The 110648-nt window shown below is 69.5% G+C and carries 129 protein-coding genes and 2 tRNA genes (1 of these 131 running past the window's edge); 101 read left to right on the top strand and 30 right to left on the bottom strand.

What is annotated here, in order from left to right:
• The first annotated feature begins 100 nt into the window (after positions 1-100).
• The 21 genes from MTE01_RS14235 to MTE01_RS14340 all read left to right on the top strand — a co-directional run bounded on the left by MTE01_RS14235 (position 101) and on the right by MTE01_RS14340 (position 15283).
• Positions 101-925 (top strand): carbon-nitrogen hydrolase family protein, encoded by an 825-nt coding sequence (locus tag MTE01_RS14235; RefSeq protein WP_103209767.1) that lies wholly within the window; start codon positions 101-103, stop codon positions 923-925.
• Positions 926-1312: 387 nt separating this feature from the next.
• Entirely contained in the window at positions 1313-2821 is a 1509-nt protein-coding gene (locus tag MTE01_RS14240; RefSeq protein ID WP_170210715.1) for a recombinase family protein, read from the top strand.
• Between the two features lie 283 nt (positions 2822-3104).
• Positions 3105-3284, top strand: a complete 180-nt coding sequence (locus MTE01_RS14245; RefSeq protein ID WP_141378134.1) for a hypothetical protein — start codon at positions 3105-3107, stop codon at positions 3282-3284.
• A 70-nt stretch (positions 3285-3354) separates the two neighbouring features.
• Positions 3355-3747, top strand: coding sequence for a hypothetical protein (locus MTE01_RS14250; protein ID WP_141378135.1), 393 nt, complete (start codon positions 3355-3357; stop codon positions 3745-3747).
• 142 nt (positions 3748-3889) lie between these two features.
• Positions 3890-4192, top strand: coding sequence for a hypothetical protein (locus MTE01_RS14255; RefSeq protein WP_141378136.1), 303 nt, complete (start codon positions 3890-3892; stop codon positions 4190-4192).
• Between the two features lie 300 nt (positions 4193-4492).
• The gene (locus MTE01_RS14260) at positions 4493-4900 is read left to right on the top strand and encodes a hypothetical protein (protein WP_141378137.1); all 408 of its coding nucleotides are present in this window, start codon (positions 4493-4495) and stop codon (positions 4898-4900) included.
• Entirely contained in the window at positions 4897-5481 is a 585-nt protein-coding gene (locus MTE01_RS14265) for a metallophosphoesterase (RefSeq protein WP_141378138.1), read from the top strand. The genes MTE01_RS14260 and MTE01_RS14265 overlap by 4 nt, the downstream gene beginning before the upstream one ends.
• Positions 5478-5774 (top strand): hypothetical protein, encoded by a 297-nt coding sequence (locus MTE01_RS14270; protein WP_141378139.1) that lies wholly within the window; start codon positions 5478-5480, stop codon positions 5772-5774. Before MTE01_RS14265 ends, MTE01_RS14270 begins: the two co-directional genes overlap by 4 nt.
• Positions 5771-6037, top strand: a complete 267-nt coding sequence (locus tag MTE01_RS14275; protein WP_141378140.1) for a hypothetical protein — start codon at positions 5771-5773, stop codon at positions 6035-6037. The genes MTE01_RS14270 and MTE01_RS14275 overlap by 4 nt, the downstream gene beginning before the upstream one ends.
• A 152-nt stretch (positions 6038-6189) precedes the next feature.
• On the top strand, positions 6190-6597 hold the full coding sequence (locus MTE01_RS14280) for a hypothetical protein (RefSeq protein WP_141378141.1): 408 nt from the start codon (positions 6190-6192) through the stop codon (positions 6595-6597).
• A 3-nt stretch (positions 6598-6600) separates the two neighbouring features.
• On the top strand, positions 6601-6837 hold the full coding sequence (locus MTE01_RS14285; RefSeq protein WP_141378142.1) for a hypothetical protein: 237 nt from the start codon (positions 6601-6603) through the stop codon (positions 6835-6837).
• A gap of 90 nt (positions 6838-6927) precedes the next feature.
• Positions 6928-7305: a hypothetical protein gene (locus tag MTE01_RS14290; protein ID WP_141378143.1), complete on the top strand. Its 378-nt coding sequence runs from the start codon at positions 6928-6930 to the stop codon at positions 7303-7305.
• Entirely contained in the window at positions 7302-8141 is an 840-nt protein-coding gene (locus MTE01_RS14295) for a CHAD domain-containing protein (RefSeq protein WP_141378144.1), read from the top strand. Before MTE01_RS14290 ends, MTE01_RS14295 begins: the two co-directional genes overlap by 4 nt.
• A gap of 202 nt (positions 8142-8343) precedes the next feature.
• Positions 8344-8415: transfer RNA gene (locus MTE01_RS14300), tRNA-Gln, on the top strand.
• A gap of 66 nt (positions 8416-8481) precedes the next feature.
• A tRNA-Trp gene (locus tag MTE01_RS14305) sits at positions 8482-8554 on the top strand.
• 685 nt (positions 8555-9239) lie between these two features.
• Positions 9240-9641: a P27 family phage terminase small subunit gene (locus MTE01_RS17445; protein ID WP_170210716.1), complete on the top strand. Its 402-nt coding sequence runs from the start codon at positions 9240-9242 to the stop codon at positions 9639-9641.
• A 15-nt stretch (positions 9642-9656) separates the two neighbouring features.
• Entirely contained in the window at positions 9657-11450 is a 1794-nt protein-coding gene (locus MTE01_RS14320) for a terminase large subunit domain-containing protein (protein ID WP_141378147.1), read from the top strand.
• Positions 11451-11458: 8 nt separating this feature from the next.
• The gene (locus tag MTE01_RS14325) at positions 11459-12154 is read left to right on the top strand and encodes a hypothetical protein (protein ID WP_141378148.1); all 696 of its coding nucleotides are present in this window, start codon (positions 11459-11461) and stop codon (positions 12152-12154) included.
• Positions 12151-13122, top strand: a complete 972-nt coding sequence (locus tag MTE01_RS14330; RefSeq protein WP_141378149.1) for a hypothetical protein — start codon at positions 12151-12153, stop codon at positions 13120-13122. Before MTE01_RS14325 ends, MTE01_RS14330 begins: the two co-directional genes overlap by 4 nt.
• An 11-nt stretch (positions 13123-13133) precedes the next feature.
• Positions 13134-13457 carry a hypothetical protein gene (locus tag MTE01_RS14335; protein WP_141378150.1) on the top strand — a complete coding sequence of 108 codons (324 nt, stop codon included), beginning with the start codon at positions 13134-13136 and terminating at the stop codon, positions 13455-13457.
• A complete protein-coding gene (locus tag MTE01_RS14340; RefSeq protein ID WP_141378151.1) occupies positions 13457-15283 on the top strand; it encodes a phage head spike fiber domain-containing protein in 1827 nt (608 codons plus the stop codon). The genes MTE01_RS14335 and MTE01_RS14340 overlap by 1 nt, the downstream gene beginning before the upstream one ends.
• Here MTE01_RS14340 and MTE01_RS14345 read toward each other — a convergent pair.
• Positions 15280-15498 carry a hypothetical protein gene (locus MTE01_RS14345; protein WP_141378152.1) on the bottom strand — a complete coding sequence of 73 codons (219 nt, stop codon included), beginning with the start codon at positions 15496-15498 and terminating at the stop codon, positions 15280-15282. The two genes, MTE01_RS14340 and MTE01_RS14345, sit on opposite strands and share 4 nt — an antisense overlap.
• Positions 15499-15583: 85 nt before the next feature.
• On the opposite strand from MTE01_RS14345, the gene MTE01_RS14350 reads away from it, so the two are divergent.
• The 51 genes from MTE01_RS14350 to MTE01_RS14595 all read left to right on the top strand — a co-directional run bounded on the left by MTE01_RS14350 (position 15584) and on the right by MTE01_RS14595 (position 49060).
• On the top strand, positions 15584-16975 hold the full coding sequence (locus MTE01_RS14350; protein WP_141378153.1) for a phage portal protein: 1392 nt from the start codon (positions 15584-15586) through the stop codon (positions 16973-16975).
• Positions 16975-17799, top strand: a complete 825-nt coding sequence (locus MTE01_RS14355) for a VG15 protein (RefSeq protein WP_141378154.1) — start codon at positions 16975-16977, stop codon at positions 17797-17799. Before MTE01_RS14350 ends, MTE01_RS14355 begins: the two co-directional genes overlap by 1 nt.
• A gap of 102 nt (positions 17800-17901) precedes the next feature.
• A complete protein-coding gene (locus MTE01_RS14360) occupies positions 17902-18417 on the top strand; it encodes a hypothetical protein (RefSeq protein ID WP_141378155.1) in 516 nt (171 codons plus the stop codon).
• A gap of 56 nt (positions 18418-18473) precedes the next feature.
• On the top strand, positions 18474-19436 hold the full coding sequence (locus MTE01_RS14365; protein ID WP_141378156.1) for a major capsid protein: 963 nt from the start codon (positions 18474-18476) through the stop codon (positions 19434-19436).
• 74 nt (positions 19437-19510) lie between these two features.
• A complete protein-coding gene (locus tag MTE01_RS14370; RefSeq protein ID WP_141378157.1) occupies positions 19511-19984 on the top strand; it encodes a hypothetical protein in 474 nt (157 codons plus the stop codon).
• The gene (locus MTE01_RS14375) at positions 19984-20322 is read left to right on the top strand and encodes a hypothetical protein (RefSeq protein WP_141378158.1); all 339 of its coding nucleotides are present in this window, start codon (positions 19984-19986) and stop codon (positions 20320-20322) included. Before MTE01_RS14370 ends, MTE01_RS14375 begins: the two co-directional genes overlap by 1 nt.
• 8 nt (positions 20323-20330) lie before the next feature.
• The gene (locus MTE01_RS14380; protein WP_141378159.1) at positions 20331-20618 is read left to right on the top strand and encodes a hypothetical protein; all 288 of its coding nucleotides are present in this window, start codon (positions 20331-20333) and stop codon (positions 20616-20618) included.
• Positions 20615-21022 carry a hypothetical protein gene (locus MTE01_RS14385; protein WP_141378160.1) on the top strand — a complete coding sequence of 136 codons (408 nt, stop codon included), beginning with the start codon at positions 20615-20617 and terminating at the stop codon, positions 21020-21022. The genes MTE01_RS14380 and MTE01_RS14385 overlap by 4 nt, the downstream gene beginning before the upstream one ends.
• Positions 21023-21033: 11 nt before the next feature.
• Positions 21034-21594: a phage tail tube protein gene (locus tag MTE01_RS14390; protein ID WP_141378161.1), complete on the top strand. Its 561-nt coding sequence runs from the start codon at positions 21034-21036 to the stop codon at positions 21592-21594.
• A gap of 97 nt (positions 21595-21691) precedes the next feature.
• Positions 21692-21958 (top strand): hypothetical protein, encoded by a 267-nt coding sequence (locus tag MTE01_RS14395; protein WP_141378162.1) that lies wholly within the window; start codon positions 21692-21694, stop codon positions 21956-21958.
• Between the two features lie 44 nt (positions 21959-22002).
• Positions 22003-22305, top strand: coding sequence for a hypothetical protein (locus tag MTE01_RS14400; RefSeq protein ID WP_141378163.1), 303 nt, complete (start codon positions 22003-22005; stop codon positions 22303-22305).
• Between the two features lie 9 nt (positions 22306-22314).
• Positions 22315-24570 carry a phage tail protein gene (locus MTE01_RS14405; protein ID WP_141378164.1) on the top strand — a complete coding sequence of 752 codons (2256 nt, stop codon included), beginning with the start codon at positions 22315-22317 and terminating at the stop codon, positions 24568-24570.
• Between the two features lie 8 nt (positions 24571-24578).
• A complete protein-coding gene (locus MTE01_RS14410; RefSeq protein ID WP_141378165.1) occupies positions 24579-25445 on the top strand; it encodes a phage distal tail protein in 867 nt (288 codons plus the stop codon).
• A complete protein-coding gene (locus MTE01_RS14415) occupies positions 25442-27088 on the top strand; it encodes a Gp37-like protein (protein ID WP_141378166.1) in 1647 nt (548 codons plus the stop codon). The genes MTE01_RS14410 and MTE01_RS14415 overlap by 4 nt, the downstream gene beginning before the upstream one ends.
• Positions 27089-27154: 66 nt before the next feature.
• Positions 27155-27874 carry a hypothetical protein gene (locus tag MTE01_RS14420; protein WP_141378167.1) on the top strand — a complete coding sequence of 240 codons (720 nt, stop codon included), beginning with the start codon at positions 27155-27157 and terminating at the stop codon, positions 27872-27874.
• Between the two features lie 9 nt (positions 27875-27883).
• Positions 27884-28705 carry a fibronectin type III domain-containing protein gene (locus MTE01_RS14425; RefSeq protein WP_141378168.1) on the top strand — a complete coding sequence of 274 codons (822 nt, stop codon included), beginning with the start codon at positions 27884-27886 and terminating at the stop codon, positions 28703-28705.
• Positions 28706-28769: 64 nt separating this feature from the next.
• Complete coding sequence (locus tag MTE01_RS14430) at positions 28770-29459, top strand: M15 family metallopeptidase domain-containing protein (protein ID WP_141378169.1); 690 nt, start codon at positions 28770-28772, stop codon at positions 29457-29459.
• Entirely contained in the window at positions 29459-29689 is a 231-nt protein-coding gene (locus tag MTE01_RS14435) for a hypothetical protein (RefSeq protein WP_141378170.1), read from the top strand. Before MTE01_RS14430 ends, MTE01_RS14435 begins: the two co-directional genes overlap by 1 nt.
• A gap of 8 nt (positions 29690-29697) precedes the next feature.
• Positions 29698-29973 carry a hypothetical protein gene (locus MTE01_RS14440; protein WP_141378171.1) on the top strand — a complete coding sequence of 92 codons (276 nt, stop codon included), beginning with the start codon at positions 29698-29700 and terminating at the stop codon, positions 29971-29973.
• A gap of 83 nt (positions 29974-30056) precedes the next feature.
• Positions 30057-30728: a nucleoside/nucleotide kinase family protein gene (locus tag MTE01_RS14445; RefSeq protein WP_141378172.1), complete on the top strand. Its 672-nt coding sequence runs from the start codon at positions 30057-30059 to the stop codon at positions 30726-30728.
• A 117-nt stretch (positions 30729-30845) separates the two neighbouring features.
• Positions 30846-31418 carry a hypothetical protein gene (locus MTE01_RS14450; RefSeq protein WP_141378173.1) on the top strand — a complete coding sequence of 191 codons (573 nt, stop codon included), beginning with the start codon at positions 30846-30848 and terminating at the stop codon, positions 31416-31418.
• A 225-nt stretch (positions 31419-31643) separates the two neighbouring features.
• Positions 31644-32480: a hypothetical protein gene (locus tag MTE01_RS14455; RefSeq protein WP_174799706.1), complete on the top strand. Its 837-nt coding sequence runs from the start codon at positions 31644-31646 to the stop codon at positions 32478-32480.
• Positions 32477-32683 (top strand): hypothetical protein, encoded by a 207-nt coding sequence (locus tag MTE01_RS14460; RefSeq protein WP_141378174.1) that lies wholly within the window; start codon positions 32477-32479, stop codon positions 32681-32683. Before MTE01_RS14455 ends, MTE01_RS14460 begins: the two co-directional genes overlap by 4 nt.
• Entirely contained in the window at positions 32680-33084 is a 405-nt protein-coding gene (locus tag MTE01_RS14465) for a beta-sandwich lipoprotein (protein WP_141378175.1), read from the top strand. The genes MTE01_RS14460 and MTE01_RS14465 overlap by 4 nt, the downstream gene beginning before the upstream one ends.
• A complete protein-coding gene (locus tag MTE01_RS14470; RefSeq protein WP_141378176.1) occupies positions 33081-33317 on the top strand; it encodes a hypothetical protein in 237 nt (78 codons plus the stop codon). The genes MTE01_RS14465 and MTE01_RS14470 overlap by 4 nt, the downstream gene beginning before the upstream one ends.
• Positions 33314-33574 (top strand): hypothetical protein, encoded by a 261-nt coding sequence (locus MTE01_RS14475; RefSeq protein ID WP_141378177.1) that lies wholly within the window; start codon positions 33314-33316, stop codon positions 33572-33574. The genes MTE01_RS14470 and MTE01_RS14475 overlap by 4 nt, the downstream gene beginning before the upstream one ends.
• A complete protein-coding gene (locus MTE01_RS14480; RefSeq protein ID WP_141378178.1) occupies positions 33571-33975 on the top strand; it encodes a hypothetical protein in 405 nt (134 codons plus the stop codon). Before MTE01_RS14475 ends, MTE01_RS14480 begins: the two co-directional genes overlap by 4 nt.
• Before the next feature lie 245 nt (positions 33976-34220).
• Positions 34221-35327: a DNA cytosine methyltransferase gene (locus MTE01_RS14485; RefSeq protein WP_141378179.1), complete on the top strand. Its 1107-nt coding sequence runs from the start codon at positions 34221-34223 to the stop codon at positions 35325-35327.
• 10 nt (positions 35328-35337) lie between these two features.
• Entirely contained in the window at positions 35338-35598 is a 261-nt protein-coding gene (locus tag MTE01_RS14490; RefSeq protein WP_141378180.1) for a hypothetical protein, read from the top strand.
• Positions 35595-35777: a hypothetical protein gene (locus MTE01_RS14495; RefSeq protein WP_141378181.1), complete on the top strand. Its 183-nt coding sequence runs from the start codon at positions 35595-35597 to the stop codon at positions 35775-35777. The genes MTE01_RS14490 and MTE01_RS14495 overlap by 4 nt, the downstream gene beginning before the upstream one ends.
• On the top strand, positions 35774-36412 hold the full coding sequence (locus tag MTE01_RS14500) for an RNA ligase family protein (RefSeq protein WP_218026370.1): 639 nt from the start codon (positions 35774-35776) through the stop codon (positions 36410-36412). The genes MTE01_RS14495 and MTE01_RS14500 overlap by 4 nt, the downstream gene beginning before the upstream one ends.
• Positions 36409-36678 carry a hypothetical protein gene (locus MTE01_RS14505; RefSeq protein ID WP_141378182.1) on the top strand — a complete coding sequence of 90 codons (270 nt, stop codon included), beginning with the start codon at positions 36409-36411 and terminating at the stop codon, positions 36676-36678. The genes MTE01_RS14500 and MTE01_RS14505 overlap by 4 nt, the downstream gene beginning before the upstream one ends.
• Positions 36675-37208, top strand: coding sequence for a hypothetical protein (locus MTE01_RS14510; protein WP_141378183.1), 534 nt, complete (start codon positions 36675-36677; stop codon positions 37206-37208). Before MTE01_RS14505 ends, MTE01_RS14510 begins: the two co-directional genes overlap by 4 nt.
• Positions 37205-37654 carry a hypothetical protein gene (locus tag MTE01_RS14515; RefSeq protein WP_141378184.1) on the top strand — a complete coding sequence of 150 codons (450 nt, stop codon included), beginning with the start codon at positions 37205-37207 and terminating at the stop codon, positions 37652-37654. The genes MTE01_RS14510 and MTE01_RS14515 overlap by 4 nt, the downstream gene beginning before the upstream one ends.
• Positions 37655-37874: 220 nt before the next feature.
• On the top strand, positions 37875-38576 hold the full coding sequence (locus tag MTE01_RS14520; RefSeq protein WP_141378185.1) for a recombination directionality factor: 702 nt from the start codon (positions 37875-37877) through the stop codon (positions 38574-38576).
• The gene (locus MTE01_RS14525; protein WP_141378186.1) at positions 38573-38839 is read left to right on the top strand and encodes a hypothetical protein; all 267 of its coding nucleotides are present in this window, start codon (positions 38573-38575) and stop codon (positions 38837-38839) included. The genes MTE01_RS14520 and MTE01_RS14525 overlap by 4 nt, the downstream gene beginning before the upstream one ends.
• A gap of 75 nt (positions 38840-38914) precedes the next feature.
• A complete protein-coding gene (locus tag MTE01_RS14530; RefSeq protein WP_141378187.1) occupies positions 38915-39178 on the top strand; it encodes a thioredoxin domain-containing protein in 264 nt (87 codons plus the stop codon).
• A 124-nt stretch (positions 39179-39302) separates the two neighbouring features.
• Positions 39303-39683 (top strand): hypothetical protein, encoded by a 381-nt coding sequence (locus MTE01_RS14535; protein ID WP_141378188.1) that lies wholly within the window; start codon positions 39303-39305, stop codon positions 39681-39683.
• Between the two features lie 59 nt (positions 39684-39742).
• Positions 39743-42229: a phage/plasmid primase, P4 family gene (locus MTE01_RS14540; RefSeq protein WP_141378189.1), complete on the top strand. Its 2487-nt coding sequence runs from the start codon at positions 39743-39745 to the stop codon at positions 42227-42229.
• A gap of 12 nt (positions 42230-42241) precedes the next feature.
• Positions 42242-42505: a hypothetical protein gene (locus MTE01_RS14545; RefSeq protein ID WP_141378190.1), complete on the top strand. Its 264-nt coding sequence runs from the start codon at positions 42242-42244 to the stop codon at positions 42503-42505.
• A gap of 9 nt (positions 42506-42514) precedes the next feature.
• A complete protein-coding gene (locus tag MTE01_RS14550) occupies positions 42515-42838 on the top strand; it encodes a hypothetical protein (RefSeq protein ID WP_141378191.1) in 324 nt (107 codons plus the stop codon).
• A 95-nt stretch (positions 42839-42933) separates the two neighbouring features.
• A complete protein-coding gene (locus tag MTE01_RS14555) occupies positions 42934-43134 on the top strand; it encodes a hypothetical protein (protein ID WP_170210717.1) in 201 nt (66 codons plus the stop codon).
• Positions 43131-44996 (top strand): DNA polymerase, encoded by a 1866-nt coding sequence (locus MTE01_RS14560; protein ID WP_141378193.1) that lies wholly within the window; start codon positions 43131-43133, stop codon positions 44994-44996. The genes MTE01_RS14555 and MTE01_RS14560 overlap by 4 nt, the downstream gene beginning before the upstream one ends.
• A 103-nt stretch (positions 44997-45099) precedes the next feature.
• Complete coding sequence (locus MTE01_RS14565) at positions 45100-45411, top strand: DUF7169 domain-containing protein (RefSeq protein WP_141378194.1); 312 nt, start codon at positions 45100-45102, stop codon at positions 45409-45411.
• A gap of 345 nt (positions 45412-45756) precedes the next feature.
• Complete coding sequence (locus tag MTE01_RS14570) at positions 45757-46533, top strand: sigma-70 family RNA polymerase sigma factor (protein WP_141378195.1); 777 nt, start codon at positions 45757-45759, stop codon at positions 46531-46533.
• On the top strand, positions 46530-46772 hold the full coding sequence (locus tag MTE01_RS14575; RefSeq protein ID WP_141378196.1) for a hypothetical protein: 243 nt from the start codon (positions 46530-46532) through the stop codon (positions 46770-46772). Before MTE01_RS14570 ends, MTE01_RS14575 begins: the two co-directional genes overlap by 4 nt.
• A gap of 265 nt (positions 46773-47037) precedes the next feature.
• Positions 47038-47205, top strand: a complete 168-nt coding sequence (locus MTE01_RS17120) for a hypothetical protein (RefSeq protein ID WP_170210718.1) — start codon at positions 47038-47040, stop codon at positions 47203-47205.
• A gap of 112 nt (positions 47206-47317) precedes the next feature.
• Entirely contained in the window at positions 47318-47977 is a 660-nt protein-coding gene (locus MTE01_RS17515) for a DUF2637 domain-containing protein (RefSeq protein ID WP_170210719.1), read from the top strand.
• A gap of 52 nt (positions 47978-48029) precedes the next feature.
• A complete protein-coding gene (locus tag MTE01_RS14585) occupies positions 48030-48314 on the top strand; it encodes a hypothetical protein (protein WP_141378198.1) in 285 nt (94 codons plus the stop codon).
• A gap of 110 nt (positions 48315-48424) precedes the next feature.
• Positions 48425-48706: a DUF4258 domain-containing protein gene (locus MTE01_RS14590; protein ID WP_141378199.1), complete on the top strand. Its 282-nt coding sequence runs from the start codon at positions 48425-48427 to the stop codon at positions 48704-48706.
• 51 nt (positions 48707-48757) lie between these two features.
• Complete coding sequence (locus MTE01_RS14595) at positions 48758-49060, top strand: hypothetical protein (RefSeq protein WP_141378200.1); 303 nt, start codon at positions 48758-48760, stop codon at positions 49058-49060.
• A 103-nt stretch (positions 49061-49163) separates the two neighbouring features.
• On the opposite strand, the gene MTE01_RS14600 is transcribed toward MTE01_RS14595, so the two are convergent.
• The 3 genes from MTE01_RS14600 to glgA form a co-directional block, all read right to left on the bottom strand.
• Positions 49164-49415 (bottom strand): type B 50S ribosomal protein L31, encoded by a 252-nt coding sequence (locus MTE01_RS14600; RefSeq protein WP_013586710.1) that lies wholly within the window; start codon positions 49413-49415, stop codon positions 49164-49166.
• A 129-nt stretch (positions 49416-49544) separates the two neighbouring features.
• Positions 49545-50327, bottom strand: coding sequence for an ABC transporter ATP-binding protein (locus MTE01_RS14605; RefSeq protein WP_103209770.1), 783 nt, complete (start codon positions 50325-50327; stop codon positions 49545-49547).
• Positions 50328-50459: 132 nt separating this feature from the next.
• Positions 50460-51650 carry a glycogen synthase gene (glgA, locus tag MTE01_RS14610; protein WP_141378201.1) on the bottom strand — a complete coding sequence of 397 codons (1191 nt, stop codon included), beginning with the start codon at positions 51648-51650 and terminating at the stop codon, positions 50460-50462.
• Positions 51651-51726: 76 nt separating this feature from the next.
• Between glgA and glgC the strand changes: the two genes are divergently transcribed.
• Positions 51727-52971: a glucose-1-phosphate adenylyltransferase gene (glgC, locus tag MTE01_RS14615; protein ID WP_103209774.1), complete on the top strand. Its 1245-nt coding sequence runs from the start codon at positions 51727-51729 to the stop codon at positions 52969-52971.
• A gap of 166 nt (positions 52972-53137) precedes the next feature.
• Here glgC and MTE01_RS14620 read toward each other — a convergent pair whose 3' ends face one another.
• The gene (locus tag MTE01_RS14620; RefSeq protein WP_103209777.1) at positions 53138-53611 is read right to left on the bottom strand and encodes an S-ribosylhomocysteine lyase; all 474 of its coding nucleotides are present in this window, start codon (positions 53609-53611) and stop codon (positions 53138-53140) included.
• A 162-nt stretch (positions 53612-53773) separates the two neighbouring features.
• Here MTE01_RS14620 and serB point away from each other — a divergent pair, with 162 nt between their 5' ends.
• Positions 53774-54415, top strand: a complete 642-nt coding sequence (serB, locus tag MTE01_RS14625) for a phosphoserine phosphatase SerB (RefSeq protein WP_103210006.1) — start codon at positions 53774-53776, stop codon at positions 54413-54415.
• Positions 54416-54480: 65 nt separating this feature from the next.
• Positions 54481-55158 carry an alpha/beta fold hydrolase gene (locus MTE01_RS14630; RefSeq protein ID WP_103209780.1) on the top strand — a complete coding sequence of 226 codons (678 nt, stop codon included), beginning with the start codon at positions 54481-54483 and terminating at the stop codon, positions 55156-55158.
• A 129-nt stretch (positions 55159-55287) separates the two neighbouring features.
• Here MTE01_RS14630 and fabG read toward each other — a convergent pair whose 3' ends face one another.
• Positions 55288-55998, bottom strand: coding sequence for a 3-oxoacyl-ACP reductase FabG (fabG, locus tag MTE01_RS14635; protein ID WP_103209782.1), 711 nt, complete (start codon positions 55996-55998; stop codon positions 55288-55290).
• 134 nt (positions 55999-56132) lie between these two features.
• Here fabG and MTE01_RS14640 point away from each other — a divergent pair, with 134 nt between their 5' ends.
• The 5 genes from MTE01_RS14640 (at position 56133) to MTE01_RS14660 (ending at position 59012) form a co-directional block, all read left to right on the top strand.
• Entirely contained in the window at positions 56133-56849 is a 717-nt protein-coding gene (locus MTE01_RS14640; protein WP_246078318.1) for a DUF4190 domain-containing protein, read from the top strand.
• 112 nt (positions 56850-56961) lie between these two features.
• Positions 56962-57333: a DUF3099 domain-containing protein gene (locus MTE01_RS14645; RefSeq protein ID WP_141378202.1), complete on the top strand. Its 372-nt coding sequence runs from the start codon at positions 56962-56964 to the stop codon at positions 57331-57333.
• Positions 57330-57536 (top strand): hypothetical protein, encoded by a 207-nt coding sequence (locus MTE01_RS14650; protein ID WP_103209787.1) that lies wholly within the window; start codon positions 57330-57332, stop codon positions 57534-57536. Before MTE01_RS14645 ends, MTE01_RS14650 begins: the two co-directional genes overlap by 4 nt.
• A gap of 78 nt (positions 57537-57614) precedes the next feature.
• A complete protein-coding gene (locus MTE01_RS14655; RefSeq protein WP_246078319.1) occupies positions 57615-58511 on the top strand; it encodes an SURF1 family cytochrome oxidase biogenesis protein in 897 nt (298 codons plus the stop codon).
• A 21-nt stretch (positions 58512-58532) separates the two neighbouring features.
• Positions 58533-59012, top strand: a complete 480-nt coding sequence (locus MTE01_RS14660) for a GNAT family N-acetyltransferase (protein WP_141378203.1) — start codon at positions 58533-58535, stop codon at positions 59010-59012.
• 44 nt (positions 59013-59056) lie between these two features.
• Here MTE01_RS14660 and abc-f read toward each other — a convergent pair whose 3' ends face one another.
• Positions 59057-60655: a ribosomal protection-like ABC-F family protein gene (gene abc-f / locus MTE01_RS14665; protein WP_103210012.1), complete on the bottom strand. Its 1599-nt coding sequence runs from the start codon at positions 60653-60655 to the stop codon at positions 59057-59059.
• Positions 60656-60955: 300 nt separating this feature from the next.
• On the opposite strand from abc-f, the gene MTE01_RS14670 reads away from it, so the two are divergent.
• Genes MTE01_RS14670 through MTE01_RS14685 form a run of 4 tightly spaced genes read left to right on the top strand, consistent with a single transcriptional unit; the run spans position 60956 to position 64941 of the window.
• Entirely contained in the window at positions 60956-61990 is a 1035-nt protein-coding gene (locus MTE01_RS14670) for an iron-siderophore ABC transporter substrate-binding protein (protein ID WP_141378204.1), read from the top strand.
• A gap of 25 nt (positions 61991-62015) precedes the next feature.
• Entirely contained in the window at positions 62016-63062 is a 1047-nt protein-coding gene (locus MTE01_RS14675) for a FecCD family ABC transporter permease (RefSeq protein ID WP_103209795.1), read from the top strand.
• Entirely contained in the window at positions 63059-64117 is a 1059-nt protein-coding gene (locus tag MTE01_RS14680; protein WP_218026371.1) for a FecCD family ABC transporter permease, read from the top strand. Before MTE01_RS14675 ends, MTE01_RS14680 begins: the two co-directional genes overlap by 4 nt.
• Positions 64114-64941 (top strand): ABC transporter ATP-binding protein, encoded by an 828-nt coding sequence (locus MTE01_RS14685; RefSeq protein WP_103209798.1) that lies wholly within the window; start codon positions 64114-64116, stop codon positions 64939-64941. The genes MTE01_RS14680 and MTE01_RS14685 overlap by 4 nt, the downstream gene beginning before the upstream one ends.
• Before the next feature lie 67 nt (positions 64942-65008).
• On the opposite strand, the gene MTE01_RS14690 is transcribed toward MTE01_RS14685, so the two are convergent.
• The 7 genes from MTE01_RS14690 to sufB form a co-directional block, all read right to left on the bottom strand.
• Positions 65009-65938 (bottom strand): siderophore-interacting protein, encoded by a 930-nt coding sequence (locus tag MTE01_RS14690; protein WP_246078320.1) that lies wholly within the window; start codon positions 65936-65938, stop codon positions 65009-65011.
• Positions 65939-66035: 97 nt separating this feature from the next.
• On the bottom strand, positions 66036-67199 hold the full coding sequence (locus MTE01_RS14695) for a MalY/PatB family protein (RefSeq protein ID WP_141378205.1): 1164 nt from the start codon (positions 67197-67199) through the stop codon (positions 66036-66038).
• A gap of 118 nt (positions 67200-67317) precedes the next feature.
• Positions 67318-67647, bottom strand: coding sequence for a metal-sulfur cluster assembly factor (locus MTE01_RS14700; protein WP_056232125.1), 330 nt, complete (start codon positions 67645-67647; stop codon positions 67318-67320).
• A 9-nt stretch (positions 67648-67656) separates the two neighbouring features.
• The gene (sufC, locus tag MTE01_RS14705) at positions 67657-68427 is read right to left on the bottom strand and encodes a Fe-S cluster assembly ATPase SufC (protein ID WP_056232130.1); all 771 of its coding nucleotides are present in this window, start codon (positions 68425-68427) and stop codon (positions 67657-67659) included.
• 41 nt (positions 68428-68468) lie between these two features.
• Positions 68469-68798: a non-heme iron oxygenase ferredoxin subunit gene (locus MTE01_RS14710; RefSeq protein ID WP_141378206.1), complete on the bottom strand. Its 330-nt coding sequence runs from the start codon at positions 68796-68798 to the stop codon at positions 68469-68471.
• The gene (gene sufD, locus MTE01_RS14715) at positions 68795-69988 is read right to left on the bottom strand and encodes a Fe-S cluster assembly protein SufD (RefSeq protein ID WP_141378207.1); all 1194 of its coding nucleotides are present in this window, start codon (positions 69986-69988) and stop codon (positions 68795-68797) included. Before sufD ends, MTE01_RS14710 begins: the two co-directional genes overlap by 4 nt.
• Positions 69989-71407, bottom strand: coding sequence for a Fe-S cluster assembly protein SufB (gene sufB, locus MTE01_RS14720; protein WP_094734162.1), 1419 nt, complete (start codon positions 71405-71407; stop codon positions 69989-69991).
• Between the two features lie 249 nt (positions 71408-71656).
• On the opposite strand from sufB, the gene MTE01_RS14725 reads away from it, so the two are divergent.
• The 3 genes from MTE01_RS14725 to MTE01_RS14735 all read left to right on the top strand — a co-directional run bounded on the left by MTE01_RS14725 (position 71657) and on the right by MTE01_RS14735 (position 74041).
• Positions 71657-72643, top strand: a complete 987-nt coding sequence (locus tag MTE01_RS14725; protein WP_116240121.1) for a COX15/CtaA family protein — start codon at positions 71657-71659, stop codon at positions 72641-72643.
• A 263-nt stretch (positions 72644-72906) separates the two neighbouring features.
• Positions 72907-73398, top strand: coding sequence for a dinucleotide-utilizing enzyme (locus MTE01_RS14730; protein WP_141378208.1), 492 nt, complete (start codon positions 72907-72909; stop codon positions 73396-73398).
• 91 nt (positions 73399-73489) lie between these two features.
• A complete protein-coding gene (locus MTE01_RS14735) occupies positions 73490-74041 on the top strand; it encodes a GNAT family N-acetyltransferase (protein WP_141378209.1) in 552 nt (183 codons plus the stop codon).
• Between the two features lie 99 nt (positions 74042-74140).
• Here the strand turns inward: MTE01_RS14735 and MTE01_RS14740 are convergent, their stop codons facing one another.
• The gene (locus MTE01_RS14740) at positions 74141-75067 is read right to left on the bottom strand and encodes a heme o synthase (RefSeq protein ID WP_103209820.1); all 927 of its coding nucleotides are present in this window, start codon (positions 75065-75067) and stop codon (positions 74141-74143) included.
• Between the two features lie 230 nt (positions 75068-75297).
• Between MTE01_RS14740 and tkt the strand changes: the two genes are divergently transcribed.
• The 7 genes from tkt to MTE01_RS14775 all read left to right on the top strand — a co-directional run bounded on the left by tkt (position 75298) and on the right by MTE01_RS14775 (position 86213).
• Positions 75298-77397: a transketolase gene (tkt, locus tag MTE01_RS14745; protein ID WP_141378210.1), complete on the top strand. Its 2100-nt coding sequence runs from the start codon at positions 75298-75300 to the stop codon at positions 77395-77397.
• A 19-nt stretch (positions 77398-77416) separates the two neighbouring features.
• Positions 77417-78538 carry a transaldolase gene (gene tal / locus MTE01_RS14750; RefSeq protein ID WP_141378211.1) on the top strand — a complete coding sequence of 374 codons (1122 nt, stop codon included), beginning with the start codon at positions 77417-77419 and terminating at the stop codon, positions 78536-78538.
• Positions 78535-80160 (top strand): phosphoglucose isomerase-related protein, encoded by a 1626-nt coding sequence (locus MTE01_RS14755; protein ID WP_116240125.1) that lies wholly within the window; start codon positions 78535-78537, stop codon positions 80158-80160. Before tal ends, MTE01_RS14755 begins: the two co-directional genes overlap by 4 nt.
• Before the next feature lie 2 nt (positions 80161-80162).
• On the top strand, positions 80163-81713 hold the full coding sequence (gene zwf / locus MTE01_RS14760) for a glucose-6-phosphate dehydrogenase (protein ID WP_103209831.1): 1551 nt from the start codon (positions 80163-80165) through the stop codon (positions 81711-81713).
• Complete coding sequence (locus MTE01_RS14765) at positions 81710-82657, top strand: glucose-6-phosphate dehydrogenase assembly protein OpcA (protein ID WP_103209833.1); 948 nt, start codon at positions 81710-81712, stop codon at positions 82655-82657. The genes zwf and MTE01_RS14765 overlap by 4 nt, the downstream gene beginning before the upstream one ends.
• Positions 82654-83445 carry a 6-phosphogluconolactonase gene (gene pgl, locus MTE01_RS14770; protein ID WP_103209836.1) on the top strand — a complete coding sequence of 264 codons (792 nt, stop codon included), beginning with the start codon at positions 82654-82656 and terminating at the stop codon, positions 83443-83445. Before MTE01_RS14765 ends, pgl begins: the two co-directional genes overlap by 4 nt.
• 242 nt (positions 83446-83687) lie before the next feature.
• Positions 83688-86213, top strand: coding sequence for a helix-turn-helix transcriptional regulator (locus MTE01_RS14775; RefSeq protein WP_141378212.1), 2526 nt, complete (start codon positions 83688-83690; stop codon positions 86211-86213).
• A 26-nt stretch (positions 86214-86239) separates the two neighbouring features.
• Here MTE01_RS14775 and MTE01_RS14780 read toward each other — a convergent pair whose 3' ends face one another.
• Complete coding sequence (locus MTE01_RS14780) at positions 86240-87520, bottom strand: glycosyltransferase family 2 protein (RefSeq protein WP_141378213.1); 1281 nt, start codon at positions 87518-87520, stop codon at positions 86240-86242.
• A gap of 290 nt (positions 87521-87810) precedes the next feature.
• Here MTE01_RS14780 and MTE01_RS14785 point away from each other — a divergent pair, with 290 nt between their 5' ends.
• The 5 genes from MTE01_RS14785 (at position 87811) to MTE01_RS14805 (ending at position 94298) form a co-directional block, all read left to right on the top strand.
• The gene (locus MTE01_RS14785) at positions 87811-89142 is read left to right on the top strand and encodes a nucleotide sugar dehydrogenase (protein WP_141378214.1); all 1332 of its coding nucleotides are present in this window, start codon (positions 87811-87813) and stop codon (positions 89140-89142) included.
• Entirely contained in the window at positions 89139-90203 is a 1065-nt protein-coding gene (locus MTE01_RS14790; RefSeq protein WP_246078321.1) for an NAD-dependent epimerase/dehydratase family protein, read from the top strand. The genes MTE01_RS14785 and MTE01_RS14790 overlap by 4 nt, the downstream gene beginning before the upstream one ends.
• Positions 90203-92017 (top strand): glutamine--fructose-6-phosphate transaminase (isomerizing), encoded by a 1815-nt coding sequence (glmS, locus tag MTE01_RS14795; RefSeq protein ID WP_141378215.1) that lies wholly within the window; start codon positions 90203-90205, stop codon positions 92015-92017. Before MTE01_RS14790 ends, glmS begins: the two co-directional genes overlap by 1 nt.
• Positions 92018-92106: 89 nt before the next feature.
• Positions 92107-93552, top strand: coding sequence for a polysaccharide deacetylase family protein (locus MTE01_RS14800; protein WP_170210720.1), 1446 nt, complete (start codon positions 92107-92109; stop codon positions 93550-93552).
• Between the two features lie 5 nt (positions 93553-93557).
• Positions 93558-94298: a hypothetical protein gene (locus MTE01_RS14805; protein ID WP_246078322.1), complete on the top strand. Its 741-nt coding sequence runs from the start codon at positions 93558-93560 to the stop codon at positions 94296-94298.
• Between the two features lie 86 nt (positions 94299-94384).
• On the opposite strand, the gene MTE01_RS14810 is transcribed toward MTE01_RS14805, so the two are convergent.
• From MTE01_RS14810 to MTE01_RS14860, 11 genes are all read right to left on the bottom strand, one after another.
• Positions 94385-94738: an RNA polymerase-binding protein RbpA gene (locus MTE01_RS14810; protein ID WP_055955187.1), complete on the bottom strand. Its 354-nt coding sequence runs from the start codon at positions 94736-94738 to the stop codon at positions 94385-94387.
• 1 nt (position 94739) lies between these two features.
• Positions 94740-94988, bottom strand: a complete 249-nt coding sequence (gene secG, locus MTE01_RS14815; RefSeq protein ID WP_056232190.1) for a preprotein translocase subunit SecG — start codon at positions 94986-94988, stop codon at positions 94740-94742.
• A gap of 112 nt (positions 94989-95100) precedes the next feature.
• Positions 95101-95889, bottom strand: a complete 789-nt coding sequence (gene tpiA / locus MTE01_RS14820) for a triose-phosphate isomerase (protein ID WP_103209856.1) — start codon at positions 95887-95889, stop codon at positions 95101-95103.
• Positions 95880-97094 carry a phosphoglycerate kinase gene (locus MTE01_RS14825; RefSeq protein WP_141378218.1) on the bottom strand — a complete coding sequence of 405 codons (1215 nt, stop codon included), beginning with the start codon at positions 97092-97094 and terminating at the stop codon, positions 95880-95882. The genes tpiA and MTE01_RS14825 overlap by 10 nt, the downstream gene beginning before the upstream one ends.
• A 6-nt stretch (positions 97095-97100) precedes the next feature.
• Positions 97101-98111, bottom strand: coding sequence for a type I glyceraldehyde-3-phosphate dehydrogenase (gene gap, locus MTE01_RS14830; protein WP_094734144.1), 1011 nt, complete (start codon positions 98109-98111; stop codon positions 97101-97103).
• A gap of 103 nt (positions 98112-98214) precedes the next feature.
• Positions 98215-98841 (bottom strand): superoxide dismutase, encoded by a 627-nt coding sequence (locus MTE01_RS14835; protein ID WP_103210019.1) that lies wholly within the window; start codon positions 98839-98841, stop codon positions 98215-98217.
• Positions 98842-99130: 289 nt separating this feature from the next.
• A complete protein-coding gene (gene whiA, locus MTE01_RS14840; RefSeq protein WP_141378219.1) occupies positions 99131-100108 on the bottom strand; it encodes a DNA-binding protein WhiA in 978 nt (325 codons plus the stop codon).
• Between the two features lie 40 nt (positions 100109-100148).
• Positions 100149-101030 carry an RNase adapter RapZ gene (gene rapZ, locus MTE01_RS14845; RefSeq protein WP_103209864.1) on the bottom strand — a complete coding sequence of 294 codons (882 nt, stop codon included), beginning with the start codon at positions 101028-101030 and terminating at the stop codon, positions 100149-100151.
• Between the two features lie 31 nt (positions 101031-101061).
• A complete protein-coding gene (gene uvrC / locus MTE01_RS14850; protein ID WP_103209867.1) occupies positions 101062-103005 on the bottom strand; it encodes an excinuclease ABC subunit UvrC in 1944 nt (647 codons plus the stop codon).
• 2 nt (positions 103006-103007) lie between these two features.
• Positions 103008-105977, bottom strand: coding sequence for an excinuclease ABC subunit UvrA (uvrA, locus tag MTE01_RS14855; protein WP_174799707.1), 2970 nt, complete (start codon positions 105975-105977; stop codon positions 103008-103010).
• 116 nt (positions 105978-106093) lie between these two features.
• A complete protein-coding gene (locus tag MTE01_RS14860) occupies positions 106094-106522 on the bottom strand; it encodes a MarR family winged helix-turn-helix transcriptional regulator (RefSeq protein ID WP_141378220.1) in 429 nt (142 codons plus the stop codon).
• A 36-nt stretch (positions 106523-106558) separates the two neighbouring features.
• Between MTE01_RS14860 and MTE01_RS14865 the strand changes: the two genes are divergently transcribed.
• Positions 106559-106795 carry a hypothetical protein gene (locus MTE01_RS14865; protein ID WP_174799708.1) on the top strand — a complete coding sequence of 79 codons (237 nt, stop codon included), beginning with the start codon at positions 106559-106561 and terminating at the stop codon, positions 106793-106795.
• Between the two features lie 202 nt (positions 106796-106997).
• Here MTE01_RS14865 and uvrB read toward each other — a convergent pair whose 3' ends face one another.
• Together uvrB and coaE are read right to left on the bottom strand one after the other, a co-directional pair.
• Positions 106998-109067, bottom strand: coding sequence for an excinuclease ABC subunit UvrB (uvrB, locus tag MTE01_RS14870; RefSeq protein ID WP_103209872.1), 2070 nt, complete (start codon positions 109065-109067; stop codon positions 106998-107000).
• A gap of 81 nt (positions 109068-109148) precedes the next feature.
• Complete coding sequence (gene coaE, locus MTE01_RS14875; protein WP_103209874.1) at positions 109149-109751, bottom strand: dephospho-CoA kinase; 603 nt, start codon at positions 109749-109751, stop codon at positions 109149-109151.
• Positions 109752-109863: 112 nt separating this feature from the next.
• Here coaE and MTE01_RS14880 point away from each other — a divergent pair, with 112 nt between their 5' ends.
• A complete protein-coding gene (locus MTE01_RS14880; protein ID WP_103209877.1) occupies positions 109864-110238 on the top strand; it encodes a response regulator transcription factor in 375 nt (124 codons plus the stop codon).
• A gap of 9 nt (positions 110239-110247) precedes the next feature.
• Here MTE01_RS14880 and MTE01_RS14885 read toward each other — a convergent pair whose 3' ends face one another.
• Positions 110248-110648: the 3' end of a diguanylate cyclase domain-containing protein gene (locus tag MTE01_RS14885; protein WP_103209880.1), read on the bottom strand. 757 nt of this gene lie beyond the right edge of the window; 401 of the gene's 1158 nt are visible here — the last part of the coding sequence; its start codon lies beyond the right edge, outside the window — the gene reads right to left on this strand; the stop codon is at positions 110248-110250.

Consider the following 110648-nt stretch of genomic DNA (forward strand, 5'->3'; position numbering starts at 1 on the left):
CCCCAGCCCTGTCGCAGCCCAGCCTCAGCCCCAGCCCCCCAGCCCTGTCGCAGCCCTACCCCAGCCCCAGCCAGAGCCCCAGCCCTGCCAGACTGTTCCCGTGACCGTCCGCATCGCCACCGTCCAGGCCGAAGCAACCCCCGGCGCCGTCGAGCTCAACATCGCGCGTGCCGCGCAGCTCGTCGCCGAGAGCGCCGAAGCCGGAGCAGAACTCCTCCTCTTCCCCGAGGCCTTCCTGACCGGCTACGACGAGGCCACCTTCGGCGGCACGCTGCCGAACCTCGATGACCTCACCTGGCTCGCTCCCCTGCAGGAAGCCGTCGACGAGACCGGCGTCATCGCCGTGGTGAACACGGCGCTCGACGATGGCCACCGTCGAACGCTGACCGACGTCCTGCTGGCTCCGGGCGCGCTGCCCCTCCCCGCGTACGCGAAGCAGCACCTCCACGCCCCCGAGCGCACCATCTTCGTCTCCGGCGCGCGGGGATACTCGTTCCGCATCCGCGATGTCGAGTTCGCACTGTCGGTCTGTTACGACGCGAACTTCCCCGAGCACGCCGCCGCTGCGTCGGAGGCGGGAGCTACCGTCTACCTCAACAGCGGCGCCTACTTCCCCGGCGGCGAGCGACGTCGAGACCTCCACCTCGCCGCGCGCGCTCTCGACAACGGCATCTACGTCGTCTACAGCGGCCTGATCGGCGCCCCGAGCGACTTCATCGGCGGCTCGGCCGTCTTCGACCCCCTGGGGCGCCGCGTCGCGTCGGTCGACGAGCGCGAGGGGCTGGCCATCGCCGATATCGATCCCGCCCTCGTGGAGGACGTCCGCCGAGATCAGCGGATGTGGACGGACCGCCGAGAAGATCTGGGCGACTTCGAGCGGTCCGGCGACCTCACGGGACGCACCGCGCGAGCGACCGGCGCCTGACCCGCCCCGCACCGGTCACGGGACGCGACGTGGGAACGACCAGCGTCCCGACCGCCCGCACCGCGAACGGGCCCTGCCACACATGCAATCGCGTCCGAACCGCCGCGCGCTCCCCAGCGACTGACGGCATCGCCCGCACGTCATGCGCGCTCCGCCCGGGCCACCGACCGGCGGCGCTGCACCGCCCGAAGACACCGCCGCGCGCTGCCGAGACCAGCGGAGTTCCTTCGACGTCCTCACGGGAACACGCGAAAGCCCCCCATCCCGAAGGACGAGGGGCTTTCGCGGCGAAAACCGCTGCGGATCAACGACCGCCGAAGTTCTTAGATGACCACTAAGAGCGTTACTCCCGTAGGCACCCTCCCCGCCCCAGGCGGTCTCCTCTCCATGACCGCCGCCACGCCCCTCCGCGCCGTCCTCTACGTGCGCCTCTCCAAGGAGTCCGCGCGCTCCACCTCGATCACCGGCCAGACCGACGACCTCTCCGTCATCGCCGAGCGCGCGGGCTGGGACGTCGTCGCCACGTTCACCGACAACGGCAAATCGGGAGGCAAGGAGCGGGAGAACGCCCAAGCGGCCTACGACCTGTGGGCCCGCGGGGATGCCGACATTCTGGCGGTCTACGCCTACGACCGATGGAGCCGCATGGGCATCAAGACCCTCGCCGCCCTCATCGACGTCGTCGACGCTCGAGCGAAGACCCCGCACCCCGCAACGTTCATCGCCGCCCGCGAGGGTATCGAGTCCACTCAAGCCGACTGGCAGCTCCGCGCGGCGTTCGCGGCCGACATGGCGAAGCGCGAGCGCGACCTCGTCTCGAGCCGCCAGACCGCCGCACGCGGGCGTATGCGGCAGCAGGGCCGCAACGCGGGCCACGGCGTTCCCCCGTTCGGTTACCGGACCGGCCCTCACCCGACGCTTCCCGTCGGCCGTGGCCTCCACGTCATCCCCGAGGAGGCCGACGTCGTGCGCGAACTCGCCGAGCGCCTCATCGCCGGGGAGTCCACCGTGAAGCTCGCCGACGAACTCAACGCGCGCGGCGTGGCGAAGGCCCGCTCGGCGGCGCGTGTGGCTCGCCTGGCGGGGATGCCCGACGAGGGCCTCGATCGCGGCGCGTGGAACGGCTCCCGCGTCCGGGCGACGATGACCTCCGACCACCTCCTCGGCCGCGTCTCCCACAACGGCGCCCCCGTCTACGGCGACGACGGGCAGCCCCTCGCCCCCTTCGAGGCGATCCTCTCCCTCGAGACGATGCTCGCGCTTCGCGACCGCTTCGACGCTAACCGTCGCGGCGAGGTGAAGCGGCGGGCCTCGGGCCTCCTGTCCAAGCTGGCCTATTGCTCGGGCTGTGACCGCCCGCTCTACCCGCGGCGGACCTCCGTGACGGAGCGCAACCCGGAGGGGCACGTCAACTACGGATGCTCCGCGGCCTCGAGCGGCGTGACGTGCCCTCGCAAGACCTATATCTCCGCACGCAAGCTCGACGGGGAGGTTGTGGCGCGCTACCTGGCCGCGCGCGGCGATGCCCCGGAGACGCGCTACGAGCGCCGTGTAGACGATCAGGGGGCGGGCGCCGAGCTCGCGGACGTGGAGGCCCGTCTCAAGGAGCTAGCGGGGCGTCTGGCGGCGGCCGACGACGAGGAGGAGGCCGATGGCCTGACGGCGGCCATGCTCTCCCTCAAGGCCCGCCGGCGCTCCCTCCGCAGCGTCACCCCGACCGTCGTCGAGGACGTCGTCTACACGGGCCGCACCTACCGCGAGGCCTGGGACGCGGCCCGGGACGACGACGAGCGGCGGCGCATGCTCCTCCGCGTCATGGATCACATCGTCGTCAACCCCGTGGGCTCGCCGGAGCGCGTCACGATCCGCTGGAACGACTTCCCCGGGGCCGTCTGAGGGGCGCCGGGGTGGACGGAGGGCCTCTCGCGCACACCTTCCGACGCGAATGTCGGAGCGCTGAGTTAGCATCGGAGGGCCACGGGGGGCAGCGCCGGGGGCGAGAGTGACGGAATGACGTATCTAAACGTCATTCCCCATTCCTCTACTTAGTGTGTGTGCTCCTCAAGCAAGTAATAGGAAATGACGTAAGTTCCGTCATTCCGTCACACCTCGACCGGGCATCCCCGCCCGCCGAGGCGGTCTCCTCTCCGACCCCTAACAGACCGACGAGAGGCAGCCGATGGCAGCACCCACCCCGTCCGACTTGATCGAGAGCGCTCGCGCGCAGCCGGTCCCTTCCCCATCCCGCACGAACCTCCTCCTCGAGGCCATCGCCGTCGCGCTCGCCACGCCGACGACGCGCGCTCGAGCGTCCACTCAGTCACGCAAGCCGGAAGACGCCACCAAGCCCGATGCCTAACCTGCAAATCGAACGCACCGCCCGCCTCCACGTCATGCACCTCCGCCGCGCAGCGGAAGAGGGATGCTCCGTGTCCAACCTCTCCCCCGACGCGCACGTCCTCGGCCCGCTCGTCAAGGCCCACGCGAAGGCCACGGCCGACCTCCTCGAGTATTACCTCGACGCGGAGGGCGGCGTCGACGGCGTCATCGCCACGCGCAACTTCCTCATCCTGGCCGCCTCGACCCTCCTCGAATGCGAGTTCGACGAGCACGATGACCACGACACGCCGGAAGAAGTCAAACTCGTCGAGGCCAATATCCAGGCCCCCGCGATCCCCGTGGAGGCAGGCTTCGGCGAGACCGAAATGCGCCACGCGACGCAGCGCGTGAAGGCCACGGAGCCGCCCCTCATCACGGACGTCCCCGACTTCCCCCGGCCCGCTCCGGCGCCCGGTTCGCGCCGCGCTCGGCGCACCGCGTAACGCTGCCGACGGAGGCTAGGCCCGGGCGAGACCCTCTCTCCCCGGGCCCTCCTTTTGTCCCACTCGCGCATAACTTCTTGCGCGCCCATCCTCGCGCGCATAGACTGGCGCGACCCCAACCTTCCCCGATTGGATCAATCCAATGTCGCTCCTTCTCGAGCCCAAAATCTCCCCCGCCGGCCCCGTGCGCTACTCGCGCGGAGCGACGATCATCGTCCCCGCCGCCGACGAGGACGACGACCTCCTCCGCGAGCCGTCGTCGATCTTCGCCAAGCTGGACGCCATCGCCGAGGGCCGCCACCTTCCCCGCCCGGTGCCCACGCGCCTCGTCTTCGTGACCGAGTCGGACGAGCCGCTCCTCCCCGGCGTGACCCCGGCCCCTCGCCACGCGACGCGCCTGTCCTTCCTCGCCCGCCTCCGCCACGCGCTGACGTGGAAAGGCTGACCGCCCACTCCCGAGCGTCCCGCGAACGCGAGCACTCCCGCTCGCTTCTCCTGGCCCACCTCCTCGAGAACGACCCCGCCCTCCCGGGCTGGGCGTCTCGTGTCCTCGCCCGTTCGCGCGAGGTCGGCCTCGATCGCGCGCTCGACGAGCACGCCCGCCCCGTCCCGATGACCGCCCTTAGGAGGGCCGCATGATCCTCTACCTCTTCGGCGGCTTCTACGCCGTCGCGACGTTCGCCGTCGTCGTCCTCCTCATCCTCGCCCCCGTCGGCCTCAGCCGTCTCCGAAAGGTGCCCCGCCCGTGACCGCCTCCGCCTCCGGCCCCGCCTGGCCCGTGCCCGAACTCATCGGCGCGGGAGTCCCGGTGTGGCTCTCCTACCTCATTCCCATCGGGGGCCTCCTCGCCGCCGTCGTCATCGCTGCATTCCTCGCCTACTGCATCCACGCGGGCACGCGAGCGCTCCCCCGTCACGAGGCCGCCCTCGAGGTCATGGAGCGCCTCGACCCGTCTCTCCTGGCGGCCTTCGGCGTCACCGACGTCTATCGCCGCCGCTACATCGACGTCAAGCGCCTCGCGGCGCTCAAGCCCCTCCTCGACAACGAGGACACCGTCCGCCGTGACGACGAGCGCCTCGAGGCCGCACGTCAGCGCGTGGCCGATGCCCGCGCCGTCGAGACCGCCAAGCCCCGGAAGAAGGCCCGCGAGTGACCGTCCACTACACCTCCGACCTCCACATCGGGCACGCCCGCGTCGCCGCCATCCGCGGCTACGCCGACACCGACGCCCACGACGACGCCCTCGCCGACTCCTGGCGCGCCACCGTCCGCAAGGACGACGTCGTCTACGTCCTCGGCGACATCGCGGTCTCGGGCTGGCCCTACGCCCTCGCCTTCCTCGCTGCCCTCCCTGGGCGCAAGCACCTCGTCGCGGGCAACCACGACCCCGTGCACCCGATGCACCGCCGCACGTTCACGCGGAGCATGGGGCGCTTCCTCGAGGTCTTCGAGACGGTCTCGCCCTTCGTGCGCCGTCGCGTCGCCGGGCACGAGGTCTTCCTCTCGCACTTCCCCTACCTCGAGTGGGGCGACGGACCTGACCGCCCGGCTCGCCCTCAGTACGATCAATACCGGCTCCCCGACCTCGGCAAGCCGCTCCTCCACGGCCACACGCACGGGACCGAGCGCGAGCACGGGCACTCTCTGCATGTCGGCCTGGACGCCTGGGATGGGCAGCTCGTGCCGGAGGCCCGCGTCGTCGAGTGGCTCGGCTCGCTGGGAGGCACCGCGTGAACGTCTCCGGCATCCTCCTCTTCGCGTTCCTCGCGTCGATCCCCGCCACGGTCTACCTCTCGCCGGCATCCTGGCGCGAGCGGCTTACGAGCGCCCTCCGCCGTCCCCGTTTCCGGCGCGACCCGTTCCCGGGAACGTCGACGGAGGGGCTCCGCCGTGCGCTCGAGCGTGAGCGCCGTGACGCGGTCCGCGATGAGGGCCTCGGATACGTCCACCTCGCCGCCTCCGCGCGCGCGAGCGCCAAGCGCTACGAGCGGGCCCTCCGCCTCCGCGGCGAGGAGGTGCCGTCGTGACGTCCCTCACCCTCCGGGCCGCCCCTGCCTCTGCCCCGGGGCGCGCGGTCACTGTCGTCACCTCGAGCGACCGTGCATCCCTCATCGTCGGGGGCGAGGTGACCGTAGAAGCGCACGCGGGGCGGAGCCGCGACCTCGACGCGATCGTCGCCGCGTGGCAGGACGCGGGGCCGGTGCCCTCCGCTCACGCGCGCGCGAAGTATCGCCTCCGGCGCTCCTGGCCTACGCTCGCCAACGCCCTTGATCGGGCCGCTTCCACCTGACCCGGCCCTCCCGAACGGGGCCCCGGTTAGACTCTTCCTAACGCGGCCGGGCGCCCTTGTGAGCCCCTCCCTACAACCGCATCCCCACGGGTAGGGAGGGGCTCTCTGCTAACCGAGTTGCGCTCAAATGTGTGCGCGAGTAGAGTCGTCATATGACCTCCCAGCGCATCGAGACCACCGTCGTCGTCAACACCCCCGCGGGCCGCGAGACGATCACCCGCACGGGCACCCTCACCGGGGAGGTCTCGGAGCAGGGCATGCATCGCGTCCAGTACGACGCCGACGGCTTCGGCGGCATGGGGTGGCTCAAGCCCGGCGACTTCCGTACCCTCGTGACGCCCGAGCAAATCGCTCTCGTCGTCGACGACGTCCGCAAGTCCTACGAGGAGTTCACGGAGCGCGAGGCCATTGCGCACGTCCTCGACACCCTCCGCCTCCCCGAGGAGCCCGGGTGCCCCGGGTGCTTCCCTATCGAGGAAGACGCCGAGAACCCCGACGAGTTGACCGCCGCCTACCGCGCGGTCCTCGAGAACCGTGAAGCCCTCCTCGCCACCCTCTGAGCCATGGCCCCCGACGTCGACCGCTACACGCGGAACAACATCATTGCCCTCTCGGTATTCGCCGACCGAGGCTCCGACGAGTTCAACGGGGTCGATAGCCGCACCCTTCACGCCCTCGCCCGTCGGGGCCTGGTGTGGCTCGAGTGCGTAGACCCGTGGGCCAAGCACAAGCGCTACCGCGGCGGGCTGACCGACGCCGGGCGTCGAGCGCTGAATGCGTTGGGCGACTCCGCACCCTGACCCCACCAACGTCGAAAGGCCCCCTCCTCACGGAAGGGGCCTTTTTCGTTTCCTCTGGGCAGCGCGCCCGCCGCTGGCGGTCTCCTCTGCATGACCGCTACGCAGCCCTCCAACACCGGGACGCCCACGCTCCCGCCCCCTCCCGCTCCTCCCGTCGATGGCGTCGGCTCCGGCGGCAGCGCCGACGACGGCAAGCCCGCGCCGAAGCCGGGCTCCATGGCCTCCGAGCCGCTGGACGTCCTCCTCGCGAAGTGGCGCGGCCCGTACTCCTGGACCGACGAGGAGAGCACCCTCGAGGGCTACCTCGAGCACTCCGCGCGCCGGGACATCGCCGACATCGTCGACGCCTACCGCGCCGGGGGCTTCGGCTACGCCGCCGCCCTCAAGGCCCTCGACGACGCCCGGGCGCTCCTGCCCGCCGCTCCCGCGCCGATCCCGGCGGAGGACGCCCTTGAGGAGGCCGCGTGACCCGCGCCTACGTCAGCGTCGTCCACGGCTACGGAGGCGACTACGTCAGCGCGGAGCGCGCCGCTCTCACAGCCTTCGGGAGGGCCTACCCCGACCAGGACTACAGCATCACGCGCGTCAACTCGACGCTCGCCATGGCCTTCGGGCGCGGATGGAACCTCCGCGACGTCGACCGCGCCATGGAGGACGCCCTCGACGCGCACCGCGCCAAGGAGCGACGAGAGCGAGACAGCCTCGAGCGCCTCGAGCGGATCAAGGCCGCCCGAAAGCAAGCCCGCCGCCTCCTCGCTTCCGACCTCAACTCCCCGCACGGCCGCACCCCGGCCATCGACTTCGACCGAAAGGAACCCGACATGGGCCCGACCTACACCCTCCACTCCTACGCCCCCGCCGACCGCTTCATGCGCGACCTCCTCCGCGAGGTGGCCCCCGCCGCCTTCCCGTCGACCGCCAAGAAGGGCGCCAAGGTCAAGCTCACGCACAAGACCGTCGGCCTCGTTCTCGAGTTCACCGTCGGCAACGTGACGCGGGATGCCTACTCCGGCGGCATCACGCACATCGCCGTGGAGGGCAACGGTGCGCTCAAGTACGCCGCTTCGGAGTACCGCTTCGTCCTCGTCCAGCCCGCCCCCGAGCCGCTGCCGACGAAGGTCGGCGTCTACGTCCGCGAGGAGACCGTCCCGCGCTACAACCGCGGCGAGGCCACCGACCTCTTCACGCTCCTCCCGGGCGGCAAGTGGACGCAGCGCTACGGCGCCGGCACCCTGGCGACCCGGACGGCCGAAGAGGTACAGGCCATCACGGGGCCCCGCAAGCTCGTCCGCCTCACGGCATGATCGGCCACGCCGAGCGTAAGGGCGACGCCCGCATCGCCTTCGTCGTGAACCCCGCGGGCGAGGCCTTCGAGCTCCGCGTCGCCTGGGCCACGACCTTCTACGTCGTGGGCACCTAGGCGGTCTTCTATGTAGAGGGACTTCTCCTCTATTCCCCCGGCGACCGGGCGCGCATCTACAGAATCGCGGCCCGGCCCGGGGGCCTTCTCTCGTCGTTTAATGGCAAGACGCCGGGCTTTGGACCCGGATAGTCGAGGTTCGAGTCCTCGCGAGAGAGCATGGCTCGTGAGCCCGCCCCCGGACGAGGGCACCTTACGAGAGCCGCCTCTTGCGAGAGGCGCACGGGGATATAGCTCAATCGGTAGAGCGTCGGTCTCCAAAACCGAATGTCAAGGTTCGAGTCCTTGTGTCCGCCGCGAGGCCCGTTACTCCCTGCCTTCCATAGCGGGGCCGGTAACGGGCCCTTTCACTTCCCACCCCACTCACGTTCGATGCCCCATCCGCAGGTGTCCGTGAGCCGACCCCCTCTCGCCAGCAGGCCACCCCCCTTCCTGCATATGGCCGGAGGGGGTCTTTGTCGTGCCCTGCCGAGGGGCCGCCCCCGTGCGGAACCTACCCCCGGAGGTGCGCCCCCCTATGCCATGGGATACGAGCGACCGTAAGGCCGAGCTTCCTGCCGACTGGGCAGCACGACGCATGCGCGTCCTTCGTCGCGATCACTACCGCTGTCGCGCCCGCTACTCAGATGGCCGACGATGCGAGGCGCCTGCCAATCAGGTCGACCACATCACGCCGGGCAGCGACCACGACGAGGACAACCTCGAGGCGCTGTGTCGGTGGCACCACGCGCGCAAGTCATCGGCCGAAGGCCATGCAGCGCGTCGACCGCGACCGCGACAGGCCCGTGATTCTGAGCCACACCCCGGTCTCCGCTGACCTCTCGAGGGGCGGCGTCCCGGCGAGGCGCGGGGTGGGGGGTGACTCCCCCCTACCCCCTCTCGCGAAGCCCGGGGAGGCATAGCGTCTCCCTGTCGCTACGTATGGCTCCCCGTTTTCAGCCGTTCCGCCCAAGCCCGCATTGACCCACGAAAGGGGCGAATTGTGGCGAATACCCCGCAATTCCGCGCCCGCTCAACATGGTCGGCGCCCGCTAAGCGAACTTTCCGCGACATTGTCGACGCTCACCCGTCGCTCGAAAAGGCGAAGCTAAGCGCCCTTTACGGCGCATGCGACCTCCTTTCTGACGCCGACAAGATGCAAGCCCGGATCGACGCGGACGGCCTCATGGTCGCCGGTTCGATGGGCCAACAGGTCGCTCACCCGCTCATCGCCGAGGTCCGCCAGTACCGGCGCGCCGCGCTCGACGCGATCAAAGCCCTCGGCCTCGACGGACGCTCCGGCGCCTCGGCCGCTGGCGCCGCCCTCGTGGCGAAGCGCTGGGCCTCACGCCCCGCCGTCGGCAACGTCACCCCACTCCGCGCCGGAGGCCCGGCCCCGTTCTAGCTCGAGGAGGGCGCAATGTCGCGCATCGACCTCCTCGAGCCCTTCCCCGAAGCTGAGCCGACCATCGGTCACGCCGTCGTCGGCTGGATCGAGTCGACGCTCTGGCGTCCCGACGGCGTCCAGGAGCTCCTCACGCTCACCGCCGAGCAACGCAACTTCATCCTCCACTTCTACGCCGTCGAGATTGCGTCCCGCACGCCGCTCGGCCGCGTCGTCTGGCGCTTCAAGTGCCGCCGTGGCGTCCTCCGCCGCGCGAAGGGCTGGGGCAAGTCGCCCTTCCTCGGCGCCATCGCGCTCGCGGAGCTGTGTGGCCCCGTCCTGCCCGTCGACATCGACGAGGACGGCCACCCCTTCGCCGAGCCGCACCCTATGCCGTGGGTCGTCATCGCTGGCGTCTCCGAGACGCAGACGAAGAACACGACCGACGCCGTCCGCGCGATGGCGGGCAATCCCGACTTCGTCGATGCCTACGGCGTCGACATCGGTATGACCCGCATTCTCACGCCGGCCGGGGGCAAGCTCGTCGCCGTCACGGCCTCCGCGTCGACCGCCGAGGGCGGGCGCTACACGTTCGCCATCATGGACGAGACGCACCACTGGACCGCGAGCAACCGCGGCCACGACCTCGCCGACGTCATCCGACGCAACCTCGGCAAGGTCGACGGGCGCTCGATCGAGACGACGAACGCTCACGAGCCCGGCCGCGACTCGACCGCCGAGAAGTCTTACCTCGCCTTCCTGGCAATCCTCGAGGGCCGCTCGATCGCCGACGGCATCCTCTACGACTCCCGCCAGGCTCCCGACGACGTGAACATCGCCGACCGCGATGCCGTCGAGGCCGCCCTCAGGGTCGCCTACGGCGATTCCCATTGGGTGAACCTCGACCGCATCCTCCGCGAGTTCTACGACCCCGACCTCCCGCCGGAGCAAGCCCGGCGCTTCTACCTCAATCAGATCGTCGCCGCCGCCGACTCGTGGGTCTCCCCCGCTGAGTGGCACGGCAACCGCGCTGAGGAGGCGCCCCCTCTCAAGCTGTCCTTCCAGGCGCGGACCGAATACGTCCTCACCGAGAAGGGGAAGCGCCGCGAGAAGGAGGCGGCAGATAAGCATGAGCGCTTCATGGTCGAGGAGGGAGACGAGCGCCCGGTCACCCATCCCGCAATAGACGGCGACGAGGTCACCCTCGGCTTCGACGGCTCCCTTACTGACGACTCGACCGCCCTCGTCGCGGTCCGCGTCGACGACGGCGCCCCGTTCCTTCTCGCCATCTGGGAGAAGCCCGAAGGGCCGTCCGGGCAAGGCTGGGCCGTCCCGAAGGAGGAGGTCCGTGAGGCCGTTGCGTGGGCATTTGGTCACCTCAACGTCGTCGCGTTCTTCTCCGACGTCGCCTATTGGGAGACGGACGTCGACGCCTGGCGCGACGAGTACAACGAGCGCCTCCTCGTGAAGGCTACCTCGCGGCACGCCGTCGGCTGGGACATGCGCGGTCACCAAATGGACACCACGCGCGCCGTCGAGGCGCTCCACCGCAACATCACGGACCGGGAACTCCCCTGGCGCTCGCATGAGCTCGTCGCGGGCTCGTCCAAGGGCCTCGCCGCCCACGAGATTCTCACCCGTCACGTCCTCAACGCTCGCCGCCGGCCGAACCGCTGGGGCGTCGCCTTCGGCAAGGAGACCCGCGAGTCGCCCAAGAAGGTCGACGCGCTAGCCGCCCTCGTCCTGGCCCGTCTCGCCCGCACTCGCGTCCTCGGCGAGGGCGCTCTCAAGAAGAAGCGCCGTGCCCCTGGACGCCTCATCGGCTTCTAGGAGGCCCCATGCCTGACGTCACCGTCGGCCACGTCATCGGCCGCTTCCTCGACAAGTACGACTCGCCAATCCGCGGCGAGGTGCGCTTCTCGCGCGTCATCGCGTCGACTCAGGGAGCGCCCGCATTCCGGGCGCCCATCACGCGCCAGGACGTCGCGCTCGTCGACGGCAAGGTCACCGCGACCCTCGCCCTCGGCGTCTACGACGTCGCCTTCTCCTTCGTGCGCGCGTCGCACCCGTCGTTCCGCATCGAGGTCACCTCGGCGCACACGACCGACGCTCCCCTCGACCTAGTCGTCGAGGCGCCGATCGAGGAGAAGCCGGGCGAGGTCTTCATCGTCAACGAGCGCGTTTGGCGCGAGGCAACCGAGGCCGCCGCTCGCTCCGTGCGAGCCGCGACCGACGCGGGCCTCGCCGCCGCCGACGCTCGCGCGTATCAGGCCTCCGCGTGGAACGCCCGGAACGAGGCATCGACCGCGGCGCAGCTCGCGACCGGCGCGCGCGACTCCGTGCGAGCCGACGCCGACCGTGCCTCCCAGGCAGCCGCCGAGGTGGCCGCCATCGCGGGCGAGCTCCACGACGCGACCTTCCGAATCTCGCTCCACCCGACCAACCCGGGCCTCGCGGTCGTCGACTTCGCTGACTTCCTCCGCGACCCCGTTATCCCATTCGCCATCCGCATTCCTCTAGGGGGAGCCGCATGACCACCCAAGGCATCCTGCCCCTTCTCGACCCTGTCACGGGCCGCTTCCCCGACGAGCACACCCCCGCCGCCGCTCTCGCCGCCGTCACGGCCGCGGAGAGCGCACGGGATGCCTCCCGCGCCGCCCGCGACGCCGCCAAGGCCTCCGCCGACACGGCCGCCGATCGCGCGACCGCAGCGGGGACCGCCGTGTCGGACGCGCGCACCGCTGCCAACGACGCCAAGGCCGAGCGCCAGAACGCCTCCGTTTCCGCGGGCGCTGCCCTGGACCGCGCGACCGCCGCGGATGCTTCGGCCTCAGCCGCTCAGGGCTCCGCGAGCAACGCCGCCACGTCGGCAACGACCGCGGGCGCTGCCAAGACCGCCGCCGAGACGGCCGCCACTTCGGCGACCGCCTCCAAGACCGCCGCCGCCGCGTCCGCATCCGCGGCCGACACCGCGCGCATCGCCGCGGAGACCGCGCGATCGGGCGCCGAGACGGCGAAGGCCGCCGCTGACGCCTCCAAGACCGCCGCCGCCACCTCGGCGACGAGCGCCGCCACGTCCGCGACCGCAGCGGGGACCGCGCAGACCGCCGCCGAGACCGCCAAGACCGCCGCCGAGGGTGCCCGCGACGAGACCATCGTCGTCGCCCCGGACCGCGAGGATTGGGCCGCGGGCGCGCGCACGCTGACGCAAGCGCAGACGCGATCGACCTACCTCAAGCGTCGCCTCACCGGGAACGTCACGCTCTCCGTCAACGCCGGGCTCGCCTCGAAGGCGTACTCGTGCACGCTCGAGCTGACGCAGGACACCACGGGCGGACGCACGCTCCTCCTCGCGAACGTCGCGACGCCCTACGGCATCCCTATCGCGCTCTCCTCGGCCGCCAATGCCGTCGACATCGTCCGCCTCGAGTGGAACGGCGCCCGCTGGGCTGCCTACCTCGGCGGCACGCAGCTCGCCATTCCCTCCACCTGGATCGTCTGAGAGGCGCCGCTATGACCGACTCCCCTGAGACCCGCCGCGACGAGACCCTCGCCGCGATCCTCGAGGCAGGCGGAGTGCTCCTCGCCGAGCCGACCCCGCTGGCCGACCCCGCTGCCCCGCACGACGTCGTCGCCTACCGCATCACGGCGGGCGCCCCGGACCTCGCCGTCCGTGCCGCTCTCCGCGACGTGCGCACCGCGACGCAGACGGCCACCGCCGGCCTCATCGACTGGACCCCCGCCCCGCTCCCCGAGCCCGAGCCCGAACCCTCCGAGACGCCGATCTTCGACGGCGTCGGAGCCGCGCCGGAGGAGCCCACCGCCGAGGAGGCGTAATGCGTTCCGACCTCGCTGACGTCCGTCTCGCTCCCGTCGAGAACCTCGCAATCAACCCCAGCTTCGAGCGCGTCGTCGCTGGTTCGACGATCGTTCGCCGGAACCTCGCGCCCAACCCGACCGTCGCCGACGGGACCGGATGGTCCGCTATCGGCGGGGGCACCGGAGTCAGCTACGAGGGGGCGATCGTCGATACGGGCGGCCCGACCCCGACGCTCCCCCGCTTCTATCGCACGACGAAGACGCGCCTACAGACATCGGGCTCATCTTGGCTCCGCGTCCAGTACAGCGTGCCCATGGCCGTAGTCGCGGGCCGCACCTATACCTTCTCCGCCTACGGGCGCCTCAACACCCTTGAGGCCCGTGACGCGGTCATCATTGCCATCTGGCGCAACTCGTCCGCCGTGACGATTCTCGAGTCCGCAAGCCGTGCCGTGGCCGTGCCCGTCGGCGCCGGATGGTTTCGATACTCCGTCACTGCAGTTGCCCCCGCGGGGGCTGCCGGAGCGGCGATGCACCTCGGGATTACTAGCGGATCGGCCGTCGGCGAGTCGGTCGACGCAACGGGCCTTCTGATCGAGGAACGCCCCGGCCTCCTGCCTTTCTTCTGGGGCGGCGCGCAGAACGACCGCGGCATCGCCTACGCCTGGGAGGGCACCGCGAACGCCTCGGCATCCGTCGCCCGCGCGGCGGTCGTGGAGGTCATGCGGAACTACCACCGCAACCCGGGCGCGCGTAACCCCTCCGCGGGCAACGTCGACTTCTCCATGTGGACCGGCAACCTCCCCAACGCCTGTACCGTGACCCCCTCTGCGGACGCCGCATGGTCCGTGAGCGGCAAGGCCTTTCAGGTCACCTGGACGGATACGACCTACCCCGACACCGGAGATATCGCCGTCGTCCTGACGCAGGCCACGCCCGACACCGTTTGGACGGCTGAGTGGGACCTCGTCGCTTCCCGCACCGGCAACATGTCTCCCCCCGGGCTGTACTCCAATCCGGGGACGTGGACGACGATTGCGCGTTCCACGAGCGGGCAGACGCCGATCACCGCCAACGTCCCTCAGCGGCGTTGGGTGACGTTCACCGCTGACGCCGCCGCACTTGCGAGCGGCCTTCGTGTAACAAACGGCCTCTACGGCAAGGTTCCCGGCGACACGCTGCAAATCTCCAACGTCGTCATCTACCCCGGCGCGAAGCGAGATACCGCCTACTTCGACGGGTTCACTTCCCCCGACGCCGACCTCACCCCCGCATGGCTGGGCGCAGAAAACGTGAGCGCGAGCGTCCTGTACGGGATGCGTCCGGGCGGGTCTCCCGCCCTGGCCGTTGCCCCGCACGTCGTGCATCGGGGCGGGAAACGGGCCGTGCGTCTACGGTCCGAGGTGGCTACCGGCGTGGTCTTCGATGGGGAGTTCGTCACAAACGGCTTCCAATTCGGGATGACCCCAGGACGGACAGTAACCATCCTCGCGAAAATGACCCTCGACGCGCCCCAGACGGGCACGCTGTCGACAAACGCGCGCCGCATCATCACCTACTGGTGGAACGGTTCGGCGCACATTGCGAGCGCGTCGGCCCAGGCCCCGAACGTGGCCGGGGAGCACCTCCTCCGCATGGTGTTCACCGTACCGGCGTCCGCGACCCAATCCTTCGTGCGACTCTTCGGCGGCGCCGTGACCCCCGGGGAGTACACGACGTGGGACGACTTCGCCGTCGTGGACGGCGTCTATACCGGCCCCTACGTCGATGGCGACCTCCCCGGCTGCCTCTGGCGCGGCACCCCCCACGCCTCCACGTCGGTCGGCTACCCCCGCCTCGCCTAGATCAGCCCCTCGGCCCGGTAGAACTCGACCCGCTCCTCAAACTCGACGCGGCGCGCTCGTTGATACGGCGTCCACAAGTCGGGGCGGTCGGTCACGTCGACGCCGTCGCGCTTGACCCGCTCCCAGGGCGGCTCACTTCGCGCGCGGAGGTAGATCAACTCCGTCTCAACGTCGACTCTCCCCGGCACCGATCCCGGGCGCGGATCACCGCCCATACCCGCGATCGTACTTCCTTCCCTCTGGCCCCGGCCGCTCGCTCACGCGGGTAGCCGGGGCCTTCCCATTCCCATCGGAGGCCCCGTGGACGTAACCGCCACCCTCGCCGAGGAACTCGACGGCAAGCTCGAGGCCGACCTCAAGCCCGACGGGCGTCTCGGCCTCACCAAGCGCTACCTCGAGGGAGCGCACGACGAGCCCTACATGCCTCGCGGCGCCAAAGCGGAGTTCAAGCACCTCGCCAAGCGCGCCGTGACGAATTGGCTCCCCCTCGTCCCCGACACCTTCGCCAAAGACCTCTTCGTCGAGGGCTACCGAGCGCCCAAGGCGCCCGAGGATGATCCCGCCTGGAAGCGCTGGCAGGAGAACGGGCTCGACGCCCGCCAGACAATCGCCCACCGCGGCGCGCTCGAATACGGCACGAGCTACGTCCTCGTCCTCAAGGCGAAGGACCGGCCGTCCTCGGCCTTCATCCGGCCCCTCTCTCCCCTCCGCTCCGCCGCGTGGTACGCCGACGAGGATGACGAGTTCCCGCAAGTCGCCATCCGCCGCCTCGGCAAGACCCCGGACGGCAAGGGCCGTCTCCTCGAGGTCTACGAGGGCGGGCGCATGGTCCCCTTCACGGTCCGCGACGGCGTCTACACGGCGGGCGAGGAGCAGCTCACCGGTTTCGATCACGTCCCCTTCGTCCGCTTCCGCGACCGGCTCGACGGCGCGAGCGTCGGCCTCGTCCGCCCGCTCATCCCGCTCCAAGACCGCGTCAACGAGACCGTCTTCTCGACGCTCATCGCCATGCAGTACGCCTCATTCCGGCAGCGCTGGGCGACAGGCCTCGCGATCCCCGTCGACGAAGACCCCGATTCCCCCACCTTCGGCGAGCCGCTCGAGACGTTCGAGTCCGCGGTCAATCGTCTGTGGGTCTCCGACTCGAGTGATGCCCGCTTCGGCGACTTCGCGCAGACGGAACTCTCGGGCCACCACGAGGCCTACAAGTCGACGGTCCGCACGCTGGCCGCCCTCGGGCAGATCAGCCCGGACGTCCTCATGGGAGAGCTCATCAACGTCTCGGGCGACGCCCTGACCAACATGCAGCACGCCACGCGCCGCAAGCGCTCGGAGCTCGAGACCCTCTTCGGCGAGTCCTGGGAGTCCGTCTTCCGCCTCGCTGCCATCGCCTCCGGCTCCACCATCCCGGGCGAGGAGGCTCAAGTTCGCTGGCGCGATGCCGGCGGCGAGAACCTCGCGGCCACCGTCGACGCTCTCGGCAAGATGGCGCAGATGCTCGGCGTCCCTCAGGAAGCCCTCTGGGAGCGCGTGCCCGGCGTCACCGACACCGACCTCAAGCGCTGGAAGGAGCTGGCGAAGCCCGACGCGCTCGACGCGCTCACGGCCGAAATCAACCGCCAGGCCGCTAGCGCCGAAGCCCAACTCGCCGCCGCCTCCGCCGGAAGCCCGCCGACCATCGCCGAGGCCTAATGGCCGTCGACTATGACGCGCTCGCTCGAGCGCACATGGCGAAGCAAGTGACGGACGCCGCGAAGATTCAAGCCGCCATGGTCCGCCTGTGGGACGAGACGATCGACCCCGCGGACCTCACACGCTCCTTCGCGCTCTTCCGCGAGCGAGCGCTCCCGCTCATCGAATCGGGACGCTCGATCAGTAAGGGCGAGGCGCAACGGTACTTCGAGGCCATCCACGGCGTGAGCGGCCTGAGTGGCGACCTCGCCGACGTCTACGAGAAGGGGTGGAGCCCGCGCTACGCGCGCTCCTCCCTCTCCTATGTCGCGGGTAATCCGTTGGCTCGAGCGGAGGCGATCCGCCGGGCTGGCGGCGACCCGACCGCGGAGCTTCTCAAGGCGCGCGAGGCCGTCCTCGGCTCGGCGAAGCGGCACGTCCTCAACGCCGGCCGCGAGCGAGTCATCGGGCTCACGAAGACGACCGGCTACGGCCGGTGGGCTCGAGTAAGCGACGGCGCCCCGTGCGCGTTTTGCCTCATGCTCGTCGGCCGCGGGCCGGTCTACACGATCGACACCGCCTCATTCCGTTCGCATGACCGTTGCGGATGCTCCGCCCGCCCCGTCCTTGCGACGGAGAGCGGATGGAGCGAGCAGGCCCGCCAGGCGCGGGCGCTCTACCGCGAGGGCAACGGCCTCGTCGGCCTTCGTCAGATTCTCGCCGAGCGAGATGCCGAGGAGCCGACGCCCGCTCCCGTCGTGCCGATCCGCCGCCTCGAGCCGACTGAGGTGGACCCGGCACTCGCCCTCATCCTGGCCCGCCTCGTTCGAGCACGGGCCGCCTAGCCCCCAATCCGAAGGCGTCGACGCATCCCCGCGTCGGGGCCTTTTCCATGCGCGCGCCTCGGGAGGTCCGAGGGCGCAACCCGTCCCAGGAGGACGCATCACATGACCGACGACAACAAGACGCAGACGCCCCCGTGGGGCGAGGTCGAGAACTTCGACGCCGAGAAGGCATGGACTCTCATCCTCAACCTCCGCAAGGACGTCGAGGCGCTCAAGACGGACAAGGCCGACCTCACGACGGAGCGAGACGCTCTCGTCGCCGAGAAGGAAGCCGCCGCGACCGCGGGCCAGACCGAAGCCGAGAAGGCCGAGGCCGCCGCCACGAAGACCGCGAACGACCTGGCCGCAGCCCGCAAGGAGCTGTGGATCGAGCGAGCCCTCCGTCAGCACAACGTGCCCGAGCACCTCGTCGAGTTCCTCACGGGCGACGACGAGGCGGCCATCGCCTCCCGCGCCGCGAAGCTCGCCGGTCTCCCGGCCCCGAAGGAAGAGCCCGCCGCGAAGGAAGAGCCCGCGGCCAAGCCCGCCGGCCGCCCTCAGGCAGCCCTCACCCCCGGCCACGGCGGGGACGAGAACGTCTTCGACCCCGACGCCATCGTCGCGGCCAACTTCGGCTGACCCCGGACCTCCCCACCCCCACCTACTAGCGCCTACGGGCGCGGAACGGAGCCCTCATGGCCCACACCTTCGATTACGACGCCGCTCAGGTCGCCGTCGTTACCGCCAAATTCGTCGAGCAAGACTCCTTCCTCTCGGCGCTCGTCTCGCGCAACTACCAAGACGAGTTCTCCGCCCCCGGTACGGCCAACCGCCCGGTCAAGATCAAGTACCCCACCACCCTCTTCGCCCGCGAGCGCGAAATCGACGACGTCACGAGCAACATCCAGCTCGACGAAATCAAGGAGGCGGGCACCACGATCAACCTCGACAAGAAGATGGTCTACTCGGCTGTCCCGCTGTCGGAGGGTGACCTCAACCTCAAGCTCACGGACTTCTCCGCTCAGGTGCTCAAGCCGCAGACCGCGGCCATCGCCGACGACATCGAGCACCGCGTCGCCTCGAAGCTCCTGGCCGTGCCCGCGCCCACGGGCTTCACCGCGACCTACGACCCGCTCAACCCCGTCGCGTACTTCACCAAGCTCCGCAAGCACCTCCGCGACAACGGCGTCCCCCAGGCGGGCATTCAGCTCGTCGTGGGCACCGGCATCTACGCCGACCTCCTGGACACCAAGGCGATCGTCGACGCGAGCCAAAGCGGCTCGACCGCGGCGCTCCGTGACGGCCAGGTCGGCAAGGTCCGCGGCTTCACCGTCGTCGAGTCGACCCGCGTGGCGGATTACGAGGTGCTTGCGTTCCACAAGGACGCCGTCACCCTCGTCACCCGTGCCCCCGCCGTGCCCCAGGGCGCGACCTTCGGCGCTTCGGTCTCGGAGGGCGGCTACTCCATGCGCTACCTCCGCGACTACGACGCGATGAAGACCGTGGACCGCTCCATCGTCGCGACCTTCGTCGGCGTGGGCATCCTGCCGACCTTCAAGATCACCCGCGACCGCACGGCGCGGACCGCGGCCATCACGCCCATCGAAAACGGCGGCGTCGTCCACATCGCCAACGTGACGCAGAAGGCCACGGCGTAACCCTCTCCCCTCCTAGCCCGGGAGTCACTCACCTCGAGCGGCTCCCGGGCTTCCCCATTCCCGAAGGGAGACGCATGACCACCCGCCCCCTCCCCCCTCCCCTCTCCTCTCTCGAGACGCGGCTCGGCCTCGAGGCCGACACCCTCGAAGGCGCCGAACGCGACCGCGCGGAGGAAGCCCTCGAGGACGCCGTCACGCTTGTCCTCGCCGAGGTCTCCGAGCGCACGGCCGATCGCTGGGCTTCGAGTGCTCCTCGCGTCGTCGAGCTCGTCGTCCTGACGGCCGCCCGACGCGGCTACGAGAACCCCCGCGGCATCGCTCAAGAGACCCTCGGCGAGCACACGGTCGGCCTTACGGAGTCGACCGGCGTCTACCTCACGGCGCGCGAGGTCATGCAGGTCCGCCGCGCAGCGACCGGGCGAGCGGGCTTCACCGGCTCCGTTCGCACGCCCACGGCCTACGGCACGCCGGTCTACCCGGCGACGCTCTACGTGCCCGTCAGCGATAGCCGACCCATCCCCTTCCTCAGCGCCTCCGAGGTGCTCTAGTGCTCGCCGGGCAAGCGGGCACCGCGGCCACGCGCCTCCGCCCCGGCCGCGCCACCGACTCCTACGGCGACGACGTCGAGTCGTGGGATGCGCCGGAGCGCAAGCGCATCCCGCGCGCGCAGCTCCAACGCGGCCCGTCGACGGAGACCGAGGGCGAGCGCCACCTCCTCGAGGACGAAGCCCTCCTCCTCATCATCGGCGCCTTCCCCCTGACCGAGGCCGACCGTGTCGAGGCCGACGGCGCTGTCTGGCGCGTCGACGGTACGCCCCGCGTTCGCCGCTCCCTGGCGACCGGCTCGCACGTCGCCGCGCGTCTCAAGCGCCTCACGACCCTATAGGAGGTCCGATGCCACCCCGCGTAAAGCTCGACTCCGCCGGGATGCTGGCGATGCTCAACTCCGCTGGCGTCCGCAAGGCCGTCACAGCTAGCGCCAACTCCGCCGCTGCCTCCCTCGTCGGCATCGAAGCCCACGATGGCCCCGTCGAGGTCATCGTCGACGAGTACCAGACCGACCGCCCCGTCGCGGGTATCACGCTCGCGCATGCGGGCGGCATCGGGCTCGAGGGCGAGTACGGCTACCTCACTGAGGCGGCCACGGGCGCCGGGCTCCAAGTAGGACGGCGGGCCGTATGACCGCGCCCGTCATCGTCTTCGCCGACGCGCAGCTCGCGACCCGCGACCTTCTCCGCACGCTTCTCGCGCCGCATCGGCCGGATGCCACGGTCTCCACGCGCAACGCGCCGACCGACGACAACGGCAGCCCGCGGCCGTGGGTCCGCGTGCGAGCGGGCACCCCCCAGCGCACGAGCCGCGTCTCCGCGTCGGCGACCGTCCGCCTCACCGTCTACGCCTCCGACGAGGGGGCCGCGCTCTCGCTGGCCGCCCTCGTCGAGGGCCTCCTCCTTGCCGAAGCGACGAGCGATCGACTCCTCGGCTTCGGCCCTATCGGGGGCCCGACCCCGGGCACCGACCCCGAGACGCGAGAACCGCTCGCGCTCGTCACCCTCGCGGCGCGACTTCGCCCGCGCCAACTCTGAAAGGCAACCTCATGGCAGGCAACGCCGCGAACACGAACCAATGGGCCGGCGCCGACGTCTTCATCGCGCCCGTCGGCACCGCAGGCCCCACCGACCTCACCTCCGCATGGCCCGCCGCCTGGAAGCCCGTGGGCCTCCTGGACGGCGAGGAGGGCTTCACCGAGGGCCGCGAAGAGGAGACCTCCGAGCGCTACGCCTGGGGCGGCATCCTCGTCCGCCGCTCCAAGAGCAAGCACAAGCGGACCATCCGCTTCGTCGCGCTCGAGGACAACGCCATCACGTTCGGCCTCATCAACCCCGGCTCCACGCGCAGCGTGACCGCGGGCGTCCGCAAGTCGACCGTGAAGGTGCCCGTCTCCGGCGTGCAATTCGCGATCGGCTTCGAGACCCGCGACGGCTCGCGCGTCAAGCGCCGCGTCATCCTCACCGCCGAGGTGCAGGAGGTCGCCGAAATCAAGGAGAGCGAGACCGAGCCTTCCGTCTTCGACGTGACCACCGTTCTCTTCCCCGCGGCCGACGGCACCCTCTACACCGACCTCGAGACCGATCCCGAGAAGACGACCACTTCCTAACCTCCCCCCTCGAGAGGGAGACGTCCGCGCGGGGCGTCTCCCTCTTTGCTCTCCCCTCACCCGCGCCCCCTGACTCTCACCGCGCATAGGAGACCCCATGACCACCAACGCCCCCATCGCTGCCGAGGCTCTCGCCGAGGCCATCCCCTTCGACTTCGAGTCGCTCGAGCTGTCGGTCAAGCCGTCCTCGGAGTGGAGCATCCGCTCGCTCGACCGTCTCGAGCGCGGCTACATCACGTCTTGGCTCGAGCTGGTGCTCCCCGAGAAGAGCTACGCCGCGATCCTCGACGCCGACCTCAAGCCCGAGGCGATCAGCCGCCTCGTCGTGGCCGTGCAGCGGGCCGCGGGCGTCCGGGGAAACTGACGCAGCTCGCCCGCTGGCTGAGTGACGCCGACGCGCGCGACGCCATGGAGGCGGACCTTCAACGCTTCCACGGCGTCGACCTCGGCGCCCTCTGGCGCGGCGAGCTGACGATCCGGCGGCTCTCCGTCCTCGTCTTTCACCTCCCTCCCGAGAGCGCGCTCAAGCGCCTCGGGATGCCCCCGTCGGCCGACGGATGGGACGTCAACTCGTTCCTCCTCGCCGACCTCTTCGCCGCCCTGACCGGCAAGACGCATCCCGGCCGCCCCGAGGCGCAATCCCGCGCCGAGCGCTACCGGAACCTCCGCACTCGCCTCGAGGCGCAGCGGGCCCGCCTCGATCCTTCCTAGGAGACGCCTATGTCGAATGTCGGCTACGCCACCCTCAACGTCATCCCGTCCGCCAAGGGCTTCGGCAAGACCCTCACCGGGCAAGTCAGCCCGGCGATGGCTTCCGCTGGCGCCGAGGGCGGCAACATCATCGGCTCGACGGTCGGCAAGATCGCGGGCCCGCTCCTGGCCGCCGCGGGCATCGCCTCCATGGGCCTCTTCGTCGCGGGGGCCGTGAAGCAAGCGGGCGCCCTTGAGCAGAGCATGGGCGCCATCGACACGGTCTTCAAGGGCTCCGCCGCGCAGATGCACGAGTGGAGCGCTTCCGCCTCCACGTCCGTCGGCCTCGCCAAGAACGACTACAACGAGCTCGCCGTCCTCATCGGATCGCAGCTCAAGAACGCCGGTACGCCGATGGACGAGCTGGCGGGCAAGACCAACGGTCTCGTCGCCGCGGGCGCCGATATGGCCTCCATGTTCGGCGGCACGACCAAGGAGGCCGTCGAGGCAATCTCCTCCGCCCTCAAGGGCGAGCGCGACCCGATCGAGCGCTACGGTGTCTCGCTCAACGAGGCGAAGATTCAAGCCAAGATGGCGGAAGACGCCATGAACGGCGTGACCTACGCCTCCGAGGAGCAGGCCAAGGCCGCCGCGACCCTCGCGCTCATCATGGCGCAGACGGGCGACGCGCAAGGCAACTTCGCGCGCGAGTCGCAGACCTACGAGGGCGTCATGCAGCGCCTCTCGGCGTCGTGGCAGAACGTCACCACGACCATCGGTCAAGGCTTCCTCCCCATCGCCACCGCCGGAGGCTCCGTCCTCCTCGGGATGATGCCGAGTATCCAAGGCGTCGCGGACAAGTTCGCGTCGCTCGCGCCGGCCATCCAAGGCGTCGTCGAGATTCTCCTCTACGGCAACTACGACGGTGGCCTCTTCGCGGCCTTCTCGGGGATCGCAGAGGACTCGCCCATCATCGGCTTCCTCTTCGACGTGCGCAACGGCGTTATCGACCTCTTCTCCGCCATCGCGGCGGGGAGCCCCGATGGCATCGCCGAGGTCTTCACCGGCCTAATCAACGGCGCCGCAGCCGCGCGAGACGGCCTCATCACCGCCGTCCTCGGAGCCCTGCCCGGCATCGTCTCGGCGATTCTCGCCATGGCGCCGTCGATCCTGCAAGCGGCCTTCACCAGCTTCTTCGGGCTCGTCCAAGGACTCATCACGGCTATCCCGCCGCTCCTCACCGCGCTCCTCGCCATGGTGCCCCAGGTCATCACGCTTCTCCTCGGCATGGTGCCCGTGCTCATCACGGCGGGCCTCACGCTCTTCATGGCCCTCGTGCAAGCCGTCATTCAGATCATCCCGCAGATCGCGACGGCGCTTATCACGATGCTCCCGCAGATCGCCACCACGCTCCTCGGGATGCTCCCGTCGATCATCGTGGCCGCCCTCGAGCTCTTCATGGGCCTCGTCCAAGCCGTCGTGCAGATGGTCCCCGTGCTCATCACGGCGGTCCTCGAGATTCTGCCCGTGCTCATCACGACGCTCCTTGGGATGCTGCCGACGATCATCGAGTCGGCGCTCACCCTCTTCCTCGGAGTGGTGACGGGCCTTCTCACGGCGATCCCGCAAGTCATCGTCGCGCTCCTGGGGATGCTGCCCCAACTCCTCTCGACCGTGATCGGGATGATCCCGCAGCTCATTCAGGCGGCCGTGCAGCTCTTCAAGGGCATCGTCTCGGCCATCCCCAAGGTGCTGCCCCTCATCATCGACGCGCTCATCACCATCGGCCCGCAGCTCGTTTCGACGCTCATCGACATGGTCCCGCTCCTCCTGCAAGCGGGCGTCGACCTGATCGGTGGCCTCATTGCGGGTCTCTGGGACGCGGCCGGGGGCGTCGTCGACGCGCTCCTCAGCATCGCCGGAAACGCCGTGGATGCCTTCAAAAGCTTCTTCGGCATCCACTCCCCCTCTCGCCTCTTCATGTCCTTCGGAGGCTTCATGGGCGAGGGCCTGGCGATCGGACTGGACAAGTCGGAGCGCCGCGTCACGAGCGCGGCCCTCGACATGGCGAACGCCGCCGCTGACGCGGTCTCCGGCGTCCGTCTCGTCATGGGCGCCGACGTCGCGGGCGCCGTGGTCGATGGCGGCCTCCAAGGGGCGCTTGACCGCAACACGGCCGCCACGGACCGCGCGCTCGTCCTCAACTACACGCAGAACGGCGGGCAGGGCTTCACGGAGGAGCAGGAACTCATCCGAGCCGCTCGCCGTCTCAAGTACGCCGCCTAGGAGGCAGCATGCAACCCACCTTCGCTCTCGTCTCCCCGGCGGGCGACCGGCTCGAGCTGGCGACGTCGGCCGGCAGCGCGAGCCCCTTCCACCTGGACGACGAGACCGCGGGCCTCGGCTTCGTCGGGCGCGAGGTGCAGATTGTGGCCTCCACGACGGACGGGGGGCGGCTCCGGGCATCCCGGGCCACCTCCCGTTCCGCCACCCTCGTCGTCGACGTCTGGGGTCTGACCGCCGACGCGATGACCGACAACCTCCGTCGCCTGGCCGCCGCGGTCCGACGGATCGAGGGCCGCCCTCTGCCTCGTCTCGTTGCGACCTACTCCGACGGCACCGAGTACGAGCTCCCCTTCGTCGTCGAGACCGGCGCCGAGAACCTCAAGCGCGTCCCGTCGGGCGCCGTCCAGGTCGTCGCGCTCGGTATCGTCGCGCCTGATCCCTACTGGACCGCGCGCGACGCGCTCACCTTCCCCTTCGGCGCTAACTCGTCCTCCGTGCCGTGGCTGCCCAACATGGCCGAAATGCGGCTCTCGTCGTCCTCGGCCCGGGGCGACCTCATCATCGACAACCCGGGCGAAATCGCGGCCTACCCGACGTGGCGACTCACCGGGCCGACCACGCGCGCGACGGTCACTATGGGCTCCGCCTCGTGGAGCATCGGGCCGCTCGACGTCGGCGAAATCGTCACGATCGACACCCGGACGAACAAGGTGACCCTCGCCGACGGCAAGAACGCCTACAACCGTCTCGGCCCCGCTCCCCGCCTCTTCTCCCTTCCCCCGGGCTCGACCTCGCTCTCCGTCACGATGACGGACGCGACGCTCGTGACCTCGGCTACGTGCTTCTTCCGCCCCCGAATGGAGGTCGTCATTTGATCGTCAACGACCTCGTCGTCGAGGTGCGCGACGTAAACCTCCGCCGCGTCGCTCAGCTCACGACCGAAGACCTCGGCGGCCTCGTGACCGTCATGCGCGCGAACGACGTGGGCTCCTGGGAAATCAAGCTCCCCGATCAGGTGCTCGACCCCAGCACCGGCCAATGGAACGCCCACGAGGGCTCGACGCACCTCCGCAAGGAGGGCGCGGGACTCATCATCACGGGCCCCGACGGCGTCATCCTGTCGGGGCCGATGCTCTCGGCGACCTTCGAGGCCACGGCCGCCGACCTCTCCGGTGCCTGGACGATCGCGGGCGTCTCGGATGCCGTCGTCCTCGCGGACGCGCTGGCCTTCCCCGACCCTGCCGTCGCCGACCCGAACGCGCAGACGCGCGCGAACGACACCCGCACCGGCTCCGCCGAAGACCTCCTCCGTGCCTACGTCTCGGCCAACATCGCCGACACCGCCCCCGCGACCCGGCGCACGGGCTTTCGCTCGCGCCTCACGGTCTACTCCCCCTCCCAGGGCCTCGGCCCCGCCCTCACCACCTCCCCCCGCTTCGACAACCTCCTCGAGCTTCTCCGCAAGATCGCGGGCGCAGGCGGACTCCGCTTCGACGTCACGCAGCAGGGCGAGGGCCTCGTCTTCTCCGTCTGGCAGCCCGCCGACCGCTCGGCGTATGTCCGAATGGACGTCGCCAACGACCTCCTCAACTCCGTCACCTACGGCTACGGCTCGCCGACCGCTACCCGCGCGATCGTCGCGGGCCAGGGCCAGGGCACGGAGCGCTACCTCGTCTCGCGCACCTCGACCGCCTCCGTCGCTGCCGAGACCGCATGGGGACGCCCGATTGAGCGCTTCCTCGATCAGCGCCAGGCTGACGAGGCCACCGAACTCGAGCAAGCCGGGGATGCTCTCCTCTCTGAGGGCGGGGCCACGGTCACGGGCGTCCGCGCCACGCCGGCCGACGACTCCGCCATGACCTACCTTCGCGACTGGCGCGTCGGCGACTTCGTGGCCGTCGTCGTCGACGACCTCGAGCCCAAGGCCGCCGTGACCGAGGCCGCCCTCAAGGTCGTCGGCCCCGCGGTCCTCTTCTCCGTGACCCTCGGCGACCCGTCGGCGTTCGACGCGGATGCCGCCGCGGACGCGAAGAGCATCTCGACGACGTCGCGCGTCTCTGCGCTCGAGCGAAACGTCGAGTTCGCGAACGCGGGCGCCGAGTGGGGCGCGAAGGGCGGCCCGCTCGAGCACGTCGGGGACTCCTCAGGGCCCTACGCCGTGACCTGGGCCAAGGGCGTCGACTCCGGCGGCTCGATCGACGCGCACACGGACCCGAAGCGCATTCTCATCACCGAGTCGGGCGTCTACGAGGTCGCCGGCCGTCAGCGGGGAAACGGGACCAACGGCTATATCGGCGTCGCGATTAAGGGCTCCCGCCCCGCCCTAGCCGACCGCGCGGGGGGCATGTGGGACCACGACCATTCCCGCGAGGCGGATGTTTTTTCCACTTCGCACTACATCGGCCCCCTGAGCGCAGGCGACTCGATCACCATGGGCGCCGAGGCCGGACAAGGGGGCGCGCTTCAATACGGGCCCGCCTCCCACCTCGGCACCCTCACCGTCCGCCGTATCTCCTGACCCTCCCTCTTCTAGGGCCGTCCGATCGTCTCGGGCGGCCCTTCGCCGTGAAAGGACACCCGCCACATGGCTATGACCGCTTGGCCTCGCGTGAACGAGGCCACCACCGACGCGCAATACGCCGAACTCTTCGACTCCGTCATCGGCACGGGCGTCCGCGACTCGACTGAGCTTCGCGTCGACGCCGACTCGACGGGGCTCAACGTGAAGGTCGCCGCGGGCTTCGCGGTCGTCGCGGGCTCGGCGTTCCTGTCGACCGCGACCGAGACGCTCACCATCGGCGGAAACGCCACGACCAACCCCCGCGTCGACGCCGTCATCCTCCGGCGCGACTTCTCGCAGAGCCCCGCCGTGGTGCGCCTCGTCGTGAAGCAAGGCACGGCCGGTACGAACGCTACGGCCCCCGCCCTCACGCAGCAGCGCAACGGCGTCTATGAGGAACTCCTCGGCACGGTCAACGTCGCCGCGGGCGCCGCGACGATCACCTCCGCGAACGTCACCGACCGCCGGAGCTTCCTGTCCTCGCGCGTCGGCGTGTGGACGACGGCGAAGCGCCCGACCGCGCGTGTCGGCCGTATCGGCTTCAACACGGAGCTCTCCCGCTGGGAGGGCCACGACGGCTCCGCGTGGGGCGGCCTCCTGCCCGCGGTCCTCGGCATCGCCGACGGCGGCACGGGCGCGCAGACCACCGCCGGGGCGCGCAACAACCTCGGCATCCGCTCCGGTACGGCCGCGCCCAACAACGCCGACGGCGTCGACGGCGACATCTACTTCCAAGTCATCTAAGGAGCACCCATGACCGAAGGCTCCGCAGACCTCAGCGGCTCCGGCAATCAGCGCGTGTGGATCAATTGCTACCGCACCGGCCAGAACTACGACGGCAACTTCACGAGCTACTACGGCGAGGTCCGGTACTACGGCAACGGCTGGGGCTCCTACACCGACTCGCGCCTCTATTGGTCGGCCAACTTCGGCGGCCACTACGTCGAGGGCTCGTGGACGATCCCCTTCGCCAACCGCAACGACCAATACACCGTGCTTTGGTCCGGGTACTTCAACCGCGGCCATGATTGGGCGGGCTTCGGCTCGGGCTTCACCTCTCGAGCCGACATCAACGCAAGCGCGCACAACTCAATCGGCACGGGGTGGGTACAGGTCGGCGAAGAGACGCCCCCGCGAATCCCGAAGACGCCGAACGCCCCCGGCAACCTCCGTGTCGCCGACGTCACGGCCACCTCCTTCGGCGTCTACTACGACCGCGGCGACAACATGGGCGCGGCAATCGAGCAGGATCAGGCCCACTGGTACGCGACCGGCCCCGCGGGCTCCGGCACTTTCGTCTGGGACGACGCCTACCCCCAGGGCTACACCAACCCGCACAACGGCGCCGGGCCCTCTCTCGTCCCGGGCACGAAGCACTACGTCTACGTCCGCTCCCGCAACTCCCGCGGATGGTCCCCCTGGGCGGGGCCGATCGAGGGCGAGACCCTCGCGGGCGGCCGCATCAAGTGGGGCGGCCAGTACAAGACCGCCGTGCCGTGGATCAAGACCGGGGGCGAGTGGCGCCGAGCCCGTCCCTTCGTGCGCTCCGGCGGCGCCTGGCGCCCCACTCGCTGACCCTCTCTTCCCCCTGGGCCCGTCTCACTCCGAGGCGGGCCCTTTCGCATCCCGAAAGGACATCATGGCCTCTCTCAAGAATCACCCCGGAATGTGGCTCCGTGACGACGCAGCCGCCGCCATCAACGCCCTCGAGGACAAGCACGGAGTCATCCGCATCAACTCCGCCGGCCGCACGGTCGCCGAGCAAAACGACCTGATCCGGCGCTTCGACCGCGGCGAGCCCGGCATCTACATGCCCGCGCGCCCCGCGGAGACCTCGACGCACGTCAAGGACGGCGGCATCGCCGTCGACGTCTACAACTTCACGGACGACCGAGCCAAGCTCGAGGAGTTCGGCTTCGAGTGGTACGGCCCGAGCGACAAGGTGCACTACACCTTCCGCGGGCGCCCCGCGCCTGCCCCGGCTCCGGCCGCTGCCGTCGACTGGAACGCCGGGAGTGTGCCCGCTCAGGGCGGCGGTTACAACCCGTTCGGCATCGCCTGGACGGCGGGCCTGCAAAAGATCGCGGCCCTCTACGGCTACAGCGGCGGCCCGGATCAGAAGTTCGGCGCGGGCTCCATGGCGGGCTTCGCTGAGTTCCTCCGCCGGAATTGGGGATACTCGGGCAACGACGAGCTCGGCCCGGTCATGTGGGCCGCTATCGCCCGATGGCTCCGCGCCCGCTGGGGCTACGTCGGCGACGACGTCCCCGGTCCCGTCATGCGTGGCGCCCTCGCCCACGCCGAGGCCGAGAACTACAAGGCCCTCTAATGCCCTCGCCCGTCACGGTCATCAACGAGGCCGCCCCGCCCTCCGAGGACGCGCAGCTCGCATCGTTCCTCACTCGCGTCGAGGTCAAGCTCGACACGGTCCTCACGCGCGGCGACGACCACGAAACCCGCATCCGCTCGCTCGAGCGGAAGGTGTGGACCGCCGCCGGAGCCGCCGCCGTGGCGGGCGCGGGTCTCGGCCAAATCGTCTCCGTCCTCACTGCCCCGTAAGGAGCCCCTTGAGCACCCGCAACGAACTCGCCGCCATCCGCGCGGCATCCCGCAAGCCCATCTTCACCGGCCTCTTCTGGGCCGACCTCGGAGAGCGCGTCATCACGTCCGCCGCTGGCGGCGCGCTGGCCGTGGCCTCGGCCACGACCTTCGTGATTCACGAGCCGACCTCCTGGGAGGCGCTTGCTCTCGGCGCCGCCTCTGGCGCGCTCCTGTCGCTCCTCAAGGGCGTCGCCGCCTCTGCCTCCGGCACCGGCTCGGCGTCGCTCGCGCGTAGCGTCTGACCACCTGGCCCCCGTTCCCTCACCGGAGCGGGGGCTTTTCGTCGTCCCTGGGCAGCCGCGGGCAGCGAGGCGGTCTCCTCTCCATGACTCTCCCTCTCATCGGCCTCACCGGCTACAAGCGCCACGGCAAGGACCGCACCGCGGCCGAGCTGGCGTCGCTGGCCGGGTACACGCCCGCCGCCTTCGCCGACCCGCTCCGCGACTTCGTCCGCGCCATCAACCCCGTCGTCGCCCTCCACCCGGACGCCACGCCGACCGATTACACGACCGAGGGCATGCTCCGCTACCGCGACGTCGTCGACGACCTCGGCTACGAAGAGGCGAAGAACGACTACCCCGAGGTCCGCGGCTCGCTCGTCGCCATCGGCCAGGCCGTCCGCGATAACCTCGGCATCAAGTGGGGCCTCAACGACCTCCTCGGGGGCCGTGGCCTGTGGGTCGCCCTCGCCGAGCAGCGCATCCGCAAGGCCCTCGCCCGCCGCCAGTACGACCGCGAGACGAACTCCATGGCGCACGTCTGGGGCGAGCGGCTCGTCTTCACCGATGTCCGCATGCCCGACGAGGCGGACCTCATCCGCTCCTTCGGCGGCGTCATCATCCGCGTCGTCCGTCCCGGCGCGCCCATCCCGGGCGCCGACGAGGTGACCGAGCGTGCGCTCGACGACTACACCGTCGACGGCACGGTCGAGAACGACGGCACCCCCGAGGGGCTCCGCGCCCGTGTCGAGGCCCTCCTCGCCGACCTCCGCAAGTAACGCGCTCCCGCGCCACCGATAGCCCCGCTTCTACACCAGGAGGCGGGGCTATTGGCGTTTGAGAACTAGCGCGAGTATTGGCACGCGAGTCATAGCCGCAACGGTTATTCTGAGCGCATGACCTCTGCCCGTTTAGATGAGATACAACGCCGCGTCGCCGACGGCATGCGGAGTTACATGTCCCTCGAGGGTGCCGAGCGCACCGTCGCCGCCAAGGAGGTAGCCGAGGCCCTCGTTGACGCCCGCGAAATTATCCGCACGCGCGAGGGTGAGCCCGACTACCGCGGGCGCTCCAACGCTTATCGCACCTTCGTCACCGAGGCCCTCGATCAGGCGGGCGTGCCGCGTGGCGACCGCCCGAGCCTGCAATCGAACCTCCGCTATCACGTCTCCCCCGTCCTCCGTCAGCGTCACCCGAACATCGCCGAGGAAATCGGCATCAACCCCGACTCGTTCGCCGAGCGTGCGCGGCGCCGGGCCGACCGGGACGGGCACATTGTCAGTCTCTTCTCTGGCGGCAGCGAACTCGACGAGGTCGACGACGTGCTCCTCGTGGCGAACCTCGCGCGCCTCGCCGTGAGCCGAGTGTCGGGCGTACCGCGCGCGTCGACCGTGGATCGGCTCCTCGTGCAGGACGCCTATGCCAACCTCGAGCAGGCCGTCGGGAAGGCGCGCGATCGCATCGGATGACCCTGAGGGTGACGAAATGACGAAACGAACGTCATTCTCCATTCCCCTTCTTAGTTTGTAGCTCTCTAGAGCAAGTAATAGGAAATGACGTTCAAATCGTCATTCCGTCATCTTGCGCGTCCAGGGCCCACCCCGCGGCGACCCGCCCGCCCCGGGGCGGGCACCCCTGCCCTCCCAGGCGGTCTCCTCTGTGTCCCTTTTCCCGACACAGAGGAGGCCCCAAGCGTGACAACGCCCAAGGTCAACACGATCAAGCGCTCAGGCTCGCGCTTCTATGTAGAGCCCACGACCGGGGCGAAGTACCCCGGCGTCACGTCCATCCTCAAGAACCTCGACAAGAGCTTCCTCCAACACTGGGCCGCCAAGCTCGTCGCCGAGGAGGCCGTCTACAACCTCGAGGCCGTCGCCTCCATCGCCGCGCGCGACCCCGAGGCCGCGATCGACATGCTCAAGCGCACGCCGTACCGCAACACGAAGAAGGCCGCCGACATCGGCACCGCGGCGCACGACGTCTTCGAGCGCATGGCCGGCGGCGAGCCGATGAAGTACGTGTCCGACGACCTCCGGCCGTTCCGCGACCACTTCGCGCACTTCCTCGACACGGTCCAGCCCGAGTTTCTCCTCATGGAAGAGACCGTCTGGGACGACGAGCACCAGTACGCGGGCTCGTTCGACTGGCGCGCCAAAATCGACGGAATGACCATCTGGGGCGACAACAAGACGACCCGCTCCGGCGTTCACGCTGAGGTGGGCTTGCAGCTCTCGGCCTACCGATACGCGAAGCACATTCTCCGCCCCGACGGCACCCGCACCCCGAACACCCCCGGTGACGGCGCCGCCGTGCTCCACATTCGCCCGGAGGGCTGGCACCTCACCCCGGTCCGCGCGGACGAGGAAGTCTTCAAGCTCTTCCTCGCGCTCCGCACGGTCTTCGAGTGGGACGTCATGAAGCCCACCGTTGTCGGCGTCCCCGTCGCCTCCGGTCCCGGCACCGGCTCGACTGCCCCGGCGACCGCTCGTCGACGCGCCCCGCGCGCCAAGACCACGGGCTTCGCCGCGTGAGCGTCGCACTCGAGATTCTCTCCGCGCGCCGCATCGAGGCTCAAGCCTCGCTCACCCGCGCCGAGAACGAACGTTCCGCGCTCGAGGCACACCTCGAGACCGCCAAGGGCCGCATCGCCGACGCGACCGCCGAACTCGCTGACCTCGACGCCGCGCTCGAGGCCATCGCATTCCCGACCACCCCGAAGGACACCTCCGCATGAAGACCCGTACCCGCATCGCCGCTACCCTCGCCGCTCTCGCCGTCCTCGGCGGGGGCCTGGCCGCGTGCTCGACGGACGCCGACACGGCATCCCGCAACATCGCCACCGCCGCCGAGCAATTCGAGGTGCAACGCACCATCGTCGGCATCAACGGCATCACGGGCGAGACCACCTTCTTCGCTGAGGGCCGGTGCTCGTTCGAGTCCGAGGGTCGCCGCTTCGACGTGACGTGTCGCTACGGCCCCGACGAGTACCGCAAGCACGTCTTCATCATGGGCGACCAGGACTCCGTCTCGATCACGCAGGAGCAGCCGATCGACGTGAGTGTCTATCACACGCGCGTCATCCTCAAGCCCCAGAGCATCCTTCCCGAGTTCGACCTCGAGGTCGGCAAGCAGTGAGCCGCGACCACGTCCTCGATAGCCTCGACCAGTGGGTCCGCGTCGGCGACCGCGTGGCCGCCGCCGTGAACTCCTGGAACGGGCCCAACCTCGTCGTCGGCCGCGTCGAGAGGATCACGGAGAAGCGCACGGTCCTCCGCGTCGAGACGCACACGAGCCGTCTCCACGAGGCGACGTCGACGATCGACGACTCCCTCAAGCGCTTCATTCGCCTCCCGGAGGTGGCCGCATGACACGGGCACTCCTCAAGACCGACGAGCCCGTCGCCTACCGCGTCGTCGTCACGCACACGCACACGACGGAGCACATCGAGCGATCCCGTGGCCGCGTTCTCCCGACGATCACTGTCACCCATGGCCCTTACGGCACCCTAGGGGCCGCGAAGGCGCAAGCGAAGCGCGAGACCGCGCCCCGGTACTGGCGAAAGGACTCGACCGCCGTCGTGCAGGCCATCCGCGCCGAGGCGTGGACGGAGGTGCCCACCCCGTGACCTCTACCATCATCCACGGAGACCGCGATGACCTCCTTTGGCTCGCGGGCCTCCTCGAGGGAGAAGGCGCCTTCGACGCCCATCGCGGTCGCTATCCCCGCGTCCGCCTCGCCATGACCGATCGCGACGTCGTCGGCCGCGCCGCGAGCCTCATGGACACGACCGTCCGCTCGTCGCTCAAGCGCGCTCCGGCGTCGCCGACGTGGCACGCGGAGGTGTCGGGCCCTCGGGCTGAGGCGATCATGTGCGAGCTCCTCCCCCACATGGGAGCCCGCCGCTCCCAGCGCATCGCCGAAGTCCTCCGGGACTCGGCCTACTACCGGGGCCACGATCGCCCGAGCCTGCCCGGCCCGGCCGTGTCGCGTCCCGCGGGCATCGCGAAGCCCGCAACCGCCGCCTAGGCAAAAAGAAGGCCCCCTCGAGTCCCCACGGTTCCCCAACCGCACTCGAGGGGGCCTTTCGTCGTCCTGGCGAGCTTTCCGCTCGAGCCCTGACGAACTCCCTAACGCCGTTGACTATACGGCAAACTAGCGCATTCGCGCAAAACTTCATGCGTGGGGCTTGACACTCGGCCGGCGTCCGCTTAGGGAGCCCGCCCGCCGGAAATTGTCTGGGCAGCCGTGGGCACCCTGGCGGTCTCCTCTGCATGACCCCGCAGCTCAACGCACTCGACCTCTTCGCCGGTTCCGGCTGGGGCGTCGCCTGCCACCGCCTCGGCATCGACGAGCACGGCGTCGAAATCATGGACGAGGCCGTCGCCACTCGCGACGCCGCAGGCTTCTCCACGATCTTCCGCGACGTGTGGGACGGCCTCCTCTCGGAGTCGTTCCTCTCGGCAGCCGCCTACGACCTCCTCGCCGACTACGACCTCCTCATCGCCTCCCCGCCCTGTCAGACCTTCTCGGCCGCGGGCAAGGGCGCCGGGCGCAAGGCGCTCGACGAGGTGCTCGGCCTCATCCGCGCTCGCGTCTGGGCCGACCCCTTCCTCCTCAAGCGCTCCACGTCGGGTCTCGACCCGCGCACGGCGCTCGTCCTCGTCCCGCTGGCCTACATTCGGCGCGATCGTCCGCGCTTCGTGGCGCTCGAGCAGGTGCCTTCGGTCCTGCCGGTCTGGGAGGCATACGCCGACGTCATGCGGTCGATGGGCTACTCCGTCGCCGTCGGCCTCCTCAACGCTGAGCAGTACGGCGTGCCCCAGACTCGCCGCCGCGCCATCCTCGTCGCTCGCCGCGACGGAGCCCCGGCGAAGCTGCCGACGCCGACGCACTCGCGCTACTACTCGCGCGACCCGCAGCGCCTCGACGAGGGCGTCCTCCCGTGGGTCTCGATGGCCGACGCCCTCGGCTGGGGCATGGAGCGGCGTCCCTCCCCGACAGTCACCGGGGGCGGCACGGAGACGGGCGGCGCAGAACCCATCGCCAAGCTCGCACGGTACACCGCGCGAGCGGATTGGGTCGCCCGCAAACCGCAGACCGCGAAGCGAACCGCGCTATACGGCACGCGGCCCGACCGACGCGCCGATTCCCCCGCCTTCACTCTCGTCGGTCACGACGGGCACCCGCGAGGCGGATTCGAGTGGGTCGACGCCAAGACGGGCGAGTCCCAACGCCTCTCCCCCGAGGAGTGCGCCGTCCTACAAAGCTACCCGCGCCCCTTCCCCTTCCAGGGCACCAAGACCCGCCGCTTCCTCCAAATCGGCAACGCGGTCCCGCCGCTCCTGGCCGAAGCCATCCTCTCCACCTTCCTCGACTGAAAGGGACCACATGACCACCTCCAACACCTTCCAGCGCGCGATTCTCATGGGGCTCAACCGCACGGGCAAGCACGTCTACCCCGGCCTCGAGTCGGTCGCCGATCGCGCGGTCCGCAAGCGCCAGGAGCGCCGTGCCCGCGGGCTGGCCTCGGGCCGCAGCGAGACGGGCTACGACCTCAACCGTGCTGGCCGCCGCCTCGTCGCCCTCGCGGATGCCGCGCAGGATCGCGCGCTCCGCCGCTCGGCTCGCCGCGAGGAGGTGGCCGCGTGAGCCTGGCCGTCATCGTCGCCCTGTGGGCCCTGGCCGCGTGGATGCTCCTGGGCGTCCTCGCCACGCCGTTCCGCATCGGTAAGCCGCGCGACCCCCTGACGCCGGGCGTCGCACTCGGCGCCATGCTCCTCGGCTCCGCGGTCATCGCCGCGCTCGTGACGCTGGCGGTGACCCTGTGAGCGCCATCCCCTTCGAGCCCTGGCCCAAGACGCCCCGCCTCAACCGTGACGTCGTATTCACGGAGAAAATCGACGGCACCAACGCCGCCGTCGTCATCCTCCCGACCGAGGCCGTCGACCGGATCATCCTCGAGGACGGCACCGTCAGCTTCTTCGACGGCGACCGGCACAACATCATCAACGTCGTCGACGAGCACGTCGTCTTCGCGCAGAGCCGCAACCGCTTCATCACGCCCGATCGCGACAATGCGGGCTTCGCGCGCTTCGTGCTCGAGAACGCGGCGGCCCTCGTCGCAACGCTCGGCCCCGGCCGCCACTTCGGCGAATGGTGGGGCTCCGGCATCCAACGCGGCTACGGCCTGACCGGCGGGGAGAAGCGCTTCTCGCTCTTCAACGCCGCGCGCTGGGGCCTGGAAGACCTCTCCGCCGTTCCTGGGCTCGGCGCCGTGCCCATCCTGCCCTTCTCCCGTCTCGAGCACGCGGCCGAGGCGCTCGACTTCCTCCGTCAGAACGGCTCCCTCGCCGCGCCGGGCTTCGACAACCCCGAGGGTCTCATCGCCTGGCACACCGCCGCCCGCACGTCCTTCAAGGCCCTCCTCGAGGGCGACGACTTCCCGAAGGGAAACGCAGCATGACCGACCCCATCACGCCCCGCAAGAAGCGCCCCCTCGGGCCCGTCCACCTCTTCCCCGAGCCGCCCAAGACCCTCGCGGCGGGCTCGCTCGTCGCCGATGTCGCCAACTCGAAGCGGCACGGGAAGGTCAAGACGACCCTCCCCGGAGGTCGTCTCCTCGTCGAGTGGGACGGCTCCGTCGCCCCCGTCGCGGTCCACCGCACGGCCCTCCTCTCCCTCTTCTCCACCTCCACCCCCGCCCCGCGCACCCGAAAGGCCGCAGCATGACCGACGAGACCCGTACCCGCATCGTCAACATCACCGACATCGCTGACGGCGACGAAGTCGTCGTGACGAAGGGCACCAACGTCCTCCGTGCGAAGGTCGTGATGCCCGGCAGCACCCGCGCCCTCGACATCGGAATCTCCCACTCGAGGCCCCGCCTCGCAGCCTTCTTCGACGCGGGCTACGTCGTCGAGAAGGTCACCTCCAAGCCCCCGATGCCGACCGAGCCCGGCCACTACAAGGACGCACGCGGACGCGACTGGCTCCGCACGACCCACGGGACCGGAGAGAACTGGATCGCCTGGGACGGCGGACGCTTCACGCCCGAGCGCGCCGAGCGCTCCTTCGGTCCCTTCACCCGTGTCGTCCCCGGGCCGACCGTCGATTCCGGCCCCGAGAAGGTCATCGACGCCGACGGCGACGCCTGGACCCGCAACCCGGACGGCACCTACACCTTCCGCCACCTGACCAAGACGCTCGACATGATCAAGGCCGACCACGGCCCCGTGAAGACCGAAGGAGCCTTCCTGTGAGCACAGCATCCGAAACCCTCACCCGCGTCGCCCGCATCGCCGACCTGAGCGACGGCGAGACGATCGTCCTCAAGAAGGGCGACAACGTCGTCCGGGGCACCACTCGCATCGCGAACGGGGCTCGCCGCGTCGACATCGGCGCCGGGTCCGCCGGTCCGACCGTCGGCAGCTTCACCGACGCGGGCTACGCCATCCACCGAGTCGAGCCCATGGCGAGCCTCTCGCGCATGTTCGGCGGCCTCACCCGCCTCGTCGTGGAGCCCGTGGCTCCGCTCAAGCCCGAGGCCGTCATCGACACGGACGGCGACCGCTGGACGCTCCGGCCCAATGGGGAGTACGCCCTCGAGGAAGACGGACCCGACGCAACGGGCTACGAGTCGCTCGCGTCGCTCCGTGCGACCTACGGCCCCCTCAAGACGCCCGGCGGCGTCGTCATCCCCGAGTGACCCTCCCGCTCGAGGAGGCCTACGAGCCTCGCGACCCGAAGCTCTTCGACCTCCGTGACCGCCTGGACGTCTACGACGTCTAACACCCTGGCCCTCTCTCGCTTCTTGCGGGAGGGGGCCTTCGTGTGTTATGGGCAGCCCGACGCCCCCAGGCGGTCTCCTCTGTGTCCCAATCGCGCGCCTCCCCGGCGCATCGAAACGCAGAGAAGAGACAGACACCATGGCAGGACTCAAAATCTGGGGCACCGACCCCGAGACGCAGCCGAAGCCCCGCGAGCGCTTCGCCGATGACGTCGTCGGGCGCTTCCGCTCCGGCCACACCATCAACGACCGCCCCGCCTCGCTCAACGAGTGGCGCGTCACGACCGGCGACCCCGACGTCGCCAAGGTCATTCACGACCTCCTGGGCGGCGACGAGCCCCAGGAGTGGGCCGCCAAGGGCGAGGACAACCTCGAGGTCTTCACGGCCTCCAACGAGGTGCCCATCATCATCGCGGACGCCAAGGCGCTCCGTCAGCGCATGGTGCTGTGGGGGCGCTCGGGCAAACCGATCTACGTGAGCGACGGCGCCAACATCCTCGACGATCAGGGCAACCCCACCGAGGAGGCCGACCCGGATGCCGAGCTGACCTTCGCCGAGCGCAAGGCCAAGAAGGAGACCGGGGCCATCCCCGATATCGACCTCTACTTCCGCCTCGCCGATGAGCCCGACCTCGGCATCTTCAAGTTCAAGACGGGCTCTTGGGGCTTCGCCTCCGACCTGGCCTACAACGGCGTCGTCGACGAACTCGAGGCCGCCGAGGGCCCCGTCAAGGCGCTCCTCAAGCTCGAGCCCGTCTCCTTCGTCGCCAAGAACGGCCCGATGAAGGGCAAGACCGTGAGCTACACCAAGAGCGAGCTCGTCCTCAAGGGCGCCGCGTGAGCACGGTCGCCGCGAAGCTCACCGCGCTCAACCCGCCCCGCAAGCGTGCCGCGGAGGGTGGCGTCGTCTTCGCCGCCATCCTCTTCGCGATCCTCGCCGTCGTCGTCGCCCTCGGCATCTACGTCGGCATCCCGCTCGCGCTCGGCATCCTCGTCTTCCCGGCCCTCCTGGGCCTGACCGGATGGGGAGTCTTCCTCTCCACCGTGGCGAGCTTCGCCGGCGTGTGGCTCGTCCTCGGCGCGCTCAACCGCCTCAACAAGTAACACCTTCCCTCCTCTGGCCCCCGTCCACGCTTCGCGCATGGGCGGGGGCCTTCCCGTCTGCCGGAAAGGCACCCCATGGAACTCCGCATCTACACCAAGACCCTCTCTTCCTGCCCCCAGTGTGACCTCACCTGTCGCGAGGCCGCGAAGCTCGAGGGCGTCGACGTCCAGGTCTTCGAGGGCATCGACCTCCCCGAGAACGCGCACCTCCTCGAGGCGTTCAAGTCGCGCCCCGCCCCGCTCCTGTCGGCGCCGATCGTCACCGTTCACGACGACGAGGGCAACGAGGTCGACTCCTGGGCGGGCTTCATCCCGGCGAAGATCAAGGCCCTCGCGTGACGCGGCTTCTCCACCGCTACCTTCTCGGCCACATTCAGGGCCGCCGGAAGGTGAGCGTGCCCGGTTTCGATCCGTCCGCGCGGGGCGTGCTGGTCCGGTGCGAATGCGGGAAGACCTGGGCCCTGTGAGCAACCCCGCCAAGGCCAAGGGCACCGCCCACGAGACGGCCGTCGTCCGCTACCTCAACGAGCGCGGCATCCCGGCCCGCCGAGTCGCGCAGACCGGCGCGCTGGACGTCGGCGACGTCCACGGCATCGACCCCTTCGTCGGCCAGGCGAAGAACTACCGCGACCTTCCCACGGCGCTCCGCGAGGGCGTCGACGGCGCGGTCGTCCAGGCGAAGCGCGTGAGCGCGGACGCCCTGCCCGTCGCCTTCGTCAAGCGCCCGCGCAAGAGCGCCGCGGACGTCTATGCCGTCATGCCGCTCGCCACCTTCTCCGAAGTCCTTCTCCGCCTCGAGGTGGCCGCCGAGGACGCGCAGCGCCTAGCGCAGCTCGAGAAGTAGGCGCGCACGGCCGCTCAGGCGGTCTCCTCTCTGTCCTCCGTCCCTCCCATTGGAGCCCCATGACTCTCACCGACTTCCTCTCCAAGTTCGACGGCGTCGAGGAGACCGCCGACGGCTACCTCGCGCCGTGCCCCGCTCACGCCGACTCCCACAACTCCCTTCGCGTCACGATCGGCCAGACCGGCAACGTCCTCCTCAAGTGCCGCGCCGGATGCCAGACCCCGGCCGTCGTCGAGAAGGTCGGCATGACCATGCGCGACCTCGCCCGCATGCGCGTCGACGACTCGATCCCGGCGACGAAGAAGGCCTCCGTGGCGCTCCCGGCGACCCCGGCCGCCATCGCGGGCCTCGCGATGCGCCTCGACGGCTATGCCTCCGCCCTCGTGACCGGGACGCGCGTGCCCGAGGCGGATGAAGCCTTCACTTACGCCGCCGACCGATTCGGTCTCGGCGCTGACGACGTCTACCGTCTTGGCCTCGGCTACGTCGACGACATCGGTGGCGGCCCCCGCCTCGTCGTCCCGTTCCGCGACCCCGACGGCGTCGCCCGCAACTTCCAGGCCCGCGCGCTCGAGAAGGACGCCGCCGTCCGTTGGCTCGGCCCCAAGTCGCCCGAGGGTGGCTCCTGGGCCAAGACCGGCTTCTTCCCCGGGGCCTCCGGCTGGCCCGAGGTGCTTATCTGTGAGGGCCCCGGTGACGCCCTGACCGGCGCCGCCCTCGGCTACGACACCATCGGCATCGCCGGGGCATCCCACGCGGGCAACCCCGCGATCGTCGACGAGGTGGCCGGATGGCTCGGCGACCGTGAGGCGATCGTCGCCGGAGACGGCGACCCCGCCGGCCGTCGCTTCTCCGCGACCCTGGCCGAGGGCCTCGTCGCTCGAGGCGTCCGTGTCCGCGTGCTCGACCTCGGCGACGGCCTCGACCTGACCGACTGGCGCGCTCAGAACCCCGCCGCCTTCTCGCGCGAGGTCATCCGCGCCATCGCCGAGGCGAAGCCCGTGGCATCCCGCGAGGCCTCCCTCCTGGCGTGGGACGAGCGCGTCTACGCTCTCTCCGACCTCGGCGGCGCCCGCTACCTCCGCGACTACGTCGAGAGCATCGGCTCCGGCGTGAAGTACACCGAGGAGGTCGGCTTCCTCCTCCTCGACTCCGGCGTCTGGCGCAAGGACGATCGCCAGGCCACGCGCACGCACGCGCAGGAGGTCGCCGACATCGTCAAGCGCCTCGCCCTCGAGGCGTCCAAGGCCGCGACCGAGGGGGCGACCGAGGAGGAACGCGAGCGCAACAAGAAGCGCGCCGGCCGCTTCCAGCGCTACTCCCAGCACGTCCAAACGACGCGCGGCATCGACTCCATGCTCCGCGAGCTGCAAGCGGTCCGGGGCGTGCCCGCGTCGCTCGAGGACTTCGACAAGCACCCGGAACTTCTCGCGTGCCGCAACGGCGTCGTCAACCTCAAGACCGGCGAGCTCCGCCCGCACGACCCGCACCTCCTTCTGACGCGCCGCGTGGAGCTGGACTACAACCCCCGCGCCACCGCGCCGCGATGGGAGGCGTTCCTCGACGAGGTCTTCCCCGCCTACCCCGACCTCCCCGCCTACATGCGCCGTCTCGTCGGCTACGGCATCACGGGCAGCACGGCCGAGCAATGCTTCGCCGTCCATTGGGGCGGCGGCGCTAACGGCAAGTCGGTCTTCACCGACACGCTCACGGAGGTCTTCCGAGAGCTGACGACCACTACGCCCTTCTCGACCTTCGAGGAGCGCCCTTCTGGCGGCATCCCCAACGACCTCGCCGCGCTCAAGGGCGCCCGTCTCGTCATGGCATCCGAGGGCGAGGCGGGTAAGCGCATGGCCGAGGCCGTGCTCAAGCGCGTCACCGGCCGCGACCTTATCTCCGCACGCTTCATGCGCAAGGAGTTCTTCGAGTTCCGCCCCACCTTCCTCCTCATGCTGGCGACCAACGCCAAACCGGAGTTTCGCGGGCAGGATGACGGCCTATGGCGTCGCGTGAAGTTCATCCCCTGGGAGCGCTTCTTCGCGCCGCACGAGCGCGACGGTCGTCTCGGCGACAAGCTCCTCGCCGAGGCCGAGGGCATCTTCGCCTGGGCCGTGGCCGGGGCTATCGAGTGGTACGCCCACGGCCTCCGTGACCCCGAGACCGTCAGTGCACACACGAAGGAATACCGCGAGACCTCCGACGCCCTGGCGGGCTTCCTGCCCGGCATCTTCGTCGCCGACGGCGAGGCGGGCCGCGTCTCGGGCAAAACCCTTTTCGAGGCCTACCTCGAGTGGGCCGACGAGGAGAACCTCCCGCAGCGCGAGCGCTGGACCCGGCGAACGTTCTTCTCGGCGCTCGAGGAGCGGAAGCTCGTGAAGGTCAAGACCGCCTCCGGCGTGGCCTTCGAGGGCGTCCGACGGGCCCGCCGAACGGATGCCGTGAAGGAGGGCGACCAGGACGCAGAAATTGCCCGGGCAGCCGCGGGCACTCAGGCGGTCTCCTCTGCAACAGAAATCACCGGCGCCGACCTGGACGACGCCATCTAAGAGAGGGCCCTCATGGCTGACACCAACACCCGCAACGCTCAGCGCTTCTTCATCGTGGAGCGCCCCTACTTCACGCAGGGGGGCGCCCGCTTCTTCCTCGACGAGGAGGACGGCCCCGCCGCCCCGCGTGAGGGCGACGTCGTCGACTTCCTCTCCGGCCCGGACGAAGAGGGAGACGCCATGGTCCGCTTCCGTGGCAACGAGTACGACATCGCGCAGAGCGCCATGGTGTCCGTCGAAACGATGCTCGCCCTCGTCCGCACGCACGGCCTGTAAGGAGACCGCATGCCGAACTTCACCCCCACCCACCGCGTCAAGAGCGACCACCCGACGTACAACAACGGCGACACCTCCTCGTGGTTCGCCCTCGGCGACCTCGTCGTCCTCACGGAGCCGCACCCCGATCGGGACGGCGACGTCCGGGCCAAGAAGGCGGGCGCTCAAGATCACTGGATCGCGCTCTCGTGCCTCGAGCCGCTGACCGGGGAGTCGACCGGCTCCGCCGCGACGATCAAGCGCGACGCCCTCATCGACGCCGCTCGTGACGCCGGGGTCGAGTACAGCCTCGCCACGGTCATCGCCGACGCCGCGGAGAACCGCTCCCGGTAGCCCGCCTCCGCGTCCCGCTCATCTGCCCCGCCCTTCGCCATCCCGCGCGAGGGGCGGGGCTCGTCGTCGTTCCAGGAGGTCCGATGCACACGAACATGACCGGCGGTCCAACCGATCGCCCCCGCCGCCCCCACCACTCCCACCTCACGCAGAGCCATCGCTCGCCCGTCCCGGGCTGCCCCGCGTGCGCGCTCATCCGCCTCGACGTCATGCGCTACCCGCCGCACGTCGTCGAGGCACTCTCCGCCGCGCACCAGCTCCCGCCCGTCCCTCAGCCCCCGGAGGCCTCGCCTTGATCCACTACACGCACACCATCGCCGGGGACGAGTGCTCGATCTTCATGCCGGAGCGCCGCTCTGAGCTAGCCGGGCTGTGGGCCTTCCTCGGCCAGGGCGACAAGGTGCTCTGCATCGACACGGAGACGACCGGCCTCGACATCTACTCCCCCGGCTTCCAGCTCCGCCTCTTCCAGGTCGGCAACGGCCGGGAGGCGTGGGTACTCCGCGCCGACCTCTTCCTCGACGTCATCGCTCAGGTACTCCGGCAACCGCGCTTCTTCACGGCGCACAATGCCCCGTTCGACCTCAAGGTCATCGACCGGCACGTCGGCGTCACGATCGAGGAACTCAACGCCCGCGTCTTCGATACGCGCATCTTCGCGCACCTCCTCGACCCCCGGCAGCCCGACGAGGGCGGGGCCGGGCTCGGCCTCAAGCCGCTCTCGGCCATCTACGTCGACGACTCCGCCCCCGATACCGGAGACGGCCTCAACGCCGTCTTCCGCACGATCCGCGACGACGAGGGCAAGCTTTGCACGAAAGGCAACGGCTGGCGCTTCATCCCGATCGACCATCCGACCTACGTGCGCTATGCCGGCCTGGACGTCATCCTCGGCTCTCGCCTCTTCGCGGAGCTGGCGCCGACGGTCAAGGACCTGGGCATGGGCGGCCTGTCCAAGTTCGAGCACCACCTCCAAGGCCTCCTCATGGTCATGGAGCGGCGCGGCTTTCTCATCGACGTCCCCTACGTGCAGCAGCTCGACGCCACGCTTGAGGACGAGGCCGAGAAGTTCGCCACCGTCGCCCGGCGCTACGGCGTCGAGAAGGTCGGCTCGACCGCTCAGGTGTCGGAGGCCCTTCTCGGCATGGGCGAGAAGCTGACGGAGCGCACCGACGCCGGGGCCTGGAAGGTCGACAAGGGCGTCCTCATGCCGCTCGCCGACCTGGATGACCAATGGCAGCGGATCGAGGCCCGGACGCCGAACCCGCTGGCCGACGCCGTCCTCCGCTCCAAGCGCGCCGACAAGTGGCGCAAGTCCTACGTCGGGGCGTTCCTCGACCTCAAGGACTCCAACGACCGCTTGCACCCCTTCATCGGCGGCCTACAGGCGCGCACCGCGCGCATGTCGATCAGCCGCCCGCCGTTGCAGCAGCTCCCCTCGGGCGACTGGCAGATCAGGCGCGCGCTCATCGCCGACCCGGGGCACCTCATCATCGCGGCCGACTACTCCCAGGTCGAAATGCGAGTGCTCGCGGCGCTCTGCCAGGACAAGACGCTCATGGAGGCAATCAAGTCCGGGACCGACCTCCACGACTTCACCGCCGCTCGAGTCTTCGGCCCCGACTTCACGAAGCGTCAGCGAAAGGTCGCGAAGGCCATCGGCTTCGGCAAGGTCTACGGCGGAGGCGCGGCCACCGTCTCCCGGCAGACCGGCGTGCCCATCGACGACGTCCGCCCGGCCATGGGCGCCTACGACGCGACCTTCCCCGGCATCAAGCGATACGGCGCCAAGTTGCAGAGCCGCGCGCAGTACGGCAAGCGCGAGGTCGTCACCGTCTCGGGGCGGCATCTTCCGCTGGACCGCGACCGGCTCTACGCGGCGACCAACTACGTCGTCCAGTCCACGGCGCGCGACCTCCTCGCGCAGGCCATCGTCGACATCTTCGACGCCGGGCTCGGCGACACGCTCCTCCTTCCCGTCCACGACGAACTCATCGCGCAGGCCCCCGCGGCCGATGCCGAGGACGTCATCCGGGAGATTGGCCGCCTCATGGAGTCGACCTTCTACTCAATCCCGATCGTCTCCGACCCCGAGGTCTATGGCCGCTCCTGGGGCTCGGGCTACGGCATCCCGGAAGGTCTCGACGCCGCCGCATAGAGCGACTCGTTGGTCGTTCGACCCTCCACCCGCGTACAACACCATGACGGCTTACACCGTGCCGCCCTCGGGCGTATCACGGTCATGCACCGAAAGAAGACCCATGCCCCACCACGGCGACCTCATCCGCTCCGCAGGAGCATCCCTCATCCGCCTCGGCGAGAACCTCGGCCACGCCGCCGATGTTCAATGGCTCCCGCCGGCCGCCCCGTCCAAGCGCAACGACACCGCCGAGCGAGCCTCCGGCCTCGTCTCCAACCCCACGCTCGACACGGCGACCGACGAGCGCCGCCTCAAGGTCCGCGCCGCGGTCATCGAGGCCGAGACCCTCCTCGAGCGAATGCGCGGGACGGCCGACGACGCGGCCGACCGGCTCGAGGCGGCGTTACAGGGCTGGGCGGGCGAGCGGGCGTGACACGCCCTCGCGTGTGGATGCTCGCGCAAAGATTCACACGCGATAGGGTGGACCCTGTCAAGGGGCTCTCTGTCACTTGACAACCTCTCCCTAACAGAGAGTCTCCACTCGCCCATCCCCAAGGGCGGGCACCCCGTGCATTGACGCGCGGGCTCTGCCTGCCCTTCTCGACCCCGCACTCCCGCTACGAGCGGGCGCAGCCGTGCCACGGCCGCCTTCGGCGTGCCCTCTGGCCGTTTCGCCGCGCCCCCTCCCTAGCGCTATTCGTCGCGCCTTCGTGGCGACGTCGCGCGCATATTCGCGCGCTCACACACCAACGCAACACCCAACGAAAGAGGGACCACCATGACCGCTCACACGACGCTCCGCGCCATCTTCGACGACAAGCTCGTCGCCCGCGAGAAGCTCGAGCACGCCGAAGAGACGCGCCTCGTCCGCGCAGCTCAGGACGGCGACCTCGACGCCTACAACACGCTCCTCCGCCAGTACGCCCACGGCCTCCGCTCGCTCGCAGAGCAGGAGTACGCCCGCGCGGGCGGTCACGTCAGCCACGACGAGACGCGCGCCAACGTACTCCTCGCCTTCGCCGAGGCGGTCCACGAGTGCCAGGCCGGCGATCGCGTGGCCTTCCGGCTCCCGAAGGCGACCCTCCGCGTCGCGGACGAGCACCACCTCGTCGGCGGCTTCACGATCGCGGAGCGCACCCGGCAGCGCTACATGCAGGCCCTCCGTGAGGCTGGCCCGGACGGCGACGCCGAGGCGAAGGCGCGCGAGCTCGGCATGACGCGCGAGACGTTCCTCTCCGTGCGCGACGCCCTCGGCGCCTCGAGCTTCGACGGCATCCTCGAGGAGCAGGGCGACGCAGGCATGCAGGCCATCGGCCTCGAGCGGGGCTACTCCACCGTCGAGCAGCGGGCCGACGTCGCCAAGGCCTTCGCGGCGGTCGACGTCATCACGGGCGACGTCATCCGGGACGCCTACGGCTTCACCGAGTATGACCCGATCCCCGACGCCGAAATCGCCCACCGCCGCGGGTACTCGCGCTCGAAGGTGCAGCGCCTCCGCTCCGAGGGCCTCTCGACCATGCGCAAGGCCCTCAATGTCCCGGAGGTGTCCGCATGACTGTCCCGGTGTCCCACCGCGTCCTGACGCCCCTCGGCGAGGGCTACGTCGTCTCGATCGACGGCCACACCGACGCCGTCACCGTCGGCTTCCACACACGCACGACGGGACGCTACTACCGCCGCGAGTTCCCGCCCGAGTCCGTGCGTCCCAAGCCCCACGGGCCGCGGGAGAGCGTCGAGGCCTTCATCGCCCGCAAGCACGACCCCGCGTGGAGGCCGTGGCGTTACCGGAGCTAGCGGCCCGCTGGCCCCTGCCCCGTCCCGGGCGGGGGCCTTTCTCCGTCCCGGCACTTGCGCTCAAATGTGTGCGCGAGTACCGTCGTTCCCACGGGCCCTCCCCGCCCGCCCCACTCACTTGAAAGAGCGTCCCGATGATGCCCCTCTACCCCGATGACCTCGGCGCCCTCGGCCCGGCCCTCGCCGGCCTGGCATGGGCCGCCTTCCTCCTGCCCCACGCCGCTCGCGTAAGCCGCGCAGCTCGTGTCAACCGAAAGGCCCGCCGATGACCGCTCGACTCGTAGCCGAACACACCCGCACCCCGATCTTCGAGGGAGACGTCGAGAAGATCGTCGAGGCGGTCAGCCTGGGAGGCGGCTTCGCCTGGTACATGCCTCGTGTCGCGGCTGAGGGCTCCCTCTGGGAGCGCGTCGCCGAGGGAGGCACGCGATGACCCTTTCCGACGACGTCGACCGCCTGGCCTGGGCGTGGGTGCGCCTCCTCGTCGCCCTCGGCATCGGCCGCTACCGCCGAGCCCTCCGCCGCCTCCTCGAGCGGGGCATCCGGTGAGTCACTCCCCCGCGCGCATCAACCCGGACTCGCGCGGCGTCCTCTTCCTCGCCGTAGGCATCACGGTCCTCCTGGCCCTCGCGTCCTTCCTCCTGTCCTACGCGGGCCTCGTCGCTGTCGCCGCATGGGCCGCCGTCCCGGCGTGGCTGTCCTGGGCCGTCCCGGTCACGATCGACGGGGCGATCCTCGTCTACACGCTCGCGGCCCTCGTCTTCCGCGCTCGAGGCGAGGGGGCCCGCGTGGCGTGGGCCTCCCTGTCCCTCTTCACTGCCCTCTCCGTCGCGGCCAACGCGGCGCACGCCTGGGACGCGGGACAAGGAGACCCTCGAGCGGGCCTCGGCGCGGTCATCGCGGGCCTCGCCCCCGTGGCCGTGCTCCTGACGACGCACACACTCGCGCGGCTCATCATCGCCCCTCCGCTCCGCGCGGAGGCGTCCGAGACCGTGGCGGCTCCCTGGGCTGTCGCCGCGGGCCGCGTGTGGGCCGCTGACGAGGTCGGCGAGCCGGAGGCGGACGTCGCCGAGCCGGAGCCCGAACCCCGGGACGAGCGCATCCTCGCCCTCCGCGCGCAGCGATGGAGCCTACGCCAGATCGCCGAGGAGGTCGGCGTCGGAAAGACGACCGTGGAGCGCGTGCTCGCCAAGGCGGTCGCGTGAGCATGTGTGCGCTAGGCTCGCGCGAGTCCCTACCGATGAAAGGCCAAGCCGCATGACCGATCAGACCACCGCACCCGTCCGCCCGACGGACGACGAGCGCCGCGCAGCGCTGACCAAGGCGCTCCGCAAGTATCGCGGCGACGGCTACGCGGTCTCGCTCTCCGGTGACGGGCTGTCCGCCACGCTGACTCGTCCTCGCCGCGTGCGGGGCTGGATTGTCGCCCTCCTCACCCTCTTCACGCTCATCGGCGGCATCATCTACGTCGTCAACACGCGCGGCAAGACGGACTCTGTCGTCCTCTTCGTCGACGAGCGCGCGAAGGTCGTTCGCTCCTAAGCCCGCTCCCCCATCACTGGCCCCTGCCTCTTCGGAGGTGGGGGCCTTTTCCGTGCCCGTTATGCGCGACTCACTTGCGCGAGTATTTGAGCGCGAGTATCTTTGCGAGCATGACCAGCCGCAAGCCGAACCCGCGCATCACGAAGGAAGACCTCCTCGAGGCGCGCATCTCCTTCCATGCCCGCAACGTCATGCGGGAGCGTCACGTCAGCGAGCGCGAGGTAGCCGAGGTGCTCCTCAAAGGGTCTTCGCACCCGCATCGCGGACTTGGGCGTTACGTCCTCGGCGACCTCTGTGTTGTCTGGGACGCTCGCGTTTCCGTCGTGGTCACGATCCTCCTCTTTCGGGAGGGCGTTTGGACCAACGAGGACGCCCGAGGCCGTCGACGCTGACTCCGCCGCCTGTAGCCTTCCAAACGCCCACTCGAGAAAGAGACCCGTTCCATGACTGACACCTTCGGCCGCCCCGACGCGGACGCCGACCCCCGGACCTACCTGCCGACCGTCCCGGGGCTCGAGGCCCTCCTCGAGCGCGACGACTGGCATGACGCCTCCGTGCCCGAGCAACCCTCGTTGCGCACGCTCGTCTTCAACGGCGACGCCCCGGGCTCCATCGTCCTCGTCTTCCGCGACGACCTCGTCGACGTGGTCGCCTCTCGCAACGATCCCGGTGCGGACGTCGAGCAAGAGGTCATGCAGCCCGCCGAGGTCATCGCGTGGCTCGAGCGCTGGGCATCCCGCGCCTAGCCGCTCACCAGTCGCCAACGACGAAGGCCCCCGCCCCGTGTGAAACGGAGTGGGGGCCTTTCCGCGTATTCACGCGGCGCGGAGTGTCTGTTGACTTACGCCTTTAGCGTCCGCCAAAGTTCTTGAAGCGCTGGTTGAACTTCTCGACGCGACCGGCCGAGTCCATGATGCGCTGCTTGCCCGTGTAGAACGGGTGCGAAGCCGACGAGATTTCCACGTCGATGACGGGGTACTCCACGCCGTCCAGCTCGATCGTCTTGTCGCTGGACACGGTCGAACGGGTGAGGAACGTGTCGCCCGAACCGAGGTCGCGGAACACGACGGCCTTGTACGTGGGGTGGATGTCAGTCTTCATGGGAGGTCCTTTGAGAAGTGGTGTCCTGGATTCTGCCAGGACGTCAAAGTCTTCGGCGCCGATGGCACCAACGGAAGAGTCTACCAGGCCCCGACCCGAGCCGCCGTCACGGTCTCGGACAGCAACCGGTCAGGACGCGCGAGCAGCCCAGCGCCCCGCTTCGTGCGTGAGCGTGATGTCGAGACCGAACGTCTTCGACAGGTTCTCCTCCGTGAGAGCCTCATCGAGGGGCCCGGATGCCACCGCCTCGCCGTCACGCAGAAGCAACACGTGCGTGAATCCGACGGGAATCTCCTCGACGTGGTGGGTCACCATCACCATCGCCGGCGTGGTGGGTGCTTGCGCGTATCCCGAAAGCAACGCCAGCAGCTCTTCGCGCGCACCGAGGTCGAGGCTCGCGGTGGGCTCGTCGAGCAGCAGAAGCTCGGGGTCGGTCATGACAGCGCGGGCGATCTGCACGCGCTTCTGCTCGCCGTCGCTCAGTGTCCCGAACGTGCGGTCGGCGAGGTGGTCGAGCTTCCACTCGGCCAGCACCCGCAGCGCGCGACGCTCGTCGATGTCGTCGTACGCCTCGCGCCAGCGCCCGACGACGGAGAAGGCCGCCGTCAGCACGACGTCGAGCACGCTCTCCTCCGGGGGTACGCGACGCGCCATCGCCGAAGATGCGAAACCGATGCGGGGACGCAGCTCGAACACGTCGGTACGGCCGAGACGTTCGCCGAGGATCGTCACCGAACCGGACGTCGGATGCAGCAGCGTGTCGGCGAGCTGCAGAACAGTCGTCTTCCCCGCGCCGTTCGGGCCGAGGACGACCCAGCGCTGGTCATCCGACACCGTCCAGTCGAGGTGGGACACGATGTCCCGCGCGTTCCGGCGGACGACGACGTCGGAGAACTCGAGAACCTGGGGCATGGATCTAGCCTACTGTCCGAGACGGACGGAACCGGATGCCACGCGGCCCTGTGGAGGGCGGGTGGGGGACTTCTCCTCCCTCCCGGCGAACTCCGCGTACACCGTCGCGACAGGCGCCGGGAGACACCCGCTCTACTTCCCCGCGACCTCCGCGTAAAGCGCCGCGGTCGTCTCGGCGATCGCCGCCCAACTGAAGTCCCCGACCGCGCGCTGACGCCCGGCCTGTCCGTAGGCCCGGGCCTTCTCGGCATCCATCGACACCTCCGTCAGCACGCGGGCGAGGTCGGCGACGAAGCGCTCGGGATCCACGGGCGTCCCGGTGCCGTCCTGCACCTGGTCGATCGGCACGAGTCGTCCGGTGACACCGTCGACGACGACCTCGGGAATCCCGCCCGTCGCCGTTCCGACGACCGCGGCGCCGCACGCCATGGCCTCGAGGTTGACGATCCCCAGCGGCTCGTACACCGAGGGGCAGACGAACGTCGTCGCAGCCGTGAGAATCGCGCACAATTCGTGCCGCGGCAGCAGCCTCTCGATCCACACCACTCCGTCGCGGGTGGCCTGCAGACCCCGGACGAGCTCCTGCACCTCGGCCATGATCTGCGGGGTGTCGGGCGCGCCCGCGCAGAGGATCAGCTGCACCTCGGGCGGCAGCTGCTCCGCCGCGCGCAGCAGGTAGGGAAGGCCCTTCTGCCGGGTGATGCGCCCCACGAAGACGACGGACGGCCGCGAAGGGTCGATCCCCTGAGACCGCAGGAAATCGTCGTCCGACACCGGATGCCACGACTCGGTGTCGATGCCGTTGTAGATGACCCGCACCTTGTCGGGGTCGAGCGACGGATAGCTGCGCAGGATGTCGTCGCGCATACCCGAACTCACGGCGACGACGGCCGCCGCCCCCTCGTACGCGGTCTTCTCGATGTAGCTCGACACCGCGTACCCGCCGCCGAGCTGCTCGGCCTTCCACGGCCGGAGCGGCTCGAGGCTGTGCGCGGTGACGACGTGCGGGATGCCGTGGAGAAGGGATGCCAGGTGACCGGCGAAGTTCGCGTACCAGGTGTGCGAGTGCACAACGTCGGCACCGGCGATGTCCGAGACGATCGCGAGATCGGTGCCGAGGGTCTGGATGGCGCCGTTCGCCGACGCGAGCTCCGTCGGGACGCCGTACGAGGTGGTGTCGGCCTCGTCGCGCGACGCGCCGAACGCGCGGACCTGCACCTCGGTGCCCTCGGCACGCAGCGCTTTCACAAGTTCGGTGGCGTGGACCCCGGCGCCGCCGTAGATCTCCGGCGGGTACTCCTTGGTCACGATGTCGACGCGCATGAGACGAACCGTAGTACACGGCGAGACGCGCCGTGAACGTGTTCCCGCCCGCTCCCCCGAGCCCTAGGGTGGTGCCATGCCTGCAGCGCCGAAGGTCTTCGGAATCATCCTCGCCGGCGGCGAGGGAAAGCGACTCATGCCCTTGACGGCTGACCGCGCCAAACCCGCCGTGCCCTTCGGCGGTCAGTACCGCCTCATCGACTTCGCGATCTCGAATCTCATCAATTCGGGCCTGCGTCAGCTCGTCGTGCTGACGCAGTACAAGTCGCACAGCCTCGACCGGCACATCTCCCAGACGTGGCGCATGTCGCCCATGCTGGGCGCGTACGTCGCCTCGGTCCCGGCGCAGCAGCGACTCGGAAAGCGCTGGTTCTCCGGATCCGCCGACGCGATCCTGCAGTCGATGAACCTGATCCGCGACGAGAAGCCCGACATCGTCGTCGTGATCGGCGCCGACCACGTGTACCGCATGGACTTCAAGCAGATGCTCGACGCCCACATCGCCTCCGACGCGCGGGCGACGGTCGCCGGCATCCGCCAACCGATCTCTCTCGCGAACCAGTTCGGCGTCATCGACACCGACCCGACCGACCCCACCAAGATCCGCGCCTTCCTCGAGAAGCCGCAGAACCCCGAGGGCCTGGCCGATGCCCCCCACGAGGTGCTCGCGTCGATGGGCAACTACATCTTCGACGCTGACGCCCTGGTCGAGGCCGTCACCCACGACGGCGAGCTGCCGACCTCGGCGCACGACATGGGCGGCGACATCGTCCCCTACTTCGTCAATCGCGGTGAGGCCGCGGTCTACGACTTCAATCGCAACGACGTGCCCGGCTCGACGCCGCGCGACCAGTCCTACTGGCGCGATGTCGGCACGATCGAGTCGTTCTACGACGCGCACATGGACCTGATCTCGACCCTGCCCGTGTTCAACCTGTACAACAACGACTGGCCGATCTACTCGCAGACCTTCAACGCTCCGCCGGCGAAGTTCGTCCGCGACTCGGTCGGCCGCATCGGCAACGCGATCGACTCGATCGTGTCGCTCGGTTCGGTGCTCTCGGGAACGCACCTCGAGCGCAGCGTCGTCGGCCCGTGGGCCCTCGCGGGGGGTGGCTCAACCATCACCGACTCGGTGCTCTTCGACAGCGTGCAGGTGGGCGCGGGAGCACGCATCCACCGCGCGATCCTCGACAAGAACGTCGTCCTCGAACCCGGTGCCACCATCGGCGTCGACCGCGAGCGCGACCTCGCCCGCGGATTCACCGTCACCGAGACCGGCATCACCGTCGTCGGCAAGGACGTGCACGTCCACGCGTGACCCCAGAGGCCGATGACCTCGGATGCGAGAGGGGCGGTGACCGAACTGGTCACCGCCCCTCTTCTGCATCGGGAGGGGGTTCAGACCCCCACGCGCTCGACGGCGTCACGTGAGATCCGCGATGAGGCGGGTCGGGCGAGACGCGCTCGCACGGAGAAGCCCTCTCTCAGACCCCCACGCGCTCGAACGCGTCGCGCGAGATGCCCTTGGCGAGAACGGCCTTCGACCACTCCTTCGCGGTGTGCAGGCTGTGATCGCGGTAGTTGCCGCAGCTGAACGCATCGGTTCCCGGCACGTCGTCCCACTCGACCTCCTCGACGATCACGCGCAGCGAATCGGAGACGGCGTCGACGAGCGCCGCGACCTCGGGCTCGCCCCACATGATCACGTGGAAGCCGGTGCGGCAGCCGAACGGCGAGATGTCGATCAGACCGTCGATGCGATCGCGCACGAGGCTGGCGAGCAGGTGCTCGATGGTGTGGAGCCCGGCGGTGGGGATCTCCTGCTCGTTCGGCTGCACGAGTCGCAGGTCGAAGTTCGAGATGACGTCGCCACGCGGCCCCGATTCGGTGCCGATGAGGCGTACGTACGGCGCCAGGACCGCCGTGTGATCGAGGGTGAAACTTTCGACGTCGGCCATGAGGAGGTCCCTTCTGAGGAAGCGGGGGTACCGCAGAAGCCTACGGCGGGCTCACCGTCGGCAGACCCCGCGTGACGCCGTGCGACGCAGGCAGCCGCGTCTTCGAGCCGCGTGGACGTGACCCGGCGGGGCCTCGCTCCTCGAACCGCTAGCGTGGAGCGCGTGCCTGCGACCGCCCGTTTCCTTGTCGTCCTCGATGCCGATTCCACGCTGATCCGCAACGAGGTCATCGAGCTCCTCGCCGACGAGGCCGGCCGGGGGGCCGAGGTGGCCGCCGCCACCGAAGCCGCGATGCGCGGCGAGGTCGACTTCGCCACGAGCCTGCGCTCGCGGGTGCACGCGCTGGCGGGCGTACCCACCGAGGCGTTCGAGCGGGCGATCGCGCGCATCGACCCCACCCCGGGCGTGCGCGAGCTGATCGCCGCCGTGCACGAGCGCGGCGGGGTCGTGGGCGTCGTGTCGGGTGGGTTCCACGAGGTTCTCGACACCGTGGCTCCCGACCTGGGCGTCGACCTCTGGCGCGCGAACCGGCTCGTGGCCGTCGACGGAGCCCTCACGGGAGAGGTCGACGGAGACATCGTGGATGCCAGGGCCAAGGCCGACACGCTCCGCCGCTGGGCCGATGAGCTCGGTGTTTCCCTCCCTCTCACCTTCGCGATCGGAGACGGCGCGAACGACCTCGAGATGATGGCGACCGCGGGACTGGGGCTGGCATTCAACGCCAAACCCGCGGTGCGCGAGCGCGCGGACCTCGTCGTGGGGGCCGTCGATCTGTCTCAGGTCGTCGCGCTGCTCCCCCGCTGACTTCCGGGCCGCCCGCGCCGAAAGACCCCCTTTGCGATGTCGGAGGTCCGTTCTACCCTCGCCGCATGGACGTCATCCTGGTTCCCGGTCTGTGGCTCGACGCGTCGTCGTGGGACGACATCACCCCCGCTCTGGAGGCGGCCGGCCATCGCCCGTACCCGTTGACTCTGCCCGGACCGGCCGTAGGCGACCTGGTCGTCGACGACTGGGTCGATGCGGTCGTCCGAGAGATCGACCGCCTCGGCGATCGCGTGATCCTCGTCGGGCACTCGGGCGGCGGCAACGTCGTCTGGGGCGCGGCTGACCGCCGACCCGACCGGGTCGCGCGCGTCATCCTCGTCGACACGATCGTGCCGCATCCGGGGGCGACGATCTCGGAGTTCCCCGTCGAGAACGGCGTCGTACCCTTCCCCGGGTGGGACTTCTTCGATGACGACGACGTCGCCGATATCGACGACGAGACCCGTCGGCGCACCGCGGAGCACGTCGTCGACGTGCCCGGCCGCGTGCCGAGCTCACCGATCACGCTGAGCGACGAGCGACGTTTCGCCGTGCCCGTGACGATTCTGTCGGGGCAGCTCGATGCGGAGTCCTTCCCGCGCGTGCTCTCTCAGTGGGACGCCTACGCGCGAGAGGTGGACAAGATCGAGAACGTCGAAGTCATCACGCTCGATTCCGGCCACTGGCCGCAGTTCTCGCAGCCCGAGCGGTTCGCAGAAAAACTGGTCGCCGCGGTGCGGTGAGAGCTGTCCCGTCCCGGGCTCACGGCCAGCGCTGTAGCGCTCGACCACAAGCGCGTACCGCGTCGTCAGCACGCCAGTCGCCCGGGCGACTGGGGTGCAACCCGGGCCCGGCGGCGTGCATCCGAGGCCTCAGTGCCCCATGCCGAGACCGCCGTCGACCGGAATCACCGCACCCGAGATGTACGCGGCGTCGTCACCGGCGAGCCAGGTGACGACTCCGGCGACCTCCTCGGGAGAAGCGAAACGCCCCGCGGGGATGTTCTTCTTGTACTCGGCCTGGGTGTCGGCGGGGAGCTCGGCCGTCATGTCGGTCTCGATGAAGCCCGGAGCGACGACGTTCGCCGTGATGCCGCGACCGCCGAGTTCGCGCGTGAGCGAGCGGGCGAAGCCGACGAGGGCGCTCTTCGATGCGGCGTAGTTGATCTGACCGGCCGAACCGTAGAGCCCGACGACACTCGAGATGAGGATGACACGCCCCCAGCGCGCCTTGAGCATGCCCTTCGACGCGCGCTTGACGACGCGGAAGGCCCCACCGAGATTGGTGTTCACGACGCTGTCGAAGTCGTCCTCGCTCATGCGGAGCAGCAGGGTGTCCTTCGTCACGCCGGCATTCGCCACGACCACCGCGATCGGACCGAGCTCGGCCTCGACCTGCGTGAAGGCGGCGTCCACGGCGGCCGCGTCCGTCACATCGGCGCGCACGGTCAGGGTTCCCTCGGGGCCCTCACCGGAGCGGGCGGTCACGGCGACCTTCCACCCCTCGGCGACGAAACGCTCGGCGATGGCTCGACCGATGCCCCGGTTTCCTCCGGTGACGACGACGACGCGGTCCTGGGACATGGTGAGACTCCTGCGCTTGCGGTGACGGAACCGCCCCAGCCTACCGAGGCGACTCCCCGGCCCCGCCCGCCGAGGTTTGACACGGGGTCGGCACCGCTGGAACGCTGGACGAACGCGCGACGAAAGGGGCTCCCGTGAGCGACGACCGCACCACCGACCCGCAGCATCCCGAGCACATCGGGTCCGACAACACGCACGGCAGCGAGCAGCCCTCGTCGCCCTACGCTCCTCAGACCGAGACGTCCCCGGCTTCCCCGTACGAGGCGGCAGGGCCGTCGGCGTCCGCGGCACCTTCCGACGGCCCTTCGGCGGACGGTTCTCCGGCGTACGGCGCTGCGCCGTACGAGGCCACGGCGCCGGAAGCCCCGGCCTACGGAACGCCTGCACCCCCGGCGTACGGGGCGTCCGCGCCCGACGCCCCCGCCTACGCGACGCCCGCGCCCGACGCCGGCGCCGCCTACGGCGCCCCCGCCTACGGCGCGCCGGCGTACAACCAGCCCCCGACCTCGACCTACGGACAGCCCGCCTACGGCACGCCCAACGCGGCCTACGGGTACGGCGGCGCCTACGCCGCCCCCGCGCGCACCAACGTCCTCGCGATCGTGTCGCTCGTGGCATCCCTCGTCGGTTTCGTGCTCATCCTGCCGGTGGTCGGATCGATCGCCGGTGTCATCATGGGGCACATCTCGCTCAAGCAGATCAAGGAGCGGGGCGAGCGCGGTCGCGGAATGGCCCTCGCGGGCGTCATCGTCGGCTACGTGACCCTCCTTTTCGTCATCCTCTTCATCATCGGGATCTCGATCCTCATCGCCGGCAGCGCCGGTTCCAGCGGCTCGCGCTACGGCGCGTGACAATCGCGATAGGCCGCCGGGCGTTCAGGCGTCCGGCGGCTTGTCACGATGTCGAAGAGTCGGCGCGAGGGCGCACCCTGTGTCATCCCCACGGGCGTACCCTGATACCACTGTGAAGACATCGCACACCGCTCAGTCCGCGACGTCGCTCCCCAAGGCACCGAGGGAGGACGCCGATTCCCGTTTCACCAAGTACATGGTGATGATGGGGATCCGTATCGCGTGCTTCATCGCGATGGCCGTCATCACCCCCTACGGCTGGTACACCTTCGTGTTCGCAGCCGGAGCGATCTTCCTGCCCTACCTCGCCGTCATCGTCGCCAACGTCGGTGCCGATCAGGGCTCCACCGAGGCAATCGCTCCCGAACGCGCGCTCGAAGCTCCCTCGGCCACCCCCGCTCCCGCAGCCGCCGCCGAGGGCCCGCTCGTCATCCGTATCGCCGAGACCCCGCGCCTCGATTCCCCGCGCGACGATCGCTCGTGAACGACGAGCCCGCCGAGTGCTCGCGGGCCGGATGCCGAGAAGCCGCCGTCTGGTCGATCCACTGGCGCAATCCGCGCATCCACGCGGCCGACCGTCGTAAGACCTGGGTCGCATGCGACGAGCACGTGGCCTACTTGCGCGCGTTCCTCGGCGCCCGCGACTTCCCCGTCGAGGTTGCCGCCCTGTCGAGCGAACGCGCGTGAACGCCTCGCCGACGGACGTACCCTGGAAGACGTGGTCGGTTCGGTCGAGATGAACGTGTGCATCGGGTGGTGCGCACGATGAGCGAGCGCGAGATGCCCGCGGCCGGACGGTGGGCCATCTACGTCGGTATCGCGATCCTCTTCGCGATCGCCTGCGGGTTCCTCTCGAACTGGCAGTTCTCGCGCAACGCCGATCGCAGCGAACAACTGCAGCTCGTCGCCGACAACTACGACGCCACCCCGGTCCCCCTCGGCGAGCTGCTCGCTCCCGGCGCCGAGCTGAACCCCGGCGACGAGTGGCGCCCCGTGCGCATGCAGGGGCAGTACCTCACCGATGAGCAGCTGCTCGTCAGAAACCGCGCGCACGGGGGCTCGGCGGCCTTCGAACAGCTCGTGCCGTTCCGACTCGACGACGGTCGCACCTTCCTCGTCGACCGCGGGTGGCTCGCCCCCGGCAACCAGCAGTCGGAGCCCGACGACATCCCCGCGCCTCCTTCCGGCGAGGTGACGGTCGAGGTACGTCTGCGCCCCGAGGAGGCCGCCCCGACCTCGGGCCGCACCGCCGAGACCGGTCAGGTGCCGACGATCAATCTAGGACTCGTCGAGGAGCAGACCGGCCCCATCGAGCAGGGCGCCTACGGCCTGCTCATGTCGGAGTCCCCCGCTCCGGCCGCCGCGCCCGCCCCGGTCGACCCGCCGAGCAACGACCCGGGTCCGTACCTGTCGTACGCGGTGCAATGGATCCTCTTCGCCGTCATGGGCTTCGGCTTCATCACCTATGTCATCGTCAACGAGCGCAAGCTCCGCCGAGAAGAGGACGACGACGAGGACGACGAGCTCATCGAGCCCGTCCCGACGCCCGAGAACCCCACGGGTGAGCGCCGCCGCGTCGACCCGGTCGCCCTGCACCGCTCGCGCAAGCGCCCGAAGGACCGAGACGCCGACGACGAGGACGCCCTGCTCGACGCCCGCTGAGCGGAACGGCAAGATGGCGGAATGACCCCGATCGTGCGCCCCGCCACGGCCGACGACCTCGCCGCGGTACGACTCATCGGGATTTTGAGCTGGCCGCCCACCTACGGCCCCACGCGAGGCGCGGGCTACGTCGTCGCCGGGTTGGATCGTTACTGGAGCGACGAGGCGATCGGCACCGCGATCAGGGAGGAGCGCGTCGATGTCGCCTGCCGTGACGACACCGTGATCGGAATGAGCGAAGTCGACCGGATGGGCAACGATCTGGTGCTCTGGAAGCTCTACGTCGCACCCGATCAGCAGCACCGGGGTGTGGGCCGGCGGCTCGTCGACGCCGGGAAGGAGCGCGCCCGTGCCATCGGCGGCGACCTCGTCACCGAGTACGACATCGGTAACGCGACCGTCCGCGGCTTCTACCTCCGCCAAGGATTTCGCGACGATGTCGCGCCCTGGCCCGGCACGGATGCCGTGTGGATGCGCTGGGCGCTGTCCCGGCAGAGGTGACGCCGTGCCGGCACCCACGGCATCCGCTTTTGGCGGCGCTCGGCTTACGCCAGGGTGATCAGATCCGCGTAGTCGCGGCCCCAGATGTCTTCGACGCCGTCCGGCAGGATGAGCACGCGCTCGGGGTTGAGCGCCTCGACGGCGCCCTCGTCGTGCGAGACGAGCACGACAGCGCCCTCGTAGTGCGACAAGGCGCCCAGGATCTCTTCGCGCGAGGCGGGGTCGAGGTTGTTCGTGGGCTCGTCGAGCAGCAGCATGTTGGCCGACGAGACCACGAGGGTCGCGAGCGACAGGCGCGTCTTCTCGCCACCGGAGAGCACTCCCGCGGGCTTCAGCACGTCGTCGCCGACGAACAGGAACGATCCCAGCACCTTGCGGGCCTCGGTCGCGGTGATGTGCGGGGCCGACGACATCATGTTCTCCAGCACCGAACGGTTCACGTCGAGGTTCTCGTGCTCCTGGGCGTAGTAGCCGATCTTCAGACCGTGCCCGGGCTCGAGCTGGCCGGTGTCGGGCTGGTCGACGCCGGCGAGGATGCGCAGCAGCGTGGTCTTTCCGGCTCCGTTGAGCCCCAGGATGACCACGCGCGAACCGCGGTCGATCGCGAGGTCGACGTCGGTGAAGATCTCGAGCGAGCCGTACGACTTCGAGAGCCCGGATGCCATGAGCGGAGTCTTCCCGCAGGGCGCGGGCTTCGGGAAGCGCAGCTTCGCGACGCGCTCTTCGGCACGCACCTCGTCGAGGCCCGAGAGCATCTTCTCGGCGCGCGCGACCATCTGGTGCGCGGCCGCTGCCTTCGAGGCCTTCGCGCCGAAGCGCGCGGCCTGCAGCTGCAGGGCCGTGGCCTTCTTCTCGACGTTGACGCGCTCCTTCTTGCGGCGCTCCTCGTCGGCCACCCGCTGGCGCAGGTAGTTCTTCCAGTTCATGTTGTAGACGTCGATGACCTGGCGATTGGCATCCAGGTAGAAAACGCGGTTGACGGTCTCGCCGACGAGTTCCACGTCGTGCGAGATCACGATGAGCCCGCCCTTGTAGCCCTTGAGGAACTCGCGCAGCCACACGACACTGTCGGCGTCGAGGTGGTTGGTCGGCTCGTCGAGGATCATGGTCTGCGCGTCGGAGAAGAGGATGCGCGCCAGTTCGATGCGACGACGCTGACCGCCCGACAGGGTCTTCAACGGCTGATCGAGGATGCGGTCGGGAAGAGAGAGGTTGTGGGCGATGGATGCCGCTTCCGCCTCGGCCGCGTATCCGCCCGCCGCTTCGAAGCGCTCGGTGTAGTTCGCGTACTTCTTCATCGCCTTGGCGGCCACGGCGGGATCGTCGTCGCCCATCGCCATCGACGCCTCGTGCATGCCGAGGGCGAGAGAGCCCAGGCCGCGGGCGTCGAGGATGCGGGTGCGCGCGAGCATCTCAGGGTCTCCCGAGCGGGGGTCCTGGGGCAGGTAGCCCAACTCCCCCGAGCGGTCGACTCCGCCGTTCGCGGGCAGGAGGTCGCCGGCGAGCACCTTCGTCAGCGTCGTCTTACCGGCGCCGTTGCGCCCGACAAGGCCGATCTTGTCGCCGTCGGAGACGCGGAACGCCACATCGGACATGAGCACGCGGGCACCCACGCGGATCTCGAGGTCGTGCACGGCGAGCACAGCGAACGTCCGTTCTTCGGAGATGGGGAAATGGCCGACATGGCCAGCCACCCAGTATAAGACGCGCTCCTGCATGCCCGCCGACAGCGCGTTCAGCACCGCAGCGGCGGCGCGCTCGAAAAGGCTGCGAGGGAACGACGACTCGTCCGGATGCCGACTTCCCGACACGACGAAGACTTCGCTGTGCGGGTGTCTCGACGCCGAGGAGATCGGCCGATCCCGCGGCGTCTGAGTTTGCTTTTCGCTCCGTGGACTGACCTAAACTAAGCCTATCCTTACCTAACACGCAGGAGGCTCTTCGTGTCCCGATTCCGCGCACTGGCGGCACTCGCCGTCGGTTCCGCCCTCGTCCTGACCGGCTGCGCCGGCACCTCGGCAGCCGCCCCGGGCGCTTCCGACGATTCCACCGCGGACGGCGCATTCCCCGTGACGCTCACCAACGTCTTCGGCGAGACGACCATCGCCTCGAAGCCCGAGCGCGTCGTCACGGTCGACTGGGGCAACCAGGACGTCGCCCTGGCGCTCGGCGTCGTTCCCGTCGCCATGCCCAAGGTGATCTACGGCGACGAAGACGGTGACGGCCTGCTCCCGTGGACGAAGGACAAGCTCGCCGAGCTCGGCGCGCAGACGCCCGTCCTGATGGACGAGACCAACGGCTACGACTACGAGGCCATCTCCGACGCTCGGCCCGACGTCATCCTCGCCGCCTACTCCGGCATGACCCAGGAGCAGTACGACACGCTGAGCAAGATCGCGCCGGTCGTCACCTTCCAAGACGTCGCGTGGGGCACCACCTGGCAGGACATGACCGTCATCGACGGGACGGCTCTCGGGCTGAAGGACGAGGCCGAGAAGATGGTCGCCGACAAAGAGAAGCACATCACGGACGAAGCGGCGAAGTACCCCGCCATCGCCGGGAAGAAGTCGCTCCTCACCTACTTCGACCCGACCAACCTGTCGACGCTCGGCTTCTACAACACGCTCGACCCGCGCATGGGCTATCTCGAGGAGCTCGGCTTGGCCCCGTCGTCCTACGTCGCTTCGGAGTCGGCCGCGTCGAAGACCTTCTGGTTCACCCCCAGCACCGAGCAGATCGAGAACTTCTCCGACGTGCAGGTCATGGTCGCCTACGGCAGCGACGGCATGATCGCCGCGATGCAGGCCGATCCGCTGCTGTCGAAGATCCCGGCCGTGGCCGACGGAGCGATCGCCGTGATCACGAGTGGTTCCACCCTCTCGTCGGCCATCACCCCGACGCCGCTGAACATCGGATCGACCTACGGCGACGAGTACATCGGCCTCGTGGGCGCTGCGGCGGCGAAGGCCTCGTCCTGATGCCGATCCCTCACCCGTCGGAGCGATGAGCACTCTCGCTCCGGCCCTCTCCGCCCCCGGCGACGCTCGCCCGCGTCACTGGGGGCGGAGACGTGCTGTCGGTGTCATCGCTCTCGTCGTCGTGCTCGTCGTCGCGGCGATCCTCTCGGTCACCTTCGGTGCGCGCGACGTCACGGCCGCCGACATCTGGTCGGGACTCACCGGTTCCACCGACACCGCCTCGGCGGCCGCGGTCGCGAAGCGGGTTCCCCGAACCGTCCTCGCCATCCTCGTCGGCGCAGCCCTCGCGGTCTCGGGTGCGGTTCTGCAGGGGGCCACCCGCAACCCCCTCGCCGACCCGCAGATCCTCGGCATCAACGGCGGCGCCGGACTGGCGATCGTCGTCGGCATCGCCTTCTTCGGGCTCGGCTCGGCGACGTCCTACATCTGGGTCGGGTTGATCGGCGCCGCGGGTGCCGCCGTGCTGGTCTACGCGATCGGCTCGCTCGGTCGGGGCGGGGCGACACCGTTGCGTCTCGCCCTCGCCGGCGCGGTCAGCGCCGTCGCGTTCAGCTCGCTTACGAGCGCAGTCCTTCTGCCGCGCGTCAACGTCATGAACGAGTTCCGTTTCTGGCAGATCGGCGGCGTCGGCGGAGCGACCTTCGAGACGATCCTGCAGGTGCTGCCCTTCCTCCTCGCGGGTCTGCTGATCTGCCTCGCGAGTTCGACGGCGCTGAACACGCTCGCTCTGGGTGACGAGCTCGCCGCAGGCCTGGGCGCTCGCGTCCGCGCTGCCCGGCTGATCTCCACCGGCGGTGCTGTAATCCTGTGCGGTGCCGCGACCGCGGTCGCCGGTCCCATCGGCTTCGTCGGGCTCGTCGTCCCCCACATGGTCCGTTTGCTGGTCGGCGTCGACCACCGGTGGCTGCTGCCCGTCTCCGCGCTGGGCGGTGCCGTGCTCCTCACGCTCGGCGACGTCGTGGGCCGCGTGGTGGCGCGTCCCGAGGAGATCGAGGTCGGCATCGTCACCGCTCTGGTGGGGGCACCGTTCTTCATCGCACTGGTTCGGCGACAGAGGATGAGGGCGCTGTGATCGGCTCGCTCACCACCCCCGTGCCGGCCGCCCTGGCGTCCGTCGTCGACGGCCGGAAGCGTCGTCGACGCAAGTGGGTGCTGGTCACCGGCATCCTGACCTTTCTCGTCGTCGGCGCGTTCTCGTTGTCCCTCATGCTGGGTCAGACCGCCTACTCCCCCGTCGAGGTGTGGGGTGTCCTCACCGGCCAACGCGTCCCGGGGGCGTCGTTCACCGTGGGCGAGTTGCGGCTCCCCCGCGCGGTGACCGGACTGTTCACGGGCCTGTGCTTCGGAATGGGGGGCGTGGTCTTCCAGTCGATGCTGCGCAACGCTCTCGCGAGTCCCGACGTCATCGGCATCAACACCGGTGCGAGCGCCGCCGCCGTCATCGGCATCGTGGTCTTCGGGATGGGCGAGACGACCGTGTCGTTCCTCGCGATGGCCGCGGCCCTCGTCGCCGCCCTCACGATCTATCTGCTCGCCTACCGCAACGGCGGCTCGGGGGCACGCCTGATCCTCGTCGGCATCGGCGTCGCGGCGATGTGCCAGGCCCTCGTGTCGTACGTGATCGCGCGCGCCGCGGAATACGACCTCCCCGCCGCGATGCGCTGGATCACCGGGAACCTGAACGACGCGACGTGGGACCGCGCCCTGCCGGTCGCCGGCGCTGTCGTCGTCCTCGCCCCGGTTCTCCTCGGCCTCTCCGACCGCCTCGAGATCCTCCGCATGGGCGATGACACCGCCGCCGCCGTCGGTCTCCCCGTCGAGCGGAGTCGGCTGCTGCTCATCGTCGCCGCCGTAGGCCTGCTGGCCTTCGGCACGGCCGCCGCGGGCCCCATCGCCTTCGTGTCGTTCCTGGCCGGCCCCATCGCCGTCCGTCTTCTCGGGCCGGTCGGCTCCCCCATCCTGCCCGCGGGTCTGGTCGGCGCCCTGCTGGTGCTCGTGGCCGACTTCTGCGCCCAGTACGCGTTCGGCACGCGTCTGCCCGTGGGCGTGATCACCGGCGTTCTCGGGGCGCCGTATCTCATCTACCTGCTCGTTCGCAGCAGCCGAACCGGAGGAACCACGCTATGACCGTCGAGCGCTCCCTGATCGCCGAGGGCGTCACTCTCGGCTACGGAGACCGGACCATCGTCGACTCCCTCGACCTGCAGATCCCGCCGGGAAAGGTGACGACCATCGTCGGAGCGAACGCGTGCGGCAAGTCGACGTTGCTCAAGGCCATGGCGCGCCTGCTCACACCCTCGGCGGGCCAGGTGCTGCTCGACGGCAAGTCCATCCACCGCCAACCCACCAAGCAGGTCGCGCGCGTGCTGGGGCTCCTTCCCCAGTCGCCGATCGCTCCGGACGGGATCGCCGTGTCCGATCTCGTCAGCCGAGGCCGTCACCCCCATCAGGGCGCGCTGTCGCGCTGGACGAGCGCAGACGACGCCGCGGTGGCACGCGCCCTCGACGCCACCGACGTCGCGCACCTCGCCGACCGCCCCGTCGACGAGCTCAGCGGTGGCCAGCGCCAACGCGTGTGGATCGCGATGGCCCTGGCTCAAGAGACCGACGTTCTGCTGCTCGACGAGCCGACGACCTTCCTCGACATCAGCCACCAGATCGACGTGCTCGATCTGCTGGCCGACCTCAACCGCGATCGCGGCACCACCGTGGCCATGGTGCTCCACGACCTCAACCTCGCCGCCCGCTACGCCGACCATCTCGTGGCCATGGCGAACGGCGAGGTGATCGCGGCCGGAGACCCCGCCGAGGTCCTCACCGAAGACACCGTGCGCCGCGTCTTCGGCCTCGACAGCCGCGTGGTGCCCGACCCGCTGACCGGGCGGCCCATGGTCATCCCGATCGGCCGGCATCACACGGTGGCAGAGCCGGAGCAGGCGCAGACGGCCTGACGGTCCGAGAAAAACAGAAGCCCCGGTCTCGGCCGGGGCTTCTGTCGTGGTTCGTGGTCGCTGCCGCTCAGGCCGTCCGCTCGACCTGTCCCGCGCGCCAGTACCCCATGAAGGCGACGCGTCCGCGGTCGACGCCGCAGCCGGAGACGAGCATGCGGCGCAGCAGCTTCACCGTCGACGACTCGCCCGCGATCCACGCGTAGAACTCCCCCTCGGCGTCAGCGGGACTGTCCCACAACAGGTCGACGTCGAGATCGATGTCTTCGAGCACCTGCGGGCGAGGCGCGGCCGCGCGCGCCAGAACGTCACCGGATGCCGCGACCCAGGCCTCCATCGCTTCGATCAGCGCCTCGCCGTGGGGGCGTTCGCCGCGCGGGAGCCAGTGCACGCGCGCGTCCCCGCTTCGTACGGTCAGAGCGTCGTCGACGTCGGGCACTTCGATGAACGCATCGACGTCGAGGCCGGGCTCGAGGCCCTCCAGCACGGCGCAGATCGCGGGGGCGGCGGTCTCGTCACCGGCGAGCAGGATGCGTCGCGCCGTTCCGGGGTGGAAGTCGATCCCCTGCGCCGAATCGGCGCTGCGCGCGTCGGGGCCGACGACCACCAGGTGGTCCCCCGCCGTCGCCGCTTCCGCCCAGGAGCCGGCCGGACCGGCGTCGTGGTGCACGACGAAGTCGATGTCGAGTTCCAGGGCCTCGGGGTCGATGCGGCGCACGGTGTAGGTGCGGAAGGGCATGCGCTCCTCGTCGGGCAGGTCGCGCCAGCGCGTGTACCAGTCGCCGTTGGCGATGGCCTCGGGATCGTCCTGTCCGATGTCGCAGACGGTGCCGTCGCGGCCGGGCAGCACCAGCTTGACGCGCTGGTCGCGGCGGTCGGTGCCGAAGACGTCGAAGTCGGGTGAGGTGAACGTCACGCGCACGAAGTGCGGCGAGAGACGTCGCGCGGTCTTCACCACGGCGACGTACGGGCGGTAGGCGGGACGCGTGGCAGTGATCACCAGATAAGGATACCCTTACCTTGCCTCCGGATGCCACGGTGACGCCTCGACGGCGAGGTACCGGCCCGATCGCCCCGAGAGGTCCCCCTCCGTTTCGTCACACGCTGTCGACGAGCCGCCCGATCCTCTCGATCGCCTCGCGGAGCACCTCGGGAGCACAGCCCACGTTGATGCGCACGTGTCCGATCCCCTCGACCCCGAACAGCGGGCCGTGGTGCAGGGCGACCTGCGCCTCGCGCCGGATGAACGGAGCAGGGTTGTCGCCCCAGCAGTACGCCGACACGTCCACCCACGCGAGGAACCCAGCTTCGGGAACGCGATAGCGCGCGAGTGGCAGATGCTCGGCGAGCAGGTCGGCGAGCAGTCGACGGTTATCGTCCAGCGCCAGGAGCAACGAGGCGAGCCACCGGTCGCTCTCGGCCGAGAACGCGGCGCGGTTCGCGATGACGCCGAACAGTCCCGCGCGCCACTCGACCTCCCACGGCAGGGCGCGCACGACCGCGGCGGTCTCCTCCGCCCCCGTCACGATCACGGCGCACTTCAACCCGGCGAGATTGTAGGTCTTACTCGCGCTCGTCACGATGTAGCCGACCGCGGCCGCTTCGTCTCCGGCATCCAGGAACGGGGTGAAGACCGCGGGGGCGTGCGTGAGCGGCGCGTGGATCTCGTCGCTGATCACGCTCGCGCCGTAACGGTGCGCGAGACGCGCAAGAGCTGCCAGGGACTCCCGCGAGTGGACGGTCCCGGTGGGGTTGTGCGGGTTGCACAGCAGGACGGCACGCGCCCCGCCCGCCAGGGCCGCCTCGATCGAATCGAGGTCGAGGTGCCAGCGCGCCCCGTCGTCGATCAGCGGGATACGCTCCACGACGGCCCCGGCCTCTTCGACCGTGTCGTAGAACGGCGGGTACACCGGGGGCGTCACGATCACACGGTCGCCGGGAGAAGTGACTCCGCGCAACACTTCGACAACGCCCATCATCACGTCGCCCGTCCAGCGGATGCGCGACGGATCGGGTCGCCACCCCCATCGCCGCTCGGCGAAGTCGGCGAAATCGAGGTCGATGCCGGGGCGCGGAGGCGTGTAGCCCGTGTCACCGATCTCGACCGCCCGGTGCAGAGCCGCCGTGATCGCCGGCGCGAGCGGATAGTCGGTCTCGGCCACGAACATCGGAATGACGTCATCGCCGTAGGAGCGCCACTTCGTGCTGCTGCGCTGACGCAGAAGCTCGATCGGCAGTGCCTGCAACGGGAGAACGCTCATGCGAAAAGCCTAACGAGGACCCCGGATGCCGGTGCCCGGCGCGTCAGAGGAGGACACACGACGTCGCAGAGACCGCGGACGCCCACCCCCGAGGGGGATGGGCGTCCGTGAGAGGGTCTCAGATCGCGAAACCGAGGGCGCGCATCATGTCGCGTCCGTCGTCAGTGATCCGTTCGGGACCCCACGGCGGCATCCACACCCAGTTGATGCGGAAGCGTTCCACGACGTTGTCGAGAGCCTGAGCCGTCTGCTCTTCGAGCACATCGGTCAGCGGACAGCCGGCCGAGGTGAGGGTCATGTGGATGACGAGCGCGTCGTTCTCGTCGTCCCACGCGAGATCGTAGATGAGGCCGAGGTCCACGACGTTGATCCCCAGTTCGGGATCCATGACGTCTTTCAGAGCCTCGGTGACCTCGTCGTACTTCTCGGGAGCGAGGGTTGCGGTCATGTAACGATCCTACGCGTCGATCGGCGTACCGGCCTCGAGGAAGCGGTCGTAACCCTCTTCTTCGAGTCGGTCGGCGAGCTCGGGCCCGCCCTCTTCGACAATGCGACCCTTCACGACGACGTGCACGAAATCGGGGCGGATGTAGCGGAGGATGCGCGTGTAGTGCGTGATGAGCAGCACACCGAGATCGGTCTGCTCCTTGGCGCGGTTCACGCCTTCCGACACGATCTTCAGCGCGTCAACGTCGAGGCCCGAGTCGGTCTCGTCGAGCACGGCGATCTTCGGCTTGAGCAGCTCGAGCTGGAGGATCTCGTGGCGCTTCTTCTCGCCGCCCGAGAAGCCTTCGTTGACGTTGCGCGAGGCGAACTTCGGGTCCATGCGGAGGTTCTCCATGGCGCCCTTGACGTCCTTGGTCCACGAGCGGATGGCCGGGGCCTCGCCGTCGATGGCCGTCTTGGCGGTGCGCAGGAAGTTCGTGACGGTGACGCCGGGGATCTCGACCGGGTACTGCATGGCGAGGAAGAGGCCCGCGCGAGCGCGCTCGTCGACGCTCATCTCGAGCACGTCCTCGCCGTCGAGCGTGATGGAGCCGCTCGTGACGGTGTACTTGGGGTGGCCGGCGATCGTGTACGCCAGGGTCGACTTGCCGGAGCCGTTGGGGCCCATGATGGCGTGGGTCTCACCGGTGCGCATGGTAAGCGTCACGCCGTTGAGGATCGGGGTCGTACCGTTCTCCGTCTCGACCGTCACGTGGAGGTCGCGGATCTCGAGGACAGACATGGTGTTCCTTACTCGTAAATTCTGGGGGTCGTGGGCGCGGCTCAGGCCGTCGCCTTGGTGACGGACGGATCGATGAGCACGTCGTCTCCGTCGATCACGACCTCGTACACGGGGACCGGCTCGTACGCCGGGAGGTTCAGGGGGCGACCGGTCTTCAGCGAGAACGCCGAGCCGTGGGCCCAGCATTCCAGGGTCTCTCCCTCGACGAAGCCGTCGGAGAGCGAGATGTCGCCGTGCGTGCACAGGTCGCCGATCGCGTGGACCTCGCCGTTGCCGTCGAGCACGACCGCGATCGCGACGCCGTCGATCTCGACGCGGTGCGCCTCGTCTTGGGTGAGGTCGCTGAGGGCGCAGGCGCGCGAGGCGCTCACGCCTCGGCCCCCGCGGCCAGCTCGTGCTCGATGGCCTCGATGAGCTCGGTCTCGAGCTCGGGGATGCCGATGCGCTGGACGATCTCCGTGAGGAACCCGAGCACGACGAGGCGACGGGCCTCGTCTTCGGCGATACCGCGCGCCTGCAGGTAGAACAGCTGCTCGTCGTCGAAACGACCCGTCGCGCTGGCGTGACCGGCACCCTGGATGTCACCGGTCTCGATCTCGAGGTTCGGGATCGAGTCGGCGCGGGCGCCGTCGGTGAGAACGAGGTTGCGGTTGGCCTCGTAGGAGTCGGTGCCCGTGGCATCCGGTCCGATGAGGACGTCGCCGATCCAGACGCTGCGCGCGCTCTTGCCCTGCAGCGCGCCCTTGTAGAGCACGTCACCGACCGTGTGCGGACCCTTGTGGTGCAGGTAGACCTGCGATTCGAGGTGCTGACCGGCGTCGGCGAACGACAGGCCGTAGAGACGCCCCTCGGCGCCCGCGCCCGAAAGCTCGACGGAAGGGTTCACACGGACGACACCGCCGCCGAAGCTCACCACGACGTGGGTCAGCTTGGCGTCACGGTCGACACGAGCCTGGTGGGATGCCGCGTGCACGGCGTCGTCGTTCCAGCGCTGCACCGAGACGACCGTGAGGTCTGAGCCGTCGCGGACGATGATCTCGACGTTCTGCGCGTGATTCGCGGTGCCCTCGTGACGCAGCACCACGGTGCCGCGCGAGTTCGGCTGCGCCTCGATCACGACGTGGGCGTGCGCGAGGCCGCCGGTGCCGGTCAAGCGCACCACGATCGGCTCGTCGAGTTCGACATTCGCGGGGATGCGCAGCAGGGGTGCCTCGGCCTCGTGCGTCCAGGCGAGAGCGGCGGTCAGATCCTCGGGTCGGAAGTGCTCGCCGCGCGGGGCGTCTCCCGGGGCCAGACGCAGCTGTTCGACGGCCGCGGGAGCGCTGACTTCGACGGACACGACGCCCGAGGGCCCCGCCTCGTCGACGAACAGCGGCGTGAGCCGATCGATGGGCGTCAGCTTCCAGTTGACCTCGCGGCCCGAGGGCACGCCGAAATCAGCCGGATCGAACGAGGTCGGTCGCTCGGAGCGCGTCTGCACCGGAACGACGGATGCCACGAGTGCGGCGGGGTCGATATGCCCCTCCGCGGCGGCTGCGGGGGTGTGAGTCGCAGTCGTCATTTAGCCTACGGATCCTTCCATGCCCATCTCGATGAGCTTGTTGAGCTCGAGCGCGTATTCCATCGGCAGCTCGCGGGCGATCGGCTCGATGAAGCCGCGCACGATCATCGCCATGGCCTCGTCTTCGGGCATGCCGCGCGACTGCAGGTAGAACAGCTGCTCTTCGCTGACCTTCGAGACCGTGGCCTCGTGGCCGAGCTGCACGTCGTCGACGCGGATGTCGATCGCGGGGTACGTGTCGCTGCGCGAGATCGTGTCGACCAACAGGGCGTCGCAACGCACGGTGTTCGCGGAGTGATGCGCATTGGCATCCACTCGGACCTCGCCGCGGTAGCCCGCGCGACCGCCGCCGCGCGCGATCGACTTCGAAACGATCGATGACTGCGTGTACGGCGCCATGTGGATCATCTTCGCGCCGGCGTCCTGGTGCTGACCGGGACCGGCGAAGGCGACCGAGAGGGTCTCTCCCTTGGCGTGCTCTCCCATGAGGTAGATGGAGGGGTACTTCATCGTGACCTTGGAGCCGATGTTGCCGTCGACCCACTCCATGGTCGCGCCTTCGTGGGCGATCGCGCGCTTGGTGACGAGGTTGTAGACGTTGTTCGACCAGTTCTGGATCGTCGTGTACCGCACGCGGGCGTTCTTCTTCACGATGATTTCGACCACGGCCGAGTGCAGCGAGTCGCTCTTGTAGATGGGAGCGGTGCAGCCCTCGATGTAGTGGACGTAGCTGTCCTCATCGGCGATGATCAGCGTCCGTTCGAACTGCCCCATGTTCTCGGTGTTGATGCGGAAGTACGCCTGCAGCGGGATCTCGACGTGCACGCCCTTCGGGACGTAGACGAAGGAGCCGCCCGACCAGACGGCCGTGTTGAGCGCGGCGAACTTGTTGTCGCCGGCCGGGATGACCGTGCCGAAGTACTCCTCGAAGAACTCGGGGTGCTCGCGAAGAGCCGTGTCGGTGTCCATGAAGATGACACCCTGCTGCTCGAGGTCCTCACGGATCTGGTGGTAGACCACCTCGGACTCGTACTGAGCCGCGACGCCGGCGACGAGGCGCTGGCGCTCCGCCTCGGGGATGCCGAGCTTCTCGTACGTGTTGCGGATCTCTTCCGGAAGGTCTTCCCAGGTCTGGGCCTGCTTCTCGGTCGAGCGCACGAAGTACTTGATGTTGTCGAAGTCGATCTCCGACAGGTCTGCGCCCCACGTGGGCATGGGCTTGCGGCCGAAGAGCTGGTAGCCCTTCAGACGCGTCTTCAGCATCCACTCGGGCTCGGACTTGAGGGCGGAGATTCCGCGCACCACGTCCTCGTTGATCCCGCGCTGCGCGATCGCGCCGGCGGCATCGGTGTCGTGCCAGCCGAACTCGTATTGCCCCAGGCTTTCGAGCTCGGGTCGGTCGATGAGTACATCGGACATGGTGATCACTCTCCTTCTCGGGCCACAACGGTGTCATCCGCCCCGGCATTCCGGACTCCGGTCGAAGTCTCAGGAAGGTCGCTGGTGGGCCCGCTCGAAGACGCTGGCTGCGCGCCTAGACTGTCGTGGGTGCGGATCGCGTGAGCGCTGCACCCGGACCCTTCGATTCTACAGGCAACACCCGCTCCCGGTACGGCAGGACCGCTCTCCCGACAGCCGGGATCACCTCGACGCCAGGAAGCCGTACGCATGCCCTCCGCCTCGTCCCCCACCGCTTCGACCCGCGTCCCCGCCGCCCTGCGCCGCGTCGTCGCGTGGCTCCCCACCGACGTCGACCGTCGCGTTCGCGTATTCGCCTGGCTGTCGTTCGTCGCCGAGGTGCTCATCATCGGCACCGGCGGAGCCGTCCGCCTCACCGGCTCGGGCCTCGGCTGCCCGACCTGGCCCAAGTGCACGGCCGATTCGCTCGTGAACACGCAGGAGATGGGCATCCACGGCGTCATCGAGTTCGGCAACCGGACGCTGACCGGGCTCGTCGGCATCCTGGCCATCGCGGTCGTCGTGCTCGTCTGGCGTATGCGGCGCGAGCGCCGCGTGCTGTTCGTGCTCTCGCTCGTCGTACTCGTCGGAATCGTCGCCCAGGCCGTCGTCGGCGGCATCACGGTGCTCACCGGCCTCAATCCCTTCATCGTCGGGTTCCATTACGTCGCCTCGGTGTCGCTCGTGGCGGTGTGCGCCGCGTTCCTCGTGCGGATGAACCAGCCGACCGGCCCCCGCCTGCTCGCCGTGCCCCGCTGGTTCGCCGGACTGGTCCACGCGACCACGGGCGTCCTCGCCCTCACGATCGTCTTCGGCGTGCTGACCACCGGCGCGGGTCCCCACTCGGGCGACGCCTCCGCCGGACGCAACGGCTTCGATGCCGAGGTGCTCGAACACGTGCACTCGTGGCCCGGGTACGCACTGTTCGCGCTGACGCTCGTCGTCGTCGCCGCGGCGTGGCGCCTGCGCCTGCCGGTGCGTCGGTGGACCCTCGCGCTCCTCGCCGTCGAGCTGGTGCAAATCGCCGTGGGTCTGTACCAGGCGCGCAACGGCCTGCCCGAGTTCGCCGTCGGCACGCACATGGTGCTCGCAGCCCTCGCCGCCGCGACCATGACCGTCGTCGTGCTGCACCTGAAGCAGCCCGCCACCGCCGAACGTCGAGATGTCGGGCGCGAGACCGCGTCTGTGCGCGGCTGACTCCGGTCCGCGGCCTGCCGCAGTCGGAACGGGCCCTCCTTCGCGAAGGACCGCCTCCGCCTCCCGACGATGCCGAACCGCCGCCCGGGCGATTCCTGCACCCCCCTTATACGCCCATAGGCGATTCATCGGCGACCCCTACACAGCGCACTGGCGCATCCGTCATGGTTGACCGTGGCACTTTCGTGCCTACCGTCCCGTCGTCCCCCGCTTCGGGACCCGCCGCCCGACACCCCCTGTCGGAACGACAAGGAGTACTCCCCATGAAGACTCGTCCCCGCCTGGTGACCAGCATCCCGTTCTGGGTGCTCGTCGTCGCATCCCTGGCCGCCATCGCCGGCGGACTCGCGATCGTCCTGAACGGGATCGACGCGATGGAGCAGGTGCTCAACGACCCGAACGCCACCGTTGTGCAGGTCTACGTCGGCCAGTCGTGGGTCGTCGTCGGTGCCGCCGTCCTCGGCGCAGGTGCGATCGGCATCATCGCGGTCCTCGCCCTCGCCGCCGCCACCGCGCTCACCCACCGTCCCGATGTCGCGATCGAGACCATCGACTGGAGCAGCGACGATGAGACCGTCGCCGAGGACTCCGCTCCCGTCGCCCCGTTCGCGCCCGCCACGACCGCCACGCCCCTCGCGGTGGAGGACGCCGACGTCGAGACGCCGTCGACCGCGACCGCTCCCCCGCAGGCAGCCGCCGCCGCCCGCCACGACGAGCCCCGGCTCGACGCCGGAGACGACGCCACGCGTCGCTGATCCCGCGCCTCGAAAGCGCCCGCTCCCTCACCGGGGCGGGCGCTTCGCTGTGTCCGGGGCGTGCGGCGGCGGCTAACCTGGAGGAGTGTTCATGCTGCGTTCCACCCAGGAGGACGATTGGCCCCGGGTGCGGGAGTTCCGCATCGAGAACGCCACCGACAACCCCGTCTCGTGGGCCGCGACCCTCGAAGAGACGCAGCGCATCCCGGACGAGGGCTGGAAGATGCGCGCACGCCGCGGCGAACAACCCGACACGACGAGCATGGCCGCCATCGACGACGAGACGGGTCGATGGCTCGGAATGATGTGCGCGCAGATCGGGGACGCGCACGGACCCGAGCCCGTCCTCACGGGCGTCTACGTGACCCCGGACGCGCGCGGGCGCGAGAACGGCGTCACCGACGCCCTGCTCGCCTCGATCCTGAGTTGGGCCGGCTCGCGTGACCAGACGGTTCTCCGGCTCTGGGTGGCCGAGCACGCCGCGCCGGCACGGAAGTACTACACCCGCAACGGATTCGTTCCGACCGGGCGTACCCAGGACCTCCGTGTCCTCGGACGCGAGCCGCACCCCGACGATGGCGGACTAATAGAGATGAGCCGCCCCCTGACCGCCGACGCTCTCCCCGGAGCGCCCGAGCACTGACCGTCGCGGCACGGGCCCCCTCTGAGACTCCGGGAGCCGGCATCCGGGCGACGAGAAAGCGCCCGCCCTGAAACAGGACGGGCGCATTTCTGAATCCGCTCAGAAGGGGAGTAGCGGGTCGACGGCGATCGCGACGAACAGCAGGGTGAGGTACGTGATCGAGGCGTGGAACACGCGCATCGGCCGCGGCTCTCCGCCGCGCACGGCACGGGAGTACAAGCGGTGCGACTCGTAGATGAACCACCCGCCGAAGACGAGCGCCGAGACCGTGTAGACCAGGCCCATGGGCGCGACGGGGATGAGCAGCAGCGAGCATGCGACGGTGGCCCACGCGTAGAGGATCACCTGCAGCCCCACCTGCGAACCGCTGCGAGTCGCGCCGAGCATGGGCACATCGACCTCGTCGTACTGGGCGGCGTACTTCATCGACAGCGGCCAGTAGTGCGGGGGCGTCCACAGGAACACGAGCGCGAAGAGGATGAACGGCGTCCACGACAACGACCCCGTCACAGCCGACCAGCCGATGAGCACCGGGAAGCAGCCCGCGATGCCGCCCCAGACGATGTTCTGCTCGGTGCGGCGTTTGAGGATCATCGTGTAGATCACGACGTAGAAGAAGATCGCCGCGGCCGACAGGCCCGCCGCCAGCGCGTTGGTGAAGGCCCACAGCCACACCGTCGACACCGCCGCGAGCGTCCACGCGAATATCAGCGCACCGCGCGGCGACACCTCGCCCGTCACGAGCGGGCGGTTGACCGTGCGCTGCATGTGCGCGTCGATGTCGCGATCGAGGTACATGTTGAACGCCGCCGCCGAACCCGCGCTGAGCGAGCCGCCGATGACCGTGGCGAGGATGAGCCACAGGTTCGGCAGACCCCCCTGCGCCAGGATCATCACCGGCACGGTGGTCACGAGAAGAAGCTCGAGGACGCGGGGCTTGGTCAGAGCGACGTAGGCCCGGAGGGTTCGTCCGACGGAGCGGCGATCGGTCGTCGCAATGACGTGCGACGTCGTCGAGATGTCCATCGTCCCCCGGGGTAGCGCGTATAGAACCTCCACGATTCTATGCCATCTCCACCACACGACCGGCCGTCTGTCGACCCCCCGTCACGCACCGCAACCTGCAGTGGCGTTCTCGCTATGCTGACGGAGAACGCGCGCCCCGCGCCGACACCCCACCCCTCTCCCACTCCTACGGTGGTGAGTGCGGCGTCGGAAGTGAACCCGGGCGCACAGTATCGAGAAAGGCGACCCAGTTGTCGGACTTCGAATGGGATGACATCGATCGGCGCGCGGTGGACACCGCTCGCATTCTCGCGGCGGACGCCGTCGAGAAGGTGGGCAACGGCCACCCCGGAACCGCGATGTCGCTCGCTCCCGCGGCCTACCTGCTCTACCAGCGCGTCATGCGCCATGATCCCGCCGACACCCACTGGCCGGGTCGCGACCGCTTCATCCTGTCGGTCGGACACTCGTCACTCACGCAGTACGTGCAGCTCTACCTCGGCGGCTTCGGCCTCGAGAAGAAGGATCTCGAGGCGCTGCGCACCTGGGGCTCGCTGACCCCGGGCCACCCCGAGTACGGCCACACCGACGGTGTGGAGATCACCACCGGTCCCCTCGGCCAGGGCCTCGCCTCGTCCGTGGGCTTCGCCTACGCGGCACGTTACGAGCGCGGCCTCTTCGACCCCGAGTCGCCGGCCGGCGAGAGCCCCTTCGACCACTACGTCTACGTGATCGCCGGCGACGGCGACCTCCAGGAGGGCGTGACCAGCGAGGCCTCCTCGCTCGCCGGCCACCAGGAGCTCGGCAACCTCATCGCCATCTACGACTCCAACCAGATCTCGATCGAGGACGACACCAACGTCGCCTTCACCGAAGACGTCCAGAAGCGTTACGAGGCATACGGCTGGCACGTGCAGACGGTCGACTGGAAGAAGACCGGCGAGTACGTCGAAGACGTCGCCGAACTGCACGCGGCCATCGAGCGCGCGAAGGGCGAGACGAGCAAGCCGTCGCTCATCGTCCTCAAGACGATCATCGGTTGGCCCTCGCCCGGCAAGCAGAACTCGGGCAAGATCCACGGTTCCGCCCTCGGCGCCGACGAGCTCAAGGCGACGAAGGAGGTGCTCGGCTTCGACCCCGAGCAGCACTTCGCCGTCGACGACGACGTCATCGCCCACACGCGCAAGCTCGTGGAGCGCGGCGAGGCCGAGAAGGCCGCCTGGCAGCAGAAGTTCGACGCCTGGGCCGAGGCCCACCCCGAGCGCAAGCAGCTGTGGGACCGCCTCCAGGCCCGTGAGCTCCCCGCCGACATCGCCGACGCCCTCCCCGCCTTCGAAGCGGGCAAGGACGTCTCGACCCGCGCCGCCAGCGGCACGGTCATCAACGCCCTGGCCGCCGAGCTCCCCGAGCTCTGGGGCGGTTCGGCCGATCTGGCCGAGTCGAACCTCACCACGATCAAGGATGCCAAGTCCTTCATCCCCGCGGAATGGTCGACGCACGAGTGGTCGGGAGACGCCTACGGCCGCGTCCTGCACTTCGGCATCCGCGAGCACGCCATGGGCGCCATCCTCAACGGCATCGTGCTGCACGGGCCCACGCGTCCGTTCGGCGGCACCTTCCTGATCTTCAGCGACTACATGCGCCCGCCCGTGCGTCTGGCAGCCCTGATGAACATCCCGACGATCTTCGTCTGGACGCACGACTCCGTCGCCCTCGGCGAGGACGGTCCCACGCACCAGCCGATCGAGCAGATCGCCACGCTCCGCGCCATCCCCAACTTCGCCCTCGTGCGTCCCGCGGACGCCAACGAGACGAGCGTCGTCTGGCTCGAGATGCTGCGCCGCACCGCCGGTCCCGCCGGTATCGCCCTCACCCGCCAGAACATCCCGGTATTCGCTCGCGGCACGGGAGCGGCATCCGGGGACGAGTTCGCCTCCGCCGAAGGCGCTGTCAAGGGCGCGTACGTGCTGGCCGAGGCGAAGGACGGCGAGCCCGACGTGATCCTCATCGCGACCGGATCCGAGGTGCAGCTGGCCGTCGAGGCGCGCGAGACGCTCGCCGCCGAGGGCGTGCACGCCCGCGTCGTGTCGGCACCCTCGCTCGAATGGTTCGCCGAGCAGGACGAGGCGTACCGCGAGTCGGTGCTGCCGTCCTCGGTCAAGGCGCGCGTGTCGGTCGAGGCCGGCTCCGCCCTCAGCTGGGCGGGCATCGTCGGCGACGCCGGTCGCTCGGTCGCCATCGACCACTTCGGTGCGTCGGCCGACTACAAGACCCTTTTCCAGAAGTTCGGCATCACGACGGAACACGTCGTCGAGGCGGCCCGCGAGTCCATCGCCGCGGCCAAGAAGTAATCAGAGGAGAACCAGGACAATGAGCACTCCCACCGCAGATCTCGCCGCCGCCGGCGTCAGCATCTGGCTCGACGACCTTTCGCGTCAGCGCATCCAGTCCGGCAACCTCGCCGAGCTCATCGACTCGCGCAACGTCTCGGGTGTCACCACGAACCCGACCATCTTCGCCGGCGCCCTGTCGAAGGGCGAGGCGTACGAGGGTCAGGTCAAGGAGCTCGCGGCCGCCGACGCCAGCGTCGACGAGGCGATCTTCTCGATCACCACCGACGACGTGCGCGACGCGTGCGACATCTTCCTGCCGGTCTTCGAGGCCACAAACGGCGTCGACGGACGCGTGTCGATCGAGGTCTCCCCCGACCTCGCCCACGACACCGAGGGCACGATCGCCCAGGCGAAGGACCTGTCGGCCCGCGTCGACCGCAAGAACGTCCTCATCAAGATCCCCGCGACCAAGGCCGGCCTCCCCGCCATCACCGAGGTCATCGGCGCCGGTATCTCGGTCAACGTCACGCTCATCTTCAGCCTCGAGCGGTACGAAGAGGTCATCGACGCCTACCTCGCGGGTGTCGAGAAGGCACGCGACGCCGGTCACGACATCTCGACCCTGCAGTCGGTCGCGTCGTTCTTCGTCTCGCGCGTCGACACCGAGATCGACAAGCGTCTCGCCGCGATCGGCACCGACGAAGCCGCCGCGCTCAAGGGCAAGGCGGGCATCGCCAACGCGCGTCTGGCCTACGAGCTCTTCGAGAAGAAGTTCGCCGAGCCGCGCGCGAAGGCCCTTCTCGAGGCCGGGGCCACCGTGCAGCGTCCGCTCTGGGCGTCGACCGGCGTCAAGGACCCCGCGCTCCCCGACACGCTCTACGTCACCGAGCTCGTCGCCCCCGGCACCGTCAACACGATGCCCGAGAAGACGCTCGAGGCCACGTTCGACCACGGCGTCATCACCGGAGACACCGTCACCGGTGCGTACGCCGACGCGCACGAGGTGTTCGACCGCCTCGCCGCCGCGGGCGTCGACGTCGCCGACGCCACCCAGGTGCTCGAGGACGAGGGTGTCGAGAAGTTCATCGCCTCGTGGCACGAACTTCAGGACACCGTGAAGACCGCGCTGCAGGCCGGAAGCGCCCAGGCCGCGCGGTGACTCTCGCCGTCAAGGTCACCGGCCACGTCAAGTCGGTCGTCGACGCGGAGTTGCCGGGCCTGACGGGCTCGCTCATCGCGTCGGGGATCACCGCAGGCGACGCTTCCCTGTGGGGCGCCGCCGCGGAAGACGAGGCCTCGCGTCGGCTGGGGTGGGTGCGGGCGGTATCCGTCTCGCGCCCCCTCGTGCCGGAGATCACGGCCCTGCGCGACGAACTCGTCGCGCAGGGCGTGACCCGCGTCGTCCTCGCCGGGATGGGCGGCTCCTCGCTCGCCCCCGAGGTCATCGCGCAGTCGGCGGGCGTACCGCTCGTCATCCTCGACTCCACCGCTCCGGGCCAGGTGCTCGCCGCGATCGACGGCGACGCCGAGTCCGGCGGACTCGAGAAGACCGTGCTGGTCGTGTCGAGCAAGTCGGGCTCGACGATCGAGACCGACTCCGCGAAGCGCGCCTTCGAGGCCGCCTTCCGCGACCTCGGCATCGACCCGGCCGGGCGCATCGTGGTCGTCACCGACCCCGGTTCCCCGCTCGAGGCGTCAGCCCTGGCCGACGGCTACCGCGTCTTCACCGCGGACCCCACCGTGGGTGGCCGCTACTCCGCGCTGACGGCGTTCGGGCTCGTCCCGACCGGCCTCGCCGGCGTCGACATCGAGGACCTCCTCGACGAAGCGGATGCCACCCTGCTCGAGGTCGCGATCGACTCACCCGAGAACCCCGCCCTGGTCCTGGCCGCGGCCATCGCCGGGGGCGGCGACCTGCGCCGCGACAAGCTCGGCCTGGTCACCGACGGCAGTCACATCATCGGCCTGCCCGACTGGATCGAGCAGCTCGTCGCAGAGTCGACGGGCAAGAACGGCACCGGCATCCTGCCCGTCGTCCTTCTCCCGGTCTCGCCCGAGCTCGACTCGAAGCCGGACGATCTGCAGATCGTCCGCTTCGTCGACGACGCCGACGCGTTCCATCTGTTCGAGCGTCACACCGGCGACGTGCTGGTGAGTGGCTCGCTCGGCGCGCAGTTCGTCGTATGGGAGTACGCCACCGCGATCGCCGGTCGCCTGCTCGGCATCGACCCCTTCGATCAGCCCGACGTCGAATCGGCGAAGACCGCGACGCGCGGCCTGCTCGATGCGCAGCCCGCCCCCACCGCCCCGGCATTCGTCGACGGCGGCGTCGAGGTCCGTGTCTCCGATCCGACCCTGGCGGCCAGCGGCACGGTCGCGGGCGTGCTGGCGGCGCTGTGGCAGACGGTGCCGGCCGACGGGTACGTCAGCGTCCAGGCATACGTGAACCGCCTCGAGTTCGCTCAGCTCGCGGGGCTGCGCGAACTCGTGGCCGCCGACTCCGGTCGCCCCACCACGTTCGGATGGGGACCGCGGTTCCTGCACTCCACCGGGCAGTATCACAAGGGAGGTCCCGCCACCGGCGTCTTCCTCCAGATCCTCGAACGCACCGACGTCGACCTCGAAATCCCCGGTCGGCCGTTCACGTTCGGGCAACTCATCCAGGCACAGGCCGCGGGCGACGCGAGTGTGTTGGCGGAGGGCCACGGCCGTCCCGTCGTCACGCTGACGCTGACCGACCCGCAGGTCGAGGTGCTCTCACTCTTCGAGGCGGCGCAATAAGCATGGTCGTAGAGATCACACCGGGTCACAATCCGTTACGCGATCCCGAGGATCGCCGTTTGAGCCGGATCGCGGGGCCCAGCGCCCTCGTGATCTTCGGCGTCACCGGCGACCTCTCGCGGAAGAAACTCATGCCGGCGGTCTATGACCTCGCCAACCGCGGACTCCTGCCGCCGGGCTTCGCTCTGGTGGGCTTCGCGCGCCGCGACTGGGAGGACCAGGACTTCGCCGAGGTCGTCTACGAGTCGGTCAAGAAGTACGCGCGAACGGAGTTCCGCGAAGAGACGTGGAAGGAGCTCCTCGAGGGCATCCGCTTCGTCCAGGGCGAATTCGATGACCCCGAGGCCTTCCAGCGCCTGCGCGCGACGGTCGACAAGCTCGACACCGAGCGCGGCACGATGGGCAACCACGCCTACTACCTCTCGATCCCGCCCAAGGCCTTCCCGCTCGTCACGACGCAGCTCAAGGCGTCGGGGCTCGTCGGAGACGCGTCGGACGGGGTGAACGGATGGCGCCGCGTCGTCATCGAGAAGCCGTTCGGCCACGACCTCGCTTCCGCCCGCGAGCTGAACGAGGTCGTCGAGAGCGCGTTCCCGGCCGACTCGATCTTCCGCATCGACCACTACCTCGGCAAAGAGACGGTGCAGAACATCCTCGCGCTGCGTTTCGCCAACGAGCTGTACGAGCCGATCTGGAACCGCAACTACGTCGACCACGTCCAGATCACGATGGCCGAAGATATCGGCGTCGGCGGCCGCGCCGGCTACTACGACGGCATCGGCGCAGCGCGCGACGTCATCCAGAACCACCTGTTGCAGTTGCTGGCCCTCACGGCGATGGAGGAGCCGATCAGCTTCAACGCGGCGGATCTGCGCGCCGAGAAGGAGAAGGTGCTGGCCGCTGTGCGCGTGCCCGAGAACCTCGCCGAGGCGACCGCACGCGGGCAGTACGCCGGCGGCTGGCAGGGCGGGGAGCAGGTGCTCGGCTTCCTCGAAGAAGACGGGATGAACCCCGAGTCGGTCACCGAGACGTACGCGGCGATCAAGCTCGAGATCAATACGCGCCGCTGGTCGGGTGTGCCCTTCTACGTCCGGAGCGGAAAGCGCCTGGGCCGTCGTGTCACCGAGGTTGCCGTCGTGTTCAAGCGCGCACCGCAGCAGCTGTTCTCGCAGAGCCAGACGCAGGAGCTGGGCCAGAACGCCCTCGTCATCCGCGTGCAGCCCGACGAGGGCGTGACGATCCGGTTCGGCTCGAAGGTCCCCGGCGACGGCACCCAGGTGCGCGACGTGACGATGGACTTCGGCTACGGACACGCCTTCACCGAGGCGAGCCCCGAAGCGTACGAGCGCCTCATCCTCGACGTGCTGTTGGGAGACCCGCCCCTGTTCCCCCGGCACGAAGAGGTGGAGCTCAGCTGGAAGATCCTCGACCCGATCGAGGAGTTCTGGGCCGCCCAGGGCGGTCCGCTCGAACAGTACTCGCCCGGTTCCTGGGGTCCGGCATCCGCCGACGAACTCCTCGCCCGCGACGGTCGCACCTGGAGACGCCCGTGATCATCGACCTTCCCGACACCACTGTCAGCGCCATCTCGAAGAAGCTCGTGAGCGTGCGCGAAGAGGGCGGCGCCGTCGCCCTCGGCCGCGTGCTGACACTCATCATCGTCACTCACCACGGCGCCGAAGAAGAGGTCATCGAGGCCGCGAACGACGCCTCGCGAGAGCACCCCATGCGAGTGATCGCCGTCCTGTTCGGGGACGACGACGCCGAACCCCGCCTCGACGCGCAGATCCGCGTGGGCGGCGACGCCGGAGCGAGCGAGGTCGTGGTCCTTCGCGCCCACGGCGCCGCGGGTTCCAACGCCGAGAGCCTCGTGACCGGCCTGCTGCTTCCGGATGCCCCGGTCGTCGCCTGGTGGCCGGCCGACGCGCCCGAGGACCCCTCGCACTCCGCGATCGGTCGCATCGCCCAGCGCCGCATCACCGACGCCTCGTCGCAGGCGGACCCCGCCGCCTGGGTCGCCCACCTCGGCGAGCACTACGCTCCCGGCGACACCGACTTCGCCTGGACCCGCGTGACGCGCTGGCGCGAGCAGCTGGCCGCCGTCCTCGACCAGCCGCCGTACGAGCCGGTGACCGCGATCGAAGTCCGCGGAGCCGCTGACTCCCCTTCCACCGCTCTCCTGGCGGCGTGGCTCGGGATGAAGCTCGACGCCCCCGTCGACTACGCCTACCTGCCCTCCGACGAGTGGTCGAGCGGCATCAAGTCGGTGCGCCTGACCCGCCCGAGCGGCGACACGCTGCTCGAACGCCCCGAGTCCGGCGTCGCGGTGCTCACCCAGCCCGGTCAGCCCACGCACGACCTGGCTTTCCCGCGTCGCACGCTGCGCGAATGCCTCGCCGAGGAGCTCCGTCGCCTGGATCCCGACCTGCTCTACGGTCGCGTGATCACCGAGGGCCACGACCTGCTGCTCGCCGCGAGCGAGCGGGACGCGTCATGACCGACAACGGATCGGCGAAGCAGGTCATCATCAAACCGGATGCCGACACCCTGGCGTCCTACGTCGCCACGCGTTTCGTCAACCGCATCGTGAAGCGCGTCGCCGAGGGCAAGCGCATGCACGTCTGCCTGACTGGCGGAACGATGGGCGGCGCGGTGCTTCGTACGGCCGCGCGCGACGAACGCGTCGGGCAGATCGACTGGTCGCTGGTGCACTTCTGGTTCGGCGACGAGCGCTTCGTTGCGCGTGACTCCGACGACCGCAACGAGAAGCAGGCGCGTGAGGCGTTCCTGGACCACCTCGACATCCCGGCCGAGAACATCCACACCGTCGCCTCGAGCGACGACGGGCTCGACCTGGACGCTGCCGCGATCGCGTACGCCGACGAACTCGCACAGTTCGCCCCCTCGGACCGCAGCGAGACGGGTCCCTGGCCGTCGTTCGACATCTGCTTCCTCGGTGTGGGACCCGACGCGCACATCGCCTCGCTGTTCCCCGACCGTCCCGAGATCTCGGTGACGGATCGAGCGACGGTGCCGGTGCGCAACTCCCCCAAGCCCCCGAGCGACCGCGTCTCACTGACGCGGCCGGTCATCAACTCGTCCAAGCGCGTGTGGATGGTCGTGGCGGGCGCCGATAAGGCCGCGGCCCTCGGCCTCGCCCTCGCCGGAGCGAGCTACCAGAGCGTGCCCGCAGCGGGCGCCAAGGGGCGTCGCCGGACGGCGTTCTTCGTCGACGAGGTCGCGGCCGACCAGGTCCCGCCGCAGCTCATCGACCGTGAGTACTGAGCGCTCGAACCCGAAGACCGGATGCCGAACGGCATCCGGTCTTCTGCGTTCTTGTGCGGAATTCATCCGGCTTCGCCGTCGATAACGATCGGGAAGCGGCGTCTCCTGCGCGACCGGTCCCCATTGTCTTCCGCGCTCTCCGGATCTACCCTGTGCGTGGGGGGCATCCTGGTCCGTTCGACGAGGCACGATCAGCACTGATCGATCCACGACGAACGGCCGACGCACTAAGGAGCGTTCGGATGCCATTTTTCGGTCGTGACCGAGAGACGCACGTCGCAGAGAACACCATCGACGCACGAAGCGGGTCTGCCTGCCTGTTCGTCGGAGAGCCGGGGATCGGCAAGACGCGCTGGGCGCGTCAGATCGCCGCACGACACGACACCGTCGTCGTGTCGGCGAGCCCGAGTGAGCGCATGTGGCCCTACTCGGGGCTGTCCGCCACGGCGGCGGCACTGGGCGGAGCGCGCGGGGCGGCGATCGACCGACTCCTCGCCCGCGGACGCGACTGGCCCGAGCACCTCCTCGCCGAAGAGATCAGTCGCACCCTGCACCTCGTCCACGACGAACCCGCCGTCCTCGTCATCGACGACCTGGACGAGATGGACAGCGGGAGCGTCACGGTGCTGTCGTTCGTCTTCAGCCGCTTGCGAGGAACCGGGCTCACGGTCATCGCCACCGCCGACAGCGGCGGTGATCGCCACGACTTCACGGGCATGCTGCACACGCGCGTGCAGCGACTGTCGTTCGACGAGTCGGTCGACCTCGCCCGGTCGGTCCTCGGCCCCGGAACCGCTCAGGCCGTCCTGTACACGGTGGCGGAGTTCACCGGCGGCGATCCCGGCAGCATCGTCCGCGTGCGTCTGACCCCGCGCGAGGCCGTGGGCGACGACCCCCTCCCCCTGCCCCTGCGGGTGACCGACGACAGGGCGCGCCGTCGGCGCGACGGGCGGCTGGCCGGCGACCCGCGCGTGGCCTCGCTCCTCGACCTGCTGTCGGTGGGACCGGTTTTCAGTTTCGACCGACTGACGCTGATCGCGCAGGAGCAAAGCGTCGACCTGGACGCGCTCATCGACGACGGTCTCGTCGCGGTGCACGGCGAGTTCGCACGCATCGCCGATCCCGCCCGTCGCCTGCGTCACCACGCATCGCTGTCGGCCGACGAGCGTCGCCGGCTGCACGCGCAGGCCGCCGCCGCGCACGAAGAGACGCATCCCGCGACCTTCCTGTGGCACACGAGCTTCGGGGCGCCGGATGCCGACCGCGAACCGCTCCTGCGCGCGGCCGTCGACCTCGCCAGCGGCGGGGATCACCTGGGCGCGATCGAGTTCGCCGAGCGGGCGATGGCCGGCGACCTCGCCGACGATGTCCGCTGTCGACACCTCGTCGACCTCGGCGATGCCCTGGTGCTGCAGGGCCACGACGTGCAGGGACGTCACTACCTGCGCCGCGCCGGACGTGCGGCCGAGCCGACCCTTCGCGCGCGGGCGGCCCTCGCGCGTCTGCGTGCGACCGCGGCGATCGAGCACGTGGTCGACGAGACCGCCCTCGCCGTCGCCGTGGATGCCGACGACGGGCGCACCGCCGAGCACGTCTTGTGCGAGAGCGCTCTCCTACATCTCTGGCACGGGGAGGTCGGGCGCGCCCGCCTCCTCGTCGAGGCGGCGATCGAGCACGGGGTCGCCGCAGCCGAGACCGCTGTCCTGGTGCGCCTGCTCGACGAGCTCGGATCCGACACCCTCACCGAGGTCACCGTCGATACCGGTGTCGCCGCGCTGCAGCCCGACGTCGAGGTCCCGATCGAGCAGGCAGTGCTCGAACTGAGCGTCGCCATCCTGCGCGAGGAGTACGCGGCGGCGCGTCGCCGGATCCGTTGGCTGCTCGACGGCACTCCCCGCGTGGCCCCCCTCTGGCGAGATCACCTGCTCTGCCTGCTCGTCACCGCCGAGGTGCGCGGAGGCGACCCCCTCGGAGCGCGCGAGGCCGTCGCCGCTTGGCGGCGCGAATGGGTCGACGGGCGGACCACCGACGTCGCGACGATCCTCGTGCTCGCCTCGGCGGCCGCTCTGGACCCCCTCGACGCGCAAGCGGGCGACCTGGTTCGCCAGGGACGCGAGCTGTGCCGCCGCGAGGGCACGCCCACCCTGCTGCCGTGGTTCGCGGTCATCGAAGGCGGACTCGCCCTCAACGAGGGACGGTACGACGACGCCGTGTCGACCATGCGCGCGGCGCGAGAGGGCATCGAGGCGGAGGATCCGGCTCTCCTCCGCGTCGACGCGGACCTCATCGAGGCTCTCTGGCTGAGTGGTCGACACGCAGAGGCCGAACACGAACTCCGCGGTTTCGAGCAGGCCGCACTCCGCTCTCCGCGCCGGTGGACGACCCTCGCGCTGGCGCGATCCCGAGCGGTGTGCGCGTCCGATCGCGACGCCGCTCGCGCCTTCCGCACAGCGGAGGCCGTCTACCGCACCGACGACGCCCCGTCCGAGCGTCGACGTCTCGCCCGGGCGCGCGAGCGCTGCGGCGCCGGCGAGGAGCGGATCGTCCTGCGGCGCCTCCCCCGCGCCGAGACGCACGACCGCACCCTCACCCCCCAGGAGCGCGACGTGGTGGCCCTGGTGGAGAAGGGCCTGCGCAACCGCGAGATCGCGGCATCCCTGTTCCTCTCGCTCCGCACCGTCGAGCTGCGGCTCACCGGGATCTACCGCAAGATCGGGGTCACCTCGCGCGCCCAGCTGATCGCCCGGCTCCACAACGCCGCGAGCTGACCCGGGGGGCATCGCCCCGCCTCTGCTCAGGCGGCGGGCTGCAGCGCGGGAGCCACCGCTCGTCGATCGGGGCTCCTCCATCGACCATCCGAGGGGCGCCCCAGGGCGGCCCCGAGCGCGCGCAGGCACAGCACCGCATCCCAGACCCTCATGAGGGGGAACAGCAGCATCCAGATCCGCGGTCGCGCCCGCGAGATCGCGCACGCGAACGCGGTCATCACGGCATCCACCACGAAGAAACCGAGGACGATCGGCCCCACCGGCAGCGCCGCCGATACCGCCCCCGTCACCTCGCCCGCCGTGCCCGGGAGCACCGGGCCGAGGAGCGCGGCCGCAGCGGCGGCGACGATCACCGGGAGGATGGCCGCCAGCACCAGGCTCGACACCGCCGTCTCGAGAGCGAACACGCTGACCGCCGCCCAGAACAACCCGGGACGCACACCGTGCCGACGCACCGTCTGCCAGAACCCCAGGCTCCAACGCCGCACCTGCGCCGTGTAATCGCGGAACACCGCAGGGTCCTGCGTCTCGGCGATCGCGCACTCGGGGTGGAACGCGATCCGCCCCAGCCTCTTTGCGTGCACCTCGAACGTCATGTTGAAATCCTCGATCGACAGTCCCGGGGCGTCGATGTCGATGCGGTCGAGCACGTCGGTGCGGTACAGGCTCGCGAATCCCGGCACGATCGCCACGGCGTCCGCTCCCCGCGCCGCCTGGCCGAACTTATGGAGGTACTGCGTGCAGACGTAGGTGCGCTCGCGGTACGCGGTGAGGAATCGTCCCATGCCGGTGGTCGGTGCATCCGCGGCGGTCGTCGCCCGGCCGGCGACGGCGACCACCCCGTCGTCGGTGAACAGCGGCAGCGCCGTGCGCAGGTAGTCGGGACGCGGGCGCGAGTCGGCGTCGAGCAGCAGAAGGAGCGGAAACCGCGAGGGGATGCCGAAGCGCTCGAGCCCCGCACGGATGGCTCCTGCCTTACCCCGGTTGGGCGTGAGGTCCCACGCCGTGGCTCCCCCCGCTCGTGCCCGCTCCACCGTCGCGTCGCGCGAGCCGTCGGACACCACGAAGACGTTCCGTGCGGGCACGAGGCGACGAGCAGCGGCGACGGCGTCGGCGATCACGAGCTCCTCGTTGTGCGCCGCGATCAACACCGCGACCTCGTCGGGGCGGTAGTACATCGACGGAACCAGGAGCCCGTGCTCCTCGCGCGCTTCGACGAACAGCCGGCAGATGGCCGCGACGCCCCACACCAGGGTGGAGACACCGATCGTGCAGACGGCGACGAGGACGACGACGGCAGGCGTCATGGCATCCCTCCTCTTCGGGTCGAGGGCTTCAGACCGACGCTACGCCGCGCGAGGACCCGAGCGACCGCACGCTCCCCGCATACCGCCGTGCGGTTTCCCGCACTCCGCGATGCGGTCGGCGGCAACCCGCATGATCGGGCCGGCGTCCTTGACCCCCGCCGGAGTCGCGCCGCAGTGTGAACCCGGGTCAGCGTCGACACCCGATCAGCCGCTGCTGGACCACCCGAATCGTCCGAGGGGGCGCTGCAGTTCCCCCGCCGTCCCCTCGGACCCTGCCCTGGAGGATGACCATGTCCACTCTCGATGTCCGCGCCGACGTGCTCGCCACGCCGCTGCCCCCGATCCCCGCCCCGACGCGGACGTTCGACTTCGACGTCGCGATCCTAGGGCTCGGCTACGTGGGACTCCCGACGGCACTGGCCTACCACGCCAGCGGATCCCGGGTCCTCGCCCTCGATGTCTCGCCGCGGCGCCTGCGCACCATCGCCGCGCGGGGCGCCGACCTCATCGAATCCGACCGGGAACGCCTGGAGGCGGCCCTGCACGCACCATCCGGGTTCCGCCTCACCAGCGACACCGCCGAGCTGAGCCGCGCCGCTGCGGTCGTCGTGTGCGTGCCCACCCCCGTCGATCACCAGCAGGTCCCGGACCTGACCGCACTCCGGGCGGCGTGCGCCACCGTCGTCGCCGCCGCCCGGCCCGGGCAGCTCGTCATGCTCACCTCGACGACATACGTGGGATGCACCCACGACCTCGTCGAGGAACCCCTGCGCGAGCGCGGGATGCAGATCGGCCGCGACGTGTTCGTGGCTTTCAGCGCCGAGCGCATCGACCCCGGCAACGTGGGCTTCGCCCAAGAGGTCGTCCCCCGCGTCGTCGGCGGTGCCACCGCTCAGTGCGAGGAAGAGGGCGCGCGGCTCCTCGCACGTTACGCCGCCCGTGTGCACCGGGTGTCGAGCCTGGCCACGGCCGAGATGACCAAGCTGCTCGAGAACACGTTCCGCGCAGTCAACATCGCCTTGGCCAACGAGTTCGCCGACATCTGCGGCGCGCTCGACGTGCCGGTCACCGAGGTCATCGAGGCGGCCAGCACGAAGCCCTACGGCTTCATGGCGTTCTACCCCGGCCCGGGGGTCGGGGGTCACTGCATCCCGTGCGACCCGCACTACCTGCTGTGGCAGCTGAAGGCCCTCCACGTCGACGCCGGGGTGATCACCGAGGCGATGACCCGGATCGCCGCCCGGCCCCTCCGCGTGGTCGACCGCATCCGCGACGTGCTCGGTCGCGCGGGAAAGGGAACTCTCGGCGCCCGCGTGCTCGTCGTCGGCGTCACCTACAAGCCCGACGTCGCCGATCTGCGGGAATCCCCCGCCCTCGAGATCATCGATCTCCTCATCGACGCCGGCGCAGAGGTACAGTACGTCGACACGCATGCGCCGCACATCCAGCTGGATTCCGGGCGCGAACGCGATTCGCTCACCAATCCGGGGGCCTTCCACCCCGACGTCGTCCTCGTCCACACGCGCCACCACGACAGCGACCTCGACTGGCTCGACGGCGAGTCCGTGGTCGTCGACGGCACGTACCGCAGCACCGACATCGCCGGGCGGGTGCTGCTGTGAGCGGCGTTCCGATCTACCCGGGAGCCGCGAGCGCCCCCACGCGCACGCTGGTCACCGGCGGTGCCGGCTTCGTCGGCAGCCACCTCGTGGAGCACCTGCTGAACCTCGGCGACGAGGTGGTCGTTCTCGACGACCTCTCGACCGGCTCCGCGCGCAACCTCGCGGGCGTCGCCGGCAACCCGCGCCTCGAGATGATCCACGGCTCGATCCTCAACACCAAGACGGTGGGCTCGGCGATGCAAGGCTGCGACCGCGTCTTCCACTTGGCCGCGGCCGTCGGGGTGAAGCTCATCGTCGAACAGCCCCTGCGGGGCCTGCGCATCAACATCCACGGCACCGAGAACGTGCTGACCGCGGCCATCGAGCACCAGGCGTCGGTGTTGATGGTGTCCACGAGCGAGGTGTACGGCAAGAACACCGCCGACCGCCTGCGCGAGGACTCCGACCGCGTGCTCGGCGACCCCCTCCTCTCGCGGTGGACCTACGCCGGCGCGAAGGGCATCGACGAGGCGTTCGCCAAGGCGTACTGCGACCAGGAGGGTCTCGACGTCTCGATCGTGCGCCTGTTCAACACCGTCGGACCCCGCCAGACCGGCCGTTACGGCATGGTGCTGCCCAACCTGGTGGGGCAGGCTCTGCGCGGCCAGCCGCTCACGGTCTTCGGCGACGGGGAGCAGACCCGCTGTTTCTCGGCGGTCGAAGACGTGGTCCCCGCGATGGTGCTCATCGAACGCGACCCACGGGCTCGCGGCCAGGCCTACAACCTGGGCGGTGCGCGCGAGATCTCGATCCGCGATCTCGCGAGCGAGATCATCCGCACCCTCGACAGCCGTAGTACGGTCGAGCTCGTCCCCTACGAGCAGGCCTACGCCCCGGGGTTCGAGGACATGCGTCGCCGCGTGCCCGACAACACCAAGGCGCACGACCTCGTGGGCTACGAGCCGCACACCTCGCTGACCTCGACCATCATGCGCGTCGCCGCGGATCTGCTCTCGCGCGAACGCTACGGCTCCGACACCATGCCGCTCGCCGGCGCGGGCTCCTTCCGCGGGGTCCTCTGATGTGCGGCATCACCGCGTACCGCGGGACCTCGGCCGCCGCCTCGCGCGCTCGGTGCGCCCTCGAGCGCCTCGAGTACCGGGGCTACGACTCCGCCGGCATCGCCGCCCGCAATCTCGACGGGACGACCCTGCACGTGCGGACCCTCGACGGCGTGGCATCCCTCACCGACGCTGTGCGTTCGGACGAGTCGGGGATGGATGCCACGACCGCGGCGATCGGCCACACCCGCTGGGCCACCCACGGTGAGGTGAACGAACGCAACGCCCACCCGCTCGAGGACTGCAGCGGACGGCTCTTCGTGGTGCACAACGGCATCATCGAGAACGCCGACGTGCTGCGAGCGGGCCTCGTCGCCGACGGACACCGGTTCGCCACCGAGGTCGACACCGAGGTCATCGTGCACCTGCTCGAGAAGGCGCTTCGCCCGGGGACGGGTCTCGGCGACGCCCTCGCCGACGCCGCCACGCGCCTCGCGGGGTCGTGGGCGATCGTCGCCCTCGACGCGCGCTCGGGGACCCTCGCGGCCACCGCGCACGGCTCGCCCCTCATCTTCGCCGAGGGCGAGGAGGGCGTGTACTTCGCCAGCGACGTGGGCGCGGTGACGCCGGTGGTCGAGACGTTCCGCGTGCTCGAGGACGACGACATCGTCGAGGTCGACGCCGAGGGCATGCGCTGGCACCGCCCCGGCGGCAGCTGTCGTCCGCGCGGCCTCTGGCCCGTGCCCCAGACGGCCTTCCTCGCCAGCACGGGACGCCACCGCGACCACATGGGCAACGAGATCGACGAGCAGCCGGCCGTGGCCCGACGCGTGCTCGACGTGTTCACCCCCGGCATCGCCGACGGACGGCTCTGGGGCGGGGCGGGCCTACCCCCGCTCGACGAGATCGACCGTGTGACGATCCTCGGGTGCGGCACGTCCCTGCACGCCGGTCGGGCCGTGGCCGGGGTCTTCTCCCGCCTGGGCGGGCTGCCCACGCGCACCCTCGTCGCCAGCGAGGCGGCGCACGAGGTCTGGGAGCCGCGCACCCTGGTGATCGCCCTCAGCCAGTCCGGCGAGACCGCCGACGTCCTGCGCGCGCTGGACGGCCTCCCCGAGCGGGATCGGACGCTGCTGGCCCTGACCAATAATCCCTCATCGACGCTCGCCCGGCGGGCCGACGCCGTGCTCGACTGCCTCGCCGGACCGGAAATCGGGGTGGCCGCGACGAAGACCTTCATCGCACAGGTGCTCACGGGCGCGTGCCTCGCACTCTCGGGCCTGTCGGCGTCGGCGCGGGCCGACGGGCTGGCGATCGACGGCGACCTGCGCGCCCTCGCCGCGACCCCCGATGCGCTCGCCGCCGCCCTCGACGCGTGGCGCGGCCGCGCCGCAGAGCTCGCGACGGAGTTCGTCACCTCCCCCGGCTTCCTCTTCCTCGGCCGCGGTTCCGGTCTCGTCTACGCGGCCGAGGGCGCGCTGAAGCTGAAAGAACTGTCGTACCGCTGGACCGAGCACCAGCCGGCCGGAGAACTCAAGCACGGTCCCCTCGCCCTGGTGGATGCCGGCACCCCTGTGTTCGTCGTCGACAACGGCGACCCGCGGCTCGAGGTCGACGTGGCCGAGATCCACGCACGTGGCGGCCGGGTGCTGCGCGTGGGCGAGCGCGTGCTCACCGTCGGCGGCCTGCCGCTGCACCTGCCGCGTACCGGCCCCTCGTGGGGACCGCTCGAAACTGTCGTCCCGTTGCAGATGTTCGCGCGCGAACTCGCTCTGCGTCTGCGTCGCGACGTCGACAAGCCCCGCAATCTCGCCAAGTCGGTGACCGTCGCATGACCGGCCTCGCTGTCACCGGCGCCTCCGGGCGCGGTTCCGACACCTCCCGGGTCCGCCGACGGACCCTCCCCATCCGAAAGGACGCCCCCATGATCCACCGACACGTCGCCCCCGGGCGTCGGCGAGGCCGAGCCCTGGCGGTCCTCGTCGCCGTCGCCGTGGGCGCGAGCGGGCTCATCGCCTCCGCTCCCGCGGCCCCGGCGCAGGCCGCGACCACGACGATCGTCAGCCTTACCTTCGACGACGCCAATTCCGATCAACTGAACGCCCTCCCCGCGCTCCAGGCGAACGGGATGAAGGGGACGTTCTACATCAACTCCGGATTCATCGGCGCCGCGGGGCACATGACGCGGTCCGATCTGACCACCCTGAAGAACGCGGGGCACGAGATCGGCGGGCACACCGTCAACCATCCCGATCTCGCGCAGGTGAGCGTCGACGAGGCCACCCGGCAGATCTGCACCGACCGGAAGAGCCTCACCTCCTGGGGTTTCACGGTGCGCAGCTTCGCCTATCCCTTCGCCTCGAGCACGGCAGCCGTCGAGAAGGCGGTCGCCACGTGCGGGTACAACAGCGGACGCCTCCTGGGAGACATCCGCAGTCGCTTCGGCTGCCCGGACTGCGCCTACGCGGAGTCCACGCGTCCCGCCGCGAAGTACGCACTGAAGGCCCTCGACCAGGTCGACGCGACCTGGACGCTCGACGACCTGAAGGCCGGGGTCACCAACGCCGAGAAGAACGGCGGAGGGTGGGTCCCGTACACCTTCCATGACATCTGCGACAACGCCTGCAGCGATCTGGCGGTGACCACCTCGCTGTTCACCCAGTTCACGTCGTGGTTGAAGACGCGCCAGTCGGCCGGCACCGTGGTCAAGACCGTCGGTGACGTCATCGGCGGGGCTGCCAAGCCCGTGGTCGACGGCCCCTCCGTGCCCGCGGTGACGGGGTCGACCAACGGCATCGTCAATCCGAGCATGGAGACCGGCGCCCCCGACTGCTGGATGAGGGGCGGGTACGGCAACAACTCCCCCGTCTTCAGCACGGGGTCTCCCGCGCACACCGGCAATATCGCCAGCGGCATCGTGATGTCGAACGACGTCGACGGAGACGCCAAGCTCCTCCCGCAGTTCGATCTCGGTCAGTGCTCCCCCACTGTGACGCCCGGAAAGACGTACACGTTGCGGGAGTGGTACCAAGCGAGCGGGGTGACGCAGTTCGCCGTGTACCTCCGATCCACGAGCGGCTCGTGGTCGTACTGGACCTCCAGCCCCTGGTTCGCTTCGGCGACGGACTGGACGCAGGCCGATTGGACGACCTCGGCGATCCCGGCCGGCTACACGGGCATCAGCTTCGCGCTGACGATCTTCGGCAACGGCACCCTCCGCACCGACGATCTGCAGCTCTACGACAGCGCCGGCGCTCCGTCCCTGGCCCCGGCCACCGTGACAGCCCCCTCGTTCGCGCCGATGACCGCGACTCCTCCACAGGGTCCGGTGGAGAAGGTCCACCCCACCGAGAGCGACGTCACCGGATGACGCGGATGCCACGGCCGGCGGCGGCGATCACCCTCGTGGTGGTCGCCGCCGCCGGCCTGTCGGCGTGCGCCCCGCCCGCGGTTCCGCGCCCCGACACCGGCTACCCCTGGCACACCGACATCGTCGCGACGACGTTCTGGATCGGAGAGGTGTTCGATCCGAACACCTCCGACGGCAGCCAACGTCTCTCGACCTACGACTCCGACTGGCTGGGCTCCTACGGCGGATGCGACGGGATCGACGACGGAGCCGAGTGCCGAACGGAGGAGCGCACCGCCGAGACGGGGTACTTCCCCACCGCCATGACGCCCCGGGAGAACCCCTTCTACCTGGACCTCCCCTTCGACGACGTCAACGACGCCGAGGGCTTCGCCACCCGCGGCGAGGTCGTTCCGTGGGCGAAGGACCCCGCGTACTCCTCCCTCGTCGACGATCCCTCGTCGAGCCTCATGAAGAACCGCTGGGTCGTCCTGCACAAGGGCGGACGCGTCTGTTATGGGCAGATCGAGGACGCCGGCCCCGGCGAGTACCGCGACGCCGCGTACGTCTTCGGCTCCGACGACCGCCGCCCCGCCAACTCCCGATACAACGGCGCGGGACTCGACGTGTCGCCCGCTCTGAACGGCTGCCTGGGCTTCGCCGATCTCAACGGCGACGACGACCGCGTCGACTGGGCCTTCGTCGACGACGCCGACGTCCCACCCGGGCCCTGGACCCGTCTCGTCACCGACTCGCCCGTCCGCTGACGCCCGTCCACCGCCCGCGGCGCACACAGCGCAGAGGGCCGGATGCCATGGCATCCGGCCCTCTGCGAAAAGTCGTCGACGCGGGCTTACTGCCCGCGGCGCTCGCGCAACTGCTGCAGGGCGTCGTCGAGGAGCGAAGCGGCTTCTTCGTCGCTGCGGCGCTCCTTCACGTACGCGAGGTGGGTCTTGTACGGTTCCGCTTTGGCCAGGGCCGGCGGGTTCGCCTTGTCACGTCCGGCCGGAAGGCCGGAGTGCGGGGAATCGATCGTCTCGGGGATCTCGTCGTCGGGGATACCCGCCGCGAAGTAGCGCACGGTCTCGTTGCCGAGTGCGTCCCAATACGACACGGCGACACGATCGGCGTGGAAGCCGTGGTCCTGCTCGCCCATGGGGCCCGCGCCGACGCGCGAACCACGGATGGCGTTGCCTCCGGTCGCCATGTCAGATCTCCGCGAACTTGGTCAGCAGACCGAGACCGACGATGGTGACGAACCACACCAGCGCGAGCACGATCGTGAAACGGTTGAGGTTGCGCTCGGCGAGACCAGACGACCCGAGGGCGGAGCTCATTCCGCCGCCGAACATGTCGGACAGACCGCCACCGCGTCCCTTGTGAAGCAGGATGAGCAGGGTCAGCAGGAGGCTGGTGATACCCAGAAGCACCTGCAGGACGAACTCGAGAATCTGCACAGTCCAAAGCCTTTCGTAGCGATCAGGTCGACCGCACAAGCGTCAAGTATACGGGGAGGCGTCCCGGACGCACGGATGCCCGCGGCGAAGCGCCGCGGGCATCTCGTCGGCGTCAGACGCCGACGTGCTTCTGGAAGCGGACGATAGCCGCGAACTCGTCGACGACGAGGCTCGCGCCACCCACCAGGGCGCCGTCCACATCGGGCTCGCGCATGAAGCCAGCAATGTTGCCCGACTTCACCGAACCGCCGTAGAGAACGCGCGTGCGAGCAGCCGCATCGGCACCGAGCTTGTCGGCGACGACCGCGCGGAGCTTGGCACAGACCTCCTGGGCCTGGTCGGGCGTTGCCGCCTGACCCGAGCCGATGGCCCACACAGGCTCGTAGGCGACGACGATGTCGGCATCCGCCGCAACGCCCTCGAGGGCGACCTCGAGCTGACCGACGGGAACGGCGCTGGCGCCGAACTTCTCGAGGTCCTCCGAGGTCTCGCCGACGCAGATGACCGGCGCGAGACCGTGGCGTAGTGCCGCCTGGGTCTTCGCTGCGACGACCTCGTCGGTCTCGTTGTGGAACTGACGACGCTCCGAGTGCCCGATGATGACGTACTTCGCGTCGAGCTTGGCCAGGAACTGACCGGAGATCTCGCCGGTGTACGCACCCGAATCATGGGCCGACAGGTCCTGACCGCCGAGGGCGAAATCGATCTTGTCGGCGTCGAGCAGCGTCTGCACGGTGCGCAGATCGGTGAACGGCGGGAAGACCGCGACCTCGACGCTTCCGGCCTCGTGCTTTGCTTCCTTCAGCGTCCAGTGCAGCTTCTGGACGAACGCGACCGCCTGCAGGTGGTCGAGGTTCATCTTCCAGTTGCCGGCGATGAGTGGGGTTCTGTTCACTGCCATCCGAGGACCTCCAGTCCGGGAAGCTTCTTGCCTTCGAGGAATTCCAGGCTCGCGCCGCCACCCGTGGAGATGTGGCCGAAGGCGTCGTCCGCGAAACCGAGCTGACGCACGGCCGCGGCGGAGTCACCGCCGCCGACGACGCTGAGGCCGTCGACCTCGGTGAGCGCCTGGGCGACGGTCTTGGTGCCGGCCTCGAACGCCTTCATCTCGAACACACCCATGGGGCCGTTCCAGAAGACCGTGCGCGAGCCGCGGATGGCGTCTGCGAAGATCTCCGCGGTACGGGGACCGATGTCGAGACCGAGCCCCGAAGCGCCGAAAGGGGTCTCCTCGAGCGCATCGGCGTCCGCGACCACGTGTTCGGCATCGGCCGAGAACGACGCCGCGACGACCGCGTCGACGGGGAGGACGATTTCGACCCCGCGCTCCTTCGCCGTGGCGAGGTAGCCCTTCACGGTGTCGATCTGGTCCTTCTCGAGCAGGCTCGAGCCGACCTGGTGGCCCTCGGCGACGAGGAAGGTGAACATCATGCCGCCGCCGACGAGCAGCCTGTCGACGCGAGGGAGCAGGTGCTCGATGACACCGAGCTTGTCGCTGACTTTCGAGCCGCCGAGCACGACCGTGTAGGGGCGCTCCGGGTTCTCCGTCAGACGGTCGAGGACCTCGAGTTCCTTCTGGATGAGAAGGCCCGCGACGGACGGCACGATCTGGGCGAGGTCGTAGACGCTCGCCTGCTTGCGGTGCACCACGCCGAACCCGTCCGACACGAGGGCGTCGCCCAGGCCGGCGAGTTCCCGCGCGAATGCCTGACGCTCGGACTCGTCCTTGGAGGTCTCCCCCGCGTTGAAGCGGAGGTTCTCGATGACGGCGACCTCACCGTTCTCCAGCGAGGAGACGGCATCGTGAGCGGACTCGCCCACCGTGTCGCGGGCGAACGCGACCGGCTGGCCGAGCAGCTCGGACAGGCGCTGCGCGACCGGCTCGAGCGAGTACTTCGGATCGGGCGCCCCCTCGGGGCGGCCCAGGTGCGAGCACACGACCACACGCGCGCCGGCGTTGATCAGTGCGTTGAGGGTCGGCAGCGACGCGCGCACGCGGCCATCGTCCGTGATGATCCCGTCCTTGAGAGGAACGTTGAGATCACAACGGACGATGACGCGCGTGCCGGCCAGCGACCCCAGCGAATCGAGGGTGCGCAGAGCCATGAAGGGTTACAGGCGCTCGGCGACGTACTCGGTCAGGTCGACGAGACGGTTGGAGTAGCCCCACTCGTTGTCGTACCACGACGAGACCTTGACGAGGTTGCCGCTGACGTTGGTCAGCTCCGCGTCGAAGATCGAGGAGTGCGGGTTGCCCTGGATGTCGCTCGAGACGATCGGGTCTTCGGTGTACTGCAGGATGCCGTTGAGGCGACCCTCGGCAGCGGCCTTCTTGTAGACCTCGTTGACCTGGTCGACGGTCAGACCCTCGGTGGGCGTGACGATCGTGAGGTCGACGATCGAGCCGGTGGGAACCGGAACGCGGTACGACGAGCCGCTGAGCTTGCCGTTCAGCTCGGGCAGCACCAGGCCGATGGCCTTGGCGGCACCGGTCGAGGCGGGGACGATGTTGATCGCCGCGCCGCGCGCGCGACGAAGGTCGCTGTGCGGGCCGTCCTGCAGGTTCTGGTCGGCCGTGTAGGCGTGGGCGGTCATCATGAAACCACGCTCGATACCGAAGGCCTCGTTGAACACCTGGGCGAGGGGCGCCAGGCAGTTCGTGGTGCACGACGCGTTCGAGATGATGACGTCGGTCTCGGGGTTGTAGGTCTCTTCGTTGACGCCCATGACGATGGTCGCGTCGTCGCCTGTGGCGGGAGCCGAGATGAGAACCTTCTTGGCGCCGCCGGTGATGTGCTTCTTGGCGTCTTCGGCCTTGGTGAAGCGGCCGGTGGACTCGATGACGATGTCGACGCCGAGCTCACCCCAGGGGAGGTTGGCCGGGTCGCGCTCTTCGAAGACCTTGATGGTCTTGTCGCCGACCGTGATGGAGTCTGCGGTGTACGAGACGTCCTCGGTCAGCACGCCGCCGACGGAGTCGTACTTGAGGAGGTGCGCCAGCGACTTGTTGTCGGTGAGGTCGTTCACCGCCACGATTTCGAGGTCGGCACCCTGCGCGAGAGCCGCACGAAGGTAGTTGCGTCCGATACGGCCGAAGCCGTTGATTCCGATCTTGACGGTCACGGAATATCTCCTGAATCAGTTGTGCGCGAGAAGCGCGTGATTGCGATGTTCGCTGGCGGACAACGGCGTCCCGGCGGGGTGTCCCGCCGGGACGCCACACCGTTTACGACAGTACCAGCAGACCCGAGGTCTTCTCCCGGGCGGCCGCGAAGCGCTTCTGAGCGTCGTCCCAGTTGGCGATGTTCCAGAAGGCCTTCACGTAGTCCGCGCGGACGTTCTTGTAGTCGAGGTAGTAGGCGTGCTCCCAGACGTCGAGCAGGAGGATCGGAACGGTCCCCGCGACGATCTGTCCCTGCTGATCGAAGAACTGCTGGATGACGAGGTTCTCACCGATCGAGTCCCAGAACAGACCCGCCCAGCCCGAGCCCTGCACACCGAGCGCCGCAGCGGTGAACTGTGCGCGGAACGCGTCGAACGAACCGAACTGGTCGTCGATCGCGGACTCGAGGTCGCCGGTGGGCTTGTCCCCCCCGTTGGGCGACAGGTTCGTCCAGAAGATGGAGTGGTTCGTGTGGCCGCCGAGGTTGAACGCGAGGTCCTTCTGCAAGCGGTTGATGTTGGCGAAATCGCCCTTCTCGCGCGCTTCGGCGAGGAGGTCGAGAGTGGTGTTGGCGCCGTTGACGTAGGTCTGGTGGTGCTTGCTGTGGTGCAGCTCCATGATGGTCGCACTGATGTGCGGCTCCAGCGCAGAGTAGTCGTAGGGCAGTTCGGGCAGCGTGTACTTCGCCATGATCTCAACTTCCGAATCGGGCGCCGCCGAGACCTCTGCGTCGTAACGACGTGCCGAGGAACCGAGCAGCGAGGGTGACGATTTCATCCTACTGAGGGGTAACCACGGCGCACCGGGGTTGCTTCCCCCGATGACGCACATTAGACGCCCGGGCGCGTCGGGGAGACGGAGCTCGGGTCGTGAGAAGTCTCGAGATCGGCGACCACTCGGGATGCCAGGGCTCCCGGCATCCGGGACACTCAGGTCGAAGCCGGTCGGCGTCCGCGGGCCTCGCCGGCCCTTGCCGCGCTCAGTCCTCGGCGCCCACCGGCACGGCGGCTTCGGTACCGGGGATGCCGTCGACCTCGGCCTTCTTGTCGGCCATCGCGAGTAGGCGACGGATGCGGCCGGCGACGGCGTCCTTGGTGAGGGGCGGGTCGGCGTGGTGTCCGAGCTCGTCGAGGCTCGCGTCGCGGTGGGCGAGGCGAAGTTCGCCCGCCTGCTGGAGGTGCGCGGGCACCTCGTCGCCGAGGATCTCGAGCGCGCGCTCGACACGGGCGCACGCGGCGACGGCCGCCTGCGCCGAGCGGCGGAGGTTGGCGTCGTCGAAGTTGACGAGCCGATTGACGCCGGCGCGCACCTCGCGACGCTGGCGCATCTGATCCCACTCCCCCGCGGTGCGGCGGGCGCCCATCTCGTACAGTGCTCCGCGGATCGCCTCGCCGTCGCGCACGACGACGCGCGGGACCCCGCGCACCTCGCGGGCCTTGGCGGGGATTCCGATCCGGTGGCCGGCCCCGACGAGAGCCATGGCCGCCTCCGAGGAGGGGCACGAGATCTCGAGCGCCGCCGAGCGACCCGGGTCGCTGAGCGAACCCGCGGCCAGGAACGCCCCGCGCCAGATGGCGCTGAGGTCGGGACGCGAACCGGTGGTGAGCTTGTTGGGCAGGCCGCGGACGGGGCGGCGGCGCTGATCGAGCAGCCCGGTCTGACGGGCGAGGGTCTCGCCGGCCTCGATCACGCGCACGGCGTAGAGACCGCCCGCTCGCCCTCCGGAGCCCTGCACGTGGTGCAGCTCGGGGCGCACGCCGTAGAGCTCCATGAGGTCACGTGCCACACGACGCGCCAGGATGTCGGAGTCGAGCTCGGCCTCCACCGCAACGCGGTTGGCGATGGAGTGCAGACCACCGGAGAAGCGCAGGAGGGCCGTCAGTTCGGCGACGCGCGCGGTCGGGCGCGGGTCGCGAACGGTGATGAGTTCGGCCTTCACGTCGGCGGTCAGCGGCACGGTTCTCCTCGGGTGGGGGCGGCGGGGACGACGGTACAGCCTACTCGCGACCGAGGTCGCGGTGAGCCACGCGGACGGCCACCCCGGGCACATCGGACAGACGTGCAGCCAACTCACGGGCCATCACGACGGAGCGGTGCTTGCCGCCCGTGCAGCCCACTGCCACGACGGAATGCCGCTTGTTCTCGCGCTGATACCCCTCCATCACGGGGCGCAGCGCCGTCGCGTACGCGTCGAGGAACTCCGACGCGCCCTCCTGCGCCAGCACGTATTCCCGCACGCGAGGATCCTCGCCGGTGAGGGCGCGCAGCTCGTCATTCCAGAACGGGTTCGGCAGGAATCGCATGTCCGCGACGAGGTCGACGTCGGGCGGGAGGCCGTACTTGAAGCCGAAGCTCATGAGCGTGACGGTGTGCCGCGCGGCACCCTCTTCGCCGAAGAGAGAGACCGTCCGCAGGGACAGCTGGTGGACGTTCAACGCCGAGGTGTCGATCACCACGTCGGCCGCCTCGCGCACGGGCGCGAGACGCTCCCGCTCGCGACGGATCCCGTCGAGGATCGTTCCGTCGTCCTGCAGGGGATGCGGTCGGCGCACGGCCTCGAAGCGTCTCACGAGCACTGCGTCACTGGCATCCAGGAACACCACCCGTAGCTGCCGGTTCGCCTGCAGGGTTCGCATCGCCTCGGGCAGGTCGCCGAAGAGCGATCGGCCGCGCACGTCGACGACAACCGCCACCCGTGGAACCGCACCCCCGGCGAGCTCGGTGAGCTCGAGCAGAGGGCGCAGCATGCGGGGCGGGAGGTTGTCGACGACGTACCAATCGAGGTCCTCGAGGGCGTTGGCGACCGTGGATCGCCCGGCACCCGACATGCCCGTGACGATGAGCACCTCTCCTGGCTCGTCATCGCGTGCCGGTTCCATGGGCGATCGCCTCCCGTCGTGTGGTCCCAGCCTACCGAGCCAGATGCGTGTGGATGGCCTCGGCCAGCGTCGGGCCGATGCCGGGGAGGGCCGTGATCTCGTCGGGCGTGGCGTTCTTGAGCGCTGATACCGAGCCGAAGTGCCGCAGGAGCGCCTTGATACGGGCGTCTCCGAGACCCGGCACCTCTGCCAGCACACTCGTGATGTCGCGCTTGCGGCGCTTGCGTTGGTGGACGATCGCGAATCGGTGGGCCTCGTCGCGCAGGCGCTGCAGCAGATACAGCGCCTCGGACGTGCGGGGAAGGATGACCGGATACTCCTCCCCCGGCAGCCAGACCTCTTCGAGGCGCTTGGCGATGCCGCACAGCGCGATCTCTTCGTGACCCGCGTCGGCGAGAGCACGCGCCGCCGCCGCGACCTGCGGCTGACCACCGTCGACCACGAGCAGTTGCGGGCGGTAGGCGAAGCGAGGGCGCTTTCGCGCGGTCACAACCTCGCCGTCCGCGGTCGCCTCTTCGGAGTCGGGGTCGGCCACGATCGCGCCGTCGACCGTCTCGGGCTCGATCTCGTCGGGACGATCGAGGTAGGCGAGTCGCCGGCTGAGCACCTGGTACATCGAGTCGGTGTCGTCCGTCGTCTCGGCGACCCCGAAGGAACGGTACTGGTCCTTGCGAGGAAGACCGTCTTCGAAGACCACCATGGATGCCACGACGTTGGTGCCCGAGAGGTGCGAGATGTCGAAGCACTCGATGCGGAGCGGCGCCTCGGTCATTCCGAGCGCCTCTTGAAGGTCGGTGAGGGCCTGCGACCGCGCGACGTAGTCGCTGGTGCGGCGGGTCTTGTGAAGCATCAGGGCCTGCTGCGCGTTGAGCGTCGCGGTCTTCAGCAGGTCGGCCTTCCGGCCGCGCTGGGCGACCTGCAGGGTCACCGGGCGGCCGCGGCGTTCGCGCAGCCAATCCTCGAGCTGTTCGGCGTCGTCGGGAAGCTCGGGGACGAGCACCTGCCGCGGGATGTCGCTCGCGTCGGCATCGCCGTAGGTGCGCTGGAGCACCTGATCGACGAGGTCGGCGCCGGAGATGTCGATCTCTTTCTCGATGGTCGTCGCCCGCACGCCGCGCACACGCCCACCCCGGACGACGAAGTGCTGGACGGTGGCGGCGAGTTCGTCCTCCGCGATTCCGAAGAGATCGGCATCCGTGTCCGAAGCGAGCACCAACGCGCTCTTGCCGAGCACCGCGTCGATGGCCTGCAGGCGGTCTCGGTAGTGGGCCGCCGACTCGTAATCCATCGCGGCGGACGCCTCTTTCATGCGGGCGGTGAGCTCGCGCGTGAAGCGCTGGTCACCGCCGGACATGAAGGCGATGAAATCGTTCACGACGGCACGGTGCTCCTCGATCGTCACCTTCATCGAGCACGGCCCGCCGCACCGGCCGATCTGGCCCGGGAAGCAGGGCCGACCGGATGCCATCGCCTTCTTGTACGAGGAATCGCTGCACGTGCGGATCGGGAAGACCTTGATCATCAGGTCGATCGTGTCGTGCACCGCCCACACCTTCGGGTACGGCCCGAAGTATTTGGCTCCTCGGATCTTGGGGTTGCGCGTGACGATGACGCGCGGGGCCTCGTCGGCGAGGGTGATCGCCATGTACGGATACGACTTGTCGTCGCGGTAGCGGACGTTGAAGGGCGGATCGAACTCCTTGATCCACATGAACTCCAACTGCAGGGAGTCGATGTCGCTCGGAACGACCGTCCATTCGACGCTCGCCGCCGTCGTCACCATGCGCCGCGTGCGCTCGTGCAGGGAATGAAGCGGAGCGAAATAGTTCGACAGGCGGGCGCGGAGGTTCTTGGCTTTGCCGACGTACAGCACGCGCCCCTCGGCATCCCGGAACCGGTAGACCCCCGGGTTTGTGGGGATCTCGCCGGCTTTGGGACGATACGAGAGGTGCGATACCCGTTCTCGTGGTGCCACGCTCAGCCCGCCGCGCTCACGAGCTCTCGCTCGGCGTCGCCGCTCTCGACCGCAGCGATGTTGCGCTGCGCGCCGGTCCGGCCGGTCTCGAGAAGCTCCGCCAGGAAAGAGCCGGTGTGGCTGCCCTCGACCTTCGCGACCTGCTCGGGCGTTCCGGTGGCCACGATCGTGCCGCCGCCGGCGCCACCTTCGGGCCCGAGGTCGATGACCCAGTCGGAGCTCTTGATGACGTCGAGGTTGTGCTCGATCACGATGACGGTGTTGCCCTTGTCGACGAGACCGTTCAGCACCTTGAGCAGCAGCGAGACATCCTCGAAGTGCAGACCCGTGGTGGGCTCGTCGAGAACATAGATCGAACGGCCGTTGCTGCGGCGCTGCAGCTCGGTAGCGAGCTTGACGCGCTGCGCCTCGCCCCCCGACAGCGTCGTCGCCGACTGACCCAGGCGTACGTACCCGAGACCGACGTCGACGAGGGTCTTGAGGTATCGGTGGATCGCCTGGATGGGCTCGAAGAACTCCGCGGCCTCCGAGATCGGCATCTCGAGCACCTCGGCGATGTTCTTGCCCTTGTAGTGCACCGAGAGCGTGTCGCGGTTGTAGCGCTTGCCGTGGCACACCTCGCAGTCGACGTACACGTCGGGAAGGAAGTTCATCTCGATCTTCAGCGTGCCGTCACCCGAGCACGCCTCGCAGCGCCCGCCCTTGACGTTGAAGCTGAACCGACCGGCCTGGTAGCCGCGCACCTTCGCCTCGGGGGTCTCGGCGAAGAGGCTGCGGATGCGATCGAACACTCCGGTGTAGGTCGCCGGGTTCGAGCGCGGAGTGCGGCCGATCGGGGCCTGGTCGACGTGCACGACCTTGTCGAGGTTGTCGAGACCGGTCACGCGCGTGTGCTTACCGGGCACGCGTCGCGCCCCGTTCAGCTTGGACGCGAGGACTTCGTACAGGATGCCGTTCACCAGCGTCGACTTGCCAGAACCGCTGACGCCGGTCACCGCCGTCAGGACGCCCAGCGGGAAGTCGGCCGTGACGTTCTGCAGGTTGTTCTCGCGCGCGCCGACGACCGTGACCTGACGTTTCTTGTCGATCTTGCGACGCTTCTTCGGTGCCTCGATCGAGCGGCGGCCGGAGAGATAGGCGCCCGTGAGCGAGTTCTCGTCGGTCAGCAGGCCGGAGAGGGGGCCGGAGTGCACGACGTTGCCTCCATCGACGCCGGCGCGGGGTCCGATGTCGACGACCCAATCGGCCGCGTGGATCGTCTCTTCGTCGTGCTCCACGACGATGAGGGTGTTGCCGAGGTCGCGCAGCGTCTCGAGCGTCTGGATGAGGCGGCGGTTGTCGCGCTGGTGCAGGCCGATCGAGGGCTCGTCGAGCACATAGAGCACGCCGGTCAGGCCCGAGCCGATCTGCGTCGCGAGGCGGATGCGCTGCGCCTCGCCGCCCGACAGGGTGCCGGCCGCGCGGCCGAGGCTCAGGTAGTTCAGACCCACCTGCAGCAGGAAGTCGAGTCGCGCGCGGATCTCGCGCAGCACGGCCGCGGCGATTGTCGCCTCGCGGTCGGTGAGCGTCAGCTGCGAGAAGAATTCGCGGGCGTCGGCGAGGCTCATGCGCGAGGCCGCCGCGATCGACGTGCCGTCGACGAGCACCGCGAGCACCTCGGGCTTCAGACGGTCACCGTCGCAGACCGCACACGGAACCTCGCGGAGATACTCCGACCACCGCTGGCGCTGAGTGTCGGACTCTGCCTGGAGGTACTGCCGCTCGATGTAGGGCACGACGCCCTCGAACCCCGACGAGTACCGCATCTCGCGGCCGTAGCGGTTCTTCCACTTGACGGTGACCTTGTAGTTCTCACCGCGGAGCACCGCCTGCTGCACATCGTGAGAGAGGTCCTTCCACGGGGTGTCGAGCGAGAACTCCAGGTCGCGCGCGAGGCCCTCGAGAAGGCGCTCGTAGTACTGGAAGAGCCCCTTGCCCTGGGTCGTCCAGGGCAGGATCGCGCCGTCGCGGATCGAGAGCTCTTCGTCTCCGAGCATGAGGTCGACGTCGACGGACATGCGAGTACCCAGGCCCGAGCAGACCGGGCACGCACCGAAGGGCGCGTTGAACGAGAAGGTGCGCGGTTCGATCTCGGTGAGCTGCAGAGGGTGCCCGTTCGGGCACGCCAGCTTCTCGGAGAAGGACTGCCAGGCGTCGTCGCCTTCTTCGTCGACGTAGTTGACCTGCATGATGCCGCCGGCGAGCCCCATCGCCGTCTCGACGGAGTCGGTCACTCGACTGAGGTTGTCTCCGGATGCCACGAGTCGGTCGACCACGACCGCGATGTCGTGCTTATAGCTCTTCTTCAGTGTCGGCGGCTCCGCCAGCTGCACGAGCTCGCCGTCGACGACCGCGCGAGCGTAGCCCTTGGCACTGAGCTCTTTGAAGAGGTCGACGAACTCCCCCTTCTTCTGGGTGACCACGGGAGCGACGATCTGGTAGCGCGTCCGCTCGGGGAGCTCCATGAGCTGGTCGGCGATCTGCTGGACCGTCTGTCGCTGAATGCGCGCACCGCAGTCGGGGCAATGGGGTACGCCGACGCGCGCCCAGAGCAAACGCATGTAATCGTGGATCTCGGTGATCGTCCCCACCGTCGAGCGGGGATTGCGGTTGGTCGACTTCTGGTCGATCGAGACCGCGGGGCTCAGCCCCTCGATGAAGTCGACGTCGGGTCGGTCGACCTGCCCGAGGAACTGACGCGCGTAGGCACTGAGCGACTCGACGTAACGGCGCTGACCCTCGGCGAAGATGGTGTCGAACGCGAGGCTCGACTTTCCCGAGCCCGACAGACCGGTGAAGACGACGAGCGAATCGCGCGGGATGTCGAGGTCGACGTTCTTCAAGTTGTGGACGCGCGCACCCCGGACACTCAGCTTTCCGCTGATACCGGAATTCGCGGACGGCGAGGGCTGGGCGACAGGAACGATGGGCACGTGTTAAGTCTAGGTCGGACCTCCGACATCGGCCCCGGGTTCGCCCCGGCCGCACGGATGTGCGAGAGTGCGGCACCGCATCTCGGCCCGTCGCGACCGGAGACCGGCGAGGCGATTCAGACGTTCGATTGTCCCGCGAAGGGAGCGAGCCCGTCTCGCAGGGCCTTGAGCGCGTCCTCGTCGACGCCGACCCGCGCCATGATCTTCCCCGGCACCTCGAGCGCCGCCGTGCGCAGCGCCCACCCCTCGTCGGTGAGGTCGATGTCGAGCACGCGCTCGTCGTCGACCCGGCGCGCGCGCCGCACCCTCCCCTGCGCCTCGAGACGCTTCACCAGAGGTGACAGCGTGGCGGGCTCCATTGCGAGTTCGGCCGCCAGGGCGCCGAGCGAACGCGGGGCCTCCTCCCACAGCGCCAGCATCACCAGATACTGCGGATGGGTCAGACCGAGGGGCTCGAGCACCGGTCGATAAATCGACACGACGTTGCGCGCTGCCGTGACCAGGGCGAAACAGACCTGGTTCTCGAGCTTCAGCGGGTCGTCCACACGCCATCTCCTCAATTAGTTAGTACACTAATAATCATGACACGAAAGGATGCCGATCGCCCGCCGCTGCGCGAGCGTGTCCGCGACGCCGGCGGCTGGTACCAGTACCTCAATACGCGTCTCATCCGCGTCGCCGGCCCCGCGTCCGTCGGCCCGTACGAGACCACCCCCGAACCCACCCGGACGGGGCGCCCCTGCCCGCTCTGCGGTCGCGCGATGGCCGAGCACTCCGTCGATCGCTCCGGCCCGAAGCCACTGCTGCACTGCCCCTGAGTGCCCACGCAGATTCCCCCGGCACTGCCGGTTACGACGAATCCCGCAACGAGGGCGTAGCGCCATGGTCCGGCCGTCGGCGACCCGTCTCGAGCCCGCTTGCGCCGTCCTGGGTGCCCAAACTCGAGGTCCCGCGTCAGTCCACGCGGGCGAGCATCGGACGCATTGTCGGACGAAGGCCTCAGGGGCGCGCCTCGCGGTCTCAGGCGTGACCGGCGCGCTCCATGGCGCGCAGCTCTTTCTTCATCTCCTGAACCTCGTCGCGAAGGCGTCCGGCGAGCTCGAACTTCAGCTCGGCCGCGGCCGCGAGCATCTGTTGCGTCAGGTCGGCGATCGTGGATTCGAGCTGATCCGCGCCCTCCGCAGCGATGCCGGTGCGCCGTAGCGACGGGGTCGGCGACTTGCCCTTGCCGGACTTGTCCGTGCGTGACAGCAGATTCTTCGTGTCGGACGCCTCGCGATTGAGGACCTCGGTGATGTCGGCGATCTTCTTCCGCAGCGGCTGCGGGTCGATCCCGTGCGCGGTGTTGTACGCGATCTGCTTCTCGCGACGACGCTCGGTCTCTTCGATCGCCTTGCTCATCGAGTCGGTCATCTTGTCGGCGTACATGTGCACCTGACCGGAGACGTTTCGGGCGGCGCGACCAATGGTCTGAATGAGCGAAGTCCCGCTGCGCAGGAACCCCTCTTTGTCGGCGTCGAGAATCGCCACCAGGGACACTTCGGGGAGGTCGAGACCTTCGCGAAGAAGGTTGATGCCGACGAGGACGTCGTACACACCGGCGCGCAATTCGGTCAGCAACTCGACGCGGCGCAGCGTGTCGACGTCGGAGTGGAGGTAGCGCACACGCACCCCGTGTTCCCCGAGGAAGTCGGTGAGTTCTTCCGCCATCTTCTTGGTGAGCGTCGTGACCAGCACGCGCTCGTCGCGCTCCACCCGCACGCGGATCTCTTCGAGGAGGTCGTCGATCTGCCCCTTGGACGGCTTCACGATGATCTCGGGATCGACGAGACCGGTCGGGCGGATGATCTGCTCGACCACGCCGTCGGCGATGCCCATCTCGTAGCGACCCGGCGTCGCCGACAGGTACACCGTCTGACCGACGCGCTCCTTGAACTCGTCCCAGCGCAGCGGGCGGTTGTCCATGGCGCTCGGCAGACGGAAGCCATGCTCGACGAGGGTGCGCTTGCGCGACGCGTCGCCCTCGTACATGGCGCCGATCTGCGGCACCGTGACGTGCGACTCGTCGATGACGAGCAGGAAGTCGTCGGGGAAGAAGTCGAGGAGGGTGTGCGGCGGATCTCCCGGCATGCGGCCGTCCATGTGCCGCGAGTAGTTCTCGATGCCCGAACAGAAACCGAGCTGTTGCAGCATCTCGAGGTCGAAGGTCGTGCGCATTCGTAGGCGCTGAGCCTCCAGGAGCTTGCCCTGCGACTCGAACTCTTTGAGGCGTTCCTCCAGCTCGTGCTCGATCGTGCCGATCGCGCGCTGCACGGTCTCGGTGCCGGCGACATAGTGCGACGCCGGGAAGATCGGAACGGAGTCCATCTTCTCGATCACGTCGCCGGTGAGCGGGTGCAGAAGATACAGGGCCTCGATCTCGTCGCCGAACATCTCGATGCGGATGGCGTACTCCTCGTACACCGGGATGATCTCGATCGTGTCGCCGCGCACGCGGAAATTCCCGCGTGAGAAATCGACGTCGTTGCGGTTGTACTGCATGGAGATGAACTTGCGGATGAGGGCGTCGCGGTCGTAGCGCTCCCCCACCTGCAGGGCGACCATGGCTCGCAGATACTCCTCGGGCGCGCCGAGGCCGTAGATGCACGAGACCGTCGAGACGACGACGACATCTCGGCGAGAGAGAAGGGAGTTGGTCGTCGAGTGGCGCAGTCGCTCGACCTCGGCATTGATCGAGCTGTCCTTCTCGATGAAGGTGTCCGTCTGCGGAACGTAGGCCTCGGGCTGGTAGTAGTCGTAGTACGAGACGAAGTACTCGACCGCGTTGTTCGGCATGAGCTCTCGGAACTCGTTCGCCAGCTGCGCCGCGAGCGTCTTGTTGTGCGCGAGGACGAGGGTCGGCCGCTGCACCTGCTCGACGAGCCAGGCCGTCGTCGCCGACTTACCGGTACCGGTGGCGCCCAGCAGAACGACGTCGGTCTCGCCCGCGTTGATGCGGCCCGCGAGCTCGGCGATCGCCTGTGGCTGATCGCCGGAGGGGGTGTATTCGCTGATGACCTCGAAGGGACGGACGGAGCGCGTGGCCTGCATACGACCAGCGTAGGCGGGGCCTCCGACATCGGGGCCGGGTTGCGTTCGCCGTGCGCGAGCGCACGGCTCGCCGGCACGGGGTCAGGCGGCTCGCATCACTCGTTCCCAGAGCTCGTCCACCTGCCGACGCGTGGATTCCATGTCGGCGGATGTGTCGATGACGACGTCTGCCAGAGCGATCCGCTCCTCGTCGCTCGCCTGCGAGCCGATGCGGGCGCGGGCGTCGGCCTCCGTCAGCCCACGCGTGTCGATGAGCCGTCGCACGCGAAGATCCGCGGGACAGTGCGCGACGACCACGAGATCCCACGACTCGCCGCCGCGCGCCTCGGCGAGGAGGGGCACGTCGTACACGACGACAGCGGCCGGGTCCGCCGCGAAGGCCGAAGAGAACCGGCGCTGCGACTCGCTGCGCACGGCCGGGTGCACCAACGCGTTCAGCCGCGCGAGCCGGTCGGGGTGCCCGAACACGAGGGCGCCCAGAGCGGGCCGATCGAGAGAACCGTCGGGCCGCAGCACCGCGGTTCCGAATTCCGCCGCGATATCCGCGAGCACCGGCGACCCGGGAGCCTGCACCTCTCGCACGATGGCGTCCGCGTCGACGACGACGGCTCCACGGTCGGCGAGCAGGGCGGCGATGGTGGACTTGCCGGAGGCGATCCCACCCGTCAACGCGAGAAGAGGCACCCGACGAGGATGCCACATCCGCACGTCCTCCCACCGGGGAGGCGTTTCGCCGCCCCGTCGTCTAGCATTCCCCCAGGCCGCTCGCCCGATCCGGCCCGACGAAGGCCCCACCATGACCGCACCCCCCACCACGGTGGTGATCGAGGACGATCTCGACATCCGCCTCCTCGTGACGGCGGTGCTCGAGGGCGCCGGCTACGTGGTCCACGCGGCCGCCAGCGGCCTCGACGGGGTCGAGCTCGTCCGTCTCCATGCCCCGATCGTCACCACGCTCGACGTCAGCATGCCCGGGATCGACGGATTCGAGACCGCCCGACGCATTCGCGCCTTCAGCGACACCCGCATCCTCATGGTGAGTGCGAGAGCCGACGAAGCCGAACAGCGCGCGGGACGCGAGGCCGGCGCCGACGACTATCTCACCAAGCCCTTCCGCCCCCGCGAGCTTCGCCAGCGGGTTACCGATCTCGCTCGGTCCGTGCGCGGCTGAGGGTCGCTCTCAGGCGAGCCCGAACGCCTGCTCACCCGTCTCGGCGGCGCGGGCAGCGGCCTCATCGGCGCGGCTCGTGAGGGCCACCGAGTGGTAGCCGTGGTCGGCGGCAACGGCCAGTCCGACGCCTACGGCGGGCACGATGGCCGCGCCGAGTCGTGCGAGATCCGCGACCACCCGTTGGTGCAAGATCCGGGCAACGCGGCGGACATCGGTCGCCGGCGTCGTTGTGAACGCGACGGAGAGGCCGGCGGCATCCGTCTCCCCCACCAGCGCCATCGTCGGCGCGTGCCGACGAACCGACGCCCGCACCTCGAGCGCCAGTCGTTCCGCGTCGTCGGGCCCGAAGGCCACGGCGACGCGCTTGAGATCGTCGATCCGGATTCCGATCACACAGACCCCCTCGCCGG

The organism is Microbacterium testaceum, from assembly GCF_006539145.1.
Taxonomy (GTDB): Bacteria; Actinomycetota; Actinomycetes; order Actinomycetales; family Microbacteriaceae; genus Microbacterium; species Microbacterium testaceum.

What these genes read in the sequence shown, in the direction of transcription:
- MTE01_RS14590 (WP_141378199.1), top strand. Translation starts at nt 48,425, where the DNA reads ATGACCAGCCGCAAGCCGAACCCGCGCATCACGAAGGAAGACCTCCTC.
- MTE01_RS14360 (WP_141378155.1), top strand. Translation starts at nt 17,902, where the DNA reads ATGACCGACGACAACAAGACGCAGACGCCCCCGTGGGGCGAGGTCGAG.
- MTE01_RS14340 (WP_141378151.1), top strand. Translation starts at nt 13,457, where the DNA reads ATGCGTTCCGACCTCGCTGACGTCCGTCTCGCTCCCGTCGAGAACCTC.
- glmS (WP_141378215.1), top strand. Translation starts at nt 90,203, where the DNA reads ATGTGCGGCATCACCGCGTACCGCGGGACCTCGGCCGCCGCCTCGCGC.
- pgl (WP_103209836.1), top strand. Translation starts at nt 82,654, where the DNA reads ATGACCGACAACGGATCGGCGAAGCAGGTCATCATCAAACCGGATGCC.
- MTE01_RS14570 (WP_141378195.1), top strand. Translation starts at nt 45,757, where the DNA reads ATGACCGCTCACACGACGCTCCGCGCCATCTTCGACGACAAGCTCGTC.
- MTE01_RS14490 (WP_141378180.1), top strand. Translation starts at nt 35,338, where the DNA reads ATGACCACCTCCAACACCTTCCAGCGCGCGATTCTCATGGGGCTCAAC.
- MTE01_RS14285 (WP_141378142.1), top strand. Translation starts at nt 6,601, where the DNA reads ATGGCCCCCGACGTCGACCGCTACACGCGGAACAACATCATTGCCCTC.
- MTE01_RS14435 (WP_141378170.1), top strand. Translation starts at nt 29,459, where the DNA reads ATGCCCTCGCCCGTCACGGTCATCAACGAGGCCGCCCCGCCCTCCGAG.
- MTE01_RS14700 (WP_056232125.1), bottom strand. Translation starts at nt 67,647, where the DNA reads ATGACCGCAACCCTCGCTCCCGAGAAGTACGACGAGGTCACCGAGGCT.
- MTE01_RS14475 (WP_141378177.1), top strand. Translation starts at nt 33,314, where the DNA reads ATGACACGGGCACTCCTCAAGACCGACGAGCCCGTCGCCTACCGCGTC.
- MTE01_RS14780 (WP_141378213.1), bottom strand. Translation starts at nt 87,520, where the DNA reads ATGACGCCTGCCGTCGTCGTCCTCGTCGCCGTCTGCACGATCGGTGTC.
- MTE01_RS14605 (WP_103209770.1), bottom strand. Translation starts at nt 50,327, where the DNA reads ATGCCCCAGGTTCTCGAGTTCTCCGACGTCGTCGTCCGCCGGAACGCG.
- MTE01_RS14620 (WP_103209777.1), bottom strand. Translation starts at nt 53,611, where the DNA reads ATGGCCGACGTCGAAAGTTTCACCCTCGATCACACGGCGGTCCTGGCG.
- MTE01_RS14530 (WP_141378187.1), top strand. Translation starts at nt 38,915, where the DNA reads ATGGAACTCCGCATCTACACCAAGACCCTCTCTTCCTGCCCCCAGTGT.
- MTE01_RS14555 (WP_170210717.1), top strand. Translation starts at nt 42,934, where the DNA reads ATGACCGGCGGTCCAACCGATCGCCCCCGCCGCCCCCACCACTCCCAC.
- glgA (WP_141378201.1), bottom strand. Translation starts at nt 51,650, where the DNA reads ATGCGCGTCGACATCGTGACCAAGGAGTACCCGCCGGAGATCTACGGC.
- MTE01_RS14450 (WP_141378173.1), top strand. Translation starts at nt 30,846, where the DNA reads ATGACCTCTGCCCGTTTAGATGAGATACAACGCCGCGTCGCCGACGGC.
- MTE01_RS14420 (WP_141378167.1), top strand. Translation starts at nt 27,155, where the DNA reads ATGGCTATGACCGCTTGGCCTCGCGTGAACGAGGCCACCACCGACGCG.
- MTE01_RS14405 (WP_141378164.1), top strand. Translation starts at nt 22,315, where the DNA reads ATGTCGAATGTCGGCTACGCCACCCTCAACGTCATCCCGTCCGCCAAG.
- MTE01_RS14255 (WP_141378136.1), top strand. Translation starts at nt 3,890, where the DNA reads ATGTCGCTCCTTCTCGAGCCCAAAATCTCCCCCGCCGGCCCCGTGCGC.
- MTE01_RS14865 (WP_174799708.1), top strand. Translation starts at nt 106,559, where the DNA reads ATGACACGAAAGGATGCCGATCGCCCGCCGCTGCGCGAGCGTGTCCGC.
- MTE01_RS14320 (WP_141378147.1), top strand. Translation starts at nt 9,657, where the DNA reads ATGTCGCGCATCGACCTCCTCGAGCCCTTCCCCGAAGCTGAGCCGACC.
- uvrB (WP_103209872.1), bottom strand. Translation starts at nt 109,067, where the DNA reads ATGCAGGCCACGCGCTCCGTCCGTCCCTTCGAGGTCATCAGCGAATAC.
- MTE01_RS14395 (WP_141378162.1), top strand. Translation starts at nt 21,692, where the DNA reads ATGACCACCAACGCCCCCATCGCTGCCGAGGCTCTCGCCGAGGCCATC.
- MTE01_RS14290 (WP_141378143.1), top strand. Translation starts at nt 6,928, where the DNA reads ATGACCGCTACGCAGCCCTCCAACACCGGGACGCCCACGCTCCCGCCC.
- MTE01_RS14805 (WP_246078322.1), top strand. Translation starts at nt 93,558, where the DNA reads ATGCCACGGCCGGCGGCGGCGATCACCCTCGTGGTGGTCGCCGCCGCC.
- MTE01_RS14735 (WP_141378209.1), top strand. Translation starts at nt 73,490, where the DNA reads ATGCTGCGTTCCACCCAGGAGGACGATTGGCCCCGGGTGCGGGAGTTC.
- MTE01_RS14410 (WP_141378165.1), top strand. Translation starts at nt 24,579, where the DNA reads ATGCAACCCACCTTCGCTCTCGTCTCCCCGGCGGGCGACCGGCTCGAG.
- MTE01_RS14465 (WP_141378175.1), top strand. Translation starts at nt 32,680, where the DNA reads ATGAAGACCCGTACCCGCATCGCCGCTACCCTCGCCGCTCTCGCCGTC.
- MTE01_RS14785 (WP_141378214.1), top strand. Translation starts at nt 87,811, where the DNA reads ATGTCCACTCTCGATGTCCGCGCCGACGTGCTCGCCACGCCGCTGCCC.
- MTE01_RS14540 (WP_141378189.1), top strand. Translation starts at nt 39,743, where the DNA reads ATGACTCTCACCGACTTCCTCTCCAAGTTCGACGGCGTCGAGGAGACC.
- MTE01_RS14505 (WP_141378182.1), top strand. Translation starts at nt 36,409, where the DNA reads ATGACCGACCCCATCACGCCCCGCAAGAAGCGCCCCCTCGGGCCCGTC.
- MTE01_RS14660 (WP_141378203.1), top strand. Translation starts at nt 58,533, where the DNA reads ATGACCCCGATCGTGCGCCCCGCCACGGCCGACGACCTCGCCGCGGTA.
- MTE01_RS14595 (WP_141378200.1), top strand. Translation starts at nt 48,758, where the DNA reads ATGACTGACACCTTCGGCCGCCCCGACGCGGACGCCGACCCCCGGACC.
- MTE01_RS14585 (WP_141378198.1), top strand. Translation starts at nt 48,030, where the DNA reads ATGACCGATCAGACCACCGCACCCGTCCGCCCGACGGACGACGAGCGC.
- sufC (WP_056232130.1), bottom strand. Translation starts at nt 68,427, where the DNA reads ATGTCTGTCCTCGAGATCCGCGACCTCCACGTGACGGTCGAGACGGAG.
- MTE01_RS14445 (WP_141378172.1), top strand. Translation starts at nt 30,057, where the DNA reads ATGACTCTCCCTCTCATCGGCCTCACCGGCTACAAGCGCCACGGCAAG.
- MTE01_RS14510 (WP_141378183.1), top strand. Translation starts at nt 36,675, where the DNA reads ATGACCGACGAGACCCGTACCCGCATCGTCAACATCACCGACATCGCT.
- sufD (WP_141378207.1), bottom strand. Translation starts at nt 69,988, where the DNA reads ATGACGACTGCGACTCACACCCCCGCAGCCGCCGCGGAGGGGCATATC.
- MTE01_RS17120 (WP_170210718.1), top strand. Translation starts at nt 47,038, where the DNA reads ATGACCGCTCGACTCGTAGCCGAACACACCCGCACCCCGATCTTCGAG.
- MTE01_RS14520 (WP_141378185.1), top strand. Translation starts at nt 37,875, where the DNA reads ATGGCAGGACTCAAAATCTGGGGCACCGACCCCGAGACGCAGCCGAAG.
- fabG (WP_103209782.1), bottom strand. Translation starts at nt 55,998, where the DNA reads ATGTCCCAGGACCGCGTCGTCGTCGTCACCGGAGGAAACCGGGGCATC.
- MTE01_RS14280 (WP_141378141.1), top strand. Translation starts at nt 6,190, where the DNA reads ATGACCTCCCAGCGCATCGAGACCACCGTCGTCGTCAACACCCCCGCG.
- MTE01_RS14325 (WP_141378148.1), top strand. Translation starts at nt 11,459, where the DNA reads ATGCCTGACGTCACCGTCGGCCACGTCATCGGCCGCTTCCTCGACAAG.
- MTE01_RS14430 (WP_141378169.1), top strand. Translation starts at nt 28,770, where the DNA reads ATGGCCTCTCTCAAGAATCACCCCGGAATGTGGCTCCGTGACGACGCA.
- MTE01_RS14245 (WP_141378134.1), top strand. Translation starts at nt 3,105, where the DNA reads ATGGCAGCACCCACCCCGTCCGACTTGATCGAGAGCGCTCGCGCGCAG.
- MTE01_RS14740 (WP_103209820.1), bottom strand. Translation starts at nt 75,067, where the DNA reads ATGGACATCTCGACGACGTCGCACGTCATTGCGACGACCGATCGCCGC.
- MTE01_RS14545 (WP_141378190.1), top strand. Translation starts at nt 42,242, where the DNA reads ATGGCTGACACCAACACCCGCAACGCTCAGCGCTTCTTCATCGTGGAG.
- zwf (WP_103209831.1), top strand. Translation starts at nt 80,163, where the DNA reads ATGGTCGTAGAGATCACACCGGGTCACAATCCGTTACGCGATCCCGAG.
- MTE01_RS14550 (WP_141378191.1), top strand. Translation starts at nt 42,515, where the DNA reads ATGCCGAACTTCACCCCCACCCACCGCGTCAAGAGCGACCACCCGACG.
- MTE01_RS14425 (WP_141378168.1), top strand. Translation starts at nt 27,884, where the DNA reads ATGACCGAAGGCTCCGCAGACCTCAGCGGCTCCGGCAATCAGCGCGTG.
- MTE01_RS14655 (WP_246078319.1), top strand. Translation starts at nt 57,615, where the DNA reads ATGAGCGAGCGCGAGATGCCCGCGGCCGGACGGTGGGCCATCTACGTC.
- MTE01_RS14355 (WP_141378154.1), top strand. Translation starts at nt 16,975, where the DNA reads ATGGCCGTCGACTATGACGCGCTCGCTCGAGCGCACATGGCGAAGCAA.
- MTE01_RS14675 (WP_103209795.1), top strand. Translation starts at nt 62,016, where the DNA reads ATGAGCACTCTCGCTCCGGCCCTCTCCGCCCCCGGCGACGCTCGCCCG.
- glgC (WP_103209774.1), top strand. Translation starts at nt 51,727, where the DNA reads ATGCCTGCAGCGCCGAAGGTCTTCGGAATCATCCTCGCCGGCGGCGAG.
- MTE01_RS14365 (WP_141378156.1), top strand. Translation starts at nt 18,474, where the DNA reads ATGGCCCACACCTTCGATTACGACGCCGCTCAGGTCGCCGTCGTTACC.
- MTE01_RS14810 (WP_055955187.1), bottom strand. Translation starts at nt 94,738, where the DNA reads ATGGCGACCGGAGGCAACGCCATCCGTGGTTCGCGCGTCGGCGCGGGC.
- MTE01_RS14800 (WP_170210720.1), top strand. Translation starts at nt 92,107, where the DNA reads ATGATCCACCGACACGTCGCCCCCGGGCGTCGGCGAGGCCGAGCCCTG.
- rapZ (WP_103209864.1), bottom strand. Translation starts at nt 101,030, where the DNA reads ATGGAACCGGCACGCGATGACGAGCCAGGAGAGGTGCTCATCGTCACG.
- MTE01_RS14775 (WP_141378212.1), top strand. Translation starts at nt 83,688, where the DNA reads ATGCCATTTTTCGGTCGTGACCGAGAGACGCACGTCGCAGAGAACACC.
- MTE01_RS14630 (WP_103209780.1), top strand. Translation starts at nt 54,481, where the DNA reads ATGGACGTCATCCTGGTTCCCGGTCTGTGGCTCGACGCGTCGTCGTGG.
- MTE01_RS14600 (WP_013586710.1), bottom strand. Translation starts at nt 49,415, where the DNA reads ATGAAGACTGACATCCACCCCACGTACAAGGCCGTCGTGTTCCGCGAC.
- MTE01_RS14880 (WP_103209877.1), top strand. Translation starts at nt 109,864, where the DNA reads ATGACCGCACCCCCCACCACGGTGGTGATCGAGGACGATCTCGACATC.
- MTE01_RS14565 (WP_141378194.1), top strand. Translation starts at nt 45,100, where the DNA reads ATGCCCCACCACGGCGACCTCATCCGCTCCGCAGGAGCATCCCTCATC.
- MTE01_RS14695 (WP_141378205.1), bottom strand. Translation starts at nt 67,199, where the DNA reads ATGAGCGTTCTCCCGTTGCAGGCACTGCCGATCGAGCTTCTGCGTCAG.
- MTE01_RS14835 (WP_103210019.1), bottom strand. Translation starts at nt 98,841, where the DNA reads ATGGCGAAGTACACGCTGCCCGAACTGCCCTACGACTACTCTGCGCTG.
- MTE01_RS14485 (WP_141378179.1), top strand. Translation starts at nt 34,221, where the DNA reads ATGACCCCGCAGCTCAACGCACTCGACCTCTTCGCCGGTTCCGGCTGG.
- MTE01_RS14685 (WP_103209798.1), top strand. Translation starts at nt 64,114, where the DNA reads ATGACCGTCGAGCGCTCCCTGATCGCCGAGGGCGTCACTCTCGGCTAC.
- tal (WP_141378211.1), top strand. Translation starts at nt 77,417, where the DNA reads ATGAGCACTCCCACCGCAGATCTCGCCGCCGCCGGCGTCAGCATCTGG.
- MTE01_RS14725 (WP_116240121.1), top strand. Translation starts at nt 71,657, where the DNA reads ATGCCCTCCGCCTCGTCCCCCACCGCTTCGACCCGCGTCCCCGCCGCC.
- sufB (WP_094734162.1), bottom strand. Translation starts at nt 71,407, where the DNA reads ATGTCCGATGTACTCATCGACCGACCCGAGCTCGAAAGCCTGGGGCAA.
- MTE01_RS14335 (WP_141378150.1), top strand. Translation starts at nt 13,134, where the DNA reads ATGACCGACTCCCCTGAGACCCGCCGCGACGAGACCCTCGCCGCGATC.
- MTE01_RS14330 (WP_141378149.1), top strand. Translation starts at nt 12,151, where the DNA reads ATGACCACCCAAGGCATCCTGCCCCTTCTCGACCCTGTCACGGGCCGC.
- MTE01_RS14345 (WP_141378152.1), bottom strand. Translation starts at nt 15,498, where the DNA reads ATGGGCGGTGATCCGCGCCCGGGATCGGTGCCGGGGAGAGTCGACGTT.
- MTE01_RS14400 (WP_141378163.1), top strand. Translation starts at nt 22,003, where the DNA reads ATGGAGGCGGACCTTCAACGCTTCCACGGCGTCGACCTCGGCGCCCTC.
- MTE01_RS14575 (WP_141378196.1), top strand. Translation starts at nt 46,530, where the DNA reads ATGACTGTCCCGGTGTCCCACCGCGTCCTGACGCCCCTCGGCGAGGGC.
- MTE01_RS14390 (WP_141378161.1), top strand. Translation starts at nt 21,034, where the DNA reads ATGGCAGGCAACGCCGCGAACACGAACCAATGGGCCGGCGCCGACGTC.
- MTE01_RS14385 (WP_141378160.1), top strand. Translation starts at nt 20,615, where the DNA reads ATGACCGCGCCCGTCATCGTCTTCGCCGACGCGCAGCTCGCGACCCGC.
- MTE01_RS14825 (WP_141378218.1), bottom strand. Translation starts at nt 97,094, where the DNA reads ATGGCTCTGCGCACCCTCGATTCGCTGGGGTCGCTGGCCGGCACGCGC.
- MTE01_RS14370 (WP_141378157.1), top strand. Translation starts at nt 19,511, where the DNA reads ATGACCACCCGCCCCCTCCCCCCTCCCCTCTCCTCTCTCGAGACGCGG.
- MTE01_RS14730 (WP_141378208.1), top strand. Translation starts at nt 72,907, where the DNA reads ATGAAGACTCGTCCCCGCCTGGTGACCAGCATCCCGTTCTGGGTGCTC.
- tpiA (WP_103209856.1), bottom strand. Translation starts at nt 95,889, where the DNA reads ATGGCAGTGAACAGAACCCCACTCATCGCCGGCAACTGGAAGATGAAC.
- MTE01_RS14240 (WP_170210715.1), top strand. Translation starts at nt 1,313, where the DNA reads ATGACCGCCGCCACGCCCCTCCGCGCCGTCCTCTACGTGCGCCTCTCC.
- MTE01_RS14380 (WP_141378159.1), top strand. Translation starts at nt 20,331, where the DNA reads ATGCCACCCCGCGTAAAGCTCGACTCCGCCGGGATGCTGGCGATGCTC.